We start from the raw sequence: 115,091 nt of genomic DNA, 5'->3' as shown, positions 1-115,091 counted from the left end.
GCTGACACCGCTGGCGTATAGAGGGGAAAGTTTCATGTGCTCTAGCAATATACTGTATTTTTATACGGTGTATTAGCGAGCACCCACTAAAGACAAGTAGCCAGTGTGACTCCAGGGCCTCACAGGTATTTTGTGCTTAAGCCATCTCGGCGCCGCCACCTCCTTTTGACTCAACCGAATAGATCACCCCCTAGATAGTGGTGCTCACTTCCTCACCCATCAGCTTTAATACGGCATCCCTTCCCGCTAAATCGGGGCAACCTGTAGCCCACTCCAGGGCCACACACAGACTTACGACCCTCTGTAATTGATCCATTTGCGCTTTCATAGGCATGCTCAACGCCTTGTAACTACTAGCCCTATCTCAATCTTGTGTCATCTAACACCGGCTACCTTTATTGCCTTATGACGATAAGCCACCAAACGCACCTCGATATTTGAGGCCGGATCACTAGCCGATCACCTGCACAACGCGCGGAAACGGGAGAGGGTGACGATTGCACAGCTGGCAAGGCAGCAGGGGCTTGTGTCATCTCAAATTTTGAAAATGGAAACGGGCATACAAAGAATTCCGGCGGACCTGCTGCCGGTATCGTGTGAGGCGATTGGGATTACTTTGGCGGAGGTGTACGGGGTAGAGAACCTGCACCACTTTGCACAGATTCCATTTCCCCCTTTTACTGCTCGACTTTATTCGCATCTACCGGAGAGTTTTCGCAAGCATATTCACCGGGTAATTGAGAGCGACTATCAGCTCTGGAAGAGTCGGCGATAACGACCGCCTCAGGCGTCATCAATGTGTTTACTGTTTTTCAAGCAAGTATATTGATGGTCGTCTTGCAGGCACATGTTATGAATCTGATAAACTTTTAATTTTCTTCTACTTTGCCTCGCATGTTTCCCACATAAAATAAGCAACTCCTAACCCGCCAAGCGGAAAGCCAATAAAGGCAATCAAAGGTCGCAGCCATATTGGGGCTGATGGGTCAGCAATTTCCATGGTGATGGACCACATGAGAGCAGTCAGCAGCCCCCAAAAGCAAAAACCAATTCCCCAAATAAAGCGAGCCTTACCTTTTTCTCTTGTAGCCTCCCATTTTTCAACATTCATACAGCTTCCTTCGTGATACTCAACATCCATAACGTATTGATCTTTGGCAGGTCGAGCGAAGCGTAGGCTGTCTAGTGGATACCCTCAGAACCGGGACGGACGTGCTAATTTTGTGATTTCGCTTGTTATACAATTTTGCGTATATATATCTGGTTTAAATTAAGTTTTAATTACCAACTAAAGAAAGAGGCAACGCAAGAACAAAAATATAAACAGCCTTTGGACACCTAAAGCCCAGCAGCCCCCCGAAAATACCAACAAGAAAGGCTGCAATGTATTGAAGAATAACTGACTCCGTTAAACTACCCGCTACTAGATATGAAAATATAAAAATCAAAACAGTGGACAATAGTGCGTAGCAAACTCTCTCCTTCTGTGAATATTGACTATTCTTTTTCTTCAATTCTTTAAGCATATCCGTAAAACCCTGTATATGTACATATGTTACCAGCAAGCGGAGCGTAGGCTGTCCAACCCAGATCCCGACTAGGCGATCTTGCCTGGCCTGCAATAGCTGGCGCACACCGAACGATCTACTTGCAATTTGCCAGCCAACTCTGAATGGCCACAGTCCAATAAATTCACAGAGAAAAATACCATACTTCCCCCACGAATTAACTATTTGATTGGCACTCCGTAATGTAGCTGCTAGCTTACTGACTTAAAACGAAAACACTTGAACGAAGCCGTGATGCAGGTTTAAAGGAGAATTGTGATCAGGAAAAGAAAGGAACTTGCAGCAACTACAAACCACCTAAAAATTAACCGCCTTGGTAAAGTTGGCGGCCTTTTTGAAGCAAAAAAGGGAACAGTTTTACCAAGTTCAAATGTTTTGACTAGTTAAATTTTGTATCACACTATATTGAAACCGCCAAATGATTGTTTAATAATCAAATCAATAAAACTGCACACTTCCTCGCCACTCCTATCTTAATGGCACTCCGCAAAATTGCAGCGGACTACCTAACTCCGCAGTACCTGAGCGGATACTCTTGGAACGAAACTGCTCGAATATGAACCAGTAAAAATTACTCAATACTGGGTGCTATTTAGTGACACTAAACCTTCAGTTGCCACGAAAACCAATAAAACCAACCGCCACAATAACGCCCACAGCAGGGGCGGCCGAAGCGTTAGCGTAGCCGTCCCATGGGGGCCGCGATTTGCAGCGGCAGGAATGCACTGGATTGCCTTGTTAAGCGCTTTTTTCATAGGACTCGGATGCTGTTATTAGTTTTTCTAATTGCACACGGACCTTGTCGATTTCTACTGAAACGTTACGAACCTCTTGAATGTAGACATCTTGAGACTTGATGGTTAGAGAGCCCCTTGCTGATAATGACCATATGCCTACTTCACTCTTATCCCCATTCGTGTACATGGAGTGAACGAATTTGTTTCTTTGCTTTTGAACGCCCTTTATTCTTTCTATTACTTTCGCGTATCCACTTAGGGAACCTCTGAATAATTCCAAGCCAATATTGGTAATATTCACCTACCCATCAAGACTACGATGAATTATGCACCAAGTCACCTTTGCCGAAGCAGAATATAAGCTAAAGCGCCGTATAACTCGCCGAGAGAAGTTTCTTTCTCAAATGGAAGCCCTCATCCCATGGCAGCGACTAGAAGCTCAGATCACTCCTTGCTATCCACAAGGCAAACGTGGCCGACAGCCATATCCATTGAGTGTCATGCTCCGTATTCATTGCATGCAGCTATTTTATAATCTCAGTGATCCCGCTATGGAGGATGCACTGTATGAAATTGAATCCATGCGTAGTTTTGCTGGATTGACTTTGAGCGGCCCAATTCCCGATGAAACAACGATTCTTAACTTTCGCCACTTACTGGAGCTCAATCAGCTAGGTGCAGCTCTTTTTGATGAAATCAACAAGCATCTTGCTGAGAATGGCATGGTACTGCGTGAAGGTACGATTGTAGATGCCACTATTATCTCTGCGCCAACTTCAACCAAGAATAAAAAGAAAAAACGTGATCCAGAAATGCATCAAACAAAGAAAGGCAATCAGTGGCATTTTGGAATGAAAATGCATATCGGGGTTGATGATGTGCTCGGAGTAATACATAGCATAGATACAACAGCAGCGAATTCGCATGATGTCACAACTACAGAGCGAGTTCTCCACGGGGAGGAGAAAAGAATCTGGGGAGACTCTGGGTACATTGGTGCGGAGAAACGTGAAGAGTTGAAAGAGCGGGAGGCGGATTGGTATATAGCAATGAAGCCGAGCAAGCTAAAAACTCTTCCAGGGCGTGATGCACTTCGTAAAGCGGAAAAGATCAAGGCGCAGATAAGAGCGAAGGTCGAGCACCCCTTCCGCTACATCAAACGGGTATTTGGTTATGACAAGGTCCGCTATCGGGGACTGGTAAAAAATACTGAGAGGCTGTGCTTACTGGCAGGCTTTACCAACTTAATAATAGGGAGAAAATACTTGGCTGCCTAGGGGTGGTTCGCCTGAAATCCACCTATTGAGGGTTTCAGATGAAAAATTAGTGGACTATTACGCGCAAATTACGCGTTTGTGCGTAATAAAGTGAATTTTTCAAGCAGCTCAGCTTAATTCTGGAAAAATGCTTCGTTGATCAGAGGGTCCTTAGGTTTGGATAAGATTCCGACACTTGCTCAAAAAGCGTACCTAGAGCATTTACACGTTGCTGAAAGGTCAAATGAGCCGTCATTACAGAGACGCGCCAATCTAACATAGACTCATAGCCTGCCAATTTACTAATAGCTCTATCAATCGAGAATTCTAGAGCACCATACATGACTGTTATTTTCCCAAGTTCAATTAAATACTCATCAGGAACTGGAAGGTTTGCAATTAGATCTTTCTCGCTCATATATCAGATTCTTTGCGCTTAACGCCGCGCCTGTGTTTTATACACATCATTTAAGTCCATTTAAAGCCTCCGCTGCCTCCATATAATGGAGCAGTTTAGTGTACCCCTGCCAAACAGTTTTAACTCCGGGCTCACCATCGCCATTCCGTCCCAGAAAGCCTCCAAGTCCTGCCAACATACGAGTTATATCTCTCATACTTGGAGCTTCATTTGGTGGGGAGGTTTTAGCTTGCATTATCCATATCATACGCCACTCTTTTTCAGAGTAGAATTTCGTACACGACGTATCAGGAAGCGTTCGTGCTCGTGTTGTCATGGAGTGTAGACGCCACCCAATAATCATATAGATTGCAATACAGTTCAACATTCGCTGCTCGGTTCTAAAGCGATTACTTTCTATCTGGCATCCGCCTTTCATCACTCGGAAATAGGTTTCAATTTCCCATCGACTTCGATACCACTCAATAATGATCCTCGCTTGCTTAAAGTCCTCAACTGCAAGATCGGTCAGCAGCATCCATTCAATACCTTTTTCCCCTTCTGGTGGGCTTAATTCCTTAGCAAAGACTGCGTAGAGAGAAAGAGGTCGCTTTGATTTTCCTTTTCCCTGCAATCTTACTTCTGCAATGGATACACTGACCTTAGCTTCCCTTTCTGGCTGTCTGGGGATACCTACTGAGTATTTCCCGATGGACTTCTGCTTGGTCATATAGTCCCAAAGTAAAGTCGTATCTTCTCCTTCGATCTCTAAACTACGATTAGCTTTGGCTCGAACAATATAGCTTGCACGCCGCTGTTCATTTTGATCTTCAGCTAATTGAAACCACTCATAAATATCCCCCTCTCTATCCGCGATGCTCACAATCGTGGTTTCAGGGCAGCGCTCTTGTATCTCACAAGCTGATTCATAATGGTCTAACCAGCGTCGACTCTCTTTATCTTGTATCGACTTGGTATAGCGAGAATTAGCACTAGATCCTTTATCTCGCTGCCACATGCTACCCTCAATAATGCCCAGATTATCTCTGGATGGTGTTATAGCGATAGACGTATGTAGGAGCTGCTGATTAGTCTCTTTGCGTCGGAGTGTTCCCATTTCTTTGCTTTCTAAATCGGTAGCAAAATTTAGGAAAGTGGTATCCTGAGGGATAAGAACAACTGGCTGAACCTTGATTCTTTCAAGAGTGGCCGATTTATGGCCACTCATAATGGAGTCAAAGCTGACTTTATCATTTTCGATAAATCGATAGGCAGCAAAGGTTTCTGCCCAAGACTTATTTGCACAGGGAATGCTACCCTTTGGGTCGGAACTTAAATTACTGAGAATATTGGACAAGCGCTTATTCAATCGTGTATCACCCATAACCTGATTTTTCACTTCGTCCCTGACCCAGTCCTGCATAATTATCCAGCCAAATTTGTAGCCCCTATAACGCACAAACTGTAACTCATTGATTTTTATAATAAAACTGAAAAAACTTGTGTATAAAACTTAGCGCTTTACTAAGGGGCAGCCGAAACGCAGTGCAGGCTGCCCCACGGAGGGCCGAAGGCCCGGAGTGTACTTGAGTAACTTGTTATGGACTTCAGTTTCCACTCGGTACACTCTCTTCAAAGCTCAAGTTCATAATTCTTTTTCGATTATTAAGGCGAACCGATACATATGGACCACGACTCACAGGCTCAATTTCAAAGTATGCATGCATACCTTGCTGACTGCACTTTGAAAATAGAATTTGCTTAACCTTTACTTCTTTATGTAGCTGCGCTACCGAATAAATATATGCTCTCAATCTATCTGGAACTTCTGACCTAGGGACACCATTGCTTTCCATTAGGTATGCATGGCCCTTTATATCCCAGTATCTAGCTGTGTCTACTTCCATTCTTGCGTCCATTAGATAGTTTTTATACAAACTACCTATTTCTTTCACACAGCTCGCATTTAGCTCAGCCCGCCCTACCGTAGAGAAAGCTAAGGCTAGTACTAATAAAGTTACTCTAAGCATCGTGCACCCATAACGCCTTGACTGTGTTTTATACACATCATTTAAGCCCATTTAAAGCCTCTGCTGCTTCAATATAATGGAGCAGTTTGGTATATCCCTGCCAAACAGTTTTAACCCCTGGTTCGCCATCACCTTTACGTCCTAGAAATCCCCCTAGGCCTGCCAACATACGCGTTATATCTCTCATGCTTGGAGGTATATTCGGTGGGGAACTTTTATCTCGCATCATCCATACCATGCGCCATTCTTTTTCAGAGTAAGCACTCGTACATGGTTCATCAGGAAGACTTCTTGCTTGTGTAGTTATCGAATGTAGTCGCCATCCAATAATCATATAGATCGCAATACAGTTCAACATTCGCTGCTCTGTTCTAAAACGATTACTTTCTATCTGGCATCCGCCTTTTACCACCCGAAAATAGGTTTCAATTTCCCACCGGCTTCGATACCACTCAATGATAACTCTCGCCTGCTTAAAGTCTTCAACTGGAAGATCAGTTAACAGCATCCACTCAATGCCTTTTTCACCCTCTGGTGGGGTTAATTCTTTAGCCAATACAGCATAGAGAGAAAGTGGTCGTTTAGATCTTCCTTTTCCTAGCAACCGTATCTCAGTAGTGGATACGTTGACCTTGGCTTTTCTTCCAGGCTCTCCATTCCGTTTGGGAATATCTACCGTGTATAGACCGACAGATTTCTGCTCATTCATATGATCCCAAAGCAAAACCGTTTCTTCTCCATCGAGCTCTAAAGTGCGATTGGCCTTAGCTCGAACGATATAGCTCGCCCGCCGCTGTTCACTTTGCTCTTCAGCCAGCTGAAACCACTCATGAATATCACCCTCTCTATCAGCAATACTCACAATTGTGCTTTCAGGGCAGTGCTCTTGTATCTGACAAGCCGTTTCGTAATGGTCTAGCCAGCGTCGACTCTCCTTATCCTTTATCGACTTGGTATAGCGGGAATTAGAACTTGATTCCTTATCTCTCTGCCACATACTACCTTCAACAACACCCAAATTAACTCTGGATGGTGTTATCGCGATGGAGGTGTGCAAGAGTTGTTGGTTGGTCTCTTTACGCCTAAGTGTTCCCATCTCTTTACTTTCTAGGTCAGTGGCAAAATTTAGAAAGGTAGTATCTTGTGGGATAAGAACAACAGGCTGCACTTTGATTCTCTCAAGAGTTGCCGATTTATGACCGCTCATAATAGAGTCAAAGTTGACTTTATCATTTTCTATAAAGCGATAAGCTGCAAACGTTTCTGCCCAAGTTTTGTTTGCACAAGGAATGCTATTGTTTGGGTCTGAACTTAAATTACTGAGAATATTAGACAAGCGCTTATTCAAGCGTGTATCACCCATAACCTGATTTTTTACTTCGTCCATGACCCAGTCCTGCATAATTATCCAGCCAAATCTGTAGTTCTTACTGGGCTAAACTGTAACTTATTGATTTACATAATAAAACTTAAAAAACTTGTGTATAAAACTTAGCGCCTTGATCTGCGGCAGACCACGTGAAGCGTGGACTGTCCGGTGGAGGCCCGCAGGGCCAGAGCGAACAGCATCAACTTGGTACGCCCAGCATGGGCGTGAACTAATGGGGTGAAAGTCCCCTGTAGGAGGATCACCGTTTAATGGTCTCCATTAAATGCTAACTACTAGCAAATGGCAACTGCAAGACCGTGAGGTCTTGTGGGGAGGAAGCCGCTAGCAAAGCTACGAGCTGACGAACAGAAACATCATATAAGGCTTAGCCTGGAGGCGAGGTAGCCAAGGATACCGAAGCCATGTGGTCTAACGGGTAGAGTAAATGATGCAGTTGTGTAGTGAAAGTTCACGCTCTTATCTGGGGAGATCTGTTCAACCTGCTGCTGTAAAGCTGTCAGCGTGGCCGCTGACTCATAAGTAGGCCCAGCCCGCTAGCCACCATCGCGGGGGTAACCAAAATTGATGGAACACAGCAGCGCCTCAGCCAGTAATGGCCAAGGTGATTGAACAGAAGTCAGCCGACGGCATAGTAACCTAATGCCAAGATTAATACCTTGGATACGGTGAAGGCCTGAACCCAAAATCCACGAGTTAAAAGACAGGGCTAGCCTACCGATGTGTTGCCAGCCGGATATAAAATTAACGTAGCGCACTGCCATGACACTCAACTCAAATGAAAATCTGCTTGAAATCATCCTCAGCAAAGAAAATCTTAATGCTGCATGGAAACACGTGCGAAGCAACAAAGGTGCCGCAGGCATTGACGGGATTACTGTCGATAATTTTGTGCAGCACTTCAAGGCAGTTGGCGACGACCTCATCGAGACTATTCGACAGGGTCATTACCAGCCGCTTCCCGTCAGGCGCGTCTACATTCGCAAGCCAGATGGTGGCCGGCGTGGTCTCGGGATACCTACGATCTTTGATCGTGTTATTCAGCAGGCTATCGCCCAAATCATCGGTCCCAGTTTCGATAAAACCTTTTCGGAGTTCAGCTATGGATTCCGCCCAAAGCGATCACAGCATCATGCGGTGAAAAAGCTACAGAAGTATATCGAAGGCGGGAAGCGAATAGCCGTAGATGTCGATTTATCTAAGTTCTTCGACCGGGTCAACCATGACTTCCTCATGAGTTTACTTGGCCAAAGAATCAGCGATAAGCGTTTACTCAAGTTGATCGCAAGTTACTTGCGTGCAGGAAGTGTAGAAAATGGATGCTGGAAAGCCTGTCATGAGGGGGTGCCACAAGGGGGCCCTTTATCGCCGCTACTCTCCAACATTGTACTCGACCTGCTCGATAAAGAGCTGGAAAAACGCCGACATGATTTTGTTCGCTATGCGGATGATTTTGTAATTGTTGCTGCTTCTAAGCGCGCGGGTGAACGGGTTATGGCGAGTATTAAACGCTTTGTTGAACGCAAGCTTAAGCTCAAAGTTAACGATACTAAAAGCCAAGTAGTTCCTGTCAGCCGCTGTAAGTTTTTGGGATTCTCTTTTCGCGGTGCAAGGCTCGTCTGGCATGATAAGTCCCTGCTCCAATTTAAATACCGCATCCGCCAGATTACAGGGCGATCCCGTGGTATTTCTATGGAAAAGAAATTGAAATAACTTACCATGTTCCTCCGTGGTTGGATCAATTATTTTGGTATAGCGCAAGGCTATTAAAAATGTATCGATCTTGACTGCTGGATACGACGAAGATTGAGAATGAACTACTGGAAAAACTGGCGTAAAGTGAGAACGAAAGTCCGAAACTTACTACGCATGGGTGTGAGTGAATCACTGGCTGTCACTTGTGGATCGTCCGGTAAGAGTTACTGGCGAAATGCAAAGACCGAAGGTATTCATATTGCACTCAACAATGAGCTTTTCCAAAAGATGGGCTTGATTTCTTTACGTGACCGCTGGGTAGAGATTCATTACGGATAGGGAACCGCCCATTGCGGACCCGCACGATGGGTGGTGTGGGGGCCGGTAGCTAGAAACTACCGGCTACCCGATTTAAGTGATTTAGTATGAGCGAAAAAGAATACGAGCTATTTCTTAAGGATTGGGCTTCGTATAGATTCGTCATACCTCTTCTGAAAGCACTCTTCAAATTCTGACTCTTTAACGTTCTCAGATTTCATTATTTCCAGTAGAGCGCACTGAGTAAACTCTATTGCGATTTTCATCTGCTCTTTGTCGGAAAGACCTTCATTATTGCTCAAGTATTTTGCTGAACAGTCGGTACTGTTTTGGACAACGTAAGTAACACAACCTTGTAAGTCTGCAAGCACTTCTGGCTTGACGCATCGAAGGAAATTTGGATTGCCATTACAGTAATAAGTAGACATTTTCCAAAGCGCTTTTTCCTTGAACGTTTCTGCGATAACCGCATTAGAGGTAAAAATTAGTATTAGAAGTATCAATTGTCTCATATTCTATTCACTTAACGCCCAGCGCAGGCGCAGCCAGCGCGGAGCACATTTTGTGTTAATGTTTGAGCGCCAGCGAGTAACACAAAAGGTGCGTAGCGTTGGCTGTCCCTCTGCCGCTGTTTGTTAGATTTTATGAAAGAGCCAACGTGAATGCTTTACGCTCTTTCTGATACTGGCGCCAACAGGATTTCCAATTTTCGTGATCGTGACAAACTCGCACAGGTTTTTCAGATTGAACGAAACGCCAAAAACTCTCTGTACGAGCTTTAACGTATTCGAACTGTTCTGTTCCAGGTTCGACTGGGGTGATACTCAACTGGGTTTTCTGATTATGGCAATCTTTGCATAGGAGCTGAAGGTTTGAGAGGTCGCCGATGGAGCCCTCAATGTGATCGATATCGCGGCCGTCTTTGCCACACTGCTCACATTTACCTTTTGATCTTTGAAGCACTTTAACCCTGACTTCACGCGAAATTTCGCGAGATTTCTTGTCATATCCCCCGGACATAATGTGAGCCAATCTAATTTTAACTGCTTCCTGGACATCAGGCTGCTCGATACGTCCATCCAAAGTGCATCTTCTAACATAGCGAATCAGCTCTGCTTCTTGCTCACAGGCAAGCGAGCAGTACAGCCGTGGCTTTACAAAAGGTGGCATTTCGCCGCTACAATGCAGGCACTCAAGCGCGGACTGGTTCATTATGTTCTCCGATAAGAAAATCTAACGCCCAAAGCACCCGAATTCCGGGCGCTTTAATGGCCTGTTTTTCTAGGCCATTGCCCGCAGTTTCGGGTGGCTTTGTTTGTTAAATGTTTTCAATTATTAACTTTCCGCCCTGGATTTTATGTGGGAGCACTATAAGCGGCTGGGCACCCTTGTAGCCATCATTGTGGACTATTTGGCCAGCGTAGCCATACAGGATTGCATTACATTTGTTCCAAAAATAAAAAAACTCCTCTTTTACGCTCCCTGGCTGGGCGATGGTATTGCATTCCTCCGCTTTGGGATCGCTGAATTCAGCGATAGCGTTTAAAACTACAATAGTTCCCCCAAAAACCTCTGAATCATCATCCTTCAGACGATGTACAAATACTTCGGTATCGCCCAGATCAAATAATTTAGGATATCCCTTGTTAAGAGCTTCAACTTCAGACATGTCTATACTTTTTGAAGTGCTATCGTTTTCGCAACCACGAAAAAATAAGATACAGAAAGAAATAATAATTAATTTAAAAATGTTGTTTAGTATCATGATTTAAGTATTACATTGGTCTTGCCCACAAAAAGTAGACACTCTAACTATACGTATTTTCGCTCATACTCTGCTGGACTTACATAGCCCAATGCAGAGTGCCTACGAACCCTACTGTAGAAAATCTCAATGTATTCAAACACCTCAGATTTTGCTTGCTCTTCGCTTTCGAATGTTCTGGCATAGACCAGCTCGACTTTTAGCCTGCTAAAGAATGATTCCATTGCCGCATTATCCCAACAGTTAGCCTGGCGACTCATGCTCGGCTTGCACTTGCTTTCGGACAAGAGATCCTGGTATTTCTGCGATCGATATTGCACACCCCTGTCAGAGTGAACTAGCAGTCCAGGCTTTATTGGTCGTCGCTCTAGGGCCATTTTCAATGCTCGACGTGTCAATTCATCGGTCATCTGGGAGTCGAATGCCCAACCTACAATACGTCGAGAGTACAGATCCATAACTACCGCGAGGTATAGCCACCTATCCAGAACCCAGATATACGTAATGTCACTGGTCCAGCGGCAATTTGGTCGATCCACATCAAAGCAACGCTTAAGTAAGTTGGCGGAGACGTTAATGCTCCCCTCCACGGGCTGACTATATCGAAAGCCTTTGCCGTTTCTCGCTTTAATATGTTCCTGTTGCATAAGCTTAGCGACGTAGTTCCGCGAGCATGGCTCACCTAACTCTTGAAGCTCGCAAGCAATTCTAGGCGCGCCATAACGACCTTTAAACTCAGCAAACGTCTCTCGGATTTTCTCGATTGTTCGTATCTATCTAATCGTGCGAGCAGATGGCAATCGCCCCCGCCATCGATAATAACCCGATCTTGAGACTTCTAAACACCGACACATCAAGCTAACCGGGAATGACCCTACATGCTCTTGTATCAATGCGTACTTTACTCTTGGTGGTTCGCAAAGTACGCAGCTGCCTTTTTTAGAAACTCAACCTCCTGACGAGCTTCATGCAGCTCCTTCTTGAGTTTGCGAACTTCAGCGCTTTCCTGTTTGGAATAGTCGACACCGTCTAAACTATTGAACTGCTTATCAGACAGTCGATTAAATTGACGACGCCAGTTGTAGATCTGCTGTGCGCTGACGCCTAGCTCTCGCGCCACAGAAGCCGTTGTTGCTCCAGGCTTTTCCGCTCTCTTAACTGCTTCTCTGCGGAACTCCTCCGTATACGCCTGAGTTCTTTTCTTACCCATGATACACCTCCGTGTTAGGCCTAAACCTAACTATACAGGGTGTCTACTAAACGTGGGTAAGTCTTATGCATAACGCCTCAATAACCGGCGCAGCTTTGCTGCGTCCGGCACCGAAGGTGCGTAGTTGATTGATTTGTTATGTCTTTAGTATGAACTGTCATGATTTTCCTTTTTCAAGACTCCGTTGATGGTGGAGAAGGAGAACGTATGATTGTGCTTAGGTGTTATTGCAGATGAGCCAAATTTATAATATTCACTGGTGTCATCTACTTCATACCGCATTGTTATTTTGTTGATGTTGTTTTCTTTTGCTATTTGAGAAAGATTGTTTCTTAGCTCACCTAGCTCTTTATTTAGGTTATTGAGTTGGTTTTCTGATGCAAAGTGAAGAATTAAAGACTTCTCTAATATGTCACCTTCTTTTTCTACGTTTATTTCATCTGTCATTGAGTTAGGAACAATGAAGTTTGCTTTGAATTCATTGTTATTCGCAGAAACCATGATCTTGAACAGATTGTAGAAAATAAAAATATCATTTTCTTCATTCGAGATATTGTGAAGAATGTTGTTGAGGCCAGTATGTGAGCCATTTAGAGGTCTTTTCTCAGGCAATTTTGTTTTTCCTACATAATGAACAATGGTCTCTATACCTATGTCTATTTGGTTGTTAAGTAAAAAATCATGTAGGGGTGTGGTGTATTTTTCACCAATATTGTCTGTAAAGGTGATAAATTTATCAGTTACTTCAACTTTAGGTTTGTCAGATTTTTTCTTTGGGGCTGGCAAGGTGATTTTAACTGGCTTTTTATCTCTTCCAACCTCTAAGTATAAGTAGAGTTTTTTACCTGTAATCGAGTATCTAGGTTTTTTTGAAGGGCTGAACCTAACTTTCTTTCGGCTGCATATAAAATAGACAAATCTCTTTTCTAAATTGTCTTTTACCTGTTTGTTTAGCTTTTTAAACCTTTCTATGAATAGCTCTTTGAGAGGGAAAATTTCATGAGAATTAACAACTAGGTCATACCAAACCATATCAGATTGCTGGAGTTCAATATTCCACTCTTTTTCTGATTCAATGTAGATTTTGTTTTTTATGATCGTGTTGTAGTCACCTCTTGCCATTTTTTCTCCGATATTTGAAAGGGGCATAACGCCCGGCTAAGCCGCCGGAACGGAGTTGATTGTTTTGTGCTAGCGTAGCGTTAAAGCACAAAACGAGCAACGCCGTGGAGGTCGGATTGAGCCGTTTGTTAAGTGTTTTATGTGTCACAGCCAACATATATTTCAGCCCCATGCACTTCGGCAAACCAAAAAGGTTCATCGTCGGACTCAAAGAATTGAATGAGGATGAAGTTTTGGTTTTGAAATACGATATCTTTGGCTACTAAAGAGTCAATTTCTTTGTGCCTATCTATAGGATACTTCTCTTTAGCCAAATTCTTAATTTTGACAACTGTGTCATCAATATAGCTTGGTTCTGCAAAGGCGCTCATTACTGATTTGACAAGTTCATCGGTAGGCTTAGAGAGACCATCATACGAGACGCTAAATTTGTACCCACTTTGCTTACCCAGCCAATATTCTGACTCCTTGTCCCATTCAAGCGTCCCCAGCCCTTGTATATGAATCAAGGCTTCTGCTGGCTCTTTCTTCTTAAATAAATTCTTGAAGAATTGCACTTTCCTTCCTTAGACACTTAACTCCTGCCGCATGGGCGAAGTTGGAGCGACAGCGGAAACTTTGTCCCGTGCTGGCACTGGTTAAGGGGCTTTAGCACGCAATGATCTCCAAATTTCCTTGGCACTTTCAGCGTCCTTCTCTGTATCAAAATAGACAGCCATCTGAACATAACCATTATCATTCACCGCGTAACAATAGAAAGCTGCCACTCTTTCGTCATTAGATTCTTCTGCCAGCCGATATGAGAAATACAATACATCGTTATTTGATTCTGATGTAAGGTCATATGACGACGGAGAGATATCCGCCTTTAGCTCTTCGAATAAATCTTGGGCTGACACGTTGTGATCATTGCCCCAAACTGCCACATATATCGTAAAACCCGGCCTCCAAATGATAAGGTCGTCATCCTCTACCCTGCGATTAAATTGATCAGGCAGCATCAATGACCACTCTCTAGTCATTTGATAATGACCTTCAACTATTGGGAAGTCTGGATGCAGCATTCTTGCCCCTTAACGCCATTGGCATGGGCCGGAAAACCGCGTAGCGGTTTGGAGGTCCAGCCGAAGGCGAGCATGCCCAACCTTGTTATAGGGCAACTGATCTTTATACAAGGTTAACCATTGCACCGAAAACCCAGCTCCTACAGGAAATTTTCTTTCTTCTCGTCGTAATCCCAATTACCACACCCAACATCGACCATTATTGGTGTTGTTTCACCAGTAGCCGAATGGGATAAAAACGAACCACTAAAAGAATACCCTTTACCAGTTTCAGTAAAGGCGTTTTTCCTTTTTTCAATGTAACGAGCACATGACCCACTGAATCTATTGTGATCTATCAGCCAAGCGATCAAGTTAATATCAAATTTTCCACCAAACACAGTCTCCCCTATCACGCGGGTATAAGATCCATCAGTGGATGGCTCTATACTTGATATTGTTTTGATAGTTACCTGCTTCCATTTAAGGTCCACTTTATCGAATTCGTATGGGTAAGCAATGTTATGCCGCTTTAACAGCGAACAAGCTTGAGAATCACAAACTTGTTCTTCTCGGTATATTGACACAGCTTTTTTACCTGGTTTCAAGTAATGAAAAGCGACAACGATCTTTCCGTTAATCGGTTCGAAGCGTGTATTCATGCCGTGTTGGGTTCCGACACGTGAATCCATTCCCCCTTTGACGACTTGCCCCATCTCAATACAAGCATCATCACAGTCAAGCTCTTTGGACGTAAAACCAATATGTAGCGGCACATCAGTCTCGACTGTCACGACAAAAGGCTTCTCAAATACCAAGTCCGCAGATTCATGTAGAGTGATGCGCGTGGAGCTAGCAAAAGTAAATGGCGCGGATAAAAGCGCGATTAAAGCTATCAAATATACCTTCATACCTATGATCTCTTTGAAGAATCATGAAAAATCAATTACAGAGTTAAATCGGAACGTCCGAAGCCCTATAACGCCTTGCACACGGGCTGACGAAACGCGCAGCGTTTTGGCAGTCCGAGCACGCTTGCGTGCGGTTGTGCTGCAACTTGTTAGGCATTAGAACTCGAATACCTTGTTGAATCTATATCTAACGTATCCATCTACCAGCTGGGTGCCCTCAGATAGAAACTGAATTGTCCATTGTGGATAGGATTTGGTGTCGTAACCTAAATTATCTACGATATCCACAATTTCAGTTTGCGTGAAATATTCGTCTTTAGGAATCAAGTTGGCGATTTCATCTGAGGTTCTATCCTCTGGAATCTTGATACCTCTTGAATAAACACTATTTATGGGCTTTGGTTGAAATGAAGTGAACTTGTCATATATATCTTGGTGTTCAGATATAAACTCTTCGAGTTCATTCAGTTCTTCAGAGCTCAGCTGGAATATTACTTCTGGTGAGTATACATCTTGAGTGAATGATCTCTTACCTGAGTCGTTAATAAATCTCTTAATAAAGACTAGCGTCTTGTCTTCAACTTTCTCGGTCATTGGGTTGATGCAGTTGAATTCATCAATACGATAGATCTGCCATAATCCAGCCTTAATGGTTCTAACCCAATCTCCTATTTTTAGATCCGTCATATATTCCTGATTCCTAGAGCTTCTCAATCTTGCTGCCTAACGCCGCAATCAAATGCGGCTTACTTTGTGTACTTTTTGCACGAAAATGGGAGCGCAGCGACCGTGCAAAAAGCACACAAAGTAAGACGTCGGCTGCATAGCTTTGTTAAATTAGTTTTGGCACCTTGACCTCTACTGGCTGATTGAACTTGGCCAACTCTCCGGACTCGATAATTGAACCGCGATGTATGAATTTGCAATATACCTTCCAGTGCTCATTGCCACCCCAGGTGAGTGGCCCGAATTCTTTATAGGTCCCACCCATCTCGTACCCACTATGCGATAACTTTAGCAATCCAGTTGGGTCGGATTTTTCGTAGGCTTCATTTATTTCCCGGGCAATTTTCTCACTTGGCCATACTCCATTTCCGTTGCAACTAGCACTTACTCCGGGAACAGGATTTGCATCTTGATCTTTAAAAGTAATTTGGTAGCTCTTTGAGGGAGTAAATCCATCCCAGGTTACTGTGGTCACACAGCCAGAAAGCATAAAAATGCCAGCGATAAATGCGAATTTTGGCTTCATAATTTAACGTTGCCAGCAAGGGCAGCCGAAGCGGAGCGTAGGCTGTCCAGCCCAGCCTCCGGCTGGGCGATCTTGCCTGGCCTAGTTATAGCTGGCGCGCACTGAACGACCTACTTGCTCTCTGCCAGCCAACTTTGGCTGGCCACTGCCCGATAAATTTACAGGAGAAAATACCATACTTTCCCCTCCGGATAACTATCCGATTGGCACTCAACGATGGCCTAGCAGGCTTGTAGGGCTTACTGACTGAAAGCGAAGGCACTAGAATGGAGCTGCGGTACCAACTTGCAGGAAAACTCTCAGGAAAAGTGTGCTCAGATAGAGATTGATGCTTGCAGCAGCTACAAAACATCTAAATATTGACCGCCACAATAACGCCCCGCATAGGGGCAGACAAATAAGCGCAGCGTTTTGGCTGTCCCAGCGACCAACGGGAGCGATTGCTGCGGCTTGTTATGTACGCTGCCATGGGGCTTAGGCATTATTTAGAAGTGCCAATTGCTCTTCTGGAGCCAAGTGATTATAGGGTCCAAAGCGCTCTATAATTTTCCTGTCTACAGAGTCTCCAAGCTGGATAAAGATACCACGGCAGTTTGCTACAAATTCAAGCATAAAATTGCGTGAAATAACTACCCCGGAATTTCTATCCAGCGACATCTCGTGATTCTTTTGCAATCTACTAAATGCTTCTTTATCTAGATATTCGTTTATGATGCCCGCCCTATGTGCGATAGCATTTCTTACGAACGAGCAATCACTGAAGTATGAAATCTCTTCAGAAATTGAGCTGAGGTCTAATTCCACATAGTCTTCTAAATACGAAAACGTATCACGAAGGTTCGGCCTTTTTTTAATTGATTTACTTACTGAAAAATCTATCTCACAAACTCGACAAAAGCCCACTAGTAGATATTCAAGGTATCCAACGGTAGAGATGAACATAGAATCTCTGTGAATTTTTGGGAAGATAGCTGAATATTTCAAGCTCGAATAAATAGATACGGATTCAGTTGCGGATGCCACTACTGACCCATGCAGCGACCCGAATTTTTCCTCCATCTCATGGATATAACTTTGGTGCTGCATGAAGGCATTACATGCATCTATGGAATATCTCACGGAAGGGAAAGAGCATGAATATGTTTTAGCCAAATCTATTCCACCTTAATCAGCGCAATGCTATATTTTGTACATAACGTTGCTAGCAAGGGCAGCCGAAGCGGAGCGTAGGCTGTCCAGCCCAGCCCCGGAGGGGTTGGGCGAGCTTGACTAGCCTGGTTATGGCTGGCGCGCACTGAACTACCTACTTGCTAACTACCAGCCAACTTTGGCTGGTCACTGCCCGATAAATTTAAAGGGAAAAATACCATACTTTCCCAACCGGTTAACTATCTGATTGGCACTCCATGATGACGTAGCTGGCTTGCAGGGCTTGCTGACTTAAAAAGATGGCACTGAAGCGAAACTGCGGTACCAAATTTCAGAAAAACTCTCAGAAAAAAGTGCTCAGATAGAGATTGATGCTTGCAGTAGCTACAGAACATCTAAAAATCGACCGCCAGAATACGCAGCTTTGTTAAGGCTGAACCTGCCTAAGCCCCCACCAATGTTTTAATGTGAAAGGAGCAAGAAATATTAAGAATACCAGCTGCCCAGATGCGACAAATTTCACGCTATTTGCAGGGCTAAATATATTTACAATTACGTAAGACACAAAGCTTAAAATTAGCATGGCTATTATTTCAGGCAATATCGCACTCTGCATTGGGTCAATCTCTGGATCTTTCCCCAGCTTGAGCTGCCTCAAAGTCTCACTTGCAATACTTATATACTTCCACGCAAGAGCAATTAATATCGGCAGTATCAGGAAAATGACGATTTTCATAATTGAGCCTTAACGTTGCCAGCAAGGGCAGCCGAAGCAAAGCGTAGGCTGTCCAGCCCAGCCACCGGCTGGGCGATCTTGCCTGGCCTGGTTATAGCTGGCGCGCTCTGAACGACCTACTTGCTCTCTGCCAGTCAACGTTGGCTGACCAGTGCCCAATAAATTTACAGGGAAAAGTACCATACTTTCCCCACCAATTAACTATCTGCCTGGCACTCCACAATGCAACAGCTAACTTGCAGAACTTGTTGGCTTAAAACGAAGGCACTTGAACGAAACTGCAGTACCAGTTTGAAGGAGAACTCTCTGCCGAAGCGTGTTCAGGTAGAGATTGTTACTTGCAGCAACTACAAACTATCTAAAAATTGACCGCCACAATAACGCCCGCATAATCGGCACAGCTCGCGAAGCGTGCTGTGTCCGGTGGAAGCTCGCAGGGCTGAAACGAAATTCATGCGCTTGTTATATTTTTTTGGCTGAAGTGATTCTATTTAGTCTCTTAATCGTTTGAAGAATGCTCTTCAGATCAGAATCACGTGTCTTCTCAATTATCATTTCCTCAATCTCATTCGCGAGAAAGTTACGTAAGTGTAGTTGGATAAGTACATTCTCTTCTACTTCATCAATTTTGCTAATAATTCCAGCAATTAAAGCTTGGTATTGGATTTCATTGTTTTCTTGCAAGTAATCATAGATATGGTTCTCACCATCGCCTTTAGCCGCAGCTATCAATTCATCGTCATCAATAGAACTCGATTCAGTTGAATCATAACTTATTGTCGAGATCATATATGACTCAGGTTTTCCAGAGTAAAAAGAATGGCACTCTGAAGCTTTTATATTTCCTGAAAGCGTTGGGTCAGTAACGATCACTAAAGGATAGCCGTGACCAGCTAGAAAGCTTCCCGAGTATATTTTATATGACATAAATCCTCCTAAATATAACGCCTAGCCGCACGGGCCGGAGGTGCAAAGCACCGGAGATCCAAAAAATGCACAGCATTTTTGATCGTGCCGGCTCTTGTTATGTGTATTTTAAGTTCCATCTCTGAGTTTACTCCTGCATTGTTGAATGAAGTCTCGATACTCAAGATCAGAATCTTGATGCAGTGTTTTCTCAAATACGCAACACAAGTTCCATAACGCTCTTTCTTCTGCCTGGTCCTCAATCATAAGCTTGTCTGAATCACTAAATCTACGAGTCAGCTCGAACAGAACCCATGCTTCATCTTCCGTGAGCGTGATTTTTACTTTTTTGCTCATAATCTCTATTTACACATAACACCAAGGTAATGGGCAGCCTTGTGGCGAAGCCACGCTTAAGGCTGTCCAGCCGAAGGCGGCATTAACCGCCTTGTTATGTTTATGGGTAGGTCATACCCTCTCATTGTGTCCCAAACTAACTTTCCTTGGCACTCATAGTAAGAAAAATATACAGCGCTAATGCTTAGTGTTCCAATTTCAGATGGAGCTGCGTAAAAGTATGCTTTGGAAAGACCCCTTTCGTTTTCTAAGGCTAGCCCTGACGCTAGCTTAAGCTTTCCTTGTTCTTTTTTATGCAGATTAATACTACTCAAATCTCTTGAGTTGTATTTTTGAGGCAAGGAAATAGAAACATAATAAAGCTCGCCATCAAATTCACTTTTTATTGAGTAAGCGTCTACATCCATTTTATACCCATGCTCAGTGCCTTCTACTCGGCTAGGGCATGGATTGGGCTCTTCAACAGCAAAACAGCTAACCGAGAGGAAACTTAAAATCACGAGAAGAACTTTGTTCATAAGTAAACATAACGCCCGCAGCATGGGCCGGAGTATATTGGCGCTTTTTGCGCCCCGCGCAAAACGTGACAATATACGGAGGTCCAGCCCGAAGGGCGAGCATGGCTGCGCTTGTTATGCATTTATTTGCCCCGCCCAAATAGCTTAGAGATAAGTGAGGATTCTTGTGTTTTAGCTTTTGGCAATGAGAGATTTGCATACTCTGGTGCCAATGCCTTTGAACCATGCTTTTCGAAATTTATGCGTATTGTTATGTCGTCGGACTTAACAAACTGAAAGATTGCTTCTACTTGACCCAAACCAAAAACAGGGTGTTCTAGTTGCATGCCTGGAGTAACTTGACCGACGCCATTAACTTCTAAGCTTTCTAGTTCATTAGCTTCCATTTTCTTGGACATGCTCAATCCTTTTCAAGTGCATAACGCTCACCACAACGGCGAGCAACTTGTTGCGAGTCCAGCCGCAAAGCGGCGTGTTGGTGGTGCTTGTTAAATGGCATTCTTCCTCCCGAACACCGCTACACTTAAATAAAGAAGGCAAATAAAGACAAGAGCAGGTCCAAAAAAATACATATCATTGCGCACAAAACCGGTCTCATTGTACCAGCAGTATAAAAATATGCCGCTCTCATACATTCCATAAATTAGCCATACGATACCTATAGCGCCCATTAAGATCTTGCTCAGGGTGCGAAAGTTACCCTTGACTACAAAGATCGTCATGAGAATGCCAGTGGCTAGTGGTACTAATGGCACCACCATGAAGATCTCCCAAAGAGGAGATAGAAGGTTTGATAGATCTTCGTAGTATTCCAGGAGTACCATAGCCATTTAACGACTACAACAGGGGCGGCTAGAGCGTAGCGTAAGCCGTCCCGCGAAGGGCCAAAGGCCCGTAGCAACCTGCTTGTACTTGTATGGTTGTTCTTGCCCGATTCTGATGTTGAAAATCCTTTTCGTTAACGGGTAAATTGAGACCCACCTTCGGCGGCCACCGAAGGCCTTGTTTATCATAGTTCGCTGCTTGGCTGGTTCGTAAAAGACCGATAACAAGTATGAACGTGATAAGCACTCACTAGGCATAACTCGGATAGTCATGTGGGCCTCGAGCCCGAATAGCAAGGCGGAGATAGCTTATCTTATGGAACCTCAAGAGATCAATGTCGGTATCGATACCAGCAGTAAACAACTCGATATTTATGTGAGACCTACTGGCCAGTTCTTTAGTGTTGCCAATGATAAAAATGGCATTAAAGATGCCATTAAACAACTACAACCTCTTAAACCTCAAAGAGTATTAATAGAGTCTACGGGAAGGCTCGAGTTAGAGTTTGTTTGCGCCGCCGACAAAGCCGGATTACCTATTGTTGTTTGCAATCCTTCGCAGATAAGGAGCTTCGCTAAATCCGCAGGGCGCCTCGCCAAAACTGACAAGCTAGATGCAATGGATATTGCACATTTTGGTGAGGCCATGAAGCCAGGGCTGTCGGTGCTAAAACCAGAAAAGCTTAGGGAGATCAGTGACTTACTGGCGGTAAGAAGTCAGTGTTTAGAGATGAGTACAATGCAAAAGAATCGGCTTCAGAGAATGCCGAAATCAGTACACAAACCTATACAGACCATTCTAAACACCATCAAGAAAGAGCTACAAGGTATCGACAAGCAACTGGATAAACTGGTTAACAGTGTGTCTGAGTGGCGGCAAAGGCGTGACCTATTGTTGAGTGCCAAAGGGGTCGGAAATGTATTGGCCTATACGTTAATGAGTGAACTTCCTGAGCTAGGACAATTGAACCGTAAAGAAATCGCTGCACTTGTCGGTATCGCCCCGATGAACCGTGATAGCGGCAACTTCCAGGGCAAACGATATATTCGAGGTGGAAGGCATCGCGTACGCACGGTTCTTTTTGTTTCCATCATGTCGGCCATACAACATCATCCCAAACTAAAGCCCATGTATAAGCGATTAGTCGACGCTGGCAAACCTAAAAAGGTTGCTCTGGTTGCCTGCATGAGAAAGCAGATTACGATCCTGAATACAATGGTGAAAAACAACACCTACTGGGATGAAAGTATGGCTTAAAAACTTGACGAGTAACCATAGTCACTTGTTAACTGTTTGTGCCAAAACCATAACTATATAACTCCGGAAAAAGAACCCCAAAACCAATTAAAACCAGAACAACGACCAAACCAATACAGATTGCTTTAGCTGGATGCAACTCTTTGCCACCTGGATTATCGATAGCGCCCGGCATGTTTTCTGGCATATGGATTATTTCACCAAACACACCCAAACCAGCAACAATGATAAGAGACAGATAAAAGCTCGCTCCAAAGAAGAGCGATATAGCAATGACGAACGCTGCAGCCAGTATAGTTCTTATTGCAATTCCTTTAGCTTTACTCATGGCTCAGTGAATACAGTTAACGTTGCCAACAGGGGCGGCCGGAGCGTTTGCGTGCGAAGCGCGCCGCGTAGGCTGTCCAGCCTAGCCCCACAGGGGCTGGGCGAGCCTGCTTGGCCTAGTTATGGGGCCCCATTGTATAATAAGTAACCCTGAATTATCCCATAAAATAACACGCCCACAACAACACTACTTGGGACATAGTAACGAGCATTATTTACCGGTAAAGCCGCAGTCAATAATGCTGAACAAACCGCTGAAACCACAGCAACACCAAACCAATTTCCCTTTAACCCTGGTAAAACCGCCCAAAGTACATATGCCATGGGAATCAAGCTTGAAGCAAAAAGACAAACCATGAATTTCCACAGATATACACTTAATTTTTGGTCTTTGTGAATTTGGCTCAAGTTCTAGCCCTATAACGTTGCCAGCAAGGGCAGCCGAAGCAAAGCGTAGGCTGTCCAGCCCAGCCACCGGCTGGGCGATCTTGCCTGGCCTGGTTATAGCTGGCGCGCTCTGAACGACCTACTTGCTCTCTGCCAGCCAACTTTGGCTGGCCACTGCCAGATAAATTTACAGGGAAAAATACCATACTTTCCCCACCAGTTAACTAGCTGATTGGCACTCCACAATGGTGCAGCTGGCTTGCAGAACTTGTTGGCTTTAAACGAAGGCACTTGAACGAAACTGCGGTACCAGTTTGAAGGAGAACTCTCTGGCGAAGCGTGTTCAGGTAGAGATTGTTACTTGCAGCAACTACAAACCATCTAAAAAATGACCGCCACAATAACGCCGCCGGCAGGGGCAGCTTAACTTGTGCGCGTTTTGCGCGAAAATGGGAGCGTAGCGACCCGCGGAAAAGGTGCGCAAGGTAAGCTGTCCCGCGGAGGGCCGAAGGCCCGGAGCAAATTGCCCGGCCTTGTTAACTGAGGTCCTCGTATTGCGCAATGTGCCCTGCTCCAAACTCGCTCAAATTGGCCAAGTAAACATCTAAGGACGAGCAAATTTTTGAGAGACGGCCAAATGGATAGCGCTGATCTGACCATATACTTCCAGCTTCAGGTCCGCTAAATACGTAAATATGATACCCCTCGCAGCCTGTATTACAGATACGAATAGCGCCGCTCAAGATTCCTTCACTTGTAGTAGAGCGCCCATCGAATGCGCCTAAGACTTCAGCTGTATCAACTTCTTCAATCTCGTATGGCTGAAACCACTCTTCTTGTGGTGAGAGTTTGTAATCTCCAACCATTTTTGGATCATTGAGCGCTTGAAACAGGCTTTTAGGAACACTTTCTTTCCACATATTCAGTTAACGCCTTTAGCAGCGGCCGGCGGTACGCCGGTCCAGCCCCGAAGGGGCGATGCTGCCTAAACTTGTTAAATGCAGGTGGCACATAGCCAGCTACTCCACTTGTTTTTCTATGATTTCAGAAATGCACTCTGTGCCGCAAATTTTGCAACTGCCACTAATATACTTCCGACCACTTTCAACGTATAGCTCTGGATTAACGATGCCGAGATCTGCTTCGTTGCACTTATCGCACCATGAATCGCAGAGGTAAATATCTCTCTCAATTTCCGGCAGCGTACTTAAATCGATAATTTCTCTCATTCTTTCTCAGGCATTTAACGTCGCCATAACCGGCAGCCGTGCGCAAAGCGCGCTTTAGGCTGTCCAGCCACGAAGTGGCGTTGGTTGATGGCCTTGTTATGCATTTACTCGTACCTTATTAAAGAATAACAATGGCAGACCAATAGATAATGCTAGCGACCAATCATAAAAATAAAAACCTATTAAAGCATGAAAACCTATTATATACATTGTTTGTTCGGGGTATTTTCTTAGGAAGAGAAATACACCACAAGCAAAACAAACAAGCATTGATGCAATACTCAAATAAAAAAACTCTGAACCATCCTCTGTAAGTACATAGATCAAGGTACTCTTTGCCGCTTCATATGTGCTTAGTGCCTCTGGCTGGGCAACAAGTAATAGAATTGTCCAGATAGCAAGAAAGTAAAAGACGCAAAGGAAATTTAGTGCTCCAGATATCTTAAAACCCATAACCTTCTCATGATGCATAACGCCCACAGCAGGGGCGGCCGAAGCGTAGCGTAGGCCGTCCCGCAGAGGCCCGAAGGGCCGGCGCATACTGCCTGTGATTGTTAGGTGAATTACTTGGCACTGAGTTTCTTCTCCAAGGCCATATTATATTCTTTAGCGTAACGGCTAAATGCATGAGACAGCTTACTATGCTCCCCCCCCTCCAATGCATCTGAAGTACCCATGATATATCTAAAGCCGTATTTACAGAGCATCTCTTTGTCGGAAAGACCTGGATAGCCGATCCCAAAACCACCAATTGCGATGAATCGATAATCTTGATGCTTTATTCTCGTTTCTAAATCTTTTCTGGGTGCATCTAGATTAATTGGCAATAGGTATGTCTTTAATACTGCGAGTTGGGTTGTTTCTGGAACCATATCAGGATTCATCCAACATGGAATCTCATCTGAATAAACGGATGAGCTGAATAAAAAGACAAAAATGGTGATTATTAGTCTCATACTGAACTTCACCTAACGCCGCCAACACGGGCCGAAATAGAGCAGCGAAGCTGCGGAATGTAGGTCCAGCCAGCTTTGCTGGCGAGCGTGCTTGGCTTTGTATGGTTGTTCTTGCCCGATTCTGATGTTGAAAATCCTTTTCGTTAACGGGTAAATTGAGACCCACCTTCGGCGGCCACCGAAGGCCTTGTTTATCACAGTTCGCTGCTTGGCTGGTTCGTAAAAGACCGATAACAAGTATGAACGTGATAAGCACTCACTAGGCATAACTCGGATAGTCATGTGGGCCTCGAGCCCGAATAGCAAGGCGGAGATAGCTTATCTTATGGAACCTCAAGAGATCAATGTCGGTATCGATACCAGCAGTAAACAACTCGATATTTATGTGAGACCTACTGGCCAGTTCTTTAGTGTTGCCAATGATAAAAATGGCATTAAAGATGCCATTAAACAACTACAACCTCTTAAACCTCAAAGAGTATTAATAGAGTCTACGGGAAGGCTCGAGTTAGAGTTTGTTTGCGCCGCCGACAAAGCCGGATTACCTATTGTTGTTTGCAATCCTTCGCAGATAAGGAGCTTCGCTAAATCTGCAGGGCGCCTCGCCAAAACTGACAAGCTAGATGCAATGGATATTGCACATTTTGGTGAGGCCATGAAGCCAGGGCTGTCGGTGCTAAAACCAGAAAAGCTTAGGGCGATCAGTGACTTACTGGCTGTAAGAAGTCAGTGTTTAGAGATGAGTACAATGCAAAAGAATCGGCTTCAGAGGATGCCGAAATCAGTACACAAACCTATCCAGACCATTCTAAACACCATCAAGAAAGAGTTACAAGGTATCGACAAGCAACTGGAAAAACTGGTTAACAGTGTGTCCGAGTGGCGGCAAAGGCGTGACCTATTGTTGAGTGCCAAAGGGGTCGGAAATGTATTGGCCTATACGTTAATGAGTGAACTTCCTGAGCTAGGACAATTGAACCGTAAAGAAATCGCTGCACTTGTCGGTATCGCCCCGATGAACCGTGATAGCGGCAACTTCCAGGGCAAACGATATATTCGAGGTGGAAGGCATCGCGTACGCACGGTTCTTTTTGTTTCCATCATGTCGGCCATACAACATCATCCCAAACTAAAGCCCATGTATAAGCGATTAGTCGACGCTGGCAAACCTAAAAAGGTTGCTCTGGTTGCCTGCATGAGAAAGCAGATTACGATCCTGAATACAATGGTGAAAAACAACACCTACTGGGATGAAAGTATGGCTTAAAAACTTGACGAGTAACCATAGTCACTTGTTATGGCTTTTAGCTAGAAGCATCCTCGAACCTTGGCTTGTATATGCGGGCGTGTTTGTTGATTTTTTTGAAGCACTTAATGTGACAGAAGAAACGCTGGAGATCTAGCTTGTCCGTGGGTTGATCAATGTTAGCGATAAGATCGACTGCACATGGATCTAGACCTCCTTGATTATCGATGTGCTCACCACATAGAAAGCATTGATATCCTTTATCGTCACTCATAGATATTTATTCTTTAGGGCCATAACGTTTAAAATAAATAGCATAAATAGATTGACTATACTGCGCGAAGCGCCAGCCAAGCTATTTATGTCCAAGCCCACTTGTGGGCAATTTTGATTTTGTTTGCTAGGTTACTTTAAACCTACAAAATAATTCCTATAGCAATAATGTAAAACATAGGCGGATACACAGGCGGGAACCGCAATAGAACTTAGCAGCTTGACCGCAAGACCTGTAGATGGAGTTAATAAAAATAGATTAACTAGCACACCCAGCCCTATTGCAAATAAAATTAACAATAAAGCAACACCAAACAATACAACTTTGCGCTCTACATCTGACTCACGCTTTTCAAACTCTTTGACGGCACTTTTCATTGATTCTCCTTAGTAACATAACGCCGCTAGCAAGGGCAGCCGAAGCAACGCGTAGGCTGTCCAGCCCAGTCCCGTAGGGGGTGGGCGAGCTTGCCTAGCCTGGTTATGGTTGGCGCGCTCGGGACCGACTACTAGCACTTTGCCAGCCATTGTTTGGCTGGCCGCTGCCCAATATTTACGAGGAAAGAATACCGCACTTTCCCCAACCAATTCCTATCTTACAGGCACTCCACTAAATTGCACCGGACTGCCTCTTTTTACAACACCCGAGCGAACACTCTAGGAGCGAAACTGCTTGAATAGCAATCAGTAAAATTGCTCAACACCGGATGCTATTTAGTAGCACTAAACCTTCAGTTACCACGGAAAATCAATAAAACCGACCGCCACAATAACGCCCAGCACACGGGCGGCCGAAACAGAGCGAAGCGGCGTGTAGGCCGTCCAGCCCGGCCTTTTTTGCCGGGCGTTCGTGCTACTGCTTGTTATGTGTTTGATTTAGCGGCAATAACCTTACCTAAAACAACTAAGCCAGTCCCTAAAATTAATGTAGACAATACATAGTTTTGGCCACCCTCTGTAGCCACAACTTTATAGTAAGTGTGACTGTCCTCGCCGGTAAAGAAATTACTTATTGTTATCCAAAAATCTACCGGCAAGAAATTGATCATAAAAGCCAACCCTGGATATGCAATAAATATCCAACCAAACCATACACACCACTTAGAGATCTTTTTCATGGATTACACATAACGCCGCCAGCAGGGGCAGCTTACCTTGTGCGCGTTTTGCGCAAAAATGGGAGCGCAGCGACCTGCGCAAAAAGTGCACAAGGTAAGCTGTCCCGCAGAGGGCCCAAAGGCCCGGAGCATCCTGCCTGGCTTTGTTAAATTTCGGACTACCTGGAGATCCAAAACTCAATTAGAGCTTTGGTTTTATTATCTGGGGTCAGAGAGCCAGGCTTGTATACCCATTTATTTACGGCACTTAGTGCAGCTTGATTGAATCCAGATTCGGGACTCGCATCTATTACTTTTGATGAAATCACCTTTCCTTGATCAGAGACTGTTACTTCCATTAGAACCCACCCTTCCACACCACGGCTGAGAAGGTCCTTAGGGTAGTATGGATTGACTTTAATTAACGGCTTATGAGTAATTTGTTGATTCGGAGCCGCAATAGGCGCAGGAATAATAGGATTGGACTTGCAACCAGCCAAAACCATAACAAATAGGAAAAATACTAAATATCTCATTGCAACTCCTAGAAATTTAACGCTAAGCTTTGGGGCGGACTGCGCAGCAGGCCGTCCCAGCAGCCGAAGGCTGTGACAACAGCGCCTTGTTAAACGTTTCAGCTCTCATAATAGCGCCGCAACAATTAAGGTTGTAAATATAAATGCTATAGGCGCCACGCCCGCTAAACCCCAGCCATATTTTTGAGCGATAGAGTTGTTTTTGGCTGCTTGGCCTTTGCTAATGGCAATGCAACCTGCAATTAGTGAAACTGTAGAAAAACCCATAAGCCAAAACGGCCCAGTAACAACCGCCCAAAAGGCTGCGGTGTTTAGAGCAGGAATAATTGCATGCTCAGAAAGTTCTCCCTACCTAAAACCACTGTTACCACTAAAAATAACATGGTGGCCCAGCTTATTGATACTACGGTTCTTTCCATATTTACGTTTAACGCCGCTAGCAAGGGCAGCCGAAGCAACGCGTAGGCTGTCCAGCCCAGCCCCGAAGGGGTTGGGCGAGCTTGACTAGCCTGGTTATGGCTGGCGCGCTCGGGACCGACTACTAGCACTTTGCCAGCCATAGTTTGGCTGGGCGCTGCCCAATATTTACGAGGAAAGAATACCGCACTTTCCCCAACCAATTCCTATCTTACTGGCAATCCGCGAAATTGCAGTGGACTGTCCCTTTTTACAGCACCTGAGCGAACGCTCTAGGAGCGAAACTGCTTGAATAGCAATCAATAAAAACTGCTCAATACTGGCTGCTATTTAGTGGCACTAAACTTTCAGTTACTACGAAAAATCAATAAAATCGACCGCCACAATAACGCCGCTAGCAAGGGCAGCCGAAGCAACGCGTAGGCTGTCCAGCCCAGCCCCGAAGGGGTTGGGCGAGCTTGCCTAGCCTAGTTATGGTTGGCGCGCTCGGGACCGACTACCAGCACTTTGCCAGCCATAGTTTGGCTGGCCGCTGCCCAATATTTACGAGAAAAGAATACCGCACTTTCCCCAACCAATTCCTATTTTACTGGCACTCCACGAAATTGCAGCGGACTGCCCACCTCTACCACACTTGAGCAAATACCCTAGGAACGAAACTGCTTGAATAGCAACCAGTAAAAAGGGCTCAATATCGGCTGCAATTTAGTGGCACTAAAGCTTCAGTTACCACGAAAAATCAATAAAACCGACCGCCACAATAACGCCACAAACAGTGGCAGATTTGGAGCAGCGAAGCTGCGGAAAAACTGTCCAGCCCGCGTAGTGGGCGGTGCTGCTTTGTTTTGTTAAATACTACGGCCACTACGAAGCCACCTAATTGATCTAAGTATTAGTTGTGGTAAGTAATACCACCAAACAGTGCCGACAACACCTATATAGATAGCTGGATACCAAAAATTGGGGATATCTCGATAGATACTGTACTCCCCATTGCTCCCAATACTATCTACGAAGTTAAGTGCTTCGACTACGTACGCTAGTGGCACCATTCCCCAACCTACGGGAAAATCTATTGTGAGGTAAAGGAGCCAAGCCATTACCGCACTGCCATCGGAACTATTTACAATCAGATACCCCATAATAAATACGGATACGAGATGTATTACAGCTAGTGTTACAGAGACTTTATGTATCATTGGTATTTAACGCCCACCTCACGCGCCGTCTTGTAGCGACGAAGGAGCGGAAAGATGGTCGCTGTGCAGGTATTTGGTACGCCCAGCATGGGCGTGAACTAATGGGGTGAAAGTCCCCTGTAGGAGGATCACCGTTTAATGGTCTCCATTAAATGCTAACTACTAGCAAATGGCAACTGCAAGACCGTGAGGTCTTGTGGGGAGGAAGCCGCTAGCAAAGCTACGAGCTGACGAACAGAAACATCATATAAGGCTTAGCCTGGAGGCGAGGTAGCCAAGGATACCGAAGCCATGTGGTCTAACGGGTAGAGTAAATGATGCAGTTGTGTAGTGAAAGTTCACGCTCTTATCTGGGGAGATCTGTTCAACCTGCTGCTGTAAAGCTGTCAGCGTGGCCGCTGACTCATAAGTAGGCCCAGCCCGCTAGCCACCATCGCGGGGGTAACCAAAATTGATGGAACACAGCAGCGCCTCAGCCAGTAATGGCCAAGGTGATTGAACAGAAGTCAGCCGACGGCATAGTAACCTAATGCCAAGATTAATACCTTGGATACGGTGAAGGCCTGAACCCAAAATCCACGAGTTAAAAGACAGGGCTAGCCTACCGATGTGTTGCCAGCCGGATATAAAATTAACGTAGCGCACTGCCATGACACTCAACTCAAATGAAAATCTGCTTGAAATCATCCTCAGCAAAGAAAATCTTAATGCTGCATGGAAACACGTGCGAAGCAACAAAGGTGCCGCAGGCATTGACGGGATTACTGTCGATAATTTTGTGCAGCACTTCAAGGCAGTTGGCGACGACCTCATCGAGACTATTCGACAGGGTCATTACCAGCCGCTTCCCGTCAGGCGCGTCTACATTCGCAAGCCAGATGGTGGCCGGCGTGGTCTCGGGATACCTACGATCTTTGATCGTGTTATTCAGCAGGCTATCGCCCAAATCATCGGTCCCAGTTTCGATAAAACCTTTTCGGAGTTCAGCTATGGATTCCGCCCAAAGCGATCACAGCATCATGCGGTGAAAAAGCTACAGAAGTATATCGAAGGCGGGAAGCGAATAGCCGTAGATGTCGATTTATCTAAGTTCTTCGACCGGGTCAACCATGACTTCCTCATGAGTTTACTTGGCCAAAGAATCAGCGATAAGCGTTTACTCAAGTTGATCGCAAGTTACTTGCGTGCAGGAAGTGTAGAAAATGGATGCTGGAAAGCCTGTCATGAGGGGGTGCCACAAGGGGGCCCTTTATCGCCGCTACTCTCCAACATTGTACTCGACCTGCTCGATAAAGAGCTGGAAAAACGCCGACATGATTTTGTTCGCTATGCGGATGATTTTGTGATTGTTGCTGCTTCTAAGCGCGCGGGTGAACGGGTTATGGCGAGTATTAAACGCTTTGTTGAACGCAAGCTTAAGCTCAAAGTTAACGATACTAAAAGCCAAGTAGTTCCTGTCAGCCGCTGTAAGTTTTTGGGATTCTCTTTTCGCGGTGCAAGGCTCGTCTGGCATGATAAGTCCCTGCTCCAATTTAAATACCGCATCCGCCAGATTACAGGGCGATCCCGTGGTATTTCTATGGAAAAGAAATTGAAATAACTTACCATGTTCCTCCGTGGTTGGATCAATTATTTTGGTATAGCGCAAGGCTATTAAAAATGTATCGATCTTGACTGCTGGATACGACGAAGATTGAGAATGAACTACTGGAAAAACTGGCGTAAAGTGAGAACGAAAGTCCGAAACTTACTACGCATGGGTGTGAGTGAATCACTGGCTGTCACTTGTGGATCGTCCGGTAAGAGTTACTGGCGAAATGCAAAGACCGAAGGTATTCATATTGCACTCAACAATGAGCTTTTCCAAAAGATGGGCTTGATTTCTTTACGTGACCGCTGGGTAGAGATTCATTACGGATAGGGAACCGCCCATTGCGGACCCGCACGATGGGTGGTGTGGGGGCCGGTAGCTAGAAACTACCGGCTACCCGATTTAGGCTTTAGCTTACTTATTTCCTTTAATAGCTGAAGGAACGTATATTCGCTGAAGTTAACAGTCTCTTTGCTATTTCTTCTCTCTGACCAATGGCTACGATACTCAGACCACCATTCTTTCATCTTTGGAACATCTTGCGCTAGGAATTCAGCTACTGTTTTTTGATGTTGTTCTATTTCTTGTAGCTCTTCACGCCTATTTTTTGATTGTTCATACTTACCACTTGATGCTAGACAATCTTGGTGACCTAAATGCATATTGTGAGGAGTGTACAAGTATGGATGCTTCTCAGAGTTTGGTTCTTGACTCCAAAAAACATATGATTCATGAAACTTTAGACTCTTTGAGCATATTTCACATTTAGCACCAAATGAAGGTATTAAATTTCTTTTAATATTTTTTAAGATTACTCTTATTTTTTGTGTTCTTGATTGGTTATAACTTTGCCCCAAAAGATAGCAAATCACCAATGTTCCTGGAATTACCGCAAGGGCAACCATTATTACCACTAACCATGACGGTAACGATAGAATAAGAATTGTTCCGCTAAACTGAAGGACAAAACCTGAAAATAACATGAAGCTAGCAATTGATCCTAGAAAATCAATTCGTGGCTCGGAGTTAACATCAATCATACTTAAATCATTAGAAGGAGGCGTCGACTTGAGTGTGTTGACCTCTTTTTGCTCAGTTACTAAGTGTGTTCCTGCCAGAACCGTGGCGCCAATTATTTCAATAAGAAGGCCACTGAGAAGTATAATTGCTCCTATTTTGGCGATATTTGAAGACTGTGCCCAAGCGAGGGATATTTCTTTGACGGATGCTTCGACAGAAGAGACCTGATTATTTGTGTTTCCTAGCTCACTCTTTAACACATCAATGGCATCTAGCTCGTTATCTATCCGCAAAAATTGCTCTCCGCTGTTTTCCTCAATTCTAGATAAATCAGACCTTAAATTGCTTGCAGTTATCTCGACTCTTTGCTCAGACTGATTAATTTGTGTATTAAGGTGCTTTACCTGAAGCCTTAAAGCTTGAAGCTCTTCTTCCAGCTGTCCAATATTATTTTTCAGAAGCTCTTGTGTATCCATAGACTTCTCAGCATGAGAGCTTAAGGAAAACGTTAACAATATAACTACCAAATATGGAAATTTCATACTTACTTTCTTCGATTTCAGTGAGCCTAACGTTGCCAACAAGGGCGGCCGAAGCGTAGCGTAGGCCGTCCAGCCCAGCTCATAGCTGGGCGAGCTTGCTTGGCCTGGTTATGTGCTGCTGTGTCATCCATGGCTTCCAGACTTCAACATAGATTCAAATAAAATTATTAAAAAAGCGCCACTTATAACTGGTAAAATTATTCCGGAGATAAGAAAAATAACAGCCAATGAGTGACTACCCATCTTATAGCGTCTATAACCCTCCATGAACGGATACAAGAAGAATCCTATTAGCACGCTATACAAGATGAACTCCGGGACCTTCAGTAAAGCTCCGCCCCCTAACCTTTCTAGGCCCAGGAGATAGATTATTGGATAAAGCAAACCGGCCATGACAAAAACAACTATTAGGTAAAGCCATTTACTCAAAGTTCATATCTCTTCGTTGAAGCACATAACGCCAAGCTCACCCGCGGAGGCGCGATAGCGCCGGAGTCGGGTGCAGCGTTTTGTTAAATTGATTTCTCAAGCGCAATTCTCATTATCTTAGCTCCTTTAGGAGTAAGAAAACCTTTCGAGGTCAAACCATGATCCTCCATGTACTCGAGGTCATCTGGCTCAAAAACACCTTGGTCTTTCAATACCTCAAGTCTTTTCGCTAAAATCCTGGTTGGAGCCTCAACGTATTTTTCTGGGAGCTTGCCTTCTATTCTATCAGAAAGATATCTGATAAAGCCTGGCGAAACATCACCTATATCACTCTCTACTTCGTTGATTTTTCTTTGCAACCGTCGAAGTTCTATCCTTGATTTATCTAGTTCATTAGTGTGTTTTTCAAGCTCTTTTAGAAGCGCTTCCTTTTCGCCATCTGCAACTCTCGCTTTCTCCATAAGATCGAGGATTATCTTGTTTCGTTCATTCTCTTGCTCTTTAATATGCTTCTCTTCCTTCCTTTCCTCTTCTCTTGCTTGTTGTACATCGAAAGGCATCTTGTCGAACTTATCTCTCAATCCATTGTATCCCTCATCAATGTGTCGCAATTTTTCACCAAACCCTGATTCGATGCGACCAAGTATTTCAGACATTTCTTTCGTAAATTTGTAAGAATTATCGTAGAACCGATTTGATGTTTCCGTAGCTTTAAAATAGAACGCAGTAGAAAGAGCTATCGCGAAGAACGCAAGTAGAACAGATAGTAGATCAGTGAAACTAAAAGCTTGAAAGCTAAATGAAATACTCGAGTTGATTAGCTTCCACGTTAAAACTAACAACAACGAAATCAACAGAATATCTCTAATATTCCCTAATGTAAGAAACCCTCCTTGCCAAAATTTGTTTGGTTTCTCTTTCTGAGTGCTTTCCGAGCTCATTCCGTCTCCTGTCAATTTAACGCCCACAGCACGGGCGGCCGAAGCGCAGCGTAGGCTGTCCCGCGGAGGCCCGAAGGGCCGAAGCAGCGTGCCTGTGATTGTTAAGAGTTATTGGCACCATGTTCCTGATTCCAACAAAAACACACAAACAAGTAGTAGCTACCAAATAGGGCGTATATCCACATAATTGTAAACCCCACGTGATCTATAGCACTACTACCAAATTTGGAATACAACAAAAATACCAAAAGTGAAGCAAAGAACGAGGTGTTCAGAATGACAGTACCTATAAAGCGCGCAACACCAAATCTACTCCCTTGCATTGGGCAGAGAAATGTAAATGGAAACCATGCAAATTTCTTAGCATGAAATACATTCATTATTTTAATAAACTCACTCATAACTCGATCTTTCGATTATGGCTCTTAACGCCGCCGGCAGGGGCAGCTTACCTTGTGCGCGTTTTGCGCAAAAATGGGAGCAAAGCGACCTGCGCAAAAGGTGCACAAGGTAAGCTGTCCCGCGGAGGGCCGCAGGCCCGGAGCAAATTGCCCGGCTTTGTTATGTGGCCCCAAGGGAGCGTCTTAGCAGCCCTCTTGTTCCGATGGTGGAATAAACGGAATTGAGGAATGAAGCCTATTCTGTATACACCCACCATGAGAATACATAAGCTGTGTTTCCTCATCACCGAGGCCTAAATTGATAGTCACAGCAGGTTCATCTTCTATCAATTTACCGCAAAAACAACAGATACATTTAGTACCGAAAGCCTCAGATAAAGCCCTTCTCAGTTCTCTAATCCACATAGATACTCCGATAACCCGAGGACACATAACGTCCGGCGCACAGGCGAAGCACGCAGTGCTGAGTCCGGGCCGAAGGCCGATTGTGCCGCCGCTGGTTATATTTCATTACGCGATTGGCTCCAAATCAGAGGGAAAAGAACGAAACTCCTCCCATTGAGATTCACTCATTTCACCTTTGAAATTACGGGAATTCCACGCTCGATTTAAATGCGCATATATATGGGCTATATCTATAGAATAGCCCTCGATATCGACGCTCCCCTTAGATCCCATTTCTTTAATGAGATCACCTAGATGCTCATGTGCATCTTCTAGCTCACTCATTAATTGACTCCATTCAACTGGGTTTTTCTTGCTATCTATCATGATTTCTCAGAAATATAACGCCTGGCGCAACGGCGAAGCACGAAGTGCTGAGTTCGGCAGCCAAAGGCTGCGCATTGCCGCCACTTCTTATGAGCCTCTGTTACGTAACACATGAGATTTTGCTTCAAAGTAAAGAAACCCGTTAAAAATTAAACTTAGTATTCCCGCCGCAATTATCGATGCAGAAAAAACAAAGAGAATTGAGTTGCAAAACCAAAGAACCATAGACGCAACAATGCCAAAGATAAGTAAACCAGAAGCTAGTTTAAGATCTCTTGAAGCTTTTTCTAGGCGCCGCCCCCAAAATTCAGGAGTTTTAGTTAACATTCTCAATATACTCATAACGTCGCCATAAACGGATGCCGAAGCAACGCGTAGGCAGTCCGGTGGAGGGCGCGTCTTTTGCGACCGAAACGAATTTAATGGCCTTGTATGGTTGTTCTTGCCCGATTCTGATGTTGAAAATCCTTTTCGTTAACGGGTAAATTGAGACCCACCTTCGGCGGCCACCGAAGGCCTTGTTTATCACAGTTCGCTGCTTGGCTGGTTCGTAAAAGACCGATAACAAGTATGAACGTGATAAGCACTCACTAGGCATAACTCGGATAGTCATGTGGGCCTCGAGCCCGAATAGCAAGGCGGAGATAGCTTATCTTATGGAACCTCAAGAGATCAATGTCGGTATCGATACCAGCAGTAAACAACTCGATATTTATGTGAGACCTACTGGCCAGTTCTTTAGTGTTGCCAATGATAAAAATGGCATTAAAGATGCCATTAAACAACTACAACCTCTTAAACCTCAAAGAGTATTAATAGAGTCTACGGGAAGGCTCGAGTTAGAGTTTGTTTGCGCCGCCGACAAAGCCGGATTACCTATTGTTGTTTGCAATCCTTCGCAGATAAGGAGCTTCGCTAAATCCGCGGGGCGCCTCGCCAAAACTGACAAGCTAGATGCAATGGATATTGCACATTTTGGTGAGGCCATGAAGCCAGGGCTGTCGGTGCTAAAACCAGAAAAGCTTAGGGAGATCAGTGACTTACTGGCGGTAAGAAGTCAGTGTTTAGAGATGAGTACAATGCAAAAGAATCGACTTCAGAGAATGCCGAAATCAGTACACAAACCTATACAGACCATTCTAAACACCATCAAGAAAGAGCTACAAGGTATCGACAAGCAACTGGATAAACTGGTTAACAGTGTGTCTGAGTGGCGGCAAAGGCGTGACCTATTGTTGAGTGCCAAAGGGGTCGGAAATGTATTGGCCTATACGTTAATGAGTGAACTTCCTGAGCTAGGACAATTGAACCGTAAAGAAATCGCTGCACTTGTCGGTATCGCCCCGATGAACCGTGATAGCGGCAACTTCCAGGGCAAACGATATATTCGAGGTGGAAGGCATCGCGTACGCACGGTTCTTTTTGTTTCCATCATGTCGGCCATACAACATCATCCCAAACTAAAGCCCATGTATAAGCGATTAGTCGACGCTGGCAAACCTAAAAAGGTTGCTCTGGTTGCCTGCATGAGAAAGCAGATTACGATCCTGAATACAATGGTGAAAAACAACACCTACTGGGATGAAAGTATGGCTTAAAAACTTGACGAGTAACCATAGTCACTTGTTAAACGATTTCTTCATGCTCAATCACCGGCCCCTTTCCTTTATAGCTCTTGGAGTGATAGGCGAATACAACTATGAATATTAGAGCGATAAACACGTAAATAGACTCTTTGGAAAGCTGCGAATAAGAACTGGCAACGCCAAAGCATGCGCCTAAAAGAATGAAGAACGAGAGCCTAATAATAAAAGGCAGTCCTTTCCTTGATGGTTCGGCCTTGGGAAAAACTAGCTTTTGCCTCTTATACTCCTTGCCGTTTTTACTTAGTGTGCATACAAACGGACCCTTCAATAAGCTCACCACGTTGAGATTTGTCGAATATTCATTTTCTCCAATAGAAAAGTTATTGGTTGAATCAGTTGATAAGTTTCTTTGAGAAGATACTAACTCGCCATTTACAAATACTTTCTCAAGTCCAGAGAGAGCACTGAACCAAGCCTCAACTACGGCTCCGTCTTCTTCGAATATAAACGTATAACCCTTCGTGAAGCTAAATGCCTTTCTCTTACTCATATCTACGATTACTGTTTAACGCCCAGCACACGGGCGGCCGAAGCGAAGCGTAGGCAGTCCAGCCCGCGCTTTTTGCAGGCGATCGTGCTGCTGTTTGTTATGTTTGTGATGCAAGGTAGGAGCTATATTCATCTTGAACGACGCCTTGGTTCACAAAATTGTGTTTATTAATGCCTAGTTCTGCAGCCGCACCTTCAATACTTTTGGAAAGTACTACTCTTACTGGCTTATCGTACTCCCCTAACGGGGAGTCGAATGTATATATGTCTACGTAATTATCTGAGCCTTGATCATACGCTTCCCAGAGGCTTCCAGTAACGCCAGTACTTGACGCTTCAAATGAAGCCCAGCGAATGCACTTTTGATCTCCGATCTTAAACCCACCTAGAAAAATCTCGACTAGCTTGCCACGACGAAGAGCCGAATTTGCTTCTTGTATGGTTAAGTACCTACGAGTCATCGTTCATCCTGGACACATAACGCTGCCGGCAGGGGCAGCTTACCTTTTGCGCGATTTGCGCGAAAATGGGAGCGAAGCGACCTGCGCAAAACGTGTACAAGATAAGCTGTCCCACGGAGGGCCGTAGGCCCGGAGTAAATTGCCCGGCCTTGTTATGCAGCTACAAGGTACAGAAGGTCGCCGTATCCCCATATGACCGTGCCGATGATAGCCAAGGCTATGCATGATTTTGAAATCCAATCAAAGTACGTTGAATATGAACTACTTAAACTTATACCCTCGTATGCTAACGCGGAAATACTTTTCAATTGGTGTTGCGCGATATATTCGATATAAACAGCAATAAGTACAGCTATAGCACCGCTTCGTTGAAACCATATTTCAGGCTTGTCAATTAACGGCAACATCACACCCTGCGAACTGCCGATCATTATTATTACTCCAAGCGCGATCAGCAACGTAGACCCGATAGCCTTTTTTAAAAATTTTGATTGAATATTCGTTTGTACAACTTCACTTGAGCTTACTGCGTCCATGGTTTTTCTACTCTCCTTGCATAACGACTACAACAGGGACGGCTGGAGCGTAGCGTAGGCCGTCCCGCGAAGGGCCAAAGGCCCGTAGCAACCTGCTTGTACTCGTTAGGGTTGGTACCCACTAAGTTTGATAACTTTACGGACATATACTGCCTCCCGAATGTCATTTCTCTCAGCCCAGGAAAAACTAAATGGGAATACTAGCGTACATAAACTCATCATTTTATCATCCATGAAAAATATGTACTCCCCAGACAGCTCAAGAGAGAGCGAGTTTGAATCGCCGTATAGCATAAAATTATCAGCTATTTCCCCTTTTAGCTTAGCTGTAACTCTCAATTCATAGCTAAATGTCTCAATAGAGTTTTCTGGAGCGTAAGTTCCCTTCATGACTTGCGCCACGAATACTTGATTTCGAATATCCCAATTTTTCTCTAAATCAAAAGGGTTTTCCGGACACTCCCCGCCATAAGCTGTAGGACCGAAAAATATAAACAGTAAGCTTATAAATTTCCTCATTTCTATTCGGAACCTTAACGCCAAGCTCACCCGCGGAGGCGCGATAGCGTCGGAGTCGGGTGCAGCGTTTTGTTAGTTGCTCTTTGCCGAACGAAATTGCGCGAAGGTTAATCCAACCGCGTTAGTCACAGCGCCAGATTTATCAAAATCAACTACGATCCAAGCTTCGCATACAGTACTACAAGTACCACCGCTCCAAAGTGAGATGTACACCTTATTGCCATGGCAGAACTCTGGGGAAGCGAGATAGGGTCTTTTTGGATCTATACGCGAATAGTTCGAAATGAGACTCTCAATAGGCGGTATCTTAATTGAAAGCGCATCACCCACAAAAATCACGTATTGAGAAATGACATGCGACTTTGTTTTGTGGCCTAGAAGCGCTTCAAATGGTAAGTCGTTCTCTTTGACGTTAGGGTCAATCGATGTTGTGATTGTTCGCAACTTAAATCCTTCGCAGTCCAGTTCGTCAATTTTATTCGTTGTTTCAAATACTCTTCCGCCAATATTAATCTCATCAGCGCCTATATGGACTGAAAAAGATAAAACCATCAACACGAGTAAATTCCGCATCTGACCTTCCTTTTTGCAACTAACGCTGCTAGCAAGGGCAGCCGAAGCAACGCGTAGGCTGTCCAGCCCAGCCCCGAAGGGGTTGGGCGAGCTTGCCTAGCCTGGTTATGGCTGGCGCACTCGGGACTACTTACTAGCACTTTGCCAGCCACAGCTTGGCTGGCCGCTGCCCAATATTTACGAGGAAAGAATACCGTACTTTCCCCAATCAATTCCTATCTTATTGGCACTCCGCGAAATTGCAGCGGACTGCCTCTTTTTACAACACCCGAGCGAACCCTCTAGGAGAGAAACTACTTAAATAACAATCAGCAAAATTGCTCAATGCCGGATGCTATTTAGTGGCCTAAGCCTTCAGTTACCACGAAAAATCAATAAAACTGACCGCCACAATAACGCCCGCAGCAGGGGCGACCAATGCTGTGCACATATTGTGCTAAAGAGGGAGCGCAGCGACCAGCACAATATGTGCACAGCGTTGGGCGTCCCGCAGAGGCCCGCAGGGCCGTAGCAAACTGCCTGCGTTTGTTAAGGCAGTTTTCCAAAGTGGCTAAGTAAATGCTTTATCTTAGCTCCCGAATAGACATCAATCCGGCTGGACATTTCCTGGAGATCTTCGAGGCTCCGAGTTCTAGGGCCAACAGGAATTAACTCCCGACAGAATGTTAACTCTTTGTCACCGAACAAGAAGAAAACATAGCTTTCGCCCAAGGTTATGCCTTCAAAGAGCGAGTCAAAGCCGGTAGTTAAGGCAACACTTTTTTCTTTAGCACCTTTGAATGAGTGGTTTACTGCCACTTGCAATTTTGTTTCATTTCCATATTTTTTGTTTGGGTCATAAACACCAGAAATAACTTGGCCCAGAAAAATGTCTGTTGCTAGATCCGCATGCGCTCCGATTTCTTGGTTGTACTTATTCTCATTATTGCATTCCCATGCACTTGCATAGATTGAGAAAAAGAGAAGAGCTAACCCTATTACTTTATTCATGGTTTGCCTTAACGCTTACAGCAAGCGCGCGTTTTTTGCGTCGCCTTGCCTGTGATTGTTAGATGATAGCCGGCTATGACTACAATATATTTATGAACGCATCGACCAGTTCTTTATCTCGATCAGTCTTGCATGCCTGCTTTAAAACAGCTGGAAGGTAATACTTAAGTAAGTCCTGTTTTTCTGATTTGACGGGAACGAACTCAGATACCACCTCAATAAAGCTTGAAACTGACATTATTGAAGTGAAGGCCTCATACCCCCTAGCGCTAGCATAAGGTATTTCACTTAAGTAGTACTTCGCCAGGCATACTTGGTCCTTCTTTTTCCATGACCTGTGTGGAATAAGCGTAATGGCCTCGCCCCAATTTTCGTTCGTTACCGGATAGATACGCAACAGCCATGCAGAGGCTTCGTTCGAGTCCATTTTCCTTAACTCGCGGCATAATTTTCTAAGTCTTTCTTCCATAAACTTTAGGAATTCTCAGTTCTCTCTGCGCATCTAACGCCGCGCTCAGCGGCGCCCTAAGCTGGATGACTTTTGTGGGGTATGAGCGTAGCGACCGCAAAAGCCGTACAGCTTTGGACGTCGCGCTGCAATGCCTTGTTAGGCATAGCCCCGAACTGCCCACCAAAAGACAGTAGCAGCTACCATCCCCACATAACACATGAAAACAACATGCCCTATGATATTTACGTAGTGTGAACCAAGAAAATAATCTATTGGGATGACCAAGGAGGGAATAGCACCAATTGCCAAGTACTTCGGTAAGCTCCCGATACGTTTATGCTCCAGTAAGAAATGCCACGGCAAACCCCAAAATGTCGTATATCCCAGAACAGTCCCGCCACCCAAAATGGACATTATCAGCAAGAAACCAAATTCAGTATGGCCATCTGAAATCCACAAAACATAAATAGCCGCATTGAAAACTCCCGAAACAAATACAGCCGCCAATGCTAAAAGTAGTTTCTTATTCATGGAAGCCTAACGTTGCCAGCAAGGGCAGCCGAAGCGAAGCGTAGGCTGTCCAGCCCAGCCTCCGGCTGGGCGATCTTGCCTGGCCTGGTTATAGCTGGCGCGCTCTGAACGACCTACTTGCTCTCTGCCAGCCAACTTTGGCTAGCCACTGCCCGATAAATTTACAGGGAAAAATACCATACTTTCCCCACCAGTTAACTAGCTGATTGGCACTCCACAATGGTGCAGCTGGCTTGCAGAACTTGTTGGCTTTAAACGAAGGCACTTGAACGAAACTGCGGTACCAGTTTGAAGGAGAACTCTCTGGCGAAGCGTGTTCAGGTAGAGATTGTTACTTGAAGCAACTACAAACCATCTAAAAAATGACCGCCACAATAACGTCGCTAGCAAGGGCAGCCGAAGCAACGCGTAGGCTGTCCAGCCCAGCCCCGAAGGGGTTGGGCGAGCTTGCCTAGCCTGGTTATGGCTGGCGCGCTCGGGACCGACTACTAGCACTTTGCCAGCCATAGTTTGGCTGGCCGCTGCCCAATATTTACGAGGGAAGAATACCGCACTTTCCCTAACCAATTCCTATCTTACTGGCAATCCGCGAAATTGCAGCGGACTGCCTTTTTTTACAACACCCGAGCGAACACTCTTGGAGCGAAACTGCCTGAATAGCAATCAGTAAAATTGCTCAATACCAGATGCTATTTAGTGGCACGAAACCTTCAGTTACCGCGAAAAATCAATAAAACCGACCGCCACAATAACGCCTCAATAACCCGCAGCTGAAACGCAGCGAAGCGGAGTGTAAGCTGTCGGGCGCCGAAGGCGCGTAGTTAATTGATTTGTTAAATGTAAGACCACACTGCGCCTATGATAAGTAGAACTATTATTGCCACTTGGATTTTATTGGCTTTACTTTGTTCAGCTTTGGCTTCAGGTGTATCAGTCACTCCTACTTGATGATCGAACCCTCCTTCATCAAGATCTTCGTTGAAGATGATGAGGCCATTAATCAAAACAGCGATCATTACCAGTAACATTGCTGTTAGCCAGTAGAATCCAGTGAAGTACTGGATGCCCAATCCAAATAGAAGACAAAAAGTAATCATTATTGCTGCGGGCTTTAGGTCAATGCCATTCATCTTCGAGTACATTTAACGCCGCCGGCAGGGGCAGCTTAACTTGTGCGCGTTTTGCGCGAAAATGGGAGCGTAGCGACCCGCGGAAAAGGTGCGCAAGGTAAGCTGTCCCGCGGAGGGCCGAAGGCCCGGAGCAAATTGCCCGGCCTTGTTAACTGAGGTCCTCGTATTGCGCAATGTGCCCTGCTCCAAACTCGCTCAAATTGGCCAAGTAAACATCTAAGGACGAGCAAATTTTTGAGAGACGGCCAAATGGATAGCGCTGATCTGACCATATACTTCCAGCTTCAGGTCCGCTAAATACGTAAATATGATACCCCTCGCAGCCTGTATTACAGATGCGAATAGCGCCGCTCAAGATTCCTTCACTTGTAGTAGAGCGCCCATCGAATGCACCTAAGACTTCAGCTGTATCAACTTCTTCAATCTCGTATGGCTGAAACCACTCTTCTTGTGGTGAGAGTTTGTAATATCCAACCATTTTTGGATCATTGAGCGCTTGAAACAGGCTTTTAGGAACACTTTCTTTCCACATATTCAGTTAACGCCTTGCCTGTGTTTTATACACATCATTTAAGCCCATTTAAAGCCTCTGCTGCTTCAATATAATGGAGCAGTTTGGTATATCCCTGCCAAACAGTTTTAACCCCTGGTTCGCCATCACCTTTACGTCCTAGAAATCCCCCTAGGCCTGCCAACATACGCGTTATATCTCTCATGCTTGGAGGTATATTCGGTGGGGAACTTTTATCTCGCATCATCCATACCATGCGCCATTCTTTTTCAGAGTAAGCACTCGTACATGGTTCATCAGGAAGACTTCTTGCTTGTGTAGTTATCGAATGTAGTCGCCATCCAATAATCATATAGATCGCAATACAGTTCAACATTCGCTGCTCTGTTCTAAAACGATTACTTTCTATCTGGCATCCGCCTTTTACCACCCGAAAATAGGTTTCAATTTCCCACCGGCTTCGATACCACTCAATGATAACTCTCGCCTGCTTAAAGTCTTCAACTGGAAGATCAGTTAACAGCATCCACTCAATGCCTTTTTCACCCTCTGGTGGGGTTAATTCTTTAGCCAATACAGCATAGAGAGAAAGTGGTCGTTTAGATCTTCCTTTTCCTAGCAACCGTATCTCAGTAGTGGATACGTTGACCTTGGCTTTTCTTCCAGGCTCTCCATTCCGTTTGGGAATATCTACCGTGTATAGACCGACAGATTTCTGCTCATTCATATGATCCCAAAGCAAAACCGTTTCTTCTCCATCGAGCTCTAAAGTGCGATTGGCCTTAGCTCGAACGATATAGCTCGCCCGCCGCTGTTCACTTTGCTCTTCAGCCAGCTGAAACCACTCATGAATATCACCCTCTCTATCAGCAATACTCACAATTGTGCTTTCAGGGCAGTGCTCTTGTATCTGACAAGCCGTTTCGTAATGGTCTAGCCAGCGTCGACTCTCCTTATCCTTTATCGACTTGGTATAGCGGGAATTAGAACTTGATTCCTTATCTCTCTGCCACATACTACCTTCAACAACACCCAAATTAACTCTGGATGGTGTTATCGCGATGGAGGTGTGCAAGAGTTGTTGGTTGGTCTCTTTACGCCTAAGTGTTCCCATCTCTTTACTTTCTAGGTCAGTGGCAAAATTTAGAAAGGTAGTATCTTGTGGGATAAGAACAACAGGCTGCACTTTGATTCTCTCAAGAGTTGCCGATTTATGACCGCTCATAATAGAGTCAAAGTTGACTTTATCATTTTCTATAAAGCGATAAGCTGCAAACGTTTCTGCCCAAGTTTTGTTTGCACAAGGAATGCTATTGTTTGGGTCTGAACTTAAATTACTGAGAATATTAGACAAGCGCTTATTCAAGCGTGTATCACCCATAACCTGATTTTTTACTTCGTCCATGACCCAGTCCTGCATAATTATCCAGCCAAATCTGTAGTTCTTACTGGGCTAAACTGTAACTTATTGATTTACATAATAAAACTTAAAAAACTTGTGTATAAAACTTAGCGCCTTGCTAAGGGGCAGCCGAAGTGCAGTGGAGGCTGTCCTGCGGAGGCCGCGCCTTTTGCGGTCGGAGTGAACTTGAGCAACTTGTTAGGTTTCTGTGACTATGGTGATGCAAGCTTAACCTCGCTAAATCTCCAGTTTGTAATTTCGCCTTGTGATTCAAGCTGACCAGACTGAACAAGGTAATAAATTCTTTTTGCGATCCTTTCTGCATCACAATTGTTGTCATCTAACCCTGTCTTATTTTGTGTCAGACCAATTATCATTGCCATCTTTCTCCAATTTTTGGTGGCTTGAGAAAGAATAACTTTGTCTATTTCCAAATCGTCCATTTTGGGAACCTAACGCCGCAAGCAACGGCCGAAATGTAGCGGCGAAGCCGCGGAATGTAGGTCCAGCCCACGTAGTGGGCGGTGTTGCCTTGCTTTGTTAAGCATGATGGCCTCTCTTATAAAATGCATAGGCACACAAAGCCAGCCCTACGGAATATACTAAATCAAAAGACATTACGGAAATAGCAGTGTAAGTGGGTGAGCTAGATAATAAATCAGGGTAAGTAGCCCACAGCCACTCCGTTGTAGGAATTGCTAACATGCTAGGCAGTAGCATTATGGTGAGGCCAATGATAAACAACCCGGAGGAGGACGAGCTTTGCTTTAAGATGCTGTATCCGGCGACTATCGCAACCAGAAGAGACGGCCAGGTAGAAAGCAAAGTCATTGTAATTATTTCGTGGATTCCCACTCGATCCCTCGTAATGCTTAACGCCCACAGCAGGGGCGGCTTAATTTGTGCGCGTTTTGCGCAAAAATGGGAGCGGAGCGACCTGCGCAAAAGGTGCACAAATTAAGCCGTCCCGCGGAGGCCCGAAGGGCCGTAGCAAACTGCCTGTGTTTGTTAAGGCCTCCACTAATCGCAGCCTGAGTCACCGAAACCAAAATCTATGCCACCACCGAAACCATCAGTTGACGATGGTACTCCTGTTTGCGCCGCTTTCTTTTTGCGCAATTCTTTCTCTACAGATTTTCGCTTATCTTCGATTAAAGATTTCTCCGACTCAGTAAATTTCTGATTCTCTAAAAGCTCAACACCACAATACATACATTTATCAAACCCAGTGTTCTGAATCCGACGACCACATATATGGCACAAGCCTTTGTTCATGTTTACTTCCCTTAACACCAAGCGAATGGGCTCGCGCCGCGTAGCAGTGACAGTCCAGGCCAACTTGTTGGCCGAGCATTGCGCGCCTTGTTATGGCTCATTTATTGGTAAACCCGAGAGCTCAAAGGTGGAATAAGCTCTTCTGTGATTGTACCCATTATTATTTCTAATTCGCTTTTGATTTCTACGAGTTGGTTGTTGAACTCTGGATACTGCTGCCAAAAGTTATCAGGCACAACAGCAATATTTGCCAGTAAATCTCCTTTGTACATGTCACCTTCGGCCAATGGGTTTACTGCAAGAATATCAAGAGCAACGGGAACCAGAAACCTTAAACCAATTTTTTGACCAATTAGTATGCGTAGATTTTCGACCGAAAGTTCCGCTAAAGGAACTGACCATAAACGGCGACATTCAGCGGCTAGACTTGAGCCAAAGTCAGGCCTGCCCCATTTTTCTTTGTGTAGTTCTTCGAGAGATTTTGATAGATCCACGATAATCCTTTAAGGGCCATAACGCCGCCAACACGGGCCAAAATGGAGCAGCGAAGCTGCGGAATGTAGGTCCAGCCAGCTTTGCTGGCATTCGTGCTTGGCTTTGTTACGTGTTTTTAGCACTCGTATAGCTCCGCTAAAAATTGATTAAAAGATTTGGCCAACCTAGTCATATTATATTCCCAGGGCTCACCCTCATAGTTAGCCTCTTCATGGTCCCAATGGTAGACAGCTCCAAATTCCTCTGGCTTAAGTGACAAGCAATATACGTCACCGCCAGGACTCTCCCCAAAAGGTAAGTAATGGCCAAGGATCATATCTTTATATTCTTCAATATTTCTTGCCAAGTCATCATGTACGAGTTCTTTTTGGATCGCGTAAAGGTGACCTATAAAGTCAAAGTGCTCTCCGTTGACCTTGACTCCATCTGGAACTGGACGCCCACCATTGTATTGTTGTAAAAACTCAACATATTCGAGAGGAAAGTCTATAGAAAGGTCACTCTCTAGCGCCTTAATATCAGGCCGACTCAACTTTCCATATGAATCATTAACTTGAATCATCGTGACTCGCTCTTACACCTAACGCCGCAATCAGCGGCAGACTAGTTGTTGATTGTTTTGTGCAAAAATGGCGAAGCCATGCACAAAACGAGCGACGGCTAGGCTGTCCAAGCCACGAAGTGGCTGATGCTGCATTGCCTTGTTATACGTTGCGCTTTGTAACATGTAATGTGCGTCTTTCTTTTGCGCTTATTACCACATTGCTAAACTCAACCTTCCAGGCTCCGAACTTTACGAAATTGCTTCTCGCTTGACGAAGATTCATATCATCGTTTAAGTCAGATGCCGCATCCCAATCTGGGTTTTCTGGATCAAGACAGTCGTCTTCCCAGAAGCAGACTGGACATACTAGGCATTTGCCTCGCTCCGCTAGTGAATAATAATCACAGCACGGGCACTGCTTCATATTTTCACTCATGGGGAATTCCTTTAATTCCATCGCTCGGTCTCGACTTACGTATAACGCCGCTAGCAAGGGCAGCCGAAGCAACGCGTAGGCTGTCCAGCCCAGCCCCGAAGGGGTTGGGCGAGCTTGCCTAGCCTAGTTATGGCTGGCGCGCTCGGGACCGACTACTAGCACTTTGCCAGCCATAGTTTGGCTGGCCGCTGCCCAATATTTACGAGGGAAGAATACCGCACTTTCCCTAACCAATTCCTATCTTACTGGCAATCCGCAAAATTGCAGCGGACTGCCTCTTTTTACAACACCCGAGCGAACACTCTTGGAGCGAAACTGCCTGAATAGCAATCAGTAAAATTGCTCAATACCAGATGCTATTTAGTGGCACGAAACCTTCAGTTACCACGAAAAATCAATAAAACCGACCGCCACAATAACGCTCGGTTTAGGGGCGGCCGGAGCGCAGCGTAGGCCGTCCCAGCCGCGTCTTTCGCGGCGATTACAACCGCTTGTTAGGTGGTTGACGAAGGAGTAAAAATAGGCCCGCCGCACATACCAACCACCAAAATACTAAGAAGAATGCCAGAAAAAAAGACGCACTGCTGTAAGGGCTACCTGGAGCAATTGCTAGTTTTGACGATAACACCGGAAAGCCACTTTGTAGCAACCATAACGGCGGACCAATAAAGATGTCTCTGACATTGTGCCAACTCCCCCCAGCCCCATCCGTGAGAAAACTCATTGCTGCGAATAGCAATGCTAGGGCCAGCCCTAGTAAGAATGAAAAGCTTACTCGCCTCATGAGCTATTGCCACCTAACGCCCCGCCTGTGTTTTATACACATTATTTAAGTCCATTTAAAACCTCTGCTGCTTCAACATAATGGAGCAACTTAGCATATCCTTGCCAAACAGTTTTAACCCCTGGCTCGCCATCGCCTTTACGCCCTAGAAATCCTCCTAGACCTGCCAGCATACGCGTTATATCTCTCATGCTTGGAGGTATATTCGGTGGGGAACTTTTATCTCGCATCATCCATACCATGCGCCATTCTTTTTCAGAGTAAGCACTCGTACATGGTTCATCAGGAAGACTTTTTGCTTGTGTAGTTATCGAATGTAGTCGCCATCCAATAATCATATAGATCGCAATACAGTTCAACATTCGCTGCTCTGTTCTAAAACGATTACTTTCTATCTGGCATCCGCCTTTTACCACCCGAAAATAGGTTTCAATTTCCCACCGGCTTCGATACCACTCAATGATGACTCTCGCCTGCTTATAGTCTTCAACTGGAAGATCAGTTAACAGCATCCACTCAATGCCTTTTTCACCCTCTGGTGGGTTTAATTCCTTAGCCAATACAGCATAGAGAGAAAGTGGTCGTTTAGATTTTCCTTTTCCAAGTAGCCGTATCTCAGTAGTGGATACGCTGACTTTGGCTTTTCTTCCAGGTTCCCCATTCCGTTTGGGAATGTCTACCGCGTATAGACCAATAGATTTCTGCTCGTTCATATGATCCCAAAGCAAAACCGTTTCTTCTCCATCGAGCTCTAAAGTGCGATTGGCCTTAGCTCGAACGATATAGCTCGCCCGCCGCTGTTCACTTTGCTCTTCAGCCAGCTGAAACCACTCATGAATATCACCCTCTCTATCAGCAATACTCACAATTGTGCTTTCAGGGCAGTGCTCTTGTATCTGACAAGCCGTTTCGTAATGGTCTAGCCAGCGTCGACTCTCCTTATCCTTTATCGACTTGGTATAGCGGGAATTAGAACTTGATTCCTTATCTCTCTGCCACATACTACCTTCAACAACACCCAAATTAACTCTGGATGGTGTTATCGCGATGGAGGTGTGCAAGAGTTGTTGGTTGGTCTCTTTACGCCTAAGAGTTCCCATCTCTTTACTTTCTAGGTCAGTGGCAAAATTTAGAAAGGTAGTATCTTGTGGGATAAGAACAACAGGCTGCGCTTTGATTCTCTCAAGAGTTGCCGATTTATGACCGCTCATAATAGAGTCAAAGTTGACTTTATCATTTTCTATAAAGCGATAAGCTGCAAACGTTTCTGCCCAAGTTTTGTTTGCACAAGGAATGCTATTGTTTGGGTCTGAACTTAAATTACTGAGAATATTAGACAAGCGCTTATTCAAGCGTGTATCACCCATAACCTGATTTTTTACTTCGTCCATGACCCAGTCCTGCATAATAATCCAGCCAAATCTGTAGTTCTTACTGGGCTAAACTGTAACTTATTGATTTACATAATAAAACTTAAAAAAACTTGTGTATAAAACTTAGCGCCCCGCACAAGGGCAGACAAATTAGCGTAGCGTTTTGGCTGTCCCAGCGACCAACGGGAGCGATTGCTGCGGCTTGTTATTGGGGACATTGTTCATTATGCCTATCATACGGGTATGATCGAACTTCACTACAGTTTTGGCCATAACATAAAACTATGATTTCGATGCAGCGATCGTTACCGGTATACAAGTAACTAAAGCTTGGCTCTGGTTTCACTGATGATTTTAAAATAGCTAGCCCTTCTGGAGGTAGATTCTTTCTGGCGAGGTATGTAATTACACTGCTTTTTGCTTGAGCAGCCATTTCTGGAGTTCTAACTTCTGGTGTTTCGTAGCCACCATCACATGCGACTAGCAAGGATGTGGTAATAAGAACTGAGAGTAAATTAAGTGGCTTTATCACTGTAATTCCTTGGCCCTATAACGCCTTGGTTTGGGGCAGCCGGAGCAACGCGTAGGCTGTCCCAGCCACGAAGTGGCGAACAACACCACCTTGTTAAGTATCGTTACTTCGAGCATTTTACATAACCTTCTAATACATCACTCCATGCTTGGTCAGGATCAAACCCAACCACCAAACCATCCTTTGTTTTCTGGCCAGTAAAAGCTCCCATGCCGTGCTGAATCATGTACTTCGGGTAATAAGTAGGTTTGCCAAGAGTTTTAATTGAGTTACAAACAGCATTCATATTTTCAGCGGCTTTTTTAAAAGCCGCTTGAAAATTTGCTGTTTGTTCCTCGCTCAGTGCGCCTAGGTGATTCATGCGCAAAACAGTAACAGCCTGATGGGCAGACCTGTCTGAAACACGTAGGGTATCGTATTTTCCGTAAGCCAATGAAATGAAATAAAGCTGAACTGCTTTGTCAAAGTCGTCCTCGTTGACGCACTTGTTAACCCCAATATAAATATCAGCCGGGCTGTTTTTAGTGGTCAGCTCTTTGGTGGATATGCAGTTTACTGGTCTGCTGGACTCCAAGTTACCTTCGGCTTCATAGTTCTTGATATCTGCGTTTGCAGTAATAGAAACAATTAATCCGACTAAAGCTAATGCTATTCTCATGCTTTACTCTCCAAGATACTTAACGCTTAGATAACCTGCACTGCAGGCGGTAAAAAAAATGATCTGGCATTGAATTTAGGCCGAACTAAAGAGGCCCATTCCTGCAGTGTCTGGTTCATCGCCATGTTGTACATTCCCGCCGGCACTATCTTGCCGAGCCGCCCCCTTTATAAAGGAAATTCCTTTTTTCGCCTTAGACCACACTCTGCCAGTCAACTTTGTAGATTCATGGCACTGCCCACACTCTACCACCAGATCTTGGATTTGCAATCCAGCTGGGAGTCGTTGATCTTTCATTAAACCCACTTGATTACTACATAGATCGTGCTTTTTCTTATTGCACCCAGCATATAATCCATAACTCCGTACCATGTGTTTTCCTATTGGAGGTATGTGCTGCAAGACACGTCTTAAGAACTCTTCAGGCTTTAATCTTAGTCGCTTGCGTCGCTGGTCACGGTGATCAAAATAACGAAATTCCAGCCCCTTATGATCCACGTTTAATATCTGCTTTGGCTTCAGCGGGCCACCTTTGATATATCGTGAAAAATACAGCAGAACGCCTTGTCCATGCTCATATCGATCCTGAATACGAACTGACCATTCTTTGCGATAGCAAGCTTTAAAGAGAATATCAAACTGGCCAATGGGCCAACTGGGAGGCAGCTTGATTAGCCCAGCACGATACTGCTCTAGTAACAGCGCTTGAAACTTTCCCCTATAAAAACTCTTAACCACTCGCACAGGTAATAAATACTCACCTGTTTCTTTCCAGTTTTCTCTTAAAGTCAAACCGCCAGCGGTGATCAGGCAGTGTATATGTGGATGTAAAGTTAACTGTCTTCCCCAAGTATGCAGAGCCATAAGCATCCCGGGGGTTACGCCGTGATAGTCCTTACTTGCCATCAATTCAAATAGCGTTTCTTTACTCGACAAAAAGAGTATATCTGTAAGCTTCTCCTCGTTGTATTGCCATATCGGCAGATACTCATGAGGTATAGTAAAGACCACATGAAAATGATCTGTATCAAATAATTTACGACGCTGCTGATCAACCCACTGGAGCTGTTTTCTGCCTGAGCAGAGGGGGCAACTTCTATGCCTACAAGAATGATGCTGTTCAGTGACATGGTTGTGCTTACAACGATAATAACTGCTTCCCATCGATTTTGTACGGCATTCTTGTATCGAGGAGATAGCCTTTAAATTTTTTAGTGGTTGCGCAGTTTTAGATAAATAACCACTGTACGCAGAAAATATATTTTGCAATACCCGGTTATGCATTTTCTAAAATGCCTCTTATAATTTAAAAGTGGCACCACTCCCGCGCAGCGGGTTTGTACAACATTTATATAGTAATCATTCTGATCACTATTATCCTGATTACTATCCTGGAATCAATCTAACGAAAAAACACACAAAACCCAAGTAACATCAATATGTTATTCATGATTCAGGACCATTGTACCAAATGGAAAAACGATCACTTTGACTACTATCCCCATTTTATACGAGCTCCCTAATCCATTGAAATACAATAGGTTTTCAAACATTCTGGACCTAGGCCAAAAATAACGGGCAAACTGATCGAAAATCCTGATGACTCCCAGTCAAATGTTCATTAAACTGTTAATCCATACAGTACCCGGACTGTAAAAATGGACGACATCCCTATTCCGCTACCCCAGCGACCATCCCGCTTTAGCGATTGCCTGTTACTTTTAGCCATGAAGAAGCAACCTCCATATTAGAGCACCTTAGCGGTCCAAATAAGCTTGCTGCTTCATTAATGTATGGTTCGGGCCTTAGAGTTATGGAAGCTGTGCGGCTTAGGGTACAGGACATTGATTTTAGTGATCAATGCTTGATAGTACGGGAGTCCAAGGGTGAGAAATGGCGAAGAACACTACTGCCTCGGTCTCTAGTTAAGCCCCTCAAGGTGCAAATAGCACATGCGCTTTCTCTACATCAGCAGGATTTGGCTGAGGGATATGGGTATGTCTATTTGCCTTTCGCTCTGGCGAAAAAGTACCCACAAGCAGCGACGAGTACTGCTTGGCAGTATGTATTCCCCGCTCGATTTCTATCGCAAGACCCTCGCAGCGATATGATGCGACGGCATCATATTGGTGAGCAGCAAGTTAGGCGGGCCGTTGCCAAGGCCGTTTCGGCCCTCAATATTCGTAAGAAGGCGAGTTGCCATACATTTCGCCATTCGTTTGCCACCAATCTTCTGCGGGCTGGTACTGATATACGCAATATTCAAGAACTTCTCGGCCACAACGATATCAGTACAACCATGATTTACACCCATGTTATAGGCGTACATGAGCGCGGTGTTACCAGCCCTCTTGACTAATTTCGGCTCCCGGCAGCTATGCCTTTGGGGGGTAACTAGCTTTGGGCCAAGCCTTGTTGATTTCATCTGCCTGAAGCTCAGCATTAAAGAGTTCCCAGGTAATGCTAATAATGTCAGATCTGCGGTAATTATATTGTTAATTACTACCACTCGCCCCAGCTTCCAGCTGCTTCTGAACCTTATCCAAATTAAAAGATCCGGGTACCTGGCTGGGTGGATACTCTTTCATCGTTTGCAAAAATTTTGACGCGAGTTGCTGCATGGGAACCAAGACAAAAGCCCTGTCTATAAACCAGTCGTTATAGGTGTTCGAGTTGTGTTGGGCTTTTTCGAAAGGATCTTGCCTCAAATTGAACAGCAGTGGCACTCGTAATTCAGTAAAGGGCTCTCGCCAGACTTCAAAACCCCGCCCGCGATTTTCCAGGAAAATGGCTTTCCAGGGTTCGTAGCGCATAGCTACAATTTGGCCGTCATCATTTACGTAGATAAATTCTTTTCTTGGTGAAAGTTTTGCTTTGCCGGTGAAGTAATCCATCATGTTGTAGCCATCAACATAATTTCTGTACTCGCGACCATTGAGCTCGACCCCTTCCTTGAGCTGTTCCTTGATATTCGGGTTCCCCCCGGCTGCAGCGAGAGTCGGCAGCCAGTCTTCATGGGAGACAATACCTGTCAGCGTAGTGCCCGCTGGAAATTTGCCCGGCCAGCGTACAAAGGCTGGCACCCTATAAGCCCCTTCCCAATTGGAATTTTTCTCACTGCGAAATGGCGTAGTTGCAGCATCTGGCCAGGTATTGAAGTGGGGGCCGTTGTCTGTGGAATAAAACACGATGGTATTGTCGGTGATATCCAGGCGATCGAGCACACTTAGCAGCTTTCCTACCAGGATGTCATGCTCAACCATACCATCCATATACTCATTACTGTTGGGGCCCGCAAGGTTTGTGTGCTCCTCTCTGACATGAGTACGAAAGTGCATCCGGGTTGCGTTCCACCAGACAAAGAATGGGGTCTTAGCCGCGTGTGCACGTTCGATAAAGTCGATAGCTGCCGCTAGGGTTTCATCATCGATAGTTTCCATCCGTTTCTTGGTGAGGGGGCCGGTATCTTCGATTGGTCCGCCGGCCTTGGCTTTAATCACTCCTCTGGGGCCAAACTTCTTACGGAATTCAGGGTCTTTGGGATAGTCCCTGTTCTCAGGCTCTTCCTCCGCATTCAGGTGATAGAGGTTGCCAAAGAATTCGTCAAAGCCATGGTTGATGGGCAGGTGTTCGTCCCTATCCCCTTGGTGGTTTTTACCAAACTGGCCGGTGGCATAACCCAGGCTTTTCATTACTGTGGCGATAGTGGCATCACTCTTCTGCCAACCCTCTTTGGCACCAGGAAGCCCCACTTTAGTCATGCCGGTGCGCACTGGAACATTACCCGCTAAAAACGCTGCGCGGCCTGCTGTGCACGATTGCTGGCCGTAGTAGTCGGTAAAAGAAAGGCCTTCTACCGCCAGCCGATCAATGTTGGGCGTGGTATAGCCCATCATGCCGCGACTGTTGAAGCTGATATTCCAGATGCCAATATCATCTCCCCAGATCACCAAAATATTGGGTTTGGTCTGCGCGAATAGGCTACCAGGGGAAAGGAATACAGCAGCCAGTACAACCAAAAGGAACTGTCGGAGACGGGATCGGGAGATCAGGAGCATTACACACCTCGATATTGGCAGGCTCAATACACCGCTTTAAGACTAGTCCCGGTAGGCAGGAACTTGAGGAATCACCGGCCCCAGGCTTGACTGATCCTTCGCTTCTGGCGGAAACACCGTCCGCCAGTCCTTCGCCATATCTACCACCAACCAGCCATTTGCCTTAGCGGCTTGTAGCGCTTTGTCCAGGCGCCCCACTGAGGAGTTCTTATCGTATGCCCATTCTCTTTTGGCATCGGTATGATGAATCAGCATGGCAAAACGCAGCCCCTTAGCGGCGGTGGTCCATTCCAGCATTTGTAAGTCACCATCGGAGTTGCCTGCGGCAAATACCGGCCGCCGGCCAATCACATCATTGATTGCGATAGGCTTCCCCTGTTTATCGGTGAGGAAGGCCAATTCATCTAATTTCACAATATAGGGATGCCCACCCCCATTTTCATAGCGGGACTTTAGGCGACTGCCGATAACCTGCTCCGGGGGAATTCCATATAACTCCTGGGAAAACACACGGATAAAATCAGTGCCGCCCCCCGAAACAATGTAGGTTTTAAAACCATTTGCTCTTAAGTATTCCAGCAACTCCAGCATGGGCTGGAACACCATCGCACTGTAGTGTTTGCCAGTTTCCGGGTTCTTAGCACTCTTGAGCCATTGGGCAACAGAGTGCTGGAAGGCATCCGTACTCAATCCCGCATGAGTCGCAGTAAGCATTACTTCCAAACCTTCCCTGCCTTGCCCCAACAGGTTTGATAAATCGCCCTTTAAGATCGAAGCGAAGGGCTCTTTCGTTTTCCACTCTGGGTGTTGGGGCGCTAGCCTTTTAACTTCATCAGCAGCATAGAGCAGCTGGAAGTACACGGGCTTCTCGGACCAGAGGGTGCCATCATTATCAAATACCGCTATACGTTCACCGACAGGTATAAAGTCGGCGCTGTCCTTACGGGTAACCTTGTCAACAAAGGCCATAATTTGGGCTTTAACGCCATCTTGCCAGGATGGCAAGGGAGAACTGAGTGCCGGTAAGCTGATTGCCAAAACCAGCAGCAGACACCCTCGGCTCAGGGCAACCCTAAATTTCCAATCCAGCATTCTGGCCCTCTCACAAAATGACATTTACGGCACATGAACTAATCTTTTGGCCTAGGGAGCCTCTGAATAACTCCCTAAGATAAAAACTCATCACAATAAAAAAACCGTGATAAATATAGCTGGCACTAGCCTCCTCCAAATCAGCCTTATCTGTCTCGTACTGGTGGCCTGTGGTAACGAAGAGCCGGTTGATTCCCAACCTCTCAAGCGCCAGGATGAAGCAATCAGCTCAGAAGCCACTTTCGTGGGCTCCGCGCAATGCGCCGTATGCCACAAAGATGAGGCCAGTGCCTGGCAAGGTTCCCACCACCAGCTGGCAATGCAGGCCGCCAATAGTGATAGCGTTCTCGGTGATTTCTCCGGGGTGGCATTTGAATATCAGGGGCAGAAATCTCACTTCTATCAAAAGGAAGGTCGCTATTACGTACGCACTGATGGGCCCAGTGGAGAACTCCAGGACTATCCCCTTGCCTATACATTTGGTGTCCACCCTTTACAGCAATTCTTGATTGATTTGGGAGGCGGACGTCTTCAGGCACTGAGTATTGCTTGGGATAGCCGGGACAAATCTGTCGGTGGCCAGCGCTGGTTCCATCTCTATCCCGATCAAGCGATAGACCATCAACATCCCCTGCACTGGACCGGCATAAACCAGAATTGGAACTTTATGTGTTCCGACTGCCATTCCACCAATCTGCAAAAGGCCTATAGCCTACAAACCGATAGCTACCAGACATCCTGGTCAGAGATCAGTGTCGGTTGCGAATCCTGTCACGGCCCGGGATCAAGGCACATTCAGTGGGCAAAAATACAAAATGAGGTATTGCCGAATAAAGGGCTAGATCCCCATTTTATTGATCCAACCCAACAGATCCGGGAAATGGATCTGCAAACGGGGATTGCCAAGCTTGCGCCATCGGCAGCCATCCAGCGTGAAATAACAACTTGCGCCCAGTGCCATTCTCGGCGGAGTACCCATTTACCGGGGGCGCAGGCTAACAGCGAATTACTGGATCATTTCAACCTCACACTTCTGCAAGAGCCTCTCTACCACGCAGATGGCCAGGCCGATGGCGAGGTATTTGTGTACGGATCGTTTCTGCAAAGTAAAATGTACGCTGCAGGTGTTACCTGTAGCCACTGTCATAACCCCCACAGTCTACAACTGAGAGCAGCTGGTGATGCAGTTTGTGCCCAGTGCCATATGCCGGAGCGATTCGCCCGTACTGATCACCATCTGCACCCAACTCAAAGCCCCGGTGCCCGCTGCACAAACTGCCATATGCCGACGAAAAATTTTATGCAGGTGGATGGGCGCCGGGATCACAGTTTCCGCGTTCCCCGACCTGACCTTTCCGAGGCGCTGGACACCCCCAATACTTGCAACAGCTGCCATCAAGATAAATCGAGCCAGTGGGCAGCGAAGATATTGGAAGACAAATACGGCTCACCTCCCCCTCACTACGGGCAGACATTGCACGCAGCTATGCGCGGGGATAGCGAGGCCGATAAGATGTTAATGGACCTTATTCAGGACAGCAGTCAACCGGAGATTGTTCGGGCCAGCGCAATCCGTTTGTTACCGCGCTACCTGACGATAAATTCCGCTCAGTTACTCCAACAAATTGCCCAGAGCGAAGAACCATTATTAAACCTGGCCCTTGCGCAGTCTCTGGATGAACTACCGGAGCAATTACGACTGATGATCGGTGTACCGCTGCTTTTCAGTAAAATGGCCGTGACCAGGTCGCTGGCTGCCAATGGCGTTACCGATGCTCAGATCGGGACTATGCCCGCGCAAGTACATCAGCAATACTCAAAGGCCCTTAAAACCTATACCACCTCAGAATTATTCAACAGCGACCGACCGGAATCCCTGGTAAACCTGGGCAACCTCCATTTCCAGAGAGGAAATACGCAACAAGCGGAAGCCTTCTATCGCCGAGCAATAACCAAGGCCTCCTACTACACACCCGCCTATATCAACTTGGCCGACCTTTACCGGGCAAGTGGACGTGAAACCGATGCGGAATTATTACTCAGAGGAGCACTATCGAAGAGTGAGGATATCGCCGTAATCCAGCATGCCTTAGGACTTTCCCTGGTTCGTCAGAACCGCCACCAGGAGGCAATGGGTTTTCTAAAGGCGGCAGCTGAGAATGAGCAAACCCAGAGCCGCTATCTCTACGTATATGCCATAGCCGTTCACTCGGAAGGCAACAGCGAACTCGCCCTGGATATTCTAGAAGACGGCTATCACCAGTTTCCGCAGGACCTGGATATTTTGCGGGCATTAATTTCTATTAGCAGGGAATCCGGCAAGCGGGAAATCGCACAAAAATATGAAGCACTTTTAGCCAGCAAACGCTAAAAATCATAATAGAGACTTAACCTAAGAAGCCTTTCAGTTGGCAGCAGACCAAATTCACAGGACTCACAGCCCCTGAAAAACTGGGCTTGCAGTCGAGTACTAAAATGCTCAGTCCAGTTCTGAATCAATTCCAGGTTGTGGTACTGGCTCTTGTCATCCAGGTTGTATTGCACACTCTGGCGATATTGAAACTTCTTATCCAGCCGGGTGTTACCCCACATCAAGAACAAATACTCCTGCCGTAGTTGTCCGGTAGATAAAAGGTGAAAACTATCGGACAGAAAAGCAATCGCCTCATAAACCCGCGCGCTGTTCAATCCGTTCTTTGCACTATCTACCTGCGTTTGAACCAAATCCCACTCGTCATCATCGAATCCATGCTGGTTATACAGATACTCCGCAGTAACATCCCATCCCTGGTTGAAGCTGAGCTGAGTACCAAGCACCAGCTTCAAATAACCATCGTCCTCTGCTGGAAAATAGGAGAGTTCGCCCGGCTGCGGTAACTCCCGCTGATGTTCCCAAGCCCCCTCCAACCTGAGTGTGGCACTGTCTCCAGCCAAAGTACTCAACCCGAGAGCGACATTGGTTGCCTCCCCCTCTATCTGATGTAATACCAAGCGGGTATCCAAGTCACCTTCACGATTCACCACGAGAGCGTACTGAAACTCATGGTCATTTACGCTAGTGTCAAAGTGACCATCCAGTTCATCCTCAACCTGAGCCATATAAATGCCGGTGTTCCAGCGACCATAGCGGAAATCGAGATGGGCCATATCCCAGCCCAGTTGCTGGGTAAGCTCATCGGCATCCAGATTGGGGCGATCAAATGTGGCTTTTAAAATATTTGCTGGAGACCAGTTGTAACCGTTGCTCCACTGAGGTTTTATCCGACCGACGTTAATACCAATCCTTCGGTTGTCAGTGTAAGAAGAGAAATACCCCTCTAGCAGATGGGATTCTGTCTCTTTTTCAGATGTTCCAGCCTCATTAGACCGATAGTGCTCTATCGCCGCAAACCGCGAGTAAACTGAGAAGTGTGCTCCCAGGGAGAACTGGCCACTGAGATCCAGAGCAAGCAAAGACTCTTGTTCATCAAAGACAAACAGACCCGGATCGAAATAGAGGTCATCCCGAACTTCATTCTGCTGGTGATACCCCAGTAGCGAAGCATCAATATCCCAAACAACTCGAGAAACCCCTTCCTCAGTGCTCACTTCATCGAAAAGTTCCGAGTTGGTCTCGAAAGGGTCCTGATAGTCTTCGGCACTGGCAACTTTTTCAGCAAAAGCGAGAGGAAGGAATATAAATGGGAGAATTTTCCTGATTCTGATAACCATTACCGACTCACCTCAATTCAGCCTGCCAAGGGAGCCTTTTTGGAAAATTGCCGGGTCCAGGCTCTCAAGACGATAGTCATCGAACTTCATCCAGGTATAACTCTCGTCAATGAGTGCATCCACCAAGAGTAATTTATGCAGTTTCAGCTCGCCTTCAAACTGCTTGAACTCTTTATAGTACGCTGTTTTAAGGAGGCGCCCGGAGCGAGTATAAAACTCCCCCTTTAAAGGCAGGTTTCCCTCAGCCTGTGCCATCCATATTTTTACTTTGTCATAGGCAACACCAGAGGATTTTGCCGATAAATACAGCACCCAGTAATCTTCCCCATCAACAGTTTCCTGCCCTTGCAGCTCTGCGGTGTAATCCCGGGAGAAATTTGCCCCCACTACATCACCGTTACTGGTCTCACCAATTAATCGCTGTGAGGGTGCAATCCGGATAACCCTGCGCGTGCCGGGAATATAGAGCCACATATTGGCGCTCTCTTTTAGCATTGCCCTCCCCTTTTCCCGGGCGGGTGCCAAAAACTGGATCAGTGATTGATCATTAAATACTTTGACACTGAGCTTATTGGTGCGGGGCTCCTTATCCTTTTTGTAGCTGACATTGGTAATATCAAAGCTAAAACCCTGATCCCTGAACCCGCGAAAGTCATCCAGTTTATTAACCAGTGACTCAGCCGAAACCGATGCATAACTTGAGTAGCTAAACAGCAAGCAGGCTATCGCCAACACCCACCCATAAAAAGAATTCAACTTATACATAGAAGACCCAAATCAAGTAAACCTAAGTGCTTTTACTACCGGCAGCCGGGATGCTTTTATCGCTGGATAAAGGCTGGAAACAAGTGAAATACAAAAACCCAACAGGAATGTTTTCAATAAGATATCCGGCACGACAAACACACGAATAGGATAATCCTGGGTACTGCCCGGTGGCCGGGGCATCATCCATTCTGCATAGGTAATGCCCTTGGCTGCCAGTGCACCAATCAGTAACCCCAGCAAACTTCCGATTAAACCGAGAAATACCGACTCTAGTAAAATCAGGTTTACAACCTGCCGGGGAGTACCGCCCATGGCTCGGATAGTACCCAGCTCACGGGTACGCTCCATTACTGCCATCAACATGGTATTGGAAATACTCAACGCGACGATTACCAACACAATGACGGTAATAAAACCAAAAACTCCGTTAAACAGGCCAACAACCTGATGATAGTAACCCGCCAGTTCTTCCCAGCTTTTTATTTCTAGGTTCAAATTGTTCTGCTCAAAGACACTGGCCAGAGTCGCAATTGAGGTAGATGTAAGTTCGGTCTCCTCCAGTAAAACCACTAGCCGTGTAATATCTGACGTATAGAGCAGTTCCTGGGCCAGAGGCAAATTCACCCTGAGCAAGCGATCATCCAGTTCCTTAACACCGGTTGTGATTACCCCCATCACCTGTACATCGACAGCATTGATTGCTCCATCCTGGGTGCTTGCCAACAGGGTCAAGTAGTCCCCAATCTGAACATCCAGAGCATTGAACAAGCCTTCTCCAAGGTGGGCAGCAGAAATATCCTCTGGAAATAGATCGTCCCCTTGAACAATCTGAATTGCAGAGGAAAGCATCACTTCTTTCTCCGCATCAATACCAATTCCAGTGATGGCTATCGATTGCTTGCCATCACTAAGCAGGCCATTGAAATTAAGGCGTGGTGCTACCACCAGTGTATCGGTTTCGTTTTCTACCAGCTCGGAAATCTTTTTGAGATCCCCATCAGCAATCAGGTATTTTTCCGGTTCCGCTTTGCCAAACTGGTTGTAACCTTTGGCATAGATTTGTATATGACCAAGCTGCGAGCGGATCATACTCTCCCGCATCCCCTCATACATCGACTGTACAAAACCGCCAAAAATAATCAGGCTGGTACAACCGAAAACGATCGCAGCCAAGGTAATCAGGCTGCGGCGCCCGTTACGCATAATATTCAGCAGTGCAACTTTCCAACCCAAGCCCATGACTAAATACTCCGAAGCGCCAGCTTGGCTTTAGCGGACCAGTCGGTATCCGACTCGGCCACCTTTCCCCAAAGAACCCGGGCATCATCGGGCTGTTTATTGCGCTCGTAAGCCTGGGCAAGGTAGAACTCTACAAAGCCAAGAAATTCTTTACCGAACCGATTGCCCACCTGTTCCCTAACCAGCTCCAAGTCTTCAACAGCGTAGCGCGCTCTTTTTAGAAAGGCCGGCATATTGGCACAGCTGATTCCCCGCTGAAGGCGGGCGCCCAGATTGAATGGAGATTGTTTAACAGCCCGATCCATCATGCGATTGCCTCGTCTGGAGAACAGCGATAGTTTTGCCAATCGATCAAGGTAGAAGCTGGATTTAAAGGAAGTTGTCGATCCCAATGCAGCATTGAGTTCGGGGTCATCCGGGAGACTCTCCACCAGTGACTGCATCAGAGCCTCTAACTCCTCAACATCCTGCAACTCTGCATCTTCCATCGACGTAAGGCGCGCAAGCTGAGCCAAGTAGGCCTGCTTTCTCTGCTCACTGGTCGTTTCTCCATTGACAGCAGCAAACAGCGCTTCCCTTTCGCTATTGGTGAATGGAATCGGAGTTGGATAGACGAAGTCTTCAGCCAAAGCTGGTGCAGAAATTAAGAATACAACTGAAATAGCCAAAGCCGCTCTAGTTAGCGGGCCCCTAGCCAGCAACATTTTCATGATTGCTGTCATGCAATAGCCTCCTGAACAATACCTTGAGGCGAAGCTGTATCCTCTACCAAATGACCATCTCGTACCGTGATAACACGGGATGCCAAGCTGGTTACATAATCATCATGGGTGGCTACGATAAAAGTGACACCCTGCTCCCGGTTGAGCTGCTTCATAAGGCTCATAATGCTCTCCGACGTGCGCGAATCCAGATTGGCTGTGGGTTCGTCCGCAAGCACCAGATCCGGCTTACTGACAATTGCCCTGGCAATCGCCACTCGCTGCATCTGCCCCCCCGAAAGCTGGGTAGGACGCTGATTAACCAACTTGGCAAGCCCTACTGCTTCCAGAGCGTCTAACGCTAGTTGCCTGGCATTGTTAGCCCCCCGCAGTGTCAGCGGGTACATCACATTCTCAAGTGCTGTAAGCACGGGAATCAGGTTAAAAGACTGGAAAACAATCCCAATATGACGACCTCGGAACAGGGAGCGCTGATGCTCTCCCAAACTCCCAAGATTAACGCCATCAATATGAACTGATCCGGAATCACACTGATCCAATGCGGATAGAAGATTCAATAATGTGCTCTTACCACTACCGCTGGGCCCTTTCACAGCCAGAAACTCACCCCGATCGATGGCAAGATCTATATCCCGCAAGGCGTCGACCCAGAGATCGCCCAATCGATAGCGCTTTGAAACACGCTTAAGCTCAACCAACATTAACTTTTACCCAGGGTGACTGCCATTTGCCCCAGTTGCTCACAAGAGGTTTGCATCGTGGCAGGACAAGGAGCCATTGCTATTGCTTTTTGGTAGTAATCCCTGGCCACTGCCAAATCCTCAGTGCCCTCTCCAGCTTTCACCCAGTAGGCATTAGCCAAAGACAAATACACCACCTGCTGCATAGCAGCCGGCAATAGATCGGGCTCTGAATCCATCAGATTCTTAAACCAGGCTTCATCTTCGAACACCCGCTCAAAGTGGCCGCTTACTTCTCCTACATAAGAAAAAGTAATCAGCCGTATCAAGCGCACATTAAAGTCTGAATCGGCACTGAGACCTGCCTGATCCACCTCATCCATCGCATGGCGTAGACGGTAGAGCTTGTAAAGACCCATCGCAGGATCAAACATTGCACCTGCGCGCTTGCCCTCATTAGAGTAATACGCTGCACGTATCAACATGTCGTCTGGACGCTGTTGATACGCGGCTTCCAGCAAGTGTGCAGCCTTTTCAAGCTCGTTATGGTGACTAAATAACTGCCCAAGCTCCAACATCAAGTCGGGGTCTGTACTATTTTCACCAATCTCCTGCTGGAGAAACTCCACCTGCTCCATCTCGCCTTCTGAATAGGCAATCTTGCCAAACTCGATGGGAGCAGCACCTGAAAACCAGGCAACAACATTTCCAATAAAAAAACTACTGATAAGAATGGTAAGTACTTTTTTAAACATTGACTGCTCCCGAAGTACGCTAGACTTCTTCCGAGTTTTCAAGTAGTTGACCATCCATTTCCCTTAGGGTGGTATGTTCGTCGAAAACAAGATTTTCAGGGCTCATCACCCCCGGGTACAACTGCTCGCAAATTAGAATCACCTCGACAATATTCAGGGAATCCACCCCGAGTTCTGCAATGGGTGTATCTGCATCGACAGCATCAACATTCAGCATAAGAGCTATTTGCTCACATAGCTCTTGTACATTGCTTTCTACAACTGCTGTAGACATATTTACTCTCCGGTAACATTTCCTATTTTTAAGTTATTAAATCGCAGCAAGTAGTCCAACGTTAAAGTAAAAACACAAACATGCTGCTCTCGTTCTGAGTATTTTTGCTGCTGTTTTATGGCAGCAGAACTGATCATGGGCGGTATATAGAACCAGACTTTTGCAAGCCAATGGTGTCCATAAAAAAACACCCGCTGAAAAGATTCGTAAACATTACAGATAGGTTTATCACTTATTGAAAGTGCCGGGGGTATTACACCCTCATCTCCCGAACCACCAACAATCTCCACCATCTTGCTGGTATTCATTGCCAGTATATTGAGTAAAAACTGGGCAAAAGGCAGATAGAATGTCTGGAAGATATAATGTTCCCTATCGATACTTGATTCTGAGTACTGCCAGGCTCGATCCAACTCTTCCTGTACCATATCGGTGTAACTTTGTAGATCGATCCCTTCTACGACTCTATTTTTATGAGCCGTATTAAAGATCTTTGCCCGCTTCTCCTGATAGCCAACCGTTAAAGGCAGGCTATGTCTACCCACTTTTAATTTGGTGCCGCTTGACTCCGCCAAACGATTGGCAACATGAGCATAAAAAGTGGTATCAACAGGCGAGAAAAGCTTAGAGGTTACCTCAGGTAAACTGTTGAAGAGTTTATCGGTAGCTTCTTCAGGAGTCACCAGGGCTGCATCAAATGACCCAGATTGATGATGTTCAGCAGAGAGCCAAATAAGCTCTCTGGCTGATATAACAACATCATCTTCTGGAAAGAGCATTTTTACATTCTGCAAAAGGCTCTTTCTTTCAATGGAGAAACCAAAATACTCAATTTCAATTAAGTAGTGGCAATCTACCGTATCGGCACCAACAGCAGGAAATAGTGATAAATCCTGACCAACAAATAGGCGATCGTCCTTCAGGTAATAATAAAGGGGAAATCGAAACGCTTTGCCAACTTGCAAGTAAAAAGTGTTTTTATCACTTCTCTTTATAGTTCCTAAAGCTGTCCAGTCTTCGCCGTGCCCTGCTCCCCAATCGGTATCACTTAAAAATGAACTCAGTGAAACCTCTCCACCGACGGGCAACCTTTTTTCTCTCATCAGGGGAGTTTTGCCTTTGCTAGGTCTCATGCAACAGCTCCCTCAGGTTGCCGCACTAAAGTTGTCAACCAGCTGGAAATAGGCTTCGCCGAAGCAGAAATAGCTGACATATGAGTAGCTCTGGGTAACTCGGTGAGTCCAGCCTTAATATTGGGAGAGAGATACCAGCTCAATACCGTGTGAAGCACGTGGGTATCAAGCACTTCATCCTTCTCTCCAACAAAAAAGTGGCAGGGTACATTTAAACTTGCAAAGAGATCCGCGTATCTCTTTACGTTATAGGCGCTGAGCAAGTTAAACGTACAGTCCAAAACTCGCCCCTGATTCCCCGCTGCTGATCCCACCGGGGGAAAGCTCAGCACTGATAACTTCCTCAATGGGGGGAACAAAAGTGCCAGCCAATATTTCAGCATTTTTATTTTTGGCAGATTCTGATCACCAGCCGATGCCCTAGGCCGCGTATAGTGACGTTTCCTCCCGTAACGAATGTAATACTCAAAGCCAGATGCGGGAATATCGTACTTTCTTGTTTCCTCTGACTGAGTCAGAGGCGGTGCTATCGCAAAAAAGCCTGCAATATCTTTACTGCCATATAGGTGCAGATATTTAAGTGCAACCAATGATCCCGCGCTGTGCCCTCCAAGAACAAAGGCCTTAGCCCCTCTTTTTTTGAGGTGTTTTAATAGATCGGCAAGATCGTCTTGCAATTGGTCGGAATAATCGAGATCCCCCGGAACACCTTCACTCTTACCATGGCCTCGCCAGTCTGGCAAACACACACTAATACCGTTTCGGTGTACCATCCGCCCAAACATTAAATACCACTGGCTACTGAACGTGCTCCCGTGCATGCAGACAAGCACCAAGTCAGATTCATCGCATGGCAACCAGCGAAAGGAGAGTTTTTTTCCATCCCGCGCCTGAAAGAACTCCTGAATCACACGACCTCCGAATCCGCATGAGCAGAGTCTAATTCAGCTGTGCGCATAACTTCACGCTGGTCAATGACCGAATCCATTATGTTATCCGGCTGACTGCGTGCAAAAGCAAGAAATACAGGAACCATACTAGGGATCGCAATATACTCCTGAGTCTGCACCCAGATAGATTTTGCTTTCTTGTTAACCTCAGCAAGTTCTTTATTGGAGTAGCTACCCGCAAGATCCATAACTTCAATCGTATCTGTGTGGAAGGACTCTTCCGATACAATAACGCTCACTGGATCTGCTATATCCTCATTGACTAGATCTGTAAGCTTGATAGATAACTTCTCAAGCAGCCAATTGAGGTCAGCCCCATTCATATTCGGCTTTTGTAAAAGATCAGGCAGGGTAATAGCCTGCTGAACAACCATCCGATTTGCCAGTTTAGGGAGGTCGAGTCGCGCCTGGACAACACTCAGGAAAACTTCAACCCAAAGTTTGACCCGCAGATCGATTCGCCAACCATCCCGGCCTTGGGTTCCCATTAAATATACAAAGTACTTATAGTGATCGGCACCGGACTCAAAGAAACCTTCACTATTTCTGCGAAAATATCGATTCTGAGCTTTAAGTTCTTTTGCCGTTTCAACTAACAGGCGTTGCAGCATTAACTCAAGGGCCATATATCCACGGCGCAGGTAACTCTTGCGTAGCCAGTACTCCTGATCCAGATAATTGCCTGACATATAATCCCAGGCACTCTCCAGGAAATAAGCAGCGGTATTGTAGGCCAGCAGAGGAGAACACAGTTCAGCAGAGTCAATAACCGGGTATACATTTGCTACATGGGCATAGAGGCCCTGGTAAAATTCTGTGACCACCTGATTCGCGATCGGCAATTCTTTTGCAAGCCGCTGCTGAGCTTCATCACGATTATTGTCTGAGATATCGGCAACAATGTACTTACAAATATGGTCATTAAACAGGGCTATCATATCGCCCCCACCACTAAACAGAGGATCAAGGAACATCGAGGAAAATCCGGAGGTAGCCCAGCGGTCCTCAAAGATAAACTCATCCGCTCTATAGGCAAGCTGTCCCCAAGCCTCGAAATCAATAAGCTCGGCGCCTTCCAGAAGTTCCGAAATAGCTCTATAAGCCAACAGAAAATCTAGGAAATCTTGCTTCTTTGTGGGCGGCTTGTCGAATTTACTATTCTCGCCAACGATACCTACACTGGTATAGCCACCACTTAAGGGTATAAACCAAACCCAGTAACCATCTCCAGAAAAATGATTCGTTGAAAGAAAGCGTCCAAAGGCCTTCTTCCTCCAATTCATATCTCCCATGGAGTCGATATCCTGTATGTTCTTAAACCTACCCCAGGCAGAGAAGTGTTTAGGGACATTCTCAACACGGGTAAGCTTCTTATGCTTCTTAGCAACCCGATTTCGACCACTGCAATCTACTAACCAGCGGGCGTTAACCACTCCGCTAGCGCCATCTTCTATAAGCTCTATAGAATGGAGTTCATCACCTGGCTGTATGTTGAGATTTTTTGCTTTTACGCCCTGAATAACCTCTATGCCATTCGCCCTATTCATATCGACAAGGTCGGATTCCAATCTGGCCCGGTCAATTTGAAAAGCTGGATGAGGCGGAATACTGGTGGTTCCGTGCTCACTCATCTCTGTTAATGACAGTGTATGCTCAGGGTTATCGTAGAAAAAACGCAGACCATTTTTAGGCAAGTGATTCCTATAGAGATAATTCACCAAACCCAACTGCTTCATAAAGTAGTGGCCGGTCATCTCCACTGTCGCTTCACCAACTTTGGCCTTAAACTCAGTGTTTGCCTCAACAACCAATATGGTTAAAGCACCATCATTGATCTTAAGTTGGCGAGCCAGGGTTAAGCCAGCCCATCCACCACCGATAATCACTACATCGTAATTGGATTCCAGCTGATCAAGCTTGTTCATGAGACAGCCTCCACATTTGACAATAATGAATTCCAGGAGGAAGCGTCCATTTCACAAAAAGAGTCCTGATCCTGAAGGATATCCAGCACCAGCTTGGTGCGGGGTAACTCATTGCGAATAAAGAATTTAGCACTGACTATTTTCGAGCGATAGAACTCCTCATCAGTATCGTTCAGGTCCTGACTCAACTTATCTGATGACGCGCATGCAGCCTCCAATAAAAGCCAGGCCAAGGTTATATCACCAAGCATATGTAGAATACGTGTGCTATAGGCAGGGATTTTGAACATTTCTTTTGTCTTCACCCATACCTGCACAGCTTTCAGTGCTGCCTCGAAATGTCCAAACGAGGTCTTTAAGCGCTCAAATTCAATCTCAAACTGAGGATAGTCCGTGGCCCGATCGAGGAAATTATCAATTTCTGCCTGATAGAATTGGAATAGCTTACTGGAATTACCCAATCCTAACTTATCCCGGATCAAGTCCTGGCTCTGGATATAATTCGTTCCCTCCCAGATTGCCAGCACTTTAATGTCCCGGGCATATTGCTCTATACCCAGATCCTTGAGATACCCCTGACCACCACAGGTTTGAATTGCCAATTCACAGATACGCCAAGCCTGGTCGCTGATATAGGCTTTAACAACTGGAGTTAGCAGGTTCATTAAACCCTGGTAGTGAGCAATGCGATCCTTTTTGTCTTCCTGCCCCTGGTAGATTTTGACTAAGCTCTCTGACAATGTCAGTTTAGCAATCAGTGCTCTACAGCCCTCTACCTTGGATTTCATTTCCAACAACATACGCTGAACATCGGTATGCTCAACGATATTGACCCGGCTTGCGGTAGAGCTAAAGCTCTCGTGAAATCTCTTGCCCTGTAGACGCTTTGTCGAATAGGAAAGTGCATTGTAGTAGGCTGAGGAAGCCATACCCAAGGCATAAACACCTGTGCTGATTCGTGCCTGATTCATCAAGGTAAGAAACTGCAACAAGCCTACATTCTCACGATTCCCCAGTAGGTAAGCTCTACAGGGGCCATTGTCACCAAACCGAAGGTGAGTGTTTGCACACCCTTTAAAGCCCATTTTCTCAGCTAGAGAAATGCATTCGATATTATTAAACCCACCGAGACTCCCATCCTCTTCAACCCAGTACTTAGGCACAATAAAGCAGGACAAACCGTAGGTGCCCGAGCCGCTTTTTTCGCCACGACCCATAACGAAATAAATGGTGTTTTCTGTCAGGTCGTGCATACCGGCACTTATCAGGTATTTTTCGCCCGTTAACAAATAAGTGCCGTCTTCCTGTTTCGAAGCGCGAGTCTCTACAAGGGATACATCACTTCCCGCCTGGGGTTCAGTGAGGCAGAGACAAGATGTCCACTCTGAGGTGGCTAATTTGTCCCTGAACAGGTCTTTTTGCAGATCGGTTCCATATTTTTCCACCAAGGTGGAGGACGGCAGGCAAAAACCACCATAAGTCATAAAACTTGGATTTGCCCCCATAAACATTTCCAGGAGCATTTGCATTACAAAGGGCGGAATAGTTGTATTTTGTTCGCCCTCAAGTGAGGAAATATTCCCCCAGTCTTCCTTAAACCTCTGCCACATCTCAGGGAATGCGCTCGGGAGCTTTACTTTCCCATTCTCTAACTGGCATCCCTCTCGATCTGAATCCTGGTATCCCGGCCCGAGAACCTCATAAGAGAATTTTTTAGCCCGAACTAAAATTTCATGGAGAATCTCTGGTGAGCACCCTTTAAACATCTGGTCGCTGAACAGAGTTTTAGCTTCATGGAACTGTTCTTCAATAAGGAATTGAAATTCTCTTATATCAGTTTTATAAATATTATTATCCATGTCTTGCTCCTTGATATTCCAACAGCGTACGCCAACTACCTGCCCCTAATACCCAGTCAAATATCTGGTTGTGTCTTCCCCGGTAAATCCTCTTGGGATACCTTAATGCCTCACGAATATGCGAAAGGTAATCCTGGCCTAGAGTGTCACCCAGGTGCTGGGCGGAACTAAAATCTATATAGGCGTCTTCCAACACCAGTTTCTCAACATTTACCAGTCTTGAAAGAAATCCCTGAAAATTGGGCGAAGGAATGTCTATTTTCAGGCAACCTACCCTGCCGCCACCCCCTAGAGTTAACAGCCATAGATCAGTCACCTTTTCCTCAATGTAATAACTGATCAATTCAGAGAGAGGTTTAATACTCAAATAGTGCCAGCCGTCCTCTTCAATACTGGGTAACCATGAGGCCTTATCGCTGTGCGAAAACCCTTTCAGGAGCCCCTTGGCCCATTTCGAGCGGATATCAAAGGAAACTACTCGAGTATCATCACTAGCGTTGGTTGAGATTACCTGCTTAATACTCTTTACTAAATCTGGTGCGCCAGATAAAGATGGCGCTTGAGAAAGAATATCGCAGCTGGATATTTGACAGAGATGTGTTTCACAATACTCTCGACAGATCCAGGTAGCCGCCACACCTACAAGAACATCTAAGCCATCTTGATCAGGTCCAACTCCAATACCCAATGAATCCAGGCACTCTTGTTGTCGCTCTTTGCCCAGTTCGAGATTTAAGATCAAAGCTTCGGCTTCACTACACTTTGAAAAACTCAATACTGCAGCATGGAAGCTGGTGCAGGCGCTACCCACAAATCGGATATTATGCCCACCATCTTCAAGGTCTGCTATAAACTCTACAATCCGACTATCCTGTAGAACATTAGCCTCTCCCGCAGAAACCACATAGATAAGCTCTGGTAACAAATCATATTGATCCAGGTGTCCTCTCAAGGCATCAAGTAATCGATCAACCTGCCCGCCACTGTCTACCCATAGGTTTTTAATAAACATCTTTATGCTGTCCCGTCCATGGTATTTATTGTTATATCACCGAAACCGCACTCGATAAGTAATTTAGAAAGCCCCTCAATTAAGAGATCATGGCAATCAACATCCACTGCCAACCTGATTTTCAGCTGGTTTGTTCCCGCTTCAAATGGGTGGCGAACCAAGCTATCCTCAATAGCTATATATCGTTTTCCTTCTCTAACCAATATTGCTTCTTCACCAGCCAGGTCATGAAGCATTAAAACGGTGTCTTGTAATAGAGCACTCGGCATACGCCCACCAGCGGGCATCTGCATTTTTATCAAGATTAAGTCTATATCCAGTTCAGAATCTTCAAAGTATCGCAGAATATCCAGCAGTAATTGATAGTGCTCCGAATGGTTCAGTAGCACCGGGCTGGAATTAACTGGTAGACTGGATAATGCAAGATAGTCCTGCTCAGTACTCAACGGCAGCATTTGTGCTAAGCAGGATTTCAATGTGTCCGGATAGGGGTTACGTTCGAGACACGTTGATAGCTCAACAGTCTTCATCACGCGGCCTCCATTAGATAGAAGTGACTTTGTTCATCAACGGTAACTTCTACAGTGCAATAATAGCCATTCAATGCAATCGAACAGGCCAGAAAATTTTCTTGCTTGTCAAAGCCCTTTTCAGCGCCTTGGCAAATAATATTCAGCCAGGGATCACTACCAAAACAATGCCCCCATCGATCGTGCAAGTCTGGTAACTTTTGATTGGCCGACAACAATTTGGAGAAAATTTGGCGAATATTCTCTGGAAAGAACGGCAAAGATAAAGTCAGGTCATCTCGTCCAACAGCCATTTTTCGGATGACAGTGGCAAATTCCGGAGTTGTATTATAAGTAATCGTGCAGGATGCATTAAGGTTTATACTGTCAAGATCCCGCACTTCAAACAACAATGTACAGAGACCAAAACCACTATCGCCCCAATTTTCATTTTCTCGCCAAAACGTTAGATCTAAAACATTGGCGTCAAGAATACTAACCAGTAAGTAGCACGATTCCGGATTTTGTGTCAGGTAATGCCGAAGGCTATAACCCCAAGATGCACATTCATAGGTATTAACAAAACTGGTAACTGGCGCTCTTGCATTATCACCGTAATTGAAGTCCTGCTCACTAATCGCCGATGAACTCAAAGGAAGTTCAATCATGGTAGAGCATAAAAAATGGCGATCTATTTGCGAATCTTTTATCTCTGGAGCAGCATCTAAGATACTATCTGTCTGTCTTCGGATAATCCTGGCAATATCACCAAAGGCAGTTGATACATCACTACTGGATGAGACAGTGATACCTTCTATAGGGATAAAAGCTGCAGATCGTAAATACAGGCTCATACCCGCAGCCCCTTAAATTTGCTATATATCTCAAAGAAGCACCGATATGAACTGCCTTCCGTTTTTGTGAAAGCCAACAGATCGCGTTGTCGATTTACGGATTTGATCTTTCCTGACAAGACCAGGTTCAGCAAAAGCTCATTGCTGGTAAATTTCGTTGCCAGTACACGGTTTACGCTGTGCATAGAGAAAGTGGTTGCGGCTACCTGCTCATTACACAAATAAATTAGATACTCTATATGAGCCTGATCTTCGCTGGTTAAATGAGCTTCTTTACAGTCATGTAGCCAAAGCACAAAGTGCATTAGTGATTTGACAAAGCGCGGGCGAACCAGTGTTAAAAATCGATTGACGCTACCCAACCCACCTTTGCTCAACAACATATCTTTGGTAATTGATACTTTACCCTTACAATTTCCCAGCTGTAAGGTGCCATTTAAAAACGGCTCTCCTACAGTACTCTGCCGTAGTTGGTTACAGAGTTCTGGCGGCAACATCACTGTCAAGGGAAAAGGCCTTCCCGGTTGCTTGGTAACTACCATGGCAAAGCCAAGCTTATGTGCCTCAATGCCGTGGATCTTGTCGACATTCAGTAGCATGTCGCTATCAGTTTCAACCAGCTCTGTCTTCCAACCCATAAGGCTCGGGCCGCCGGGGTCTGTCATAAGGAAGTGGCCGAAAATCCCCTGCTCCACCCATTGATTGACCTGGGCAAGCTGATCATCTGTAGCAGTCAGGCTCAACATAATCGAGCCAAATAGCCCGATCATATTGTGAAAGTGATTATCCAGTCCTTCATCCTGGACAGTGTCAATAATTTGATCAATAACAAAGGTCTGCTCAAACTGCTCTAATGGCTGCTGAACCGAAGCGTCCCTAAGTGGTGCAAGCTCTGTCAAAGGATCTTCGATAATCATTGATGCATCGAATAGCCGAGCACAAGAATTCTCTAACAGCGATTTCAATGTGCTGGGCACTGGTGAAATACTGGATAATTGATTGAGAACAAAACCACCTACAACCGATTGCATTTCCATGATCTACTCCACCAGATAAGAGTTCGGAGCCGGCAACTTGAGGAAAGGTGCTACGGTATAACTTGCGTTATAGGCACCACATCCATCAAATATGACTAAGTCCCCTTCTCGAAGGTCAATATTGTTGACTTCCCCAATCACATCTTCCTTATTGCAAGAAGTGCCCACTAAAAGGACTTTCTGCCCCTCATCATTCCCTTTTAGAGGAGTCCCATTACGCAAAACATGAGGTTGCTGGAATCGTTTAAAGGTACTTTCCGTTTTTGCCAACAGGAAATTTTGGGCCATTCCCCCATCACATACGGCGTACTTGTCACCGTTAATGGACTTTTTATAGCGAACTTCCGTGACGAAATAACCGGCTGAGCCCATAATTGCTCGACCACTCTCGTGAACTACTTTGATATGATCAGGAAATTCAGCAATCAAATTTCTATATTGCTCAAAATCAAACTCCTGCTCTCGCCAATTGGGGTCAAACCCACCACCTAGATTGGCTAATGACAAAGGGTATCCCAGTATTTCCTCAAACTTATAAACAACTTGTAAGGCCACTTTAGCAGTGTCGAAAGCACCTTTATTAAAGGAGTATGAGCCCCTAAACAAATGAAAACCTAAAACTGGAATCCCATGTTTCTTACAAAAATCCAAAGCCTCAAGACAGCCATTCCAGTCGAAACCAAAATGATCTTTTCTTAGGCCCTTTTGATTTCTATCAAAGTGGCTCAAGATTGAGGGATTAAGCCTTAAAACGACAGGGTTTACTGGCCGCCTTGCCTTCAACTCCTCAACCAAAGCTAATTGATTCAGGTTGTCGATAATTAAATGGCACTTACTCGCAATGGCTGCGCGTATAAAGGCCTTATCTGCCGATGGGTTATTGACAAATCGGGGACTATTCCCTTTGGGAAGTAGATTTAGTTCGCCTATAGATGCAATCTCAATACCGTCTTCAAAGATGTGCCCACAACGAAGTATTAAATCAAGGCAACTATTGGCTTTTAGAGAGTATATCAATCCCGTGCCCAGCGCTTCCTTCAGCTGCTTGTAGTTATCGTGAGCAGTTTTAACGGAATAAATATAACAAGGTGTAGATAGCTGTTTCCTATTTTGGCCCAACTGTTGAACCAGCGCATCTGACAGTGCACCCATAACTCCCCCAAGGGTTAAACGTATCGTTTATATTTTTATTAAGTTAGCGTTTTATGTTTTAGGCGGGATCCCGCCTAAATATACTCAGATCATTAGGCATGGGCTTGTAAATCCTGTTCTAAGCACTTCCTATCGACCTTGCTATTAGCGGTTAATTGAATTCCATCAACAAACCTGATATCTCTCGGCATGTAGTCAGTATCTATGTTCGCTTTCAGCCAAGTGCGAAACTGCTTCTGATTGTCAGCGGTATTCTCATGAAGCTCCACAACACAAGTAGCCACTTCATTCTCGAGCTTATCTTTAGTGCCGATGATTGCATTGATATGCACCAACGGGCACATATCAATATGATTCTCCAAGTCTTTTGGAAACAGACAAAATCCACCTTGTTTTATTAAGTCTTTTGAGCGTCCTTTAAAATAGAAGAAGCCATCCTGATCACGGGTAAAAAGGTCTCCCGTCGCCAACCAGTTGTCATCCCGATATCTGCCCGAAAAGATTTCTGCACCACCTTGAGCGGCGAGGTTATAGTAGCCTTGCATCACTGCCGTCCCACGAACATAAAGCTCACCTACCTCATCAGCTTTTGCTTCTCTAAATTTACTGACCTCTGAGTGAGGTATAAATACACGTGCATCCAGGCCAGGGATCGGCTTGCCAACTGAACCCATCTTTTCTTCCCAAAGCTCTGGCTCCAAGTACAAGGCTCGCTTGCACTCAGTCAAACCATACATAGAGAAAACATTTAGACTTGGGCAGTACTCCTTCCAGGCGCGAATCATGTACTCAGATAAATGGCCCCCAGTATTGGTGATACTGCGCAGATTGCTGAGATCAGGTTTAACCAAACCCACCAGTTTCACCAGCGCAGCCCCCATTGCTGGCACGATCGGAAGAACAGATATATCCCGCTCTGAAATCGTTTTAAGGGCTTGTATGGGGTTAAATGGTTTGTCGTAGAGGATGGTTGTACAGTTGCTATATAGTGCAAATAAGACCTGATAAAGACCGTAATCAAATGACAAAGGGGATAAGCACAAAATTCTGTCCTGTGCTGTCAGGCCCAAATATTGGGATATTGAGGCCAAGGAGGTCAGAACATTTTGATGGGTAAGCATAATACCTTTTGGCTTACCAGTACTTCCTGAGGTATAGATCACCAGAGCTAGATCTACGCCAGTGACCACTGGAGTAGAAGACACTTCAAACTCTGAGCATTCCTGCTGATAATCGGGCAAGGCCTCAATTTTTCCAGCACGCCATATCGCCTTGGCATTACAGTCTGAAGCGATCATTTTAATTGAAGAGTGGCTCAGATCCCCCTTTGCAGGTACAACCACCAACCCCATCTTCCACGCCGCCAACATAATGGCGACCGCCTCTACTTCAGACTGAGTACACACTAAAATGCGGTCGCCAGCACTGAAACAAACTTCTTCATTTGTAAGTGAGAGCCACGCATCCTCACAGTGAGCCGCGCTCAAAACCTCGCCATCCAGATTTTCCAGACGACCTTGCCAACATTTTTCCACAACTTTCTCGAACAAGCTGGCAAGAGAAAACATTTTTAGTCCATTTATTATTCTAAGATTTTTGATCTAGTCCGAATAAGCCTAAAAAAAACTATTCAAACCGGCTACATGGGACGATCATTTTATAAATCGGATGACCCAATAATGACAAGCATTTTCTGTAAAGCTTATGACAACCTCTTTATCAATCCATGAAAAGTTTCATCCTGTTAGAAATTATTCGATCTGACTAAACATTACAAACATTCCAAAAGACAAATAAATCAAGAAGTTAATAAACCCTTTTTCCGATCTCGAACCACTACCAAGTAAAAAAATAGGCAATGAAAAACCAATTTATTCAGGATTTAATTCCATCAAATGACCAAAAAAAAGAAAATAATTTTTTTGGTGGCAAAGCCCTATAAAGCCCTATAAAGCCCTATAAAGCCCAAAAAATTTGAACCGAATGGTCACAAAATAGGATGGGCAAATATTAAAAATTACTCAAACTTATTTTCTGAAGCTGGTTTTTGAGAACCATGAAACCTTGAGAGATTTCTTTTACAAGTGATCGGCTACCGGCACTGAAAGCCAGATAAATATTTGAATACAACTTAATGCAATAATTTCGATTACAGAGGCCAAATCAGTAGCGGCGTGAAATTACTGACTTCAAGTAAACCTTTAAATCCGGGTCTGCCAGACAAAACATGGGCGCCAGCCTAAATACTACAGACCAATAATTACAATAAAATTGACCTTTTGAATCACCGGCCTCACCAGATCAAAATTAAGCCAAACTTATCGCTAAAGATACCCAAGTTACGCCTGGGGATAGCCATCTTTATAATCCGGCAGTTAACACAAAAAATTGGCACGAAATAACCCCAATAGAGGAAGCAATACCACACACTTACGTATCACGCACGCCTTGCATATAGAGGTAGCTATTTTGATTCGATTACTTCAGTACGCATTTGGGTCTGTCGGAATTTTTCTTCTGTTAACCAGCTCTCAGCCGCTTTGCGCCGATTTACATCCAGAGACTCTGAAATCAATCAGTACTCCAGATAAGGTGGACAGTAGTATTGGCACCCTCGAATTCCGCGATGGCGCTCCCTACCCCCAGACCGCAGAAAAGCTCTACGACTATTTGGATCATATGCGTGCGGTAGATAGTTTCCTCAAAGGAATTCAGGGAGCATCAGTACATGCTCTGATGAAAGGGGGAAGAGAGCTTGGCGCTAAGTCTGCCAATGAAGTCTTAATTTTCGATCGATTAATGAACTCTGAGTCTCTTTTTCTCACAGGCAATACTTCGACTATCTATACGCTGGCTTTTTTAGATCTAAAACGAGACGGACCAACTGTGTTTCACTCGCCGCCCGACGTTATGGGCGCGTTTAATGATGCCTGGTTCCGCTTTGTTGAAGATATCGGCTCCTCTGGCCCGGATAAGGGGCGCGGGGGAAAGTTTCTGTTACTGCCACCAGACTATAAAGGCAATATTCCCTTCGGCTACATTCCCATCTACCCTCGCTCCTTCCGACTGTGGGTGTTTATGCGCTCGCCAAGTAACCAGCCTTTGCCGGAGGCCGTGCAAAACATCAAAGACAACTTGAGAATCTACCCCCTGGCTCAAAAAGGTAACCCACCAAGGATGGTCTTTATCAGTGCGTCTGGAAAGGCCTTCAACACCATCCACCCTAATGACTATCAATTCTATAAGCACCTCAATGAAGTCGTTCAATACGAGTGGGTTGGGATGCTTAACCCAGAAACGCGCGGCCTCTTTGCCTCAATAGGCATTGAAAAAGGGAAAGCCTTCAGTCCAGATAAAAGAATGACCAAAATTCTTACGGACGCAGTTGCAATTGGTAATGGTATAGCTCGCTCAATTGTTTGGTATCCACGGACAGACAAATCCCTCTCCGATATCAAAATCTACCCAGGCACAGATAGCGCCTGGGTAATGGCGTTTCCCGGCAAGAATATCTTCTTCAATGGCCCCGATGGCAAAACCATTAATAGTGACGCTCGAGTCAGCTACTTCTATCCCTATACCGGTGTCAGCCCAGCAATGACTGCTATTGAACCTGGCAAAGGTTCTGATTACGCCATTGCCTTTGTCGATGAAAATAAAGAACCCTTTGACGGCTCTAGAAAATACAAATTGCACCTGCCCCCCGATGTACCGGTCAATGCCTTTTGGGCAGTAAATATCTACGACAGCCAAACACGCTCAATGTTAAAAACCAGCCAGCCCTTTCCCGCAGTAAGCAGCCAGTCGAAAGGGATAAGACAAAATTCCGATGGTTCTTATGACGTTTATTTTGGACCCAAGGCGCCAAAAGGGTTTGAGAAAAACTGGCTGGAGACCCTACCCAACAAAGGTTTCTTTGTAATCCTGAGGTTGTATGGACCCTTGGGGCCATGGCTGGAGAAAACCTGGCGCCCTGGAGAGGTGGAGCCTACTGAATATTAAAAGAACTGACCCCTCCAGGCTTTTACGGAGATTCTGGCCGCCCCACAATTGCGCTGCCTGCAAGGCGTAAACGGTGATTCCGGGGAGTCTCCGCAAACCAACGTCGACAAGCTCGCTGAAATGTACTCTGCTCGGAGTACCCCAACAAACCCGTGATCTGCCCCAAGGCCAGATTCGGATCGGATAAGTATCGAGTCGCCAGATCCCGCCGCACGTTATCCAATAGCTCTTCGAACCTAAGCCCTTCCGCAGCCAGGCGGCGCTGTAAAGTTCTGGGGTGGAGCTTCAGCGCCCCTGCCACAGTGCCGAGCTGAGATCTGCCGCTGGGCAATATTTCACTGAGTAATTGTCGAATTTCTACAGTTAGAGGAACGGGCAGCGTCGCACTCTGCTGCTCCAAATGGTGAATGGCCAATCGCTCAACCACTGGATCGGCAGACTTCAGTGGTGTATCCAGAAATGCAGCTGGGAAGTCCATCGCACAATAGCCCGAGCTAAACAGAACCTCACACCCAAAGTAATTGCAGTAGTCACCCTCTACCATTTGAGGACCATGAGGCAGCAGTACGTTTTGCGGGCAACACTCAGTCTCTACCAACATCCGTATCATCGTCAGCGTATTTCCCAGCACCTGCTCCCGGATCTGGCAATAGCTACTGAGAGCTGGGTCCTGCCAATCAAAAACAATACGTAGTACATCTCCCTCACTTAATGGCTCCAGTTGCATACTGAGGGATGAACTATGAAGAGAAAGAAAGCGCCTAACGGATAGCAAGGCTTGCCGTGGAGTGGCCGCATTACATGCAACTACACCTATCCCACCTAAGCGGTCCACCCCTTGTCGCGATGCGAGGCACAGCCCCAAATCGGGGCGATCTAACCGGCGTGCTGCAGTTTCCAGCAGGCGCGCGACCTCAACAAATGATACCAAGCGGGAATCCGCCGGGCTGATATCACACGGCATACCGAACTCGGCCAAGAAGGCTTCCCCCCCGCCCCCAAGCTGCTCCACGAATTCACTGAAACCGGAAAGAATACTGACTCGTACAAGGCTACCCATAACTTGCTCCCCATCTTTGTGGCGCGGAAAGACAATTATTTGTCGCAATCTAACAATAAATCATGGGCACATCTACCCAGTCTATAAGGCATAGAAATTTGCAGGGATAGGGATTGTGAAATCGACTCATTTCGATGTATTAATTATCGGCGCGGGACTCTCAGGGGTAGGAATGGCTTGTCATTTGAGTCGCGAATGTCCCAGGCGCAGCTTCGCCATTATCGAGCGGCGGGCACAAGTCGGCGGTACCTGGGACCTCTTTAAATACCCGGGCATTCGATCTGATTCCGATATGTACAGCTTCGGCTATGACTTCCAGCCCTGGTCCGGCGAGAAAATACTCGCGGATGGCCCATCTATCCAAAAATATATTGAAACCACCGCAAAGCAATACGACGTTAAAAAGAGAATTCACTTTGGAATAAATTTAACTACGGCGAACTGGTCCAGTACAGACCGAGCTTGGACTCTGGAAGGTCACAACACCGAATCTGGCAGCCCAGTGAGATATACCTGTAGTTTTCTGATTGCCTGTACTGGGTATTACGACCATAAAGAGGGCTACTTGCCGCAATATCCAGGTATAGAAAACTTTCAAGGAAAACTGATTCATCCTCAACAGTGGCCAGAAAATCTGGACTACCGCAGCAAGCGTATTATCGTGATCGGCAGCGGCGCTACCGCTGTTACCCTGGTCCCTTCGCTCGCAACCACCGCCCAACATGTCACCATGTTACAACGCTCCCCAAGTTATATCATTTCAGTTCCATCTATCGATAAAATCTCTCGTGTACTATCAAAATTTCTGCCAGCACCCTGGGTTCACAAGCTAGGACGCTGGCGTAATATCAAATTGCAGCGCTGGATTTTTAAAGCTGCTAAGCGCTGGCCTAACTTTATTAGAAAGTTACTATTAAAAGATGTAAGAAAAAGCCTTCCAGCTAATTACGATCTCAGTCACTTCGACCCCAGTTACAACCCCTGGGATCAACGTCTCTGCGTTGTACCCGATGGCGATCTGTTCTCCTCAATCTGCTCAGGAAAAGCCTCTGTTGCCACCGGTGAAATAGAAACCTTCTCAGATAAAGGTATCCTGCTTAAGTCAGGACAACAATTAGACGCAGACATTGTTATCAGTGCGACCGGATTAAAGTTACAAGTGCTAGGAGGTATCAAGCTCTGTATTGATGGTGCATCGGTAGCAGTCAATCAAAAGCTGACTTACAAAGCAGTATTAATGGAAGGGGTTCCTAACATCTCATGGGTATTCGGCTATACCAACGCTCCCTGGACTCTTAAAGCAGACATTACCGCTCGCTATATTTGCCGCCTATTAAAATACATGGACGCACATAACTTTCAGGTGTGTACAGCGATAGATAGCGAAGGCAGTGCTGAGCAAGGTTCGGTGATGAGCAGCCTGGACTCTGGCTATGTAAAACGTGCAAATGGAGAACTTCCCAGACAAGGTAAGTGCTATCCATGGCGCCTTTTAAATAACTATGAAGAGGACTGTAAGATACTCCTTGACTCAGCGATTGAGGATGAATTTTTAACTTTTTTGCCCCACCAATCTGACACCCAGAAAACTCTAAAGGCAAAAGATAAAAACAACACACCCCCTATCGAAGTAAGCAGTATTTAAATTTCAGGCAGCATTAAGAATGCGAGCCTCGGCTCGCTTCTATTTTACCTTTCATCAGGTAGACGGATATAGATACTGCACAAAATCCCTAGCTCCAAGCTCAGACTAAAACCCCAAAGTAAACAACCGCGATTAATATTATTTGACCCAGCGGTCGCGCCTCACAAAAAAGTAACAAACACTTATAATTGATCCGCCACCGATGCCTTCTCGGAATTCGTTACGGGCTTCACGTAACCATATAATCATGGGGTAGCAAATCCGAATATTAGGTCACCAGACAGGATGGCTTATTGTGAGAGCTGTGAGTATTTTTTTAATTTTGTCCTCGCTATCAATAGCTTCAATGGCGTCTTCTGTAAGTATACAACTAGAAAACTGGGACAGAATTTGTCAAATTCAAGTTACCGGCGGAAAAAACCCGTCGTTCACAAACTTCCAAACTTTTAATAACATTAAAAGAGGCTGGTCAATTTCCAAGCCCTATCAAATATGCTATCGCCGGAATGAAGAACCTTCCCAATGTAATTCAAAAATGACAATCTGGCGGTGCAAACGGTATGTTCAATCTGAAGACCAGAAAGCAAATACTTTTCCTATATTCTAGGTTTTATCGTCTCCACCTTTAACGAAAGCCACCAAATTATGACGCTTGATCTAATATGCTGAACTTAAGCACCCAAGGATTGATATCAGAGGGAGCAACAAAGTCAACTTGCAATACAGTACGATCATCAGAAAACTGATACACCCATTTATTGTCAATAGCCTTACCCTGCCCCTTCCTCCACTCGGGATTTTCTTTCATTTGCTCACTTAACCAGGCTTTTACAGTTTCCACATCACCGGAAAGCTGAAACGCTGTGTACCATTCTTCCAGGCTACCATAGCTATACTCCTTAGAAACAAACTGAATTGACTCAGGCAAGTCACCAAGGTTTGGCATGATTTTATCCGCCATCATCCCCCGGATATAGCCCCCTCTGGCACCCACAGGTACTCAATCTTCGCTGCGACACTTTTGGCTTTTTCAATCGTATCAACCTTGCTTACCAGATATAAAGCGCCGTCTATACCAGATGAAAGACCAGCTGTAGTAATAAACTTGCCGTTATCAACGAACTTTTTATTCTTTACCAATTCAACATCAGAGAAGTTCTTCTCGAAAGAATCAAATGCTCCGCGAATAGTGGTTGCTTTCTTACTATCCAGAAGCCCAGTATTTGCCAGAATAAAAGCACCGTTACATACCGATAGAACGTACTGAGCCTGTTTGGACTGCTCTTTAATCCACTGTAATACTTCCAGACTCTCCATTGCTTCATTAATACTGCCCCCTGGGATAATTACTGCATCAAATTGATTATCCTGATCAAAGCTGGTATCTGGAGTCACTTTAAGCCCCATGGCTGAAGTAATGGTTCCACCATCTTCCGAAACCGTTGTCAAACGATAATTGGCTTGCCCAAAAACCTCATAGGGCCCGGCATAATCAATAGTTTGTGCACCATCGTACAATAATATCCCTATATGGAAGGAATCTTTAGATGTGGAGTGGGCCCAGACCATACTGCTAAAAAGTAGCAAGCATAGGGTAGCCCAGATTGAAGATCGCATGGTCATTTCCTTTTATTTTTGGTGAGTACAGAAATATGCTTAAGCGCTTATCGGATACCTCATGCAAAACCCAAACATATAGGGACCCTCTGATCAACGAAGCATTTTTCCAGAATTAAGCTGAGCTGCTTGAAAAATTCACTTTATTACGCACAAACGCGTAATTTGCGCGTAATAGTCCACTAATTTTTCATCTGAAACCCTCAATAGGTGGATTTCAGGCGAACCACCCCTAGGCAGCCAAGTATTTTCTCCCTATTATTAAGTTGGTAAAGCCTGCCAGTAAGCACAGCCTCTCAGTATTTTTTACCAGTCCCCGATAGCGGACCTTGTCATAACCAAATACCCGTTTGATGTAGCGGAAGGGGTGCTCGACCTTCGCTCTTATCTGCGCCTTGATCTTTTCCGCTTTACGAAGTGCATCACGCCCTGGAAGAGTTTTTAGCTTGCTCGGCTTCATTGCTATATACCAATCCGCCTCCCGCTCTTTCAACTCTTCACGTTTCTCCGCACCAATGTACCCAGAGTCTCCCCAGATTCTTTTCTCCTCCCCGTGGAGAACTCGCTCTGTAGTTGTGACATCATGCGAATTCGCTGCTGTTGTATCTATGCTATGTATTACTCCGAGCACATCATCAACCCCGATATGCATTTTCATTCCAAAATGCCACTGATTGCCTTTCTTTGTTTGATGCATTTCTGGATCACGTTTTTTCTTTTTATTCTTGGTTGAAGTTGGCGCAGAGATAATAGTGGCATCTACAATCGTGCCTTCACGCAGTACCATGCCATTCTCAGCAAGATGCTTGTTGATTTCATCAAAAAGAGCTGCACCTAGCTGATTGAGCTCCAGTAAGTGGCGAAAGTTAAGAATCGTTGTTTCATCGGGAATTGGGCCGCTCAAAGTCAATCCAGCAAAACTACGCATGGATTCAATTTCATACAGTGCATCCTCCATAGCGGGATCACTGAGATTATAAAATAGCTGCATGCAATGAATACGGAGCATGACACTCAATGGATATGGCTGTCGGCCACGTTTGCCTTGTGGATAGCAAGGAGTGATCTGAGCTTCTAGTCGCTGCCATGGGATGAGGGCTTCCATTTGAGAAAGAAACTTCTCTCGGCGAGTTATACGGCGCTTTAGCTTATATTCTGCTTCGGCAAAGGTGACTTGGTGCATAATTCATCGTAGTCTTGATGGGTAGGTGAATATTACCAATATTGGCTTGGAATTATTCAGAGGTTCCATAGATAAGGTATTTCAAGGGGGTACAGCAAAAAGTGTAAATTAGTGGATCAGGTCACAAATGACATAAAGTCGACAAATTCAGACATCGATGATTGGGCACGATAAGTTTTCATATGAAAAATAAAATTTAGCTGGATATTGCCAAGGTTTACATACTTTCTACTGCACTATATATCTCAACAACAAAGAACATTATCCAAAGCGAGTATTTTGCCAATGAGACATCCAAATAAATCTACAACCCAAAAGGAAGTTAATTAAAATAGCTGTATCGACCACTACAAGCATTCAGGATTTTATTTCTTTTAAGGACAGGGGAAAAACACAGAGGAACAACTAGCACTAAAATGAATTAGTTCAGACCAAATCTGACACATTTTCTTGAAAAAGAAGGGTTTACCGGTTTTGATGAAGGTGCCTAAACCTACAAGTAAAACCAAGAATAAACTCCATACTCCATACTCCATACTCCATACTCCATACTCCATACTCCATACTAATGATCGCATCATCAAATACATGATCCAATTACTAAATCTGGCAGAAGATCTCGGCAATATATCCAAAGCTGGCAAGATGCTGAGAGTATAGAGAGACATTTTCTATCGGTACAAGGAAGCTGTTTCAAGTGGCGGTGTGGACGCCCTTCTTGAGAAGAACCGGCGTATGCCCATCCACAAGAACTATGTTGAAACAATCATTGAAGAAACAGTGTTAACTTATGCCCTCTAAGAGCCTACCCATGGACAAGTTCGAGTTTCCAATGAACTGCGTAAACGCGGTGTATTTGTGTCCCCTAGTGGCGTTCGGAGTATCTGGTCACTGCATGACCTAGCTAACTTCAAATTGTGATTAATAGCACCTGAGGCCAAGGAAGCTGAGGAGGGACTGATCCTCACAGAATCACAGGTTCAAGCTTTAGAGAGAAAATGGCATGATGATGGAGCCTATAGTGAAATTGATACTCAACACCCACGCTATTTGGGCTCGTAAGATACTTTCTATGTAGGAACATTTAACGGCGGCGGACGTGTTTACCAACAAACTTACATCGATACCTATGCAAAGGTGGCTCACTGCAAGCTGTGTATCATCAAAACTCCAGTCACTGCGGCGGACCTTCCGAATAACCGTGTACTGCCGTTTTATGCCATACATGATCTACCTGTGCCGCGTATCCTTACCGGTCGCAGTACTGAATATTGTGGCAAGTAAGAGCAGCACGACTACCAGTTATCAGTGTATAATCGAAATAGAACACTCCAAGACAAAAGCCAGGCATCCACAAACTAACAGGATCTGTGAGCGCTTCCATAAGACCATTTTACAAGAAATCTACCAACCTTCATTACGCCGCAAGATCTATGTATCAATAGAAGAGTTACAAAAGGATCTGAACGAATGGATAACATATTCTAATAATGAGGGATGCCATCGGGGTAAGATGTGTTGCGATCGAACCACTCAATAGCAATTTTTGAAGATGGAAAAATAGCTGGAGGGAAGTACTCATAAACTAAATTTGCCCCAAAAGAGCACTTCCTGAAAAATCTGTAACTGTCGGATAAAGTCTGAACTACTACAAATATATAAGTATAATTTAATTTGGGGCAAGCCTGAGCTTACCCCAAATCAGCACAATTAATTTACACTATCAGAATGATAGACAATTGCCTGCCAAACATTTTGTTGGCCACCTATATAATTATCCAGGGTAGGATTCTTAATATAGCTCCAGGCAACTTTACCATTACCCAAGTACATAGGCTCATCCAAACCACCCCAACCGTAGTCAGTCAGTTTTACCGGCCCCTCAAGTACATTTAAGTCAGCATCAATCTCCATTACATAGTAGGCTTTTGGCACCAGCATACGCATCGCATCACCACTCTTATTGTAACTGCGATTGTACGGGAGGTTATCGGAGATACACTGGAACTGCGCGTAACCAAATAAGTAACGGCCATTTTTCAGATCAACCAACTGGGGATCACTAATTTGACAATCAGAATCCGTTGCCAGCCATTCAATGCCATTACCTTCAATACTGCCTTCCCCATCAACTTTTGCAATACCTACACGTGTCAGGGAAGTAGTATCCAAGGCATCTCCAGAATAGAGACCCTGCCTGGAAATTACAGGATATTCACCACTGTCGATATATGAGAAGAAGCAATTGCGAATGCCGTTATCAGCACATTGCTTATCGAAGGGTTCATCGCCACTAATATCGATGCCCAGCTCATCCTGTAAGAACATATCCATGTTCGAATCTTCAATGTACTTTGGAGAGACAATAACTGAGAGATTTGTATCGGCATCAACCGGGACAACCGTATGGCCACCACCGTTGGATATCATCGCACTTGTCGAGGGCACTAAATGATTATAGGTGCCTTCATAAATAGAAGAACCACTGTCCTCCATTTTAATGGCGATCGCATTCAGGCCCGGTGACGGATAATATTTATTTCCATCACTGGTACACAGAGCACCGTACATCTCATTCCCCGGATTATAAAAAGCTCGAATATTCAGAACGTGGCCGTGGCCACACGCCCAGTACCAACCCCGGTGATCATCGCCAGAGAAGGACATTGACCAGTCATCCCGGTTAATTACCGTCAGCCCTGCCGAATAATGCGAACCGCTAACGAGAACACGAGCAGTTACGGAAAACGCATAGCTTGTGCGCCCCTGGCTATCATCCTCTACGTACAATAGCTCTTGAGCTCCTAAATGAGTACCGCCATGCATTTTATTGACAACATAGGCATCTGGAGTTTCAGTTATAGGCTTGTTATCCCACTCCATTAGCCAGATCTGGTCATTATACTTCTTCTCATTATCGGTGCCTTCAACACTGTCAAGATTGTCTTCAATCTTCATCCAGGTTGTACCGTACTCTTCTACCAGATCTTTCTCGATATCATATCGCTCACTTGCTTTATATTCGGTATTACATAAAACAGCTACCCTGGAGCAATCCGAACTGGCCGTAATACCATGTGACTCATAGCATTGATTCAGAATAGTGGCGTTACCTGTCTGCTCGAAGCTCATGGTATCAGGGTTATATTGAAGCTCGTAAACGGACCCATAGGTTGTATCAGAGGCACTATTCCCCTCTGACAAAGTTGTGGATACATACATTTTTGGCTGGTCAGTATCCGTTGCACAGGAAGCCGTATAGCTACGGATAGGAATATCAATATTTTCCTCATCCTGCTCACTGTCCGTACGGCCAATATAGTGAGCCAGCTGATAAACCTCCTGAGCATTTACCATTGCATTAGGCAGAGTGATATCTGTAGCGGTAATTGTCGCAAACCCGAGTTCAACTGTTGACACATCTCCATCGGTCACAGTCGATGGGTCATTATCAGGCAGCGAGGAGTCATCCCCACTACCACCTGAACCACTTCCTCCACCTTGATTACCCGCAGTACTATCATCCCCACCGTCGCTCACAGGTGGTGAATCGGTGTCAGAATCCGACGAACCTCCCCCTCCACTACAAGCTGCAAGTGCCGCAGTTAGTGCAAGTACCAATAATTTCTGCCCGAATAACTTTTCCATAATCGCCTTAAGTGCCATGTTTTTTATTTTGGTGTTAGGTACTGTCCAAAATATAAGTTCCAGACAGTCATGAAATGCAAAAGTGGGCGGAATTTTAGCGGAAACGAAATTTAATTCTGTGCGTAACTTAAAAAAATATGAACACAATAAGGAAGCTTAAAAATGAGAGAAACAGCACTGTATATTTTTTCTATTAGATATAGACGGACTTAGGAATCAATAGCTAAAAACACATCAAGTTTCATTGGAAACTACTTATTTGGCAACCACTCGCAGAGCTATAAATCAAAGAAGTTGAAATATGCACTAGAAGCAACTAAACGGACATGAAAACACAGTTAAAAATGCCACTTATACAGGAGGCCACCTTGCCTTCGCATTTAAACTAAAAAGCCCTGAGGCTAATGCCTAGAAGTCTGATGTCGACATCTTGTCCATCGGCTCAGGCGTTACCAAGTTCCACCAAAAATCGAACCGATCCATTAAGGAAAGTAATGTCTTCAACTCTCCCGCATCGCCCTTAATTTTGATTTTCCCATCCTCCATCTTCTCCTGGATAGATGCACTCCCCAAGATGATGTCATTTAGGTCTGAGCGGTTTATCTGCACGCTACTGCCGGGATTCTTAACAGGAGGCCCGTAGTTCAGTACCGCATTCTCAAGCACAAGCGCATACCTTTCGTTTACGTCCGGCATGGTGATATTGATGGAGAGATTCTTGCCAGTTGCCTTTGGGCCGTTGAGTCGAATTCCCAGATAATCAAAAATCAAACCAGCCGGCATACTGCGAATAGTGTCCGGGCTCGCAGTCAGAGGGACAGGGTATCTCTGGATACCATCCCGCAACTCCCTGGCACCACTTAAGAAAAAATTTCTCCAGGTGCCATTCTCCTGCTGATAACCCAATTGCTCTAACGCATCTGCCAATAGGTCTCTTGCTGCACGATTATTAGGCTCTGCGGAAACCAATTTATCGAGCACCTCCGCAACCCAGCGGTACTCTCCTGCCTCATAGTCTTTCTTTGCCTGCTTGATAATATTGGCTGCCCCGCCCATATACTCGACGTACTTTATTCCCGCTGCCGTCGGTGGCATTGGATATAGGCGAGCGGGATTGCCATCGAAAAACCCCAGGTAGTAGTTCCATACCGCACGGGTATCGTGATTTACACTGCCGTAATAGCCGCGGTTGGCCCAATATTGTGAGAGTTCTGGAGGCAACTCCATCAGCTCAGCCGTTTGAACCATGTTGTACCCGTGATTGGCTAATCTCAGGGTTTGATCGTTGAGGTACTTGTATAGGTCGCGCTGCTTTTTCAGGTGATTCACCACATTCTCTGGCCCCCAGGTTGGCCAGTGATGGGGTGCAAACAGGACTTCGGCTTTTCCACCCCAGCGCTGCACGGTTTCATTGAGGTAGCGAGACCAGTCACGAGCATTTCGGACCTTTGCTCCCCGCAAGGTGTAAAGGTTATGTAAGGTGTGGGTTGCATTCTCAGCAGCGGTTACGGCTTTGAGTTGAGGAATATAGAAGTGCATTTCTGCCGGCGCTTCAGAGCCCGGCGCCAAGAGAAACTCAAAGATAAGTCCATCCAGTTCCAAAGTTTGCCCGGTCTCAACAATGGAGTCTGTCGGTTCTATCAGTGTGATGGTGCCAGTGGAGGTTTCAAGACCGAGGCCAGACCCTAAGGTACCTTTGGGATCTTTAGGGATCAGGTTCCCGTACATAAAACTGGCACGACGCGCCATATGATTTCCTGCAAAGACATTTTCACTAACAGCTTCAATCAGGAAATCTTGCGGGGCTATTACCTTAACCTTGCCTGATTTTACATCTTCTTCATCGATAACACCGCGAACCCCCCCATAGTGGTCAACGTGACTGTGGGTGTAGATCACAGCAACGACAGGCTTGTTTCCGCGATGCTGCCGATAGAGGTTCAACGCTGCTTCAGCCGTCTCGGCAGAAATCAGCGGGTCCATAACAATGATCCCGGTATCGCCCTCAATAAAAGTAATATTGGAGAGGTCCGCACTGCGAACCTGGTAGATTCGCGGTATCACCTCATAGAGACCGCCCTCCGAAATTAATTGCAGTTGCCGCCACAGACTGGGGTTGGCACTATCAGGAGCCTCTTTATCGCGAGCAAATTGAAATTGCTCCAAGTTCCATACCGTATCGCCTTTGCTGTTTTTAATAACACCATTATTTGGTAGAGGAGCGATAAACCCCCGCTTTACATCCTCAAAGTCCTTCCGATTTGCAAAGGGGAGCTCTTTCAGTACAGCCTGGTTTGATTTCATTGTGACGACACTGGCGGGATTGGGTTCTTTCGCCATGATACTTACGGTCGTTAGCGAACAGGCAAGGAATACTAGAAATAGCGAAAACAGCGGCAGCTTGTTAACGTTCATCAGTTGTTTCCTTTCCATGATTCGCAAAGTGATGCGGCAGAGTCCCTTGTAGAGGATAGGTAGGAAACTATTAAGCGGACGGGTATTTATGCCGGCATCAGGAGAATAACTGACAAATTTAGGGGGAAAGAAACAAAAAAGCCGGCGAAGAGCGCCGGCTTTTTTGTCATTAAATATTATCTGACATCCAGTAAATGCCTGGCAATAATCAGGCGCTGGATCTCACTGGTACCTTCGTAGATTGTAGTGATTCTCACATCCCGACTCATACGTTCGAGTGGATATTCACGGGTATAGCCCACACCACCGTGCATTTGCAGAGCTAAATAACATGCCTCGTTAGCCTTCTCACTGGCGAACAGTTTGCCCATTGAAGCGGCAGGGCCAAACGGCATTCCGGCATCTTTCTGCCAAGCGGCTTGCAGCAATAGGAGTCGCGCACCTTCCATCTCAGTATATTTATCGGCAAGCTGCCATTGCAGCCCCTGGAACTCCGCCAGTTTTTTACCAAACTGCTCCCGTTCATGCAGATAAGCCCGGGCACAATCCAAAGCTTCAAAGCCGATACCCAGCGCCAGGGAGCCAATACCGATTCGGCCTCCAGCGAGCTCGCCTGCAGCAATGCGAAAGCCGCGATTTTCTTCACCCAAAAGATGGGAGGCAGGAATACGGCAATTGTCGAAAGAAACCTCATTGGTAACAGAGGCTTTCTGTCCCATTTTCTCTTCGGCCTTGCCAATCACCAGGCCCGGTGTGCCGGCTTCAACCAGGAAGCAGGAAATACCTTTGCCTTTAGGCGCGGAAGAATCTGTCACCGCCCAAACAACAAAAATACCAGCAAATTCGGCGCTACTAATAAAGAGCTTGCTGCCGTTAAGAACGTACTCATCACCCTGCTTCTCTGCACGGGTGCGCATAGAGGCCGCATCCGAACCGGAACCGGGCTCGGTGAGACAGAAAGAACCTGCGGGGTATTCTCCACTACAGATTTTGGGGAGGTATTTTTGGCGCTGCTCTTCCGAACCTACCGCCTGAATAACCTCTGCCACCATGTTGGTTACGGAGGTGGTCGTTGCAACAGAGGCACAGCCCCGCGCCAGCTCGGCGATCGCCAGGGAGAATGCGACAGTACCAGCACCAGTACCGCCGTAATTGGGATCAATATTGATTCCCATAAAGCCCAGCTCTGCCAATTGCTTGAGCTTTTCCAACAAGAGCTCTCGATTACCGGTCTTGTCGAGTTCGGCAGCAATGGGTTTCAGTTCACTGTCAGCAAATTGCTTTGCCGCATCCTGAATCATCTGCTGTTCTTCGCTCAGTGAAAAATCCATACAGTACCTACTTATCGTTATTACGGACAAATCACACGGCACCCACCTTGGTACCGCATCGCTATGCCGAGCATAATAAAAACCGCGCCGACAATGGTTGCCAATTCCACCTGCTCAGCCATGAAATCAGCAATCAATCCCTATGATTGAGGCCTGAGGAGAGAATTCAGATTCCTACCCAGGTTCATAAAAAAGCCAACCAGCAAAATCGCTACAGTTCTCTCACTCCGCACAGGATATTTGACTGCGCTCAATTAGCGCCGCGAACCTTTCACACTGGGTTCTGGGTCCGGTACCGCTACAGCGGTATCAGTCTTCACTTCCTCCATCACCACATAAGTGTGGGTTTCCCGTACTCCCGGTACGGATGCCAGCTTTTCACCGAGGAAGCGACGATAACCCAGCATATCCTTAATACGAATTTTCACCAGGTAGTCAAAACCACCGGCAACCATATGGCACTCCTGGACCTCCTCCAGTCCAGCCACATGCTCATTAAAGGCTTCCAATGCCTCAGTCGCTGTATTGTTCAGGGTCACTTGGATGTAGACCACCAGGCCCGCATGAACTTTGAGCGGGTCGAGTAGCGCTACATAGTCGCGAATAAATCCTTCCCTTTCGAGCCGCTTGACTCGCTCCAGGCATGGGGTGGGACTAAGGTTAACCCGGCGCGCCAATTCCACGTTCGGCAAGCGGCCGTGACGTTGCAGAATTCGCAGTATTTGGCGATCAATACGATCAAGATCTTCCAACTGTCGAGACATTACAAAATACCCTACTGGTAATCACGCAATTAGGCGTGATATTTAACCACAACTCGCGACATTATGGCGATTAATTCTAACGATTTTCGCACATAATCCGGTTTTTTATTCTGACCCTAGATATAGAGCTTGGGAGACGATATGTCGACAAACTTCGCCGGAGACCTCCAGAATGCCCGAGACCGGGCACGCGAGTATTTGCACGCCGACGAAAACCTCTGCGTGAGCGAGCTGCTGGCTGCGCCACGCCCCAGCGACGAGATGCGCAAGAAAATTCTGAACACCTCGCGCGCACTGGTTCACCATTCGCGACAGCAGCGCAGCAAGCGCGGAACGCTGGACGCTTTCCTTCAGCAATTCGGCCTTTCCAATAAGGAAGGGGTTGCATTGATGTGCCTGGCAGAGTCCCTGCTCCGGGTACCAGACGCCGATACTGCCGACAAACTAATCGCCGAGAAAGTGCATTCCGGCAACTGGTCCAGCCATCGTGGCCAGTCCGACTCCCTGTTTGTGAACGCCTCAACCTGGGGCCTGATGCTCACCGGCAGCGTGGTGGAGCTGGACCCGGATATCACCGAGCGTCCCTCCCACTGGATGAAACGCCTGGTTAGCCGTATCGGCGAGCCCATGGTGCGCACCTCCATGATGCAGGCCATGAAAATTATGGGTGGCCAGTACGTACTCGGCCGCACCATCAAGGAAGCCCTGAAACGCGGCCCCAAAGAAAACCTCCCAGGCACCCGCTTTTCCTTCGACATGCTGGGCGAAGGCGCCCGCACTATGGCCGACGCCCACCGCTACTTCGATGCCTATATGATGGCTATCGAAGAGATCGGCAAAGACAACACTCAGCGGGATGTGGTTGAGGCCAACGGTATTTCCATCAAGCTTTCCGCCCTGCACCCCCGCTACAGTGTGCTGCAGCGGGATCGCGTAATGGACGAATTGCTGCCCCAGGTGAAGCGTCTTTGTGTCGCCGCAGCCCAATACGATATGGGCCTTAATATCGACGCAGAAGAGGCAGACCGCCTGGATATCTCTCTGGATATCTTCGAGGCGCTCGCCCGCGACCCCGACATTAAAGACTGGCAAGGATTGGGCTTTGTACTCCAGGCCTACCAAAAGCGCGCCCCCCATGTCGCCGACTGGCTGATTGCCCTAGGCCGCGATACCGGCCGCAAGCTGATGGTGCGCCTGGTTAAAGGCGCTTACTGGGATAGTGAAATCAAACACTCCCAGCAAATGGGCCTGCCGGACTACCCGGTATACACGCGTAAATGCCACACCGATCTGTCATACCAGGTCTGTGCGAAAAAACTGTTGGAAGCTGGCGATGCAATCTATCCGCAATTTGCCACCCACAACGCCTACACCGTCGGGCTGATTCTTGAGCTGGCCAATGGCCGCACCGACTTTGAATTCCAGCGCCTGCACGGCATGGGCCACTTGCTGTACGCACAAATTGAAGCGGTACACGGCAAGCGTGTGCCCGTGCGCGTCTACGCACCCGTGGGGGCACATCGTGACTTACTGCCCTACCTGGTTCGTCGCCTGCTGGAAAACGGAGCTAATAGCTCCTTTGTTAACCGCTTTATGGACGAGGCAACGCCGGTTGAAGCCCTGGTCCAGGACACCCTGGAACAAAGCGAAGCCTGCAACCCCTACCGTCACCCGCAAATTCCTGTCCCGGAGAATATTTATATGGGCGCAGAAGCCTTGCCACGGAAAAACTCACACGGCATCGAACTGACTGACCCTCTCTCCGTTGATCCCCTGCTGAAAGAACTTGAGCAGCAACGCGAAAAGCACTTCCTCGGTGGCCCTATCGTCAACGGCACCATGGGCGAAGCGGAAGAACCGGTTTACAACCCGGCAACCGGCGAAAAAATTGGACACACCGCGAATACTGATAAGCACCTGATTGAGCAGGCCTATGCCTCTGCCACTGAAGCGCAGATCGACTGGGATCGCCAGGGTGGAAAACACCGCGCGGATATTCTCGACAGAATTGCTGATCTCTACGAAGATAAAGCCAATGAACTGGCTGCAATTATTTGCATTGAAGCGGGCCGCACCCTAAATGATGGCATTAGTGAAGTGCGCGAAGCTATCGACTTCTGCCGCTACTACGCCAACGGCGCACGCCAGCATTTCAGTGAGCCCACCGAACTACCAGGCCCTACCGGTGAACAAAATCAGCTGTATTTGAGTGGCCGTGGCACCTTCGTGTGCATCAGCCCTTGGAACTTCCCCCTGGCAATCTTTACTGGTCAGGTAGTTGCTGCACTCGCCGCCGGTAATGCCGTACTGGCCAAGCCCGCAGAGCAAACCCCCATCATCGCTGCACACGCCGTGCGCTTGATGCTCGATGCCGGCGTGCCGCCAAAAGTACTGCACTTGATCACAGGTACCGGTGCCGCAGTGGGCAAACTGCTGATCGAAGATCCCCGCCTTGGCGGTGTAGCCTTCACCGGCTCAACCGAAACCGCACGCCTGATCAACCAGCAGCTGGCAGCGAAAGAAGGTCCGATTGTACCGCTGATCGCCGAAACCGGCGGCCAGAATGTCATGGTCGTAGACTCCACTGCCCTGCCCGAGCAGGTGGTAGACGATGTAATTCAGTCTGCCTTCCTCAGTGCCGGTCAGCGCTGTTCCGCTCTGCGTATCCTGTGTGTACAGGATGTAATCGCCGATAACCTGCTGAATATGCTGAAAGGCGCGTGTGAAGAACTGACCCTCGGCGATCCCGGTAAACTGGATACCGATATCGGTCCGGTTATCGACGAAAAAGCCCTCGGCATGCTGGAATCCCACCGCGAGCGCATGGCGAAAGAAGCCAAGCCGCTATTTGCATTTGAGGAAGCGAAGAAGCCCAGCGAAGGCACCTTCTTCGGCCCGCAGGTAGTAGAGATTGAAGACTTCTCCGTGCTCAGGCGCGAGACTTTCGGACCCTTCCTACATGTAGTTCGCTTCAAGGCAGACGAGCTGGAAGACGTAATCCGCCGCATTAATGCCACCGGCTACGGCCTCACCTTCGGACTGCACTCCCGCATCGAAGGCCGTGCCCACGCGGTATTTAAGCGTATCAACGTCGGCAACTACTATGTAAACCGCGATATGGTTGGTGCAGTAGTAGGAGTTAACCCCTTCGGCGGCCACGGCCTATCCGGCACCGGCCCCAAAGCCGGTGGCCCGCACTACCTATTCCGTTTCGCCAGCGAGAAAACCAAAACTATTAACACTGTTGCCACTGGCGGTAACACTGCACTGTTTACATTGGGGCAATAAGCTTCGATAAAACAATGAGAGAGCGGGCTTTTAGCCCGCTTTTTTGTGGAGAATCATTTCGCTAACCGCCCACAAAGTACCAACTCCAAACTTCCCTTTCCCGTAAATTTTTCAGCCCCTGTAAATTAATCGGATGAATCATGGTAATTAGTTCAATTTCAAGCGCAGTCTTTTGCGGAAACAACCAAGTATTTTCTTTTACAGCTCCACATAAGGTATAGTTGGTCAACCCTAAAAAATGGAATGGATTCAATGAAAAACATAATAGCTGGAATAACAATAGGCTTAGTCGCCGGATACTTAGGCCCATTAATTACAGGATATTCTGCAGCCATCGCTATACCCGAAGCTTTCAGAGCACTCCTTTCAGATGGAGGAGCTGTCCTTTGGGAAATTTTTGTTGTCCATTTAATAGGATATGGACTAATTGTTTTCACACTCATTTTCTTAGCATCTAGGCTGATAAAACTGCATCCATGGGCAACTGCAGCAATTGCCATTATCACCTGCGAAGCCACTCTGTATTTTTTCCACACCAGCGAATACACACTTTACATACCTCATATCCTAGCTCTGGCATTTTGTGCATTCTCAAGCGCAACGCTTTCCAGAAAGAGCACAAATATATCACCTGCCATTTAATTATCTCTCGAGTTAAGATTAATAGAAGATAAAGAACCCTTAATCCATAATCTGTTCAAACTCGAGCAACAGGGTATCTTATTTCTAAAATGAAATTTGATAAATAAGATACCCTACTTTAAATGGCCGCGCTGGTACTAGCGCAAACAGATAAAATCTAAAAATAAATTTACATTTACGACCATATACCACCATATAAAATTTTCTAACCTGTTAAATTCAAAGTCCCTAAGAACATATAAAAAAGATCAGACTTAACCTTAAGCTGCAACAATCCAGCCTCTTCGATTCCGGAACCAGAAACTCTTCACACATCACAATGCCGACAATCGTGACTGTATTGGTAGAAAATACAAAGCCCAATGACAAAACTGGTTAACCAGTGGGGAACATGAAACTGTTTCTCTTGCAGAAAGACTTTTACGCCGCCAAAGGGACAGTTCTTGTCTTGACGCGCCACCGCAGGTGGGAGAAGCTAAGGCCACTCTGGGCAATAAAAACCCTGTCCCAGTATAAAAATGAAGTTTCATGTACACCGATTTTGGGGAGTCTCAATGCGCTCGCTGATAATGATGTGGTTGCTGTCCTTCTTTTTGATTGCCTGTGGTAGTGAACCAAAAACTCACACAGAAAATTTAAATACCGAGATCAAACCCGCCTCCAAGGCAACTATTTCCCACAATAGATCCCTGGCAAAACAACTCCCCTTCGGCGATGAAACTGATTTTCTGCTGGCTAAACGAGGCTTTATTGAATCTATTCCCGGCGCCCAAGTGAAAAATACCGAAGGTAGGGAAGTCTATGGCCTATCCCAGATGCAATTTTTACAGGGCACCCCTCCTGATACCGTCAACCCCAGCCTTTGGCGTCAGGCCCAGCTCAACGTCCTGAATAACGGCCTGTTCAAAGTGGTAGATGGTATCTATCAGGTGCGCTCGCTGGATCTGGCCAATATGACTCTGGTGCAGGGAGAGAACGGCTGGATTGTTATCGACCCTCTAACTTCTGCGGAGACTGCAGCTGCAGCACTTGCACTGGCCAACAAGGCACTAGGAGAGCAACCGGTAAGTGCCGTTATTTTTACCCATAGCCACGCAGACCATTTCGCCGGTATAACTGGAGTTCTGACTAAAGAACAGCTCGCGAGCGGTTCTATCGACATTATTGCACCAGAGGGTTTTGCTGAGGAGGCGATTAGCGAGAATGTGCGCACCGGGAATGTGATGCAGCGCCGTGCGTTATACCAATTTGGAAATTTGCTGCCCTCCAGTCCGGAGGGTTTTGTCTCTTCCGGCTTAGGCAACCGAGTATCAGATGGTGAGCACGGCATAGCTACGCCAACAATAGAGATTACTGAAACCGGTGCAGAGATGACCGTTGATGGAGTGGACATCGTCTTCATTAACACGCCCGGGGCCGAAGCACCCGCAGAGATTGTGTTTTTCTTCCCTCAATTTAACGCACTCTGCATGAGTGAGATCGCCAACCATACACTGCATAATATTTACACTCTGCGTGGTGCAAAAACCCGCGATGCCAAGGCCTGGAGTCGCTATATTGAGTACGCCATGGAGAAATTTGGCGATAAGACTGAGGTGGTTTTCAGCAGCCACCACTGGCCCACCTGGGGCAAAGATGAAGCTATGGATTACCTAGCTAAGCAAAGGGATCTTTATAAGTACATCCACGATCAAACTCTGCGCCTAGCTAACCACGGTTACGATATGGTCGAAGTCGCAGAGCGCCTTGAGCTGCCCGAGAACCTCTCTCAGGCTTGGGCCAATCGAGGGTACTACGGCACTGTCAATGTTGGAGCCAAGGCAGTTTACAATCGCTATCTGGGTTATTTCGATGGCAACCCAGCAAACCTCCACCCTATTCCTCAGGAAGAAGCTGCAGAGCACTACATCGACTACATGGGGGGGGGAGAAGCCATTATGGCTCGAGCCCGACAGGATTTTGCCCAGGGCAATTATCGCTGGGTAGCCATGGTGCTAAAGCACTTGGTTTTCGCTGAACCTGAGAACGAGCAAGCCCGTTATTTATTGGCTGATAGCTTGGAACAACTCGGCTATCAGTCAGAATCTGGTATCTGGCGCAACTTTTATCTCTCCGGGGCCAAGGAATTACGTCATGGTATCGAATACCGTGAAGAAATACTGCCCGATGAAGAAATAGTAGCGCGGGTCCCTCTCCAGCTGCTTTTCGACGCGATGGCGGTGCGCCTTAACGGTGAGAAAGCGGCAGATGCAGATATCCGCTTAAATATCGATATGACTGACACGGGAGAAAAGTACTTAGTCGTAGTACAAAATGGGGTACTGCACGGCTACCCCGGCCGACACAGTAGCGAGCCCTCTGCCAGCCTCGCTCTGAACAGTACCGACTTACGTATGATGTTTAGCGGGTTAGTAGGCGCCCCTACTCTAATCAAAGATGGTCGACTCAAGGTAAGCGGAAATCCTTTGGCCCTAATAAAATTTGGGCGGTTATTTGATAAATTTGATCGTAATTTTAGCCTCGTAACACCTTGAAGAAGTTAAGCGGCCAGCGTGTAAAATTCTAACTAACTACAAACTGTAATACGCCTGATAACAGCAGATATCTGCCCCATACCAACCCAAACAATACAGAGCCTTTTGGGCTCTGTATGTTTACAAGGCCAAATTCTCCCTACCCAAGAAAGTCATACTACCGATTGATAGTATGTGCCCCGCATAGCACGTGAACCCATCTGTCAAACTAACTACCATTCGCCTATTTCAAACCTGCATCTGCATTCAACAACCGTTCAACCCAATTGAAAATCATGACACACAGAATGCAAAGTTCTGCAGGAAACTTCTTAAATAGATTAATTTACAAGAGTCTCTAAAACAGCCTCTGCAGTGATTAAGATAATCTCGGCACATAATAAGATTACTCACCACCCCACCTCACTCCGTCCTAAAAGCCAATCTGCTATAAACCACGCATAAAAACCTATAACCGCAGAATCACAACCTAAGCCAACCATATATTAAATCCAACTTAAAAACCCTCAATTTACTCACAATAGAAATAGACAACATTCACAAATCAAACCTATTACTATTTATTGATATTACGCACCAAACAACAAATACGTGATAGTTCTTCTAGCCGTCAACAACGGAAATTACAAAACCTTACAACAGCTTGATTGGCCCACATAAAATAATTACTGTCCCCACCGCATTATTAAATCATATTGGACAATGGAAATGGACAATGGAAGACATAATGGAACTTACGGCAGCAACAACGATTGCTGCAACAGATACGACAGTCAGGGATTTTAAGTCTTATCGATCATTTCGCGCTAAAATCCTTGCAGCAACACGGATTGAAGATAGTCTCGCGGTAGATTCAAAATACTACGATGAGTTACTAACTTCCTCCGGGACATTAGACGTCTGGTCGTTGTATATGCTTCAATCACTTGAGTGCATGATTGAAGCGTCTCAGACTGCACTTGAATCTCTTGATCAACTCAAGGAGAGTCTTTCAGAAATTCTAAGGCTTGATGCGGATTCTCTTTTGATAAAGATACGCGCCAATACAGAGGTCGATGAAACATTGGCGACAGCTCTTAAAGAGGGATTAAATAAGTATGGCACTACGGAGAAATGGCTCTTAACTCTTCGACAAGCACTTGTAAGCAGAATAGAAATTAGTGAAGAAGGAAAGCGCCTAGTTGAGGCTATTCAGGAAGGCCGCGCACTGGAAAGGCCACAGCTCTTCCCCGTCTTAACCTACCTTCACGACGATTCTCTTGCTTTAATTTTTTGTTTGCTTGGCGGCCTCACAATGAAGGCAATCTGCGTTGTTACTCTACTAATTGCCCTCGCACCGCACAGCCCTAGCGAACCACCACCGCCCCCTCCACCACCGCCACCCCCTGAGGACTAACATAATTAACAATTCCAATAATACATCGAGTTCATTGTGGTATGCAGTTAAGAATTAGAGTACAGCTTAATTGCATGAGTTATTGCTAGTGGCAAGGGCGGCAGAGATAAAGCACTGAGCGCCCTTGTCAGTTTCCATCTATATTTCTATGATTCTATGATTCTATTTGCAACACAAGCTATAAATAAATCCACCTAACTGCACTGAGAGCTTTTGCAAGAACTGTTAGCTAACATTCAGCAAGTTATCTGATTAAATATTTACCAACTGAAAGCCAAACCTTATTTGCCTATCCATGTTTAGGATTTGGGCAGTATCGATAACTTAAGTTATTTGTCGTCTCGTAAATATCACCACTGGATACACTCTCATTAATTTGGCAATAGTAACCATATCGACTTGAAGATCTTCAGCTGGAGCTACAACTCCAACTTTGAGCTCTGATGCGTATCCAATAACGCGTTTTTCACTTACGATTTTAGGCGCACTCTTCTACCCTATTCAAAAGACAAGCATCTACTCGAAAAGGAGAGATTTCAAACTCCTTTAGCAGAGGCGCAGCCTTGTTTCGCCCTTTGGTTTGACTTGTTAGATGACATGCTTCGTATTTTCTTAGCAATAGGCTTCTCAAAAAAATGAAAAGAAATATATGCAGCCAGAACACTTAAAGAGAAAGATAGTATCAACTTTAACTCAACGGATAAATCTAATTTATTTACCTGCACAATAATTGGCATATGCAGCAAGTACAAAGAATATGAAATCTTCCCGAAAAAATCGCCAAACCTATTTACTAGTAGAATATTATTATTCGGAACTAAAAAAACTACACAAAAGAAAACACAACTCATTACCAGTAACACTTCGTAACTTAGCCACATTTTCTGTTTTGCATCAGAGGTAATCATTGTTAAATCAGGATACATCAGAGGAATTAAACAAAGCGCTAATATAAACCAGTGCTTTCTAAGATACCGCGGAACTTTGAGAGATTTATAGTTCGCCCCGAATATAACACCGACAAAGAAAAACGGCAAACTCCTAAGCACATTAAACTCATTGTATGGAATACCATAAACTTCACCGTATACTCTCGGGAAATTGGAGAAAAACAGTAAAATCATTAAAGTGAAAATAGATAGATAAATATAACCAGACCGATTCTTAGCCCATACCCAGAAAATTATAAAAATAAAATAAAGCTGTATTTCTGGTGGGATTGACCATAGAACACTCTCTCCATACAAGAACAGCAAATGACCTAATAGCGCATTAAGATCAGGTATGCTGTAAAGAGTATTGTTACCTGAAATTGACAGTAAATAAGATCCAACTACCACAACCAAGTATAAAGGTAAAACTCTTCCCATTCTCGCTAAAAAATAATATGTGACGTTGGCTTTTGTGAAGTCTTTCTCTAAATAGAGATATGACATCAAAAAGCCACTGAGCAAGAAAAACAGCATTACACCATATGCACCAGAACCGCCACCCAATACGCCATCAAGCCAATTCGTAATGTCGCTAAAATGGGTAACAAAAACAATTAGAGCTGCTAATCCCCGCAATGTATTAAGCTTTCTAATTTCCAAAATCTACTCCTAACTAGAAAGACATTAGTCATGCCCACAAAAAGTAGACATTCTAACTATGTATATTTACGCTCATGCCCTGATGGACTTACATAGCCCAATGCAAAATTGCCCATCAATCTTATTGTATAATTTTAAGTATATTCAAACACTTCAGATTTGACTTACTCTTCGCTTTCAAATGCGCTAGCATATTATATGCTTTACGAACACATAATCTACCTAGGTAAACTACTGGTAAAAAATTGAACTAAAACCCAAACTGGCAATAATACCTAAAATTAATACTCTTAGGTAAAAATCAACCAAATTATCCATAAAAAATATTAGTGACTGATAAATGGTAATTAAGGTCCAAGGGTATGAAAGTATTAGTATCAGAAAGCCAGGGATATTGTAGCCATTATCCCAGTGCAAATTAGCAGCTCTGAATATACTCCAGGAAATGTAGTAAGAAATGCTTAATATGAATGGGATTAAGAACGCTTTTTCAATTTTGCTGCCCATGCATATAACATAACGTTGCAATAAAGAGCAGTCAAAGAAGAATGTAGGCTGTCCAACCTAGTCTCCGGCCGGGAAATCTTGCCTGGCCCGGTTACAGCTGACGACCTTTGAACGACCTACATACTCTGCCAACCGCCTTTGGCTAACCGCTGTCAGACAGATTTACAGGGAAAATACCATACTTTGCTTCTCAGTTAACTACCTGACAGTCCCTGACAAATAGCGCTGATAACTTGTGGAGCTTGTTAGCTCAAAATGTAGGCGCTCGAACGAAACGGCTATGCTAGCTTCCAGAAAAACTCTCTGAAATGTGTGTTCAGTGGTGCTTGCAACTACAAGCCATCTAAAAAATGACCACCTCAAACTGAGGCATCGCTTGCAGCGCCCTGCTGACTTAAACTCTTATAAACTACACGCTTTGACTTCAAACCAAACAGATAACGAAAAATACCTATAGGCTTTACGACAAAATAACATAGCAAAATACATACAAGGGACGCACCAAGTAATAAGCTCATTGATTTTACCGCAATACTTGCATCCCATTGCACTATATAAAAGGCAAGCGCAACGATAACTGTTTGGTGCAATATATAGAATGGATAAATCAATTCATTTGCGGTATGTAGCCATTTGGGTGTTTGCTTGAAGAACGCACTTGCATACCCCACTAATACCAACAGCCCAGACCAAGAAACAAGTGTACAAACTAACCACCAAAGCTGCCAACGTACCGCTAGTGGTACATATTCGCTAATATCAGGTTTGAAGTAGTAACCATAAAATAGAACAGTGCTGAATATGAACCATTTTAAATTGACTGACCGGTTGTTAGTCACAGACTGCCATATTTTAGGACTACTCATGAAACACATACCAGCCATGAAGAACAGCAAGAAAAACAACGATACAGATAAGTTATCAATACTGTTATCTTGAGCAGGCATTAGAAGTTTAAGGCCGCACCTCAACAATAGAACCACAAGGACAAGTGAAAACAATCCATGCTTAAATAGCGCTAGCCGCTCAAGTCTGATAATAAAGGCTTTACCCACTTGGCTGTCGAGCCCTGACTTAAAAGGCACGGCAAGTAGCATAAACACAATAAGGAACTCGATAAACCAAAGATGATTAGATTCAAATGTCAGAGATAGATGCTGATACGCATCAATTATACTTTTGTAGTCATTTATGTTTTCGAAGTAATTTTGAGGTGGCACTATGAGTACCATGCCAACAATTAGTGGGACAAAGAGCCGATGGAACTTATTGACGATAAATGTTCTCGTATTAATCTTTTTTAGCAAAAGCAGGCTACCCACTCCAGCGATAAAAAAGAGAGTATGCAATCTTAGCTGCTCAAAATACACCATGATATCATCAAGTAACTTACTTGATTTTCCATTCATCACATGCCAACCATCCCCATTAAACGGCATGAACACATGATGTAAGAATACGGCCAAGATTAGAAAAACTCTTAACCAGTCTAATTCTGAATATCTTCTTTCTTTCATTTAACCCGAACCTTCCATTGGCTTTGGACTTTCCCACAAAAAGTAGACGCTCTAACTATGTGCATTTGCTCACATACTCTACTGGACCCATATAGCCTAATGCAGAGTGCCTACGAACTCCATAGTAGGAAACCTCAATATATTCAAACACCTCAGATTTTGTTTGCGCTTCGCTTTCGGGTGTTCCGGCATAGACTAACTCGACTTTTAGCCTGCTAAAGAATGATTCCATTGCGGCATTGTCCTAACAGTCAGCTTGGCGACTCATACTCCGCTTGAACTTGCTTTCGGACAAGAGATCCTGGCATTTCTTCGAACGATATTACACAGCCCTGTCAGAGCGAACTATTAGTCTATGCTCCTGTTGTATAAGCTTAGCGATGTAGATCCGTGAGCACGACTCACCTAACTCTTAGTGCTTATCAGGCAACAGTTTAAATCCGCAAATCTGCTGTTAACTGGCGCTGAGTTTTCGTGCTACAGGTCAATTGTTGCCCCTGACTTAGCCGCCCTCTAAACTGCCTCTCTGCAAACCCCCTTCGTACACGCCTGAGTTCTTTCTTACCCATGATACGCCCCTTGTTAGGCCTAATCTTAACCATACAGGGTGTCTACTAAACGTAGGTAAGTCTTATTTCTCATGCCGATCAACGCTTCGCTAGCTTCCCGTCAGCGTGGATCACTATTTTTATTCCTCGGCAGATATGGTGCTTTCGATCCATACTATATAATGAGAAATACGAACGCTATTTCCGAGATCACCGTAAAGAGGGCCACGATATGTACGAAGATCTTTTTCACTAGAGGCCCACGAAGCAAGACCAGCAAGATACCATTTCTCATTTTCCTTAATGAGGACGGGGCTTCCACTATCGCCACTACCCGACACACCCTCGAGTGGAATAGCAGATTTTGGCGAATCGAATTTGTAGGAAATCCAACGTACATCTACATTAGAAATGACATTATAAGCTCGGCGTAAAGTGGTTCGATGGGGACTTTGAGGCTCCACTCCATCATAGCCATTGCCCGTCGCCCCCTTGCCGATTATTTGGACAGTCTTGCCTTTCTCATCACTACCAAGAAAAAGAGAGACCGGTTCAACATCGGCAATTGGTTCTTTAAGCTTAATAAGCGCAATATCATCGGACAATGCCAAAAACTCTCTCAAATTTGATCCATCACCCGAGGCTAATGCATTTTCAACAAGAGTTGAAGGTGGTTCCTTGTATCCTGGATGTACAATTACTGTCTCTACCTTACGCGATAGGCCGCTAATGATTATCTCCTCAATACAATGCTGCATACAAGCTACATGTGCAGCTGTAACAACCCATTGAGGGTAAATTAATACACCGTGCCCTTCACCTGGAAAGTCAACAAGCGCTGGGAAGGTAGATGCGGGAATTTGATATTTATTATCTTCAATATCATGACGAATGACTATGGCATTGGCCGCAAAAGATACTGTAAGTATGAGCGAGAAAAAGTATGGTTTTATATTTTTCATATCCTTCATTCCAACATTTACTCCGAAACAACTGTCGATAGGCTAACGTCCTAAATACGAGTAGTGTAAAGCTAGCAGTTTACTCGAGTATTTTTGCAAGCAAAGTGATAGGCCTATACTTCCTTATGAGATTTATCTTGTATGGTTGTTCTTCCCCAATTCTGATGTTGAAAGTCCTTTTCAGTGACGGATAAATTGAGTCCCACCTTCAGCGGCCACCGAAAGCCTTGTTTATCACAGTTCGCTGTCTAACCTACTCATAAAAGATCGACAACATGTATGAATATGATAAGCAACCACTAGGCATAACTCGAAAAGCCATGTGGGCCTCGAGCCCGAATAGCAAGTCGGAGATAGCTTATCTTATGGGACCTCAAGAGATCAATGTCGGCATCAATACCAGCAGTAGAGAACTCAATATTTACGTGTGACCTACTGGCCAATACTTTAGTGTTGACAATGATAAAAGTACCATTAAGCAATTACAACCTATTAAGCCTCGAAGAGCATTAACAGAGTCTACCGGGAGACTTAGCATAGAGCTCATTTGTGCCACAGACAGAGCGGAGTTGCTTATTGCTGCCTGCAACCCTTCGTAGATATGAAACTTTACATAGTCCCTCGGACGACTCGTCGAGACTGACAATCTAGGCGCTATTGACATTGCACTTTTTGATGAAACTTTGAAACCTAGACTACCTGTGATAAAGCCAGAAAAAATTAGGAAGACCAGTAGCTTGCTGGCCGTATGAAGCCAGTGTTTAGAAATGAATAAATACAAAATAATCGGTTTCAGAGGATACTAAAATCAGTGTAAAACCTACCCAGACCATTCTAAACACAATCAAAAGAGAGCTACAAGGTATAGACAAACAACCTTATAAACTAGTTAACGGTGGGCCTGAATGGCAGTAAAGATGCGACCTATTCTTAAGTACCAAAGGCGTCGGAAATGTATTGGCTTATACGCTGATGTGTAAACCTCCTGAACCAGGAAAGTTTAATCATCAAAGAAATAGCCTCCAGTGAAAGAGATATATTCGGAGCCGAAGACATCGTGTACGCACGGTTCTGCTTGTTGCCAAGCATGTCAGCCATGCAGCATCATCACAAACTAAAGCCGATGTGTAAGCAATTAGCCGACGCTGGTAAACCTAAAAAGGTCGCTCTGATTGACTGCATGAGAAAGCAGATTGTGATCCTAAATACGATGGTGAAAAATAACACCTATTGGATGTGAATAGTATGACTTAAAAAATTGACGAGCGACCATAGTTACTTGTTATCTTTGACCATATTCCGATAGCAGCTACAGAGCTATAAAAGTAGGCGTTTTCCCAATCCCCCTGACACTTCAGGGTAAAACCTAGACCAACCATCAATTTCCAATGACTCTTTATTGGCTCGATCTGTTATTATATCAAATTCATAAAACTCTTCTTTCCTTGTTAACCACGTGCCCTTCCATTGCGTTCCATACTGCTCAAAGATATCGGAATAATTCAATCGAATTCACTCACTCGCGAACATCCCCTTTTGGGACAACAGTAAGCTATACCATGGGTACATAGTTTCATCATTTATAAATTCGTCCGCTCACTTTTTTATTTCAAGGAACAAAAACCCATTCTGTTGTTCTGTATTCTTATTCCGAATTCGGCAAAGCTTTCAACGTTCATAATAAAATTAACGCCCCGTTAGGCGGCAGTCCCAAGCTGTGATATGCTTTTGAGTACAGCTTGTGACTGTCCACCTTCAAGGTTCTTTATACGTTTGCTCCCTTTCCTTTATTTATGAACAAATATACAAATGTGATTACATAAATAGGCCAGAATAACGCCAAATTTCTTAGCAAATCATATAAGTCTTCATAGTATAGAAACTGGTGAAATGCAGCATTCGCGGCCACTAAGATAAGCCAAATTTTGGGAATTAAAGTACGCTTAATGCTAAATCCAAATATGAAAAGCGCACAGAGAATATAAAGAGGAATCATCGCAAAAAACTCTAAACTATCAAACCATGTTCGATGCTCTATATTTCTAATGTGAAAATAAGCTAAATATAAATATCCACACAGTTTAGGCCAAAAATATGCGTGAATTATTATTAGTTCTGATTTCATGCTAAACCTCAAATGATTACCGACGTTGGTCTTACCTACAAAAAGTAGACACTCTAACTATGTATATTTACGCTCATACTCTGCCCGACTTACATAGCCCAATGCAGAATACACATCAACCTTATTGTACAAAATCTCAATGTATTCAAACACCTTAGATTATACTTGCTCTTCGCCTTCGAATATTCTGGCATAGACCAGCTCGACTTTTAGCCTGCTAAAGAATGACTCCATTGCCGTATTATCCCAACAGGTAGCCTGACGACTCATACTCGGCTTGCACTTGCTTTCGGACAAAAGATCCTGGTATTTCTGCGATCGATATTGCACATCCCTGTCAGAGTGAACTAGCAGTCCAGGCTTTATTGGTCTTCGCTCTAGGGCCATTTTCAATGCTCGACATGTCAATTCATCGGTCATCTGCGAGTCAAGTGCCCAACCTACAATACGTCGAGAGTACAGATCCACAACTACCGCGAGGTACAAGCACCGCTCCAGAACCCAGATATACGTAATGTCACTGGTCCAGCGACAATTTGGTCGATCCACATCAAAGCAACGCTTAAGCAAGTTGGCGGAGACGTTAATGCTCCCCTCTACGGGCTGACTATATCGAAAGCATTTGCCGTTTCTCGCTTTAATATGCTCCTGTTGCATAAACTTAGCGACGTAGTTCCGTGAGCATGGCTCACCTAACTCTTGAAGCTCGCAAGCGATTCTAAGCGCGCCATAACAACCTTTAAACGCAGTAAACGTCTCTCGGATTTTCTCGATTGTTCGTATCTTTCTAGTCGTGCGTGGAGCTGGCAACCTCACCCGCCATCGATAATATCCCGATCTTGAGACTTCTAAACTCCGACACATCAAGCTAACCGGGAATGACCCTACATGCTCTTGTATCAATGCGTACTTTACTCTTGGTGGTTCTCAAAGTACGCAACTGCCTTTTTAGAAACTCAACCTCCTGACAAGCTTCATGCAGTTTCTTCTTGAGCTTGCGAACTTCAGCGCTTCCCTGTTTGGAATAGTCGACACCGTCTAAACTATTGAACTGTTTATCAGACAGTCGATTAAATTGACGGCGTCAGCTGTAGATCTGCTGTGCGCTGACGCCTAGCTCTCATGCCACAGCAGCCGTCTTTACTCTAGGTTTTTCCGCTCTCTTAAGTGCACAAATTTATTGGCTATAACTTGCCAGGCACGAGCACAAGCCAGGATTTAGTGTCCAACCTTTAAGCATCTAGTTAGTTATACTTTAACTCATTATCAGTTATAACTAACATATCATCTAGAACTTCACCATTTAAATCAGAAATCCAACAGTAATAACCAACTTCCTCTTCATCGAGAGTGATATCAAGGTAAGTCTCTATGCATGGATTTGACCTAAATTCATGCTTAAAACAAAGTTTATGAGCATGAAAATTGTATTTAAATTTACTAGTTATTGAAGTGTCAATATCAAAGTCTGCGGATGAAGACCACTCTTTAGCTCCCTTAAAGGCTCGAGACTCAAGATTATGCTCCACCACCAACTTATCCAAACTATTTAGCAGCTCTTCCATTATTTAATCGTCTTTTGACATAGCTAACGCGGGCTACAGCGGCTGACAAATCTGACGGTTTTTCTGTGCCGGTACAAAAAGTGACAGGTTTGGTAGTCTATTGCTGCCCCTTGTTAAATTCATTTACAGGTAAACTCCACCAACTCTTTGAATTTTGGAGGAGACTCGGACTCATTTTGCCATTGTTGTGAAAGTTTGGCAGCTAGGAACTGATACCTTTCATTAAATCTTTTGGGGTTACAATACGGGTCGTACCACATCGGTGCCTTCAGAGGGTGGCCTTGCTCACAAAAAATATTCACTCAAACTATACAGAGTGTCTACTAAACGTGGGTAAGTCTTACACATAGCGCCTCAATCAGGGGCTGGAACGTAGCTCTGAAAGCGCGGAGTGGAAGTCCAGCCCCACAGGGGCGCCTTTGACTGATTTGTTATGACTTTTTCAGGCCCAATAGTATAGGCACCGAATACTCTTTTGTTTTTTGATGAAAATCCTCTCGGCCTGAAACGCTGACCAATATAGGTGTTGCAAATATTCCCGTCATTGCCTGACCGTACTCGAAGAAATATACCTCTCCTGCCTGTACGGTGACTTTTGCTCGTAGAGCTTTATTTGGCTCCCATGTGCCCTTATCAAATAGGACTGTGTGCTCACCTGGATCAAGCTCTACCTCAAAAAAACCTCCATTCTTAAGACAGCCAACTTCTTTGTCATTTATAACCAGGTCTGGACAAGTTCCTGAACCATAGAAAGCTGCTTGCCGAAAAAAGTAAGCAATAGCTTTGCTGCCATTTGGCTCGGCAACTTTCTCAAATACAGGTCCTGTCGCAGTGCATCCAGATAAAAGAATCACAAAGAAAGCTACGATAAATGATCTCAAGATATCTCCTTAGTCATAACACCCACATAAAAGGCCGACTGAAGCACAGCGCAAGGTGGTCCAACGGAACGCAGTGGAGCGATTTTCGATGTATTGGTTATGCATTTTACTTAATGAGCCAAGGTTCCTGTTGCCTTAGTTCCATCCCAGTCGAATGTTTTGAAATTTTTAATATTTTTATCGAAGAACAAATGCATTCTATCGGTATACCCTTCCAGGACGATTTCATTAGCACCAACTACTACCCAACGCACGCCTTTCCAGCTTTTTAGTTTAGAAATCGATCCATCCTTTTCAAGGACAAACTTATAGTTACGCCCTCTCCAAGTATAATTCCACTCACTATTGCAAAGGTTACTTGCAAGCGTAACAGCCTTCGCTACAGATTACGGATCATACCTTTCCAATGGATCGGCGTTACTGAAAAATGAAAAGAAAAGGGCCATCAAAAATAGACAAACTCTCATATATCTCCCTTACCATGTTGATGCATAACGTTGCCAGCAAGGGCAGCCGAAGCGGAGCGTAGGCTGCCCAGCCCAGCCTCCGGCAGAGCGATCTTGCCTGGCCTGGTTATAGCTGGCGCGCTCTGAACCGCCTACATGCTCTCTGCCAGCCATCTTTGGCTGGCCACTGCCCGATAAACTCACAGGGAAAAATACCATAGTTTCCCTACCAAATAACTATCTGATTGGCACTTAACAATGGTGCAACTGACTTGTAGGGCTTGTTGACTTAAAACGAAGACACCAGAACAAAACTGTGGTACTAATTTGTAAAAAAATCTCTGGAGAAATGTACTCAGGAAAAAATTGGTACTTGCAGCAACTTCAAACCACCTAAAAAATGACCGCCTCAATAACGCTTCGATAATTGGCGTACGAAGTGCAGCGTAGCATATCCGGTGGAGCCCTGTAAGGGCGGAACGTAATTCATCGACTTATTATGTGCTAGTAAGCTGCAACCCAAATAGAAACGCGTGCATATCGCAGAGATTCCGACTCCGCAACCAAGTCCGATAGTAACCATTTGAGTTTGCCAGCGATTGAGAGTATTGGATTTGAATACGAGAGGGACTAATGAGGCTGATGTGACAGCTAAAGCCGAAGTGAGTGCGACAACCCCAATTTGAAGCTTAGTACCGTCGCCGTATATCTGAATAAGCACAGTTAAAATTAGTGCGGATATTGAAATGAAAGCGATTTCAGCACGGTGATAAATACGCTTCCAGTGCCTTTTCTCTTTCTGACAATACCATGCGATTTTTTTAGATAGTGACTTCAAGACTAGATCCGATTGCTGAATTTATGACTGCACATAACGCAAAGCTAAAAGGCTGGAAGCGTTTTTTCCAGAGATCCAACCCATATTTTTTTGGGACGAATTTTCAGAATTTTGTTATAACGTCTCATCTGGCCTCTCTGATACAGAAAGGCTTTTTCTAAGTAGCAGCGAGGCCAAATATATAATTGCCAGTGGAGGTAATAATGCCATAAATCCACCAACTACAACCGCTCGTTTAACCTTTAAGGTTTTTTTGATAGCTAGCATATAGCTAAGAACCAATATAACACAAAACCATAGCAATATACCCAGAGCTTCGATGTTGGAAATATTAAACAGCTCGTACATTACGCATGATCCATTAAGGAGCTATAACGCCAGCCGAAGCAACGCGTGGCTGTCCAACCCAGCCCCGAAGGGGTTGGGTGAACTTGCCTAGCCTGGTTATGGTTGGCGCGCTCGGGACCGACTACTAGCACTTTGCCAGCTATAGTTTCGCTGGCCACTGCTCAATATTTACGAGGAAAGAATACTGCACTTTCCCCAACCAATTTCTATCTTACTGGCACTCCACGAAATTGCAGCGGACTGCCGCTTTTTACAACACCCGAGCGAACACTCTAGGAGCGAAACTGCTTGAATAGCAATCAGTAAATTTGCTCAACACTGGATGCTATTTAGTGGCACTAAACCTTCAGTTACCACGAAAAATCAATAAAATCGACCGCCACAATAACGGTGGCGTTCACCAAGTAAGGGCGTTCGTTTGGTTGGGTAACTGGAGGAAGGACGACGCCCTTACTCCGGTGCAACGCGTTGTTATCTGGCTGTTGCCATTTTCCATTGATTGAACGCGTCCGTTAGCTGCGCAGATACCTCTATTCAAGATACTCCATTCTCCAGCGTGCCGGTCCGATGACTTGAGTGACGGCTTTGGCCCCAGCCGAAGCGCCGCTAAAGCTGCCGATAAATGGGATGGCGCAATCAAAAGTTAAAAGCCAGCCAGCATCGGGCGTGGGGCAGGCAAGATATACTTTGAACGTCTCACCCGAAGGAATACGGAAGTGCACAACCAAACCGCTGCCGCAGAGAAGTTGCACCACGTCATCGACAGGCGTCCCGTCGGCACTAATGTTCACATGCATTCGGTCAAAACGCGAAAAGTCCTCACCTTCCTGTGCGACATACAGTTGCGGATAGGAAACGCCATGGGTCTCGTCCAGTGTGGTCAGCTCTCCGCCTCCGGGAATATGGGGCTCGCGTCCCGCCTGGGCGATGATTTCCAGTAGACGTTCACGGGATAGCAGAAAGTGTGACATCACTTCCGCGACACGCTCCGTCGAAGGTTCGGGATCGGCCAAAAAGGCCTTAAGGTCGTTGGAGAGGCCCGACCAATCCTGCGCCGAGATCCGGGCGCCGATCGGCGCCAGCGCTATGTTGATTTCGTCGAGTGCATACAAGTCAGCTTGCTCGCCGTCGCTTTCTAACCGGATCCCGCTGTCGAGTTTCATTTGAGTCTCGATTGATTAATGCCCCACTGGTTCAACTTCACGCCAGATAACGTTTTTGACACCTGCGCCGTAGGCGTCGGATGCCTAAATTTGTTATATTTTTTGTTACAATTCACTGGAGTGTTTATATTCTTTACGAGCTTCAGCTGGTAAAACATATTGAACCATTTCTTCGCAACAAGCTCCATACCTGTCAAAGTTATTTCGCGCTTCAACAAGTGTGAGACCATGATTGTTGACAGATGGTACTATCCCCCTAAAACCAACCTCAGAATCCGACTCCCAATAACAAATAATACATATCTCTCCATGGTCACCGCTATATAGGGATAGATAGCCGCAACAGGGGCACTCAATTGTGGCATTCACTTCATTCATAGATCAGCAACTCAATTGCTGGCAAAAGTGGCGCGACTTTTGAATCAAATGGCGTGACGCTTTTGACTGTGAACTGCAGCGCTTGGTTATAACCTTTCCAGCACAACATCTGATTCAAAATCAGTATTATCACTGAGCCCTAGCAATAAATTGACCCCCTCAAATCTAAACTCTATTGAGGAGAACTCTTCTAAAGACCCTTTGCACGTAATTGATAAAACTTTCTTATGCCTCAGGTCTAGCTCCTTAGCAAGATCTACATACTCCAAATCATCCACGTCGCAAAATGCATCTTCTTCTCTCCACTCTTCCCAAAATCCGAGCGCAGCATCGAGAAAAAAGCGCTGGTAGAGTTCAACTTCTTTTAACTTCAAAATGAGCATTAAAACATTGCTTGCACTCTCTTCCGTATAAATGACAATGAAATTCTCAACTGTCTTACTCGTTAGAGAGGCGCATTCAAAGCTATGATCGTTCGTAATTCTCTGACCGATTTCGATATCCTCAGAAAGTTATAACGCCTTTCCCACAGGTCGACCGAAAGGGGGGGCGGAAGCCTCCCCCCTTGAAGTAGACGCCACCTTATATTCATCTTATGCGGCCATTCTTTCATATTCATCTGGACTTTTAAACCCAAGTGAGCCATGTCTTCTTTTAAAGTTATAGTACCTATCAAGATACCAAGCTAAGTTAGTTCTTAGCTCCTCAGCGGATTCAAAATTAAATCCTTTAAAACTCTCAGTTTTCAGTGTTTGAAAAAATGATTCTACATACACATTATAATTCATAAACCCTGGACGATTCATGCTCGGCTCAATACCCAATTCTTTGAGTCAGTTTTGGTATACATAAGTATCGTACTCAGAACCTCGGTCACTGTGAAATATTAGATCTGATTCTATATTTCTGCGACGGACAGCTTTATTTAGCGCTGACAGTGTTAGCTCAACAGTTCGAGTATCCGATAGCTCCCAGCCCAACACTTTCCGGGAGTGAAGATCAATAATCACAGCTAAATATTGCCATTGCCCATTGATCTTCAGATAGATTACATCACCTGCCTATTGAGAGTCTGGTTTACTCGGCATACCATGCTCTCTTTGTACATTTTCAACCTTAAGACAAGGATTTCCAGGCAAAGGGCGCCGACGATAGATCCTTCCAGCTTTCCCCACGATTCCAGCCTCTCTCATAAGGCGTTCAACGCGCTTGTGATTTATTCGTTCACCATCAGCTTTCAGCTCTGCGCTAATTCTTGGACTTCCATAATTACCATCATGCTGCGCATAGATAGCTTCGATACACCCAAGAATTTGCCTATTTTCTATGTCTCGAGTGCTCTCATCACGGTTGAGCCACTTATAAAACCCTTGGGGTGAAACATTCAAGTATCTACATAAGTACCTAACACCAAAGTCTGATCGATTAAGAGCTATGAACGAGAATCTTTCAGCTTTGGATCTTTCAGGTGCATTTCCCACTTTTTTAGGAAATCATTCTCCTTTTGCAACTTCTTAACCTGCTTTTTTAGACGTCTTATCTCTTTATCATCGGTTTGAGACTGAGTTTTCTCTGTCTTTGTCATACTTATTCTACGACTGGGCTTCTCGACCAGCTTGCCTTCTCTACTTTCCTGTCGCCATCTATACACCATTACTGGATGCAAACCAATAATGTTGGCGATAGTAGTCGTATCTACTTTCAGTTGATTAGTGAGGGCTACCACTCTAACTTTGAATTCTGTTGAATATTCAACAACCCGCTCTTCACTCAGTAGTTTCGGCATTTTTTCCTATCTTATTTAAAATATAGGCGTCTACTCAATGGGG

Annotated in this window: 117 protein-coding genes and 2 pseudogenes (1 of these 119 only partly in view); 20 read left to right on the top strand and 99 right to left on the bottom strand. The window is 45.3% G+C overall.

Translation table 11 applies throughout. The features are described 5' to 3' along the window. Nucleotides 1-36 carry the 5' end (the start) of a LexA family protein gene (locus ACJJIN_RS03865; protein ID WP_444896957.1) on the bottom strand. Its footprint begins 354 nt before the window's first position, so the window shows 36 of its 390 coding nt (coding positions 1-36); it begins with the start codon at nt 34-36; its stop codon lies beyond the left edge, outside the window. A gap of 154 nt (nt 37-190) precedes the next feature. Further along, nucleotides 191-334, bottom strand: coding sequence for a hypothetical protein (locus ACJJIN_RS03860; RefSeq protein WP_444896956.1), 144 nt, complete (start codon nt 332-334; stop codon nt 191-193). 99 nt (nt 335-433) lie between these two features. Here ACJJIN_RS03860 and ACJJIN_RS03855 point away from each other — a divergent pair, with 99 nt between their 5' ends. After that, nucleotides 434-775 (top strand): helix-turn-helix domain-containing protein, encoded by a 342-nt coding sequence (locus ACJJIN_RS03855; RefSeq protein ID WP_444898225.1) that lies wholly within the window; start codon nt 434-436, stop codon nt 773-775. A 105-nt stretch (nt 776-880) separates the two neighbouring features. Here ACJJIN_RS03855 and ACJJIN_RS03850 read toward each other — a convergent pair whose 3' ends face one another. Together ACJJIN_RS03850 and ACJJIN_RS03845 are read right to left on the bottom strand one after the other, a co-directional pair. Then, nucleotides 881-1,111 (bottom strand): hypothetical protein, encoded by a 231-nt coding sequence (locus ACJJIN_RS03850; RefSeq protein WP_444896955.1) that lies wholly within the window; start codon nt 1,109-1,111, stop codon nt 881-883. A 166-nt stretch (nt 1,112-1,277) separates the two neighbouring features. Further along, a complete protein-coding gene (locus ACJJIN_RS03845) occupies nt 1,278-1,526 on the bottom strand; it encodes a hypothetical protein (protein ID WP_444896954.1) in 249 nt (82 codons plus the stop codon). Nucleotides 1,527-1,823: 297 nt separating this feature from the next. Between ACJJIN_RS03845 and ACJJIN_RS03840 the strand changes: the two genes are divergently transcribed. Then, nucleotides 1,824-1,955, top strand: a complete 132-nt coding sequence (locus ACJJIN_RS03840; RefSeq protein WP_444896953.1) for a hypothetical protein — start codon at nt 1,824-1,826, stop codon at nt 1,953-1,955. Nucleotides 1,956-2,631: 676 nt separating this feature from the next. After that, nucleotides 2,632-3,582, top strand: a complete 951-nt coding sequence (locus ACJJIN_RS03835; protein ID WP_444895065.1) for an IS5 family transposase — start codon at nt 2,632-2,634, stop codon at nt 3,580-3,582. Nucleotides 3,583-3,721: 139 nt separating this feature from the next. Here the strand turns inward: ACJJIN_RS03835 and ACJJIN_RS03830 are convergent, their stop codons facing one another. The 4 genes from ACJJIN_RS03830 to ACJJIN_RS03815 form a co-directional block, all read right to left on the bottom strand. Next, nucleotides 3,722-3,979 (bottom strand): hypothetical protein, encoded by a 258-nt coding sequence (locus ACJJIN_RS03830; RefSeq protein ID WP_444896952.1) that lies wholly within the window; start codon nt 3,977-3,979, stop codon nt 3,722-3,724. 46 nt (nt 3,980-4,025) lie between these two features. Continuing rightward, complete coding sequence (locus ACJJIN_RS03825; RefSeq protein WP_444896951.1) at nt 4,026-5,381, bottom strand: IS4 family transposase; 1,356 nt, start codon at nt 5,379-5,381, stop codon at nt 4,026-4,028. 184 nt (nt 5,382-5,565) lie between these two features. Then, a complete protein-coding gene (locus tag ACJJIN_RS03820) occupies nt 5,566-5,913 on the bottom strand; it encodes a hypothetical protein (protein WP_444896950.1) in 348 nt (115 codons plus the stop codon). 112 nt (nt 5,914-6,025) lie between these two features. Further along, the gene (locus tag ACJJIN_RS03815) at nt 6,026-7,390 is read right to left on the bottom strand and encodes an IS4 family transposase (protein WP_444895875.1); all 1,365 of its coding nucleotides are present in this window, start codon (nt 7,388-7,390) and stop codon (nt 6,026-6,028) included. A 747-nt stretch (nt 7,391-8,137) separates the two neighbouring features. Between ACJJIN_RS03815 and ltrA (ACJJIN_RS03810) the strand changes: the two genes are divergently transcribed. After that, nucleotides 8,138-9,088: a group II intron reverse transcriptase/maturase gene (gene ltrA / locus ACJJIN_RS03810; RefSeq protein WP_444896926.1), complete on the top strand. Its 951-nt coding sequence runs from the start codon at nt 8,138-8,140 to the stop codon at nt 9,086-9,088. Between the two features lie 126 nt (nt 9,089-9,214). Beyond that, complete coding sequence (locus tag ACJJIN_RS03805; RefSeq protein WP_444896925.1) at nt 9,215-9,409, top strand: hypothetical protein; 195 nt, start codon at nt 9,215-9,217, stop codon at nt 9,407-9,409. A gap of 621 nt (nt 9,410-10,030) precedes the next feature. Here ACJJIN_RS03805 and ACJJIN_RS03800 read toward each other — a convergent pair. The 16 genes from ACJJIN_RS03800 to ACJJIN_RS03725 form a co-directional block, all read right to left on the bottom strand. Next, nucleotides 10,031-10,600: an HNH endonuclease gene (locus ACJJIN_RS03800; RefSeq protein ID WP_444896949.1), complete on the bottom strand. Its 570-nt coding sequence runs from the start codon at nt 10,598-10,600 to the stop codon at nt 10,031-10,033. A 106-nt stretch (nt 10,601-10,706) separates the two neighbouring features. Next, the gene (locus tag ACJJIN_RS03795) at nt 10,707-11,057 is read right to left on the bottom strand and encodes a hypothetical protein (RefSeq protein WP_444896948.1); all 351 of its coding nucleotides are present in this window, start codon (nt 11,055-11,057) and stop codon (nt 10,707-10,709) included. A 143-nt stretch (nt 11,058-11,200) separates the two neighbouring features. After that, nucleotides 11,201-11,908, bottom strand: a complete 708-nt coding sequence (locus tag ACJJIN_RS03790) for an IS3 family transposase (protein ID WP_444898224.1) — start codon at nt 11,906-11,908, stop codon at nt 11,201-11,203. 146 nt (nt 11,909-12,054) lie between these two features. Further along, the gene (locus ACJJIN_RS03785) at nt 12,055-12,363 is read right to left on the bottom strand and encodes a transposase (RefSeq protein WP_444895975.1); all 309 of its coding nucleotides are present in this window, start codon (nt 12,361-12,363) and stop codon (nt 12,055-12,057) included. 144 nt (nt 12,364-12,507) lie between these two features. Beyond that, on the bottom strand, nt 12,508-13,485 hold the full coding sequence (locus ACJJIN_RS03780) for a hypothetical protein (RefSeq protein ID WP_444896947.1): 978 nt from the start codon (nt 13,483-13,485) through the stop codon (nt 12,508-12,510). A gap of 137 nt (nt 13,486-13,622) precedes the next feature. Further along, nucleotides 13,623-14,042 carry a hypothetical protein gene (locus ACJJIN_RS03775; protein ID WP_444896946.1) on the bottom strand — a complete coding sequence of 140 codons (420 nt, stop codon included), beginning with the start codon at nt 14,040-14,042 and terminating at the stop codon, nt 13,623-13,625. A gap of 81 nt (nt 14,043-14,123) precedes the next feature. After that, nucleotides 14,124-14,549: a hypothetical protein gene (locus tag ACJJIN_RS03770; RefSeq protein ID WP_444896945.1), complete on the bottom strand. Its 426-nt coding sequence runs from the start codon at nt 14,547-14,549 to the stop codon at nt 14,124-14,126. Nucleotides 14,550-14,689: 140 nt separating this feature from the next. Further along, the gene (locus tag ACJJIN_RS03765; RefSeq protein ID WP_444896944.1) at nt 14,690-15,439 is read right to left on the bottom strand and encodes a hypothetical protein; all 750 of its coding nucleotides are present in this window, start codon (nt 15,437-15,439) and stop codon (nt 14,690-14,692) included. Between the two features lie 156 nt (nt 15,440-15,595). Beyond that, a complete protein-coding gene (locus tag ACJJIN_RS03760; protein ID WP_444896943.1) occupies nt 15,596-16,126 on the bottom strand; it encodes a hypothetical protein in 531 nt (176 codons plus the stop codon). Between the two features lie 145 nt (nt 16,127-16,271). Continuing rightward, nucleotides 16,272-16,691 carry a hypothetical protein gene (locus ACJJIN_RS03755; protein ID WP_444896942.1) on the bottom strand — a complete coding sequence of 140 codons (420 nt, stop codon included), beginning with the start codon at nt 16,689-16,691 and terminating at the stop codon, nt 16,272-16,274. Nucleotides 16,692-17,165: 474 nt separating this feature from the next. Then, nucleotides 17,166-17,843: a hypothetical protein gene (locus tag ACJJIN_RS03750; protein WP_444896941.1), complete on the bottom strand. Its 678-nt coding sequence runs from the start codon at nt 17,841-17,843 to the stop codon at nt 17,166-17,168. A 424-nt stretch (nt 17,844-18,267) separates the two neighbouring features. Further along, nucleotides 18,268-18,576, bottom strand: coding sequence for a hypothetical protein (locus tag ACJJIN_RS03745; RefSeq protein WP_444896940.1), 309 nt, complete (start codon nt 18,574-18,576; stop codon nt 18,268-18,270). 462 nt (nt 18,577-19,038) lie between these two features. Further along, nucleotides 19,039-19,503, bottom strand: a complete 465-nt coding sequence (locus ACJJIN_RS03740; RefSeq protein WP_444896939.1) for a hypothetical protein — start codon at nt 19,501-19,503, stop codon at nt 19,039-19,041. 108 nt (nt 19,504-19,611) lie between these two features. Continuing rightward, a complete protein-coding gene (locus tag ACJJIN_RS03735) occupies nt 19,612-19,839 on the bottom strand; it encodes a hypothetical protein (protein ID WP_413662923.1) in 228 nt (75 codons plus the stop codon). 56 nt (nt 19,840-19,895) lie between these two features. Beyond that, nucleotides 19,896-20,357 carry a hypothetical protein gene (locus tag ACJJIN_RS03730; protein WP_444896938.1) on the bottom strand — a complete coding sequence of 154 codons (462 nt, stop codon included), beginning with the start codon at nt 20,355-20,357 and terminating at the stop codon, nt 19,896-19,898. 122 nt (nt 20,358-20,479) lie between these two features. Further along, complete coding sequence (locus ACJJIN_RS03725; RefSeq protein WP_444896937.1) at nt 20,480-20,755, bottom strand: hypothetical protein; 276 nt, start codon at nt 20,753-20,755, stop codon at nt 20,480-20,482. A 742-nt stretch (nt 20,756-21,497) separates the two neighbouring features. Here ACJJIN_RS03725 and ACJJIN_RS03720 point away from each other — a divergent pair. After that, nucleotides 21,498-22,439 (top strand): IS110 family RNA-guided transposase, encoded by a 942-nt coding sequence (locus ACJJIN_RS03720; RefSeq protein WP_413662913.1) that lies wholly within the window; start codon nt 21,498-21,500, stop codon nt 22,437-22,439. Nucleotides 22,440-22,467: 28 nt separating this feature from the next. On the opposite strand, the gene ACJJIN_RS03715 is transcribed toward ACJJIN_RS03720, so the two are convergent. From ACJJIN_RS03715 to ACJJIN_RS03695, 5 genes are all read right to left on the bottom strand, one after another. Continuing rightward, nucleotides 22,468-22,767: a hypothetical protein gene (locus ACJJIN_RS03715; RefSeq protein WP_444896936.1), complete on the bottom strand. Its 300-nt coding sequence runs from the start codon at nt 22,765-22,767 to the stop codon at nt 22,468-22,470. A 119-nt stretch (nt 22,768-22,886) separates the two neighbouring features. Continuing rightward, on the bottom strand, nt 22,887-23,174 hold the full coding sequence (locus tag ACJJIN_RS03710) for a hypothetical protein (RefSeq protein ID WP_444896935.1): 288 nt from the start codon (nt 23,172-23,174) through the stop codon (nt 22,887-22,889). A 515-nt stretch (nt 23,175-23,689) separates the two neighbouring features. Next, complete coding sequence (locus tag ACJJIN_RS03705; protein WP_444896934.1) at nt 23,690-24,073, bottom strand: hypothetical protein; 384 nt, start codon at nt 24,071-24,073, stop codon at nt 23,690-23,692. Between the two features lie 405 nt (nt 24,074-24,478). Further along, the gene (locus tag ACJJIN_RS03700; protein ID WP_444896933.1) at nt 24,479-24,835 is read right to left on the bottom strand and encodes a hypothetical protein; all 357 of its coding nucleotides are present in this window, start codon (nt 24,833-24,835) and stop codon (nt 24,479-24,481) included. Between the two features lie 110 nt (nt 24,836-24,945). Further along, complete coding sequence (locus ACJJIN_RS03695) at nt 24,946-25,338, bottom strand: hypothetical protein (protein WP_444896932.1); 393 nt, start codon at nt 25,336-25,338, stop codon at nt 24,946-24,948. A 325-nt stretch (nt 25,339-25,663) separates the two neighbouring features. Between ACJJIN_RS03695 and ACJJIN_RS03690 the strand changes: the two genes are divergently transcribed. After that, on the top strand, nt 25,664-26,605 hold the full coding sequence (locus tag ACJJIN_RS03690) for an IS110 family RNA-guided transposase (RefSeq protein WP_444894991.1): 942 nt from the start codon (nt 25,664-25,666) through the stop codon (nt 26,603-26,605). A gap of 384 nt (nt 26,606-26,989) precedes the next feature. Here ACJJIN_RS03690 and ACJJIN_RS03685 read toward each other — a convergent pair whose 3' ends face one another. The 5 genes from ACJJIN_RS03685 to ACJJIN_RS03665 all read right to left on the bottom strand — a co-directional run bounded on the left by ACJJIN_RS03685 (nt 26,990) and on the right by ACJJIN_RS03665 (nt 30,106). Next, nucleotides 26,990-27,235 (bottom strand): hypothetical protein, encoded by a 246-nt coding sequence (locus ACJJIN_RS03685; protein ID WP_444896931.1) that lies wholly within the window; start codon nt 27,233-27,235, stop codon nt 26,990-26,992. 485 nt (nt 27,236-27,720) lie between these two features. After that, nucleotides 27,721-27,975, bottom strand: coding sequence for a hypothetical protein (locus tag ACJJIN_RS03680; RefSeq protein ID WP_444896930.1), 255 nt, complete (start codon nt 27,973-27,975; stop codon nt 27,721-27,723). A 158-nt stretch (nt 27,976-28,133) separates the two neighbouring features. Beyond that, nucleotides 28,134-28,490 (bottom strand): energy transducer TonB, encoded by a 357-nt coding sequence (locus ACJJIN_RS03675; protein WP_444896929.1) that lies wholly within the window; start codon nt 28,488-28,490, stop codon nt 28,134-28,136. A 105-nt stretch (nt 28,491-28,595) separates the two neighbouring features. Then, nucleotides 28,596-28,757, bottom strand: coding sequence for a hypothetical protein (locus ACJJIN_RS03670; protein WP_444896928.1), 162 nt, complete (start codon nt 28,755-28,757; stop codon nt 28,596-28,598). A 998-nt stretch (nt 28,758-29,755) separates the two neighbouring features. Next, complete coding sequence (locus tag ACJJIN_RS03665) at nt 29,756-30,106, bottom strand: hypothetical protein (RefSeq protein ID WP_444896927.1); 351 nt, start codon at nt 30,104-30,106, stop codon at nt 29,756-29,758. Nucleotides 30,107-30,755: 649 nt separating this feature from the next. Here ACJJIN_RS03665 and ltrA (ACJJIN_RS03660) point away from each other — a divergent pair. Further along, entirely contained in the window at nt 30,756-31,706 is a 951-nt protein-coding gene (gene ltrA, locus ACJJIN_RS03660) for a group II intron reverse transcriptase/maturase (RefSeq protein ID WP_444896926.1), read from the top strand. A gap of 126 nt (nt 31,707-31,832) precedes the next feature. Continuing rightward, nucleotides 31,833-32,027, top strand: a complete 195-nt coding sequence (locus ACJJIN_RS03655) for a hypothetical protein (protein WP_444896925.1) — start codon at nt 31,833-31,835, stop codon at nt 32,025-32,027. 56 nt (nt 32,028-32,083) lie between these two features. On the opposite strand, the gene ACJJIN_RS03650 is transcribed toward ACJJIN_RS03655, so the two are convergent. From ACJJIN_RS03650 to ACJJIN_RS03635, 4 genes are all read right to left on the bottom strand, one after another. Next, nucleotides 32,084-33,193 (bottom strand): SH3 domain-containing protein, encoded by a 1,110-nt coding sequence (locus tag ACJJIN_RS03650; protein WP_444896924.1) that lies wholly within the window; start codon nt 33,191-33,193, stop codon nt 32,084-32,086. 578 nt (nt 33,194-33,771) lie between these two features. Continuing rightward, complete coding sequence (locus ACJJIN_RS03645; protein ID WP_444896923.1) at nt 33,772-34,629, bottom strand: hypothetical protein; 858 nt, start codon at nt 34,627-34,629, stop codon at nt 33,772-33,774. A 911-nt stretch (nt 34,630-35,540) separates the two neighbouring features. Beyond that, nucleotides 35,541-35,759 carry a hypothetical protein gene (locus ACJJIN_RS03640; protein ID WP_444896922.1) on the bottom strand — a complete coding sequence of 73 codons (219 nt, stop codon included), beginning with the start codon at nt 35,757-35,759 and terminating at the stop codon, nt 35,541-35,543. A gap of 129 nt (nt 35,760-35,888) precedes the next feature. Continuing rightward, the gene (locus tag ACJJIN_RS03635) at nt 35,889-36,143 is read right to left on the bottom strand and encodes a hypothetical protein (protein WP_444896921.1); all 255 of its coding nucleotides are present in this window, start codon (nt 36,141-36,143) and stop codon (nt 35,889-35,891) included. A 314-nt stretch (nt 36,144-36,457) separates the two neighbouring features. Here ACJJIN_RS03635 and ACJJIN_RS03630 point away from each other — a divergent pair, with 314 nt between their 5' ends. Next, on the top strand, nt 36,458-37,399 hold the full coding sequence (locus tag ACJJIN_RS03630) for an IS110 family RNA-guided transposase (RefSeq protein ID WP_413662913.1): 942 nt from the start codon (nt 36,458-36,460) through the stop codon (nt 37,397-37,399). A 28-nt stretch (nt 37,400-37,427) separates the two neighbouring features. Here the strand turns inward: ACJJIN_RS03630 and ACJJIN_RS03625 are convergent, their stop codons facing one another. The 19 genes from ACJJIN_RS03625 to ACJJIN_RS03535 all read right to left on the bottom strand — a co-directional run bounded on the left by ACJJIN_RS03625 (nt 37,428) and on the right by ACJJIN_RS03535 (nt 52,406). Continuing rightward, complete coding sequence (locus ACJJIN_RS03625) at nt 37,428-37,937, bottom strand: hypothetical protein (RefSeq protein ID WP_444896920.1); 510 nt, start codon at nt 37,935-37,937, stop codon at nt 37,428-37,430. Between the two features lie 97 nt (nt 37,938-38,034). After that, the gene (locus ACJJIN_RS03620) at nt 38,035-38,397 is read right to left on the bottom strand and encodes a hypothetical protein (protein WP_444896919.1); all 363 of its coding nucleotides are present in this window, start codon (nt 38,395-38,397) and stop codon (nt 38,035-38,037) included. A 152-nt stretch (nt 38,398-38,549) separates the two neighbouring features. Further along, the gene (locus ACJJIN_RS03615; protein WP_444896918.1) at nt 38,550-38,933 is read right to left on the bottom strand and encodes a hypothetical protein; all 384 of its coding nucleotides are present in this window, start codon (nt 38,931-38,933) and stop codon (nt 38,550-38,552) included. A gap of 105 nt (nt 38,934-39,038) precedes the next feature. Next, nucleotides 39,039-39,452, bottom strand: a complete 414-nt coding sequence (locus ACJJIN_RS03610; RefSeq protein ID WP_444896917.1) for a hypothetical protein — start codon at nt 39,450-39,452, stop codon at nt 39,039-39,041. A gap of 72 nt (nt 39,453-39,524) precedes the next feature. Further along, nucleotides 39,525-40,025 carry a hypothetical protein gene (locus tag ACJJIN_RS03605; protein WP_444896916.1) on the bottom strand — a complete coding sequence of 167 codons (501 nt, stop codon included), beginning with the start codon at nt 40,023-40,025 and terminating at the stop codon, nt 39,525-39,527. A gap of 528 nt (nt 40,026-40,553) precedes the next feature. Next, nucleotides 40,554-41,015, bottom strand: coding sequence for a hypothetical protein (locus ACJJIN_RS03600; RefSeq protein WP_444896915.1), 462 nt, complete (start codon nt 41,013-41,015; stop codon nt 40,554-40,556). Nucleotides 41,016-41,094: 79 nt separating this feature from the next. Further along, nucleotides 41,095-41,484, bottom strand: a complete 390-nt coding sequence (locus ACJJIN_RS03595; RefSeq protein WP_444896914.1) for a hypothetical protein — start codon at nt 41,482-41,484, stop codon at nt 41,095-41,097. A gap of 138 nt (nt 41,485-41,622) precedes the next feature. Then, nucleotides 41,623-41,997, bottom strand: coding sequence for a hypothetical protein (locus ACJJIN_RS03590; protein ID WP_444896913.1), 375 nt, complete (start codon nt 41,995-41,997; stop codon nt 41,623-41,625). A gap of 833 nt (nt 41,998-42,830) precedes the next feature. After that, nucleotides 42,831-43,127 (bottom strand): hypothetical protein, encoded by a 297-nt coding sequence (locus ACJJIN_RS03585; protein WP_444896912.1) that lies wholly within the window; start codon nt 43,125-43,127, stop codon nt 42,831-42,833. 148 nt (nt 43,128-43,275) lie between these two features. Continuing rightward, nucleotides 43,276-43,659: a hypothetical protein gene (locus ACJJIN_RS03580; RefSeq protein ID WP_413665430.1), complete on the bottom strand. Its 384-nt coding sequence runs from the start codon at nt 43,657-43,659 to the stop codon at nt 43,276-43,278. 34 nt (nt 43,660-43,693) lie between these two features. Beyond that, nucleotides 43,694-45,058 (bottom strand): IS4 family transposase, encoded by a 1,365-nt coding sequence (locus ACJJIN_RS03575; protein ID WP_444895875.1) that lies wholly within the window; start codon nt 45,056-45,058, stop codon nt 43,694-43,696. Nucleotides 45,059-45,252: 194 nt separating this feature from the next. After that, a complete protein-coding gene (locus tag ACJJIN_RS03570) occupies nt 45,253-45,483 on the bottom strand; it encodes a DUF3658 domain-containing protein (RefSeq protein ID WP_413665429.1) in 231 nt (76 codons plus the stop codon). Between the two features lie 577 nt (nt 45,484-46,060). Beyond that, nucleotides 46,061-46,315 (bottom strand): hypothetical protein, encoded by a 255-nt coding sequence (locus tag ACJJIN_RS03565; protein ID WP_413665436.1) that lies wholly within the window; start codon nt 46,313-46,315, stop codon nt 46,061-46,063. A gap of 101 nt (nt 46,316-46,416) precedes the next feature. After that, a complete protein-coding gene (locus ACJJIN_RS03560; RefSeq protein ID WP_413665435.1) occupies nt 46,417-46,809 on the bottom strand; it encodes a contact-dependent growth inhibition system immunity protein in 393 nt (130 codons plus the stop codon). A 116-nt stretch (nt 46,810-46,925) separates the two neighbouring features. After that, a complete protein-coding gene (locus ACJJIN_RS03555; protein WP_444896911.1) occupies nt 46,926-47,372 on the bottom strand; it encodes an SMI1/KNR4 family protein in 447 nt (148 codons plus the stop codon). 142 nt (nt 47,373-47,514) lie between these two features. Beyond that, a complete protein-coding gene (locus ACJJIN_RS03550) occupies nt 47,515-47,778 on the bottom strand; it encodes a CPCC family cysteine-rich protein (protein ID WP_444898223.1) in 264 nt (87 codons plus the stop codon). Between the two features lie 837 nt (nt 47,779-48,615). After that, nucleotides 48,616-49,980, bottom strand: coding sequence for an IS4 family transposase (locus ACJJIN_RS03545; protein ID WP_444896910.1), 1,365 nt, complete (start codon nt 49,978-49,980; stop codon nt 48,616-48,618). Between the two features lie 602 nt (nt 49,981-50,582). Then, nucleotides 50,583-51,137 carry a hypothetical protein gene (locus ACJJIN_RS03540; RefSeq protein WP_444896909.1) on the bottom strand — a complete coding sequence of 185 codons (555 nt, stop codon included), beginning with the start codon at nt 51,135-51,137 and terminating at the stop codon, nt 50,583-50,585. Between the two features lie 75 nt (nt 51,138-51,212). Next, entirely contained in the window at nt 51,213-52,406 is a 1,194-nt protein-coding gene (locus ACJJIN_RS03535) for an IS91 family transposase (RefSeq protein ID WP_444895881.1), read from the bottom strand. A gap of 439 nt (nt 52,407-52,845) precedes the next feature. Here ACJJIN_RS03535 and ACJJIN_RS03530 point away from each other — a divergent pair, with 439 nt between their 5' ends. Next, a complete protein-coding gene (locus tag ACJJIN_RS03530; protein ID WP_444896908.1) occupies nt 52,846-53,496 on the top strand; it encodes an integron integrase in 651 nt (216 codons plus the stop codon). A gap of 136 nt (nt 53,497-53,632) precedes the next feature. Here the strand turns inward: ACJJIN_RS03530 and ACJJIN_RS03525 are convergent, their stop codons facing one another. Then, nucleotides 53,633-55,195: an arylsulfatase gene (locus tag ACJJIN_RS03525; RefSeq protein WP_444896907.1), complete on the bottom strand. Its 1,563-nt coding sequence runs from the start codon at nt 55,193-55,195 to the stop codon at nt 53,633-53,635. A 42-nt stretch (nt 55,196-55,237) separates the two neighbouring features. Next, complete coding sequence (locus ACJJIN_RS03520; RefSeq protein ID WP_444896906.1) at nt 55,238-56,287, bottom strand: HAD family hydrolase; 1,050 nt, start codon at nt 56,285-56,287, stop codon at nt 55,238-55,240. 106 nt (nt 56,288-56,393) lie between these two features. Here ACJJIN_RS03520 and ACJJIN_RS03515 point away from each other — a divergent pair, with 106 nt between their 5' ends. Further along, nucleotides 56,394-58,658, top strand: a complete 2,265-nt coding sequence (locus tag ACJJIN_RS03515; RefSeq protein WP_444896905.1) for a tetratricopeptide repeat protein — start codon at nt 56,394-56,396, stop codon at nt 58,656-58,658. Here ACJJIN_RS03515 and ACJJIN_RS03510 read toward each other — a convergent pair. The 17 genes from ACJJIN_RS03510 to ACJJIN_RS03430 form a co-directional block, all read right to left on the bottom strand. Further along, on the bottom strand, nt 58,655-59,998 hold the full coding sequence (locus ACJJIN_RS03510) for a hypothetical protein (RefSeq protein WP_444896904.1): 1,344 nt from the start codon (nt 59,996-59,998) through the stop codon (nt 58,655-58,657). The genes ACJJIN_RS03515 and ACJJIN_RS03510 overlap by 4 nt on opposite strands. A gap of 12 nt (nt 59,999-60,010) precedes the next feature. After that, on the bottom strand, nt 60,011-60,763 hold the full coding sequence (locus ACJJIN_RS03505) for an outer membrane lipoprotein-sorting protein (RefSeq protein ID WP_444896903.1): 753 nt from the start codon (nt 60,761-60,763) through the stop codon (nt 60,011-60,013). Nucleotides 60,764-60,775: 12 nt separating this feature from the next. Continuing rightward, complete coding sequence (locus ACJJIN_RS03500) at nt 60,776-62,005, bottom strand: ABC transporter permease (RefSeq protein WP_413665420.1); 1,230 nt, start codon at nt 62,003-62,005, stop codon at nt 60,776-60,778. Between the two features lie 2 nt (nt 62,006-62,007). After that, nucleotides 62,008-62,727, bottom strand: a complete 720-nt coding sequence (locus tag ACJJIN_RS03495) for a hypothetical protein (RefSeq protein WP_444896902.1) — start codon at nt 62,725-62,727, stop codon at nt 62,008-62,010. After that, complete coding sequence (locus ACJJIN_RS03490) at nt 62,724-63,428, bottom strand: ABC transporter ATP-binding protein (RefSeq protein WP_444896901.1); 705 nt, start codon at nt 63,426-63,428, stop codon at nt 62,724-62,726. Before ACJJIN_RS03490 ends, ACJJIN_RS03495 begins: the two co-directional genes overlap by 4 nt. Then, the gene (locus ACJJIN_RS03485; RefSeq protein ID WP_444896900.1) at nt 63,428-64,162 is read right to left on the bottom strand and encodes a tetratricopeptide repeat protein; all 735 of its coding nucleotides are present in this window, start codon (nt 64,160-64,162) and stop codon (nt 63,428-63,430) included. Before ACJJIN_RS03485 ends, ACJJIN_RS03490 begins: the two co-directional genes overlap by 1 nt. Nucleotides 64,163-64,181: 19 nt before the next feature. Beyond that, nucleotides 64,182-64,436: an acyl carrier protein gene (locus ACJJIN_RS03480; RefSeq protein WP_413665416.1), complete on the bottom strand. Its 255-nt coding sequence runs from the start codon at nt 64,434-64,436 to the stop codon at nt 64,182-64,184. Between the two features lie 2 nt (nt 64,437-64,438). Next, entirely contained in the window at nt 64,439-65,569 is a 1,131-nt protein-coding gene (locus tag ACJJIN_RS03475; RefSeq protein ID WP_444896899.1) for a hypothetical protein, read from the bottom strand. Beyond that, a complete protein-coding gene (locus ACJJIN_RS03470; RefSeq protein WP_444896898.1) occupies nt 65,566-66,480 on the bottom strand; it encodes an alpha/beta fold hydrolase in 915 nt (304 codons plus the stop codon). Before ACJJIN_RS03470 ends, ACJJIN_RS03475 begins: the two co-directional genes overlap by 4 nt. Continuing rightward, complete coding sequence (locus ACJJIN_RS03465; RefSeq protein ID WP_444896897.1) at nt 66,477-68,444, bottom strand: NAD(P)/FAD-dependent oxidoreductase; 1,968 nt, start codon at nt 68,442-68,444, stop codon at nt 66,477-66,479. Before ACJJIN_RS03465 ends, ACJJIN_RS03470 begins: the two co-directional genes overlap by 4 nt. Then, complete coding sequence (locus ACJJIN_RS03460; protein WP_444896896.1) at nt 68,441-70,303, bottom strand: acyl-CoA dehydrogenase family protein; 1,863 nt, start codon at nt 70,301-70,303, stop codon at nt 68,441-68,443. Before ACJJIN_RS03460 ends, ACJJIN_RS03465 begins: the two co-directional genes overlap by 4 nt. Next, on the bottom strand, nt 70,296-71,315 hold the full coding sequence (locus tag ACJJIN_RS03455) for a hypothetical protein (RefSeq protein ID WP_444896895.1): 1,020 nt from the start codon (nt 71,313-71,315) through the stop codon (nt 70,296-70,298). Before ACJJIN_RS03455 ends, ACJJIN_RS03460 begins: the two co-directional genes overlap by 8 nt. A gap of 2 nt (nt 71,316-71,317) precedes the next feature. Beyond that, the gene (locus ACJJIN_RS03450; RefSeq protein WP_444896894.1) at nt 71,318-71,848 is read right to left on the bottom strand and encodes a hypothetical protein; all 531 of its coding nucleotides are present in this window, start codon (nt 71,846-71,848) and stop codon (nt 71,318-71,320) included. After that, nucleotides 71,845-72,678, bottom strand: a complete 834-nt coding sequence (locus ACJJIN_RS03445) for a hypothetical protein (protein WP_444896893.1) — start codon at nt 72,676-72,678, stop codon at nt 71,845-71,847. Before ACJJIN_RS03445 ends, ACJJIN_RS03450 begins: the two co-directional genes overlap by 4 nt. Continuing rightward, complete coding sequence (locus ACJJIN_RS03440; protein WP_444896892.1) at nt 72,675-73,715, bottom strand: hypothetical protein; 1,041 nt, start codon at nt 73,713-73,715, stop codon at nt 72,675-72,677. Before ACJJIN_RS03440 ends, ACJJIN_RS03445 begins: the two co-directional genes overlap by 4 nt. 3 nt (nt 73,716-73,718) lie before the next feature. Beyond that, on the bottom strand, nt 73,719-74,867 hold the full coding sequence (locus ACJJIN_RS03435; RefSeq protein ID WP_444896891.1) for a type III PLP-dependent enzyme domain-containing protein: 1,149 nt from the start codon (nt 74,865-74,867) through the stop codon (nt 73,719-73,721). Between the two features lie 92 nt (nt 74,868-74,959). After that, nucleotides 74,960-76,435 (bottom strand): class I adenylate-forming enzyme family protein, encoded by a 1,476-nt coding sequence (locus ACJJIN_RS03430; RefSeq protein ID WP_444896890.1) that lies wholly within the window; start codon nt 76,433-76,435, stop codon nt 74,960-74,962. Between the two features lie 901 nt (nt 76,436-77,336). Between ACJJIN_RS03430 and ACJJIN_RS03425 the strand changes: the two genes are divergently transcribed. Beyond that, nucleotides 77,337-78,869, top strand: a complete 1,533-nt coding sequence (locus ACJJIN_RS03425) for a DUF1254 domain-containing protein (protein WP_444896889.1) — start codon at nt 77,337-77,339, stop codon at nt 78,867-78,869. Nucleotides 78,870-78,891: 22 nt separating this feature from the next. Here ACJJIN_RS03425 and ACJJIN_RS03420 read toward each other — a convergent pair whose 3' ends face one another. Beyond that, the gene (locus ACJJIN_RS03420; protein WP_444896888.1) at nt 78,892-79,929 is read right to left on the bottom strand and encodes an AraC family transcriptional regulator; all 1,038 of its coding nucleotides are present in this window, start codon (nt 79,927-79,929) and stop codon (nt 78,892-78,894) included. A gap of 115 nt (nt 79,930-80,044) precedes the next feature. Between ACJJIN_RS03420 and ACJJIN_RS03415 the strand changes: the two genes are divergently transcribed. Continuing rightward, complete coding sequence (locus ACJJIN_RS03415; protein ID WP_444896887.1) at nt 80,045-81,574, top strand: flavin-containing monooxygenase; 1,530 nt, start codon at nt 80,045-80,047, stop codon at nt 81,572-81,574. 643 nt (nt 81,575-82,217) lie between these two features. Here the strand turns inward: ACJJIN_RS03415 and ACJJIN_RS03410 are convergent. The 3 genes from ACJJIN_RS03410 to ACJJIN_RS03400 form a co-directional block, all read right to left on the bottom strand. Continuing rightward, nucleotides 82,218-82,538 carry a hypothetical protein gene (locus ACJJIN_RS03410; protein ID WP_444896886.1) on the bottom strand — a complete coding sequence of 107 codons (321 nt, stop codon included), beginning with the start codon at nt 82,536-82,538 and terminating at the stop codon, nt 82,218-82,220. Continuing rightward, complete coding sequence (locus ACJJIN_RS03405) at nt 82,535-83,191, bottom strand: DJ-1/PfpI family protein (protein WP_444896885.1); 657 nt, start codon at nt 83,189-83,191, stop codon at nt 82,535-82,537. The genes ACJJIN_RS03410 and ACJJIN_RS03405 overlap by 4 nt, the downstream gene beginning before the upstream one ends. A gap of 232 nt (nt 83,192-83,423) precedes the next feature. After that, nucleotides 83,424-84,374 carry an IS5 family transposase gene (locus ACJJIN_RS03400; protein ID WP_444895065.1) on the bottom strand — a complete coding sequence of 317 codons (951 nt, stop codon included), beginning with the start codon at nt 84,372-84,374 and terminating at the stop codon, nt 83,424-83,426. Between the two features lie 555 nt (nt 84,375-84,929). Between ACJJIN_RS03400 and ACJJIN_RS03395 the strand changes: the two are divergent. Then, nucleotides 84,930-85,914, top strand: a pseudogene (locus ACJJIN_RS03395) (helix-turn-helix domain-containing protein). 170 nt (nt 85,915-86,084) lie between these two features. On the opposite strand, the gene ACJJIN_RS03390 reads toward ACJJIN_RS03395, so the two are convergent. From ACJJIN_RS03390 to ACJJIN_RS03375, 4 genes are all read right to left on the bottom strand, one after another. Further along, nucleotides 86,085-88,022, bottom strand: coding sequence for a hypothetical protein (locus ACJJIN_RS03390; protein ID WP_444896884.1), 1,938 nt, complete (start codon nt 88,020-88,022; stop codon nt 86,085-86,087). Between the two features lie 408 nt (nt 88,023-88,430). Further along, nucleotides 88,431-90,437, bottom strand: coding sequence for an alkyl/aryl-sulfatase (locus ACJJIN_RS03385; RefSeq protein WP_444896883.1), 2,007 nt, complete (start codon nt 90,435-90,437; stop codon nt 88,431-88,433). 176 nt (nt 90,438-90,613) lie between these two features. Further along, nucleotides 90,614-91,768, bottom strand: a complete 1,155-nt coding sequence (locus ACJJIN_RS03380) for an acyl-CoA dehydrogenase family protein (RefSeq protein ID WP_413665396.1) — start codon at nt 91,766-91,768, stop codon at nt 90,614-90,616. 254 nt (nt 91,769-92,022) lie between these two features. After that, the gene (locus ACJJIN_RS03375; protein ID WP_108732847.1) at nt 92,023-92,532 is read right to left on the bottom strand and encodes an Lrp/AsnC ligand binding domain-containing protein; all 510 of its coding nucleotides are present in this window, start codon (nt 92,530-92,532) and stop codon (nt 92,023-92,025) included. A gap of 141 nt (nt 92,533-92,673) precedes the next feature. Between ACJJIN_RS03375 and putA the strand changes: the two genes are divergently transcribed. The 4 genes from putA to ACJJIN_RS03355 all read left to right on the top strand — a co-directional run bounded on the left by putA (nt 92,674) and on the right by ACJJIN_RS03355 (nt 100,392). Beyond that, nucleotides 92,674-95,820, top strand: a complete 3,147-nt coding sequence (putA, locus tag ACJJIN_RS03370) for a bifunctional proline dehydrogenase/L-glutamate gamma-semialdehyde dehydrogenase PutA (protein WP_444896882.1) — start codon at nt 92,674-92,676, stop codon at nt 95,818-95,820. A gap of 252 nt (nt 95,821-96,072) precedes the next feature. After that, complete coding sequence (locus tag ACJJIN_RS03365) at nt 96,073-96,462, top strand: hypothetical protein (protein WP_444896881.1); 390 nt, start codon at nt 96,073-96,075, stop codon at nt 96,460-96,462. A gap of 554 nt (nt 96,463-97,016) precedes the next feature. After that, a complete protein-coding gene (locus tag ACJJIN_RS03360) occupies nt 97,017-98,996 on the top strand; it encodes an alkyl/aryl-sulfatase (protein ID WP_444896880.1) in 1,980 nt (659 codons plus the stop codon). A gap of 715 nt (nt 98,997-99,711) precedes the next feature. Further along, nucleotides 99,712-100,392, top strand: a complete 681-nt coding sequence (locus ACJJIN_RS03355; RefSeq protein ID WP_444896879.1) for a hypothetical protein — start codon at nt 99,712-99,714, stop codon at nt 100,390-100,392. A gap of 536 nt (nt 100,393-100,928) precedes the next feature. On the opposite strand, the gene ACJJIN_RS03350 is transcribed toward ACJJIN_RS03355, so the two are convergent. The 8 genes and pseudogenes from ACJJIN_RS03350 to ACJJIN_RS03315 all read right to left on the bottom strand — a co-directional run bounded on the left by ACJJIN_RS03350 (nt 100,929) and on the right by ACJJIN_RS03315 (nt 111,721). Further along, the gene (locus ACJJIN_RS03350) at nt 100,929-101,984 is read right to left on the bottom strand and encodes an acyltransferase family protein (protein WP_444896878.1); all 1,056 of its coding nucleotides are present in this window, start codon (nt 101,982-101,984) and stop codon (nt 100,929-100,931) included. Nucleotides 101,985-102,850: 866 nt separating this feature from the next. After that, nucleotides 102,851-104,008, bottom strand: a complete 1,158-nt coding sequence (locus ACJJIN_RS03345) for an acyltransferase family protein (RefSeq protein ID WP_444896877.1) — start codon at nt 104,006-104,008, stop codon at nt 102,851-102,853. Nucleotides 104,009-104,063: 55 nt separating this feature from the next. Next, entirely contained in the window at nt 104,064-104,240 is a 177-nt protein-coding gene (locus tag ACJJIN_RS03340) for an IS3 family transposase (RefSeq protein WP_444896876.1), read from the bottom strand. A 456-nt stretch (nt 104,241-104,696) separates the two neighbouring features. Further along, a complete protein-coding gene (locus ACJJIN_RS03335) occupies nt 104,697-105,527 on the bottom strand; it encodes a trypsin-like serine protease (protein ID WP_444896875.1) in 831 nt (276 codons plus the stop codon). 2,275 nt (nt 105,528-107,802) lie between these two features. Next, nucleotides 107,803-108,552: pseudogene (locus tag ACJJIN_RS03330) on the bottom strand (IS3 family transposase); the annotation flags it as partial. A 335-nt stretch (nt 108,553-108,887) separates the two neighbouring features. Then, nucleotides 108,888-109,208 carry a hypothetical protein gene (locus ACJJIN_RS03325; protein WP_444896874.1) on the bottom strand — a complete coding sequence of 107 codons (321 nt, stop codon included), beginning with the start codon at nt 109,206-109,208 and terminating at the stop codon, nt 108,888-108,890. Nucleotides 109,209-109,639: 431 nt separating this feature from the next. After that, nucleotides 109,640-110,089: a DUF2846 domain-containing protein gene (locus ACJJIN_RS03320; protein ID WP_444896873.1), complete on the bottom strand. Its 450-nt coding sequence runs from the start codon at nt 110,087-110,089 to the stop codon at nt 109,640-109,642. A gap of 1,398 nt (nt 110,090-111,487) precedes the next feature. Continuing rightward, nucleotides 111,488-111,721 carry a hypothetical protein gene (locus ACJJIN_RS03315; RefSeq protein ID WP_444896872.1) on the bottom strand — a complete coding sequence of 78 codons (234 nt, stop codon included), beginning with the start codon at nt 111,719-111,721 and terminating at the stop codon, nt 111,488-111,490. A 332-nt stretch (nt 111,722-112,053) separates the two neighbouring features. On the opposite strand from ACJJIN_RS03315, the gene ACJJIN_RS03310 reads away from it, so the two are divergent. Beyond that, the gene (locus ACJJIN_RS03310; RefSeq protein ID WP_444896871.1) at nt 112,054-112,224 is read left to right on the top strand and encodes a hypothetical protein; all 171 of its coding nucleotides are present in this window, start codon (nt 112,054-112,056) and stop codon (nt 112,222-112,224) included. Nucleotides 112,225-112,251: 27 nt separating this feature from the next. Here ACJJIN_RS03310 and ACJJIN_RS03305 read toward each other — a convergent pair whose 3' ends face one another. From ACJJIN_RS03305 to ACJJIN_RS03275, 7 genes are all read right to left on the bottom strand, one after another. Beyond that, nucleotides 112,252-112,884, bottom strand: coding sequence for a hypothetical protein (locus ACJJIN_RS03305; protein WP_444896870.1), 633 nt, complete (start codon nt 112,882-112,884; stop codon nt 112,252-112,254). 105 nt (nt 112,885-112,989) lie between these two features. Further along, the gene (locus ACJJIN_RS03300; RefSeq protein ID WP_444896869.1) at nt 112,990-113,262 is read right to left on the bottom strand and encodes a CPCC family cysteine-rich protein; all 273 of its coding nucleotides are present in this window, start codon (nt 113,260-113,262) and stop codon (nt 112,990-112,992) included. Between the two features lie 86 nt (nt 113,263-113,348). Beyond that, the gene (locus tag ACJJIN_RS03295; RefSeq protein ID WP_444896868.1) at nt 113,349-113,645 is read right to left on the bottom strand and encodes a hypothetical protein; all 297 of its coding nucleotides are present in this window, start codon (nt 113,643-113,645) and stop codon (nt 113,349-113,351) included. 210 nt (nt 113,646-113,855) lie between these two features. Continuing rightward, the gene (locus tag ACJJIN_RS03290; RefSeq protein WP_444896867.1) at nt 113,856-114,086 is read right to left on the bottom strand and encodes an integrase core domain-containing protein; all 231 of its coding nucleotides are present in this window, start codon (nt 114,084-114,086) and stop codon (nt 113,856-113,858) included. 9 nt (nt 114,087-114,095) lie between these two features. Then, nucleotides 114,096-114,311, bottom strand: coding sequence for a DDE-type integrase/transposase/recombinase (locus ACJJIN_RS03285; RefSeq protein ID WP_444898222.1), 216 nt, complete (start codon nt 114,309-114,311; stop codon nt 114,096-114,098). 12 nt (nt 114,312-114,323) lie between these two features. Then, on the bottom strand, nt 114,324-114,743 hold the full coding sequence (locus ACJJIN_RS03280; protein ID WP_444896866.1) for an IS3 family transposase: 420 nt from the start codon (nt 114,741-114,743) through the stop codon (nt 114,324-114,326). Beyond that, entirely contained in the window at nt 114,695-115,048 is a 354-nt protein-coding gene (locus tag ACJJIN_RS03275; RefSeq protein WP_444896865.1) for a transposase, read from the bottom strand. Before ACJJIN_RS03275 ends, ACJJIN_RS03280 begins: the two co-directional genes overlap by 49 nt. Between the last annotated feature and the right edge of the window lie 43 nt (nt 115,049-115,091).

Source organism: Microbulbifer maximicatervae (SeqCode), assembly GCF_052467505.1.
This window is presented reverse-complemented; position numbering and strand designations above follow the sequence as displayed.

What these genes read in the sequence shown, in the direction of transcription:
- ACJJIN_RS03860 (WP_444896956.1), bottom strand. Translation starts at nt 334, where the DNA reads ATGCCTATGAAAGCGCAAATGGATCAATTACAGAGGGTCGTAAGTCTG.
- ACJJIN_RS03850 (WP_444896955.1), bottom strand. Translation starts at nt 1,111, where the DNA reads ATGAATGTTGAAAAATGGGAGGCTACAAGAGAAAAAGGTAAGGCTCGC.
- ACJJIN_RS03845 (WP_444896954.1), bottom strand. Translation starts at nt 1,526, where the DNA reads ATGCTTAAAGAATTGAAGAAAAAGAATAGTCAATATTCACAGAAGGAG.
- ACJJIN_RS03835 (WP_444895065.1), top strand. Translation starts at nt 2,632, where the DNA reads ATGCACCAAGTCACCTTTGCCGAAGCAGAATATAAGCTAAAGCGCCGT.
- ACJJIN_RS03830 (WP_444896952.1), bottom strand. Translation starts at nt 3,979, where the DNA reads ATGAGCGAGAAAGATCTAATTGCAAACCTTCCAGTTCCTGATGAGTAT.
- ACJJIN_RS03825 (WP_444896951.1), bottom strand. Translation starts at nt 5,381, where the DNA reads ATGCAGGACTGGGTCAGGGACGAAGTGAAAAATCAGGTTATGGGTGAT.
- ACJJIN_RS03815 (WP_444895875.1), bottom strand. Translation starts at nt 7,390, where the DNA reads ATGCAGGACTGGGTCATGGACGAAGTAAAAAATCAGGTTATGGGTGAT.
- ltrA (WP_444896926.1), top strand. Translation starts at nt 8,138, where the DNA reads ATGACACTCAACTCAAATGAAAATCTGCTTGAAATCATCCTCAGCAAA.
- ACJJIN_RS03800 (WP_444896949.1), bottom strand. Translation starts at nt 10,600, where the DNA reads ATGAACCAGTCCGCGCTTGAGTGCCTGCATTGTAGCGGCGAAATGCCA.
- ACJJIN_RS03795 (WP_444896948.1), bottom strand. Translation starts at nt 11,057, where the DNA reads ATGTCTGAAGTTGAAGCTCTTAACAAGGGATATCCTAAATTATTTGAT.
- ACJJIN_RS03785 (WP_444895975.1), bottom strand. Translation starts at nt 12,363, where the DNA reads ATGGGTAAGAAAAGAACTCAGGCGTATACGGAGGAGTTCCGCAGAGAA.
- ACJJIN_RS03780 (WP_444896947.1), bottom strand. Translation starts at nt 13,485, where the DNA reads ATGGCAAGAGGTGACTACAACACGATCATAAAAAACAAAATCTACATT.
- ACJJIN_RS03770 (WP_444896945.1), bottom strand. Translation starts at nt 14,549, where the DNA reads ATGCTGCATCCAGACTTCCCAATAGTTGAAGGTCATTATCAAATGACT.
- ACJJIN_RS03765 (WP_444896944.1), bottom strand. Translation starts at nt 15,439, where the DNA reads ATGAAGGTATATTTGATAGCTTTAATCGCGCTTTTATCCGCGCCATTT.
- ACJJIN_RS03760 (WP_444896943.1), bottom strand. Translation starts at nt 16,126, where the DNA reads ATGACGGATCTAAAAATAGGAGATTGGGTTAGAACCATTAAGGCTGGA.
- ACJJIN_RS03755 (WP_444896942.1), bottom strand. Translation starts at nt 16,691, where the DNA reads ATGAAGCCAAAATTCGCATTTATCGCTGGCATTTTTATGCTTTCTGGC.
- ACJJIN_RS03745 (WP_444896940.1), bottom strand. Translation starts at nt 18,576, where the DNA reads ATGAAAATCGTCATTTTCCTGATACTGCCGATATTAATTGCTCTTGCG.
- ACJJIN_RS03740 (WP_444896939.1), bottom strand. Translation starts at nt 19,503, where the DNA reads ATGTCATATAAAATATACTCGGGAAGCTTTCTAGCTGGTCACGGCTAT.
- ACJJIN_RS03735 (WP_413662923.1), bottom strand. Translation starts at nt 19,839, where the DNA reads ATGAGCAAAAAAGTAAAAATCACGCTCACGGAAGATGAAGCATGGGTT.
- ACJJIN_RS03730 (WP_444896938.1), bottom strand. Translation starts at nt 20,357, where the DNA reads ATGAACAAAGTTCTTCTCGTGATTTTAAGTTTCCTCTCGGTTAGCTGT.
- ACJJIN_RS03725 (WP_444896937.1), bottom strand. Translation starts at nt 20,755, where the DNA reads ATGTCCAAGAAAATGGAAGCTAATGAACTAGAAAGCTTAGAAGTTAAT.
- ACJJIN_RS03720 (WP_413662913.1), top strand. Translation starts at nt 21,498, where the DNA reads ATGGAACCTCAAGAGATCAATGTCGGTATCGATACCAGCAGTAAACAA.
- ACJJIN_RS03715 (WP_444896936.1), bottom strand. Translation starts at nt 22,767, where the DNA reads ATGAGTAAAGCTAAAGGAATTGCAATAAGAACTATACTGGCTGCAGCG.
- ACJJIN_RS03705 (WP_444896934.1), bottom strand. Translation starts at nt 24,073, where the DNA reads ATGTGGAAAGAAAGTGTTCCTAAAAGCCTGTTTCAAGCGCTCAATGAT.
- ACJJIN_RS03700 (WP_444896933.1), bottom strand. Translation starts at nt 24,835, where the DNA reads ATGGGTTTTAAGATATCTGGAGCACTAAATTTCCTTTGCGTCTTTTAC.
- ACJJIN_RS03695 (WP_444896932.1), bottom strand. Translation starts at nt 25,338, where the DNA reads ATGAGACTAATAATCACCATTTTTGTCTTTTTATTCAGCTCATCCGTT.
- ACJJIN_RS03690 (WP_444894991.1), top strand. Translation starts at nt 25,664, where the DNA reads ATGGAACCTCAAGAGATCAATGTCGGTATCGATACCAGCAGTAAACAA.
- ACJJIN_RS03685 (WP_444896931.1), bottom strand. Translation starts at nt 27,235, where the DNA reads ATGAAAAGTGCCGTCAAAGAGTTTGAAAAGCGTGAGTCAGATGTAGAG.
- ACJJIN_RS03680 (WP_444896930.1), bottom strand. Translation starts at nt 27,975, where the DNA reads ATGAAAAAGATCTCTAAGTGGTGTGTATGGTTTGGTTGGATATTTATT.
- ACJJIN_RS03675 (WP_444896929.1), bottom strand. Translation starts at nt 28,490, where the DNA reads ATGAGATATTTAGTATTTTTCCTATTTGTTATGGTTTTGGCTGGTTGC.
- ACJJIN_RS03670 (WP_444896928.1), bottom strand. Translation starts at nt 28,757, where the DNA reads ATGGGTTTTTCTACAGTTTCACTAATTGCAGGTTGCATTGCCATTAGC.
- ACJJIN_RS03665 (WP_444896927.1), bottom strand. Translation starts at nt 30,106, where the DNA reads ATGATACATAAAGTCTCTGTAACACTAGCTGTAATACATCTCGTATCC.
- ltrA (WP_444896926.1), top strand. Translation starts at nt 30,756, where the DNA reads ATGACACTCAACTCAAATGAAAATCTGCTTGAAATCATCCTCAGCAAA.
- ACJJIN_RS03650 (WP_444896924.1), bottom strand. Translation starts at nt 33,193, where the DNA reads ATGGATACACAAGAGCTTCTGAAAAATAATATTGGACAGCTGGAAGAA.
- ACJJIN_RS03645 (WP_444896923.1), bottom strand. Translation starts at nt 34,629, where the DNA reads ATGAGCTCGGAAAGCACTCAGAAAGAGAAACCAAACAAATTTTGGCAA.
- ACJJIN_RS03640 (WP_444896922.1), bottom strand. Translation starts at nt 35,759, where the DNA reads ATGAGTGAGCTAGAAGATGCACATGAGCATCTAGGTGATCTCATTAAA.
- ACJJIN_RS03635 (WP_444896921.1), bottom strand. Translation starts at nt 36,143, where the DNA reads ATGAGTATATTGAGAATGTTAACTAAAACTCCTGAATTTTGGGGGCGG.
- ACJJIN_RS03630 (WP_413662913.1), top strand. Translation starts at nt 36,458, where the DNA reads ATGGAACCTCAAGAGATCAATGTCGGTATCGATACCAGCAGTAAACAA.
- ACJJIN_RS03625 (WP_444896920.1), bottom strand. Translation starts at nt 37,937, where the DNA reads ATGAGTAAGAGAAAGGCATTTAGCTTCACGAAGGGTTATACGTTTATA.
- ACJJIN_RS03620 (WP_444896919.1), bottom strand. Translation starts at nt 38,397, where the DNA reads ATGACTCGTAGGTACTTAACCATACAAGAAGCAAATTCGGCTCTTCGT.
- ACJJIN_RS03615 (WP_444896918.1), bottom strand. Translation starts at nt 38,933, where the DNA reads ATGGACGCAGTAAGCTCAAGTGAAGTTGTACAAACGAATATTCAATCA.
- ACJJIN_RS03610 (WP_444896917.1), bottom strand. Translation starts at nt 39,452, where the DNA reads ATGAGGAAATTTATAAGCTTACTGTTTATATTTTTCGGTCCTACAGCT.
- ACJJIN_RS03605 (WP_444896916.1), bottom strand. Translation starts at nt 40,025, where the DNA reads ATGCGGAATTTACTCGTGTTGATGGTTTTATCTTTTTCAGTCCATATA.
- ACJJIN_RS03600 (WP_444896915.1), bottom strand. Translation starts at nt 41,015, where the DNA reads ATGAATAAAGTAATAGGGTTAGCTCTTCTCTTTTTCTCAATCTATGCA.
- ACJJIN_RS03595 (WP_444896914.1), bottom strand. Translation starts at nt 41,484, where the DNA reads ATGGAAGAAAGACTTAGAAAATTATGCCGCGAGTTAAGGAAAATGGAC.
- ACJJIN_RS03590 (WP_444896913.1), bottom strand. Translation starts at nt 41,997, where the DNA reads ATGAATAAGAAACTACTTTTAGCATTGGCGGCTGTATTTGTTTCGGGA.
- ACJJIN_RS03585 (WP_444896912.1), bottom strand. Translation starts at nt 43,127, where the DNA reads ATGAATGGCATTGACCTAAAGCCCGCAGCAATAATGATTACTTTTTGT.
- ACJJIN_RS03580 (WP_413665430.1), bottom strand. Translation starts at nt 43,659, where the DNA reads ATGTGGAAAGAAAGTGTTCCTAAAAGCCTGTTTCAAGCGCTCAATGAT.
- ACJJIN_RS03575 (WP_444895875.1), bottom strand. Translation starts at nt 45,058, where the DNA reads ATGCAGGACTGGGTCATGGACGAAGTAAAAAATCAGGTTATGGGTGAT.
- ACJJIN_RS03570 (WP_413665429.1), bottom strand. Translation starts at nt 45,483, where the DNA reads ATGGACGATTTGGAAATAGACAAAGTTATTCTTTCTCAAGCCACCAAA.
- ACJJIN_RS03565 (WP_413665436.1), bottom strand. Translation starts at nt 46,315, where the DNA reads ATGAACAAAGGCTTGTGCCATATATGTGGTCGTCGGATTCAGAACACT.
- ACJJIN_RS03555 (WP_444896911.1), bottom strand. Translation starts at nt 47,372, where the DNA reads ATGATTCAAGTTAATGATTCATATGGAAAGTTGAGTCGGCCTGATATT.
- ACJJIN_RS03550 (WP_444898223.1), bottom strand. Translation starts at nt 47,778, where the DNA reads ATGAAGCAGTGCCCGTGCTGTGATTATTATTCACTAGCGGAGCGAGGC.
- ACJJIN_RS03545 (WP_444896910.1), bottom strand. Translation starts at nt 49,980, where the DNA reads ATGCAGGACTGGGTCATGGACGAAGTAAAAAATCAGGTTATGGGTGAT.
- ACJJIN_RS03540 (WP_444896909.1), bottom strand. Translation starts at nt 51,137, where the DNA reads ATGAGAATAGCATTAGCTTTAGTCGGATTAATTGTTTCTATTACTGCA.
- ACJJIN_RS03525 (WP_444896907.1), bottom strand. Translation starts at nt 55,195, where the DNA reads ATGCTCCTGATCTCCCGATCCCGTCTCCGACAGTTCCTTTTGGTTGTA.
- ACJJIN_RS03520 (WP_444896906.1), bottom strand. Translation starts at nt 56,287, where the DNA reads ATGCTGGATTGGAAATTTAGGGTTGCCCTGAGCCGAGGGTGTCTGCTG.
- ACJJIN_RS03510 (WP_444896904.1), bottom strand. Translation starts at nt 59,998, where the DNA reads ATGGTTATCAGAATCAGGAAAATTCTCCCATTTATATTCCTTCCTCTC.
- ACJJIN_RS03505 (WP_444896903.1), bottom strand. Translation starts at nt 60,763, where the DNA reads ATGTATAAGTTGAATTCTTTTTATGGGTGGGTGTTGGCGATAGCCTGC.
- ACJJIN_RS03500 (WP_413665420.1), bottom strand. Translation starts at nt 62,005, where the DNA reads ATGGGCTTGGGTTGGAAAGTTGCACTGCTGAATATTATGCGTAACGGG.
- ACJJIN_RS03495 (WP_444896902.1), bottom strand. Translation starts at nt 62,727, where the DNA reads ATGACAGCAATCATGAAAATGTTGCTGGCTAGGGGCCCGCTAACTAGA.
- ACJJIN_RS03490 (WP_444896901.1), bottom strand. Translation starts at nt 63,428, where the DNA reads ATGTTGGTTGAGCTTAAGCGTGTTTCAAAGCGCTATCGATTGGGCGAT.
- ACJJIN_RS03485 (WP_444896900.1), bottom strand. Translation starts at nt 64,162, where the DNA reads ATGTTTAAAAAAGTACTTACCATTCTTATCAGTAGTTTTTTTATTGGA.
- ACJJIN_RS03480 (WP_413665416.1), bottom strand. Translation starts at nt 64,436, where the DNA reads ATGTCTACAGCAGTTGTAGAAAGCAATGTACAAGAGCTATGTGAGCAA.
- ACJJIN_RS03475 (WP_444896899.1), bottom strand. Translation starts at nt 65,569, where the DNA reads ATGAGACCTAGCAAAGGCAAAACTCCCCTGATGAGAGAAAAAAGGTTG.
- ACJJIN_RS03465 (WP_444896897.1), bottom strand. Translation starts at nt 68,444, where the DNA reads ATGAACAAGCTTGATCAGCTGGAATCCAATTACGATGTAGTGATTATC.
- ACJJIN_RS03460 (WP_444896896.1), bottom strand. Translation starts at nt 70,303, where the DNA reads ATGGATAATAATATTTATAAAACTGATATAAGAGAATTTCAATTCCTT.
- ACJJIN_RS03455 (WP_444896895.1), bottom strand. Translation starts at nt 71,315, where the DNA reads ATGTTTATTAAAAACCTATGGGTAGACAGTGGCGGGCAGGTTGATCGA.
- ACJJIN_RS03445 (WP_444896893.1), bottom strand. Translation starts at nt 72,678, where the DNA reads ATGAGCCTGTATTTACGATCTGCAGCTTTTATCCCTATAGAAGGTATC.
- ACJJIN_RS03440 (WP_444896892.1), bottom strand. Translation starts at nt 73,715, where the DNA reads ATGGAAATGCAATCGGTTGTAGGTGGTTTTGTTCTCAATCAATTATCC.
- ACJJIN_RS03435 (WP_444896891.1), bottom strand. Translation starts at nt 74,867, where the DNA reads ATGGGTGCACTGTCAGATGCGCTGGTTCAACAGTTGGGCCAAAATAGG.
- ACJJIN_RS03430 (WP_444896890.1), bottom strand. Translation starts at nt 76,435, where the DNA reads ATGTTTTCTCTTGCCAGCTTGTTCGAGAAAGTTGTGGAAAAATGTTGG.
- ACJJIN_RS03420 (WP_444896888.1), bottom strand. Translation starts at nt 79,929, where the DNA reads ATGGGTAGCCTTGTACGAGTCAGTATTCTTTCCGGTTTCAGTGAATTC.
- ACJJIN_RS03410 (WP_444896886.1), bottom strand. Translation starts at nt 82,538, where the DNA reads ATGATGGCGGATAAAATCATGCCAAACCTTGGTGACTTGCCTGAGTCA.
- ACJJIN_RS03405 (WP_444896885.1), bottom strand. Translation starts at nt 83,191, where the DNA reads ATGCGATCTTCAATCTGGGCTACCCTATGCTTGCTACTTTTTAGCAGT.
- ACJJIN_RS03400 (WP_444895065.1), bottom strand. Translation starts at nt 84,374, where the DNA reads ATGCACCAAGTCACCTTTGCCGAAGCAGAATATAAGCTAAAGCGCCGT.
- ACJJIN_RS03390 (WP_444896884.1), bottom strand. Translation starts at nt 88,022, where the DNA reads ATGGAAAAGTTATTCGGGCAGAAATTATTGGTACTTGCACTAACTGCG.
- ACJJIN_RS03385 (WP_444896883.1), bottom strand. Translation starts at nt 90,437, where the DNA reads ATGAACGTTAACAAGCTGCCGCTGTTTTCGCTATTTCTAGTATTCCTT.
- ACJJIN_RS03380 (WP_413665396.1), bottom strand. Translation starts at nt 91,768, where the DNA reads ATGGATTTTTCACTGAGCGAAGAACAGCAGATGATTCAGGATGCGGCA.
- ACJJIN_RS03375 (WP_108732847.1), bottom strand. Translation starts at nt 92,532, where the DNA reads ATGTCTCGACAGTTGGAAGATCTTGATCGTATTGATCGCCAAATACTG.
- putA (WP_444896882.1), top strand. Translation starts at nt 92,674, where the DNA reads ATGTCGACAAACTTCGCCGGAGACCTCCAGAATGCCCGAGACCGGGCA.
- ACJJIN_RS03365 (WP_444896881.1), top strand. Translation starts at nt 96,073, where the DNA reads ATGAAAAACATAATAGCTGGAATAACAATAGGCTTAGTCGCCGGATAC.
- ACJJIN_RS03360 (WP_444896880.1), top strand. Translation starts at nt 97,017, where the DNA reads ATGCGCTCGCTGATAATGATGTGGTTGCTGTCCTTCTTTTTGATTGCC.
- ACJJIN_RS03355 (WP_444896879.1), top strand. Translation starts at nt 99,712, where the DNA reads ATGGAAGACATAATGGAACTTACGGCAGCAACAACGATTGCTGCAACA.
- ACJJIN_RS03345 (WP_444896877.1), bottom strand. Translation starts at nt 104,008, where the DNA reads ATGAAAGAAAGAAGATATTCAGAATTAGACTGGTTAAGAGTTTTTCTA.
- ACJJIN_RS03340 (WP_444896876.1), bottom strand. Translation starts at nt 104,240, where the DNA reads ATGGAATCATTCTTTAGCAGGCTAAAAGTCGAGTTAGTCTATGCCGGA.
- ACJJIN_RS03335 (WP_444896875.1), bottom strand. Translation starts at nt 105,527, where the DNA reads ATGAAGGATATGAAAAATATAAAACCATACTTTTTCTCGCTCATACTT.
- ACJJIN_RS03325 (WP_444896874.1), bottom strand. Translation starts at nt 109,208, where the DNA reads ATGGAAGAGCTGCTAAATAGTTTGGATAAGTTGGTGGTGGAGCATAAT.
- ACJJIN_RS03315 (WP_444896872.1), bottom strand. Translation starts at nt 111,721, where the DNA reads ATGTACGAGCTGTTTAATATTTCCAACATCGAAGCTCTGGGTATATTG.
- ACJJIN_RS03305 (WP_444896870.1), bottom strand. Translation starts at nt 112,884, where the DNA reads ATGAAACTCGACAGCGGGATCCGGTTAGAAAGCGACGGCGAGCAAGCT.
- ACJJIN_RS03300 (WP_444896869.1), bottom strand. Translation starts at nt 113,262, where the DNA reads ATGAATGAAGTGAATGCCACAATTGAGTGCCCCTGTTGCGGCTATCTA.
- ACJJIN_RS03295 (WP_444896868.1), bottom strand. Translation starts at nt 113,645, where the DNA reads ATGCTCATTTTGAAGTTAAAAGAAGTTGAACTCTACCAGCGCTTTTTT.
- ACJJIN_RS03275 (WP_444896865.1), bottom strand. Translation starts at nt 115,048, where the DNA reads ATGCCGAAACTACTGAGTGAAGAGCGGGTTGTTGAATATTCAACAGAA.